Here is a 114301-nt window from a genome sequence, read left to right on the forward strand (position 1 = left end):
AATCTGAGCCATGATCAAACTCTTCAGTTCAATACTGCTTGGGTTTTGAGAAAACCCTAAACTTGGCTCAGCAATCGCATGCTCTATTTAAAGAGCTAAAACTCTCGAATTCACGAGTGTTACTTGCATTGCTGATAATCAGTCGATCATCAGTCTTACATCACAAGCACCCACACGAATTGCTTGATTCAACTTGTTAAAGAACGTTTGGCTGAGGCTTTCGTCTCAACCGAGGCGCGCATTCTACGCCAACCCCATCTTCCGTCAAGCTTTATTTTTCGAAAATTTCTTTTCTACTCAATCGCTTGTGCTTCAGCGAAGGAAACCTTCTCATCAGCGGGAGGCGCATTCTACAGCGATCAAACTCGCTGTCAACCACCTCGGCGATCTTCTTTTCAGCTCGCTGCCGGAGCAGCTAATGAAGAGCGGCAAGTGAATCACCTGCCTGACCACCACCCTCAACTTCGAATCTCTGTAAGTACTTGATTTTCAAGTTCTTTCAGCGCTTCGTCGCTGGGAGTGGTGCGCATTATAGGGAGTTTAAATCGGCCGTCAACGACTAATTTAAACTTTCTTCAGTTAGCAGCCAGACGGCCCCGCAACAACGGCAAACGCCGGGCCACTGGCGGCACCCGCAAGAGCAGCAGGACCAGGCCTATGGCTGCATAGATCGCCCAGCGCTCCAGATCGGACCGTACGACCCACAGCATATGGAGTAATCCCAGACCGAGGATGACATATATCAGTCGATGCAGTTTCTTCCAGCCCGTCCCCAGCCTCCGCATGCTGTAGCGGTTGGAAGTGATCGCCAGGGAGAGCAAGCCGAGGAAGGCAACGACCCCGACAATGATATAGGGACGCTTGCGCAGTTCGACGCCCAACTGCGCCCAGTCCAGCCCCAGAATGAAGACGGCATAGGCGCTCAGGTGCAGCACTATATAGGTGAAGCACCATAGCCCCAGCTGCCGACGGACCTGTACCCAGCCTCCCCAGCGGGTAATCTTCTGCAGGGGAGTCATGGTCAGGGTTATGAGCAACAGGACCAGGCCGCCTTGCCCCAGCAGGTCGACCAACGCCTTGCCCGGATCCGGGCCAAGATCGAAGATCCACGCCTGGTACAGCCAATAAAGCGGCGGCAGCAACGCAGCCAGAAACACCCCGGCCCGCCAGAACGGATAGCGCATCAGTAATCCTTCCTCAGGTCCATGCCTGCATAGAGCGGAGCGACTTCATCGGCATAGCCGTTGAACATGAGGGTGGGACGAACATTGGGGCTGAATAGTCCACTGGGCAGGCGACGCTCGCGCGCCTGACTCCAGCGCGGATGGTCAACGGCTGGATTGACGTTGGCATAGAAGCCGTACTCATCCGAGGCCAGGCTCTGCCAGGTGGTCTTCGGCTGCTCCTCGACGAAGCTGATCCGCACAATGGACTTGGCGCCCTTGAAACCATATTTCCACGGCACCACCAGGCGAAGCGGTGCTCCGTTCTGGTTCGCCAGCACCCGGCCATACATGCCGACTGCCAATATCGCCAATGGATGCATTGCCTCATCCATGCGCAGCCCTTCTACGTAAGGCCAGTCGATCAAGGCGAAATTGGACTGCACACCAGGCATGTCCTTTCGATCCACCAGGGTTTCAAAGCGCACGTACTTCGCCTTGCTGGTCGGCTCCACGCGCTTAATCAGGTCGGATATCGGGAAACCAATCCAGGGAATCACCATCGACCAGGCCTCGACACAGCGCAGCCGGTAGATGCGTTCCTCCAACTGATAGGGCTTGATGAAGTCTTCGAGCCCATACTTGCCAGGCTTGCCCACTTCCCCATCGATCACCACCGACCACGGCTCGGTCTTCAGCGCGCCGGCATTGGCGGCAGGATCGCCCTTGTCGGGGCCGAACTCATAAAAGTTGTTGTAAGTGGTCGCATCCTTGAACGGCGTGATGGCTTCATCTTTCACTGTCACGGCATCCCAGCGGGTAGCCGACAGCCTCTCCGCCAACCAGGAAGGAGCAGCCGCTTGGGCCACATCGGCATAGCGACCGCCATCGGCGAGACTCAGACGCGGTAATCCGGATAACGCGGCAACCGCCATCGCACCACCGAGAAAGTGGCGACGGGAGAGATAGAGGGATTCGGGAGTGACTTCCGATTCGTGGCAATCGGAAAGGCGGGACGACTTGATCAGCATGACGGGCTCCGCAACGACTGGCTGTATGCGCCAGTAGACTGCGGAGCCCGCTGGAAATTACACGGCAGGCGGCTGCTTGCGACGGCGCAATTGCAACAAGTATTGCACCGGGCCGGAGGTGGCGTAAGCAAGGAACAGCAGGAGCAGGATGCGCGGCGGGTCGGTGAAGACCACCGCGAATGCCAGCACCACCACCAGGATCGCCATGAACGGCACGCGACCACGCAGGTCGAGATCCTTGAAGCTGTAGTACTTGATGTTGCTGACCATCAGCATGCCGGCGGCAGCGACCATCAGGGCAACCAGCAGGGAAACCTTGGCACCCTGCACGTCGAAGTCGGCGAACGCCCACACCGTACCGGCAACCAGCGCTGCGGCGGCCGGGCTGGCCAGACCAATGAAGTAGCGCTTGTCGGCCTTGCCCACCTGGGTATTGAAGCGCGCCAGGCGCAGCGCCGCACCCGCCACATAGATGAAGGCGACCATCCAGCCGACCTTGCCCAGACTGCTCAGCGCCCACTCGAAGGCGACCAGTGCCGGCGCGACACCAAAGGCGACCATATCGGACAACGAGTCGTACTCGGCGCCGAAAGCACTCTGGGTATTGGTCAGGCGGGCCACGCGACCGTCGAGGCCGTCGAGGACCATGGCGACGAAGATGGCGATGGCGGCGTTGGAGAAGTCGCCGTTCATGGCATTGATGATGGCGTAGAGGCCGGTGAACAGTGCCGCGGTGGTGAACAGGTTGGGCAGCAGGTAGATGCCGCGATGACGAACCTTGCGACCTTCGGCGTCATGGCCCTCTTCGATGTGCTCATCGATGGGCAGCAGACTTTCTTCGGTGTCGGAAGCCTTGTTCGGCTCCTCGTGACCTTCACTCATGGACGATTCCTTGAGAACTCGTTGAGGCTGAGATTCGCCGGGGCACGCTACTGCGCAGACTCACCCGACGCCCCCGCTTTATACCAGATCACCGCCCCTAAACGAAAAAACGCGGCAAGCGCCGCGTTTCTTCGTTCGTCGAAAGGACCTTAGTTCTTGGTCTTGTCGACGATCTTGTTGGCAGCGATCCACGGCATCATGGCGCGCAGCTGCTCGCCGATGACTTCGATACCGTGAGCGGCGTTGTTACGGCGCTTGGCGGTCATCGACGGGTAGTTGGTGGCGCCTTCGGAGATGAACATCTTGGCGTATTCGCCGTCCTGGATGCGCTTCAGAGCATTGCGCATGGCCTGACGGGATTCGGCGTTGATGACTTCAGGACCGGTCACGTACTCGCCATATTCGGCGTTGTTCGAGATCGAGTAGTTCATGTTGGCGATGCCGCCTTCGTACATGAGGTCAACGATCAGCTTCAGTTCGTGCAGGCACTCGAAGTAGGCCATTTCCGGAGCGTAACCGGCTTCGACCAGGGTTTCGAAACCGGCTTTCACCAGCTCGACGCAACCGCCGCACAGAACAGCCTGCTCGCCGAACAGGTCGGTTTCGGTCTCGTCCTTGAAGGTGGTTTCGATGATGCCGGTACGGCCGCCGCCAACGCCGCAGGCGTAGGACAGAGCGACGTTCTTGGCATTGCCCGAAGCGTCCTGGTAGATGGCGATCAGGTCAGGGATGCCGCCGCCCTTGACGAACTCGGAGCGCACGGTGTGGCCCGGAGCTTTCGGCGCGATCATGATCACGTCGAGGTCAGCGCGCGGTACGACCTGGTTGTAGTGGATGGAGAAGCCGTGAGCAAAGGCCAGGGTAGCGCCCTTCTTCAGGTTCGGCTCGATCTCATCCTTGTACAGGCGGCCCTGGAATTCGTCCGGGGTCAGGATCATGACCAGGTCGGCAGCGGCAACGGCTTCAGCCACTTCGGCGACTTTCAGGCCGTGGTTCTGTGCCTTGGCAACGGAGGAAGAACCCGCACGCAGGCCGACGGTAACGTCGACGCCGGAGTCTTTCAGGTTGCACGCGTGGGCGTGGCCCTGGGAACCGTAACCGATGATGGCAACTTTCTTGCCCTGAACGATGGAGAGGTCACAGTCTTTATCGTAGAAAACGCGCATTTGGGTAATCCCCTGTCAGTTGGCCTCGTGGGCCGTATTTCAAATCAGATGCTGAGAGTCTTGTCGCCACGGGCAATACCGGTGACGCCACTGCGGACAACTTCGAGGATCGACGCGGTGCCGACGGCCTGGATGAAGCTGTCCAGCTTGTCGCTGGTACCGGCCAGCTGCACGGTGTAGACGCTGCTGGTGACGTCGACGATCTGGCCGCGGAAGATGTCGGTGGTGCGCTTGACCTCGGCGCGCTGGGCGCCGGTGGCCTTCACTTTCACCAGCATCAGCTCGCGCTCGATGTGCGCGCTCTCCGAGAGGTTCACCAGTTTTACCACCTCGATGAGCTTGTTGAGGTTCTTGGTGATCTGCTCGATGACCTCATCCTGACCGGCGGTGGTCAGGGTCAGGCGCGACAGCGTCGGGTCCTCGGTGGGGGCGACGGTCAAGCTTTCGATGTTGTAGTTGCGCTGGGAGAACAGGCCGACCACGCGGGAGAGCGCGCCGGGTTCGTTTTCCAGCAGCAGGGAAATGATGTGTCGCATGATCAGGTACGCTCCGTCTTGCTCAGCCACATGTCGCGCATCGCACCACCGCGGATCTGCATCGGGTAGACGTGCTCGCTGGTATCGACCTGGATGTCGAGGAAGACCAGGCGATTCTTCATCGCGAAGGCTTCTTCCATCATCGGTTTCAGGTCCTTCAGGTCGGTGATGCGCATGCCGACGTGGCCATACGCTTCAGCCAGCTTGACGAAGTCCGGCAGCGATTCCATGTAGGAGTGCGAATAACGGCTGTTGTACTGCATGTCCTGCCATTGGCGGACCATGCCCAGCGCACCGTTGTTCAGGTTGACGATCTTCACCGGCAGGTCGTACTGCAGGCAGGTGGACAGCTCCTGGATGTTCATCTGGATGCTGCCTTCACCGGTCACGCAGGCGACGTCGGCTTCGGGGAAGTTCAGCTTCACACCCATGGCGGCCGGGAAACCGAAGCCCATGGTGCCCAGGCCACCGGAGTTGATCCAGCGATTGGGTTTGTTGAAGCGGTAGTACTGCGCCGCGAACATCTGGTGCTGGCCCACGTCGGAAGCGACGAAGGCATCACCGTTGGTGACTTCGCAGAGGGTCTCGATCACGGTCTGCGGCTTGATGATGCTGCCGTCGCCCATGTTGTACGGGAACAGGCCACGGGTGCCGCGCCATTCCTCGATCTGCTTCCACCAGGCAGCTTGCGCTTCCTTGTTCGGGGTCTCGCCGATTTCCTTGAGGATCGCGACCATTTCGGTCAGGACGCTGTCCACCGGACCAACGATCGGGATGTCGGCCTTGACGGTCTTGGAGATCGAGGCCGGGTCGATGTCGACGTGGATGATCTTGGCGTTCGGGCAGAACTTGGCAGCGGTCTCGCCGTTGATCACGCGGTCGTCGAAGCGTGCGCCGACAGCGAAGATCACGTCCGCGTGATGCATCGCGAGGTTCGCGGTGTAGCTGCCGTGCATGCCGAGCATGCCGACGAACTGGCGATCGGTACCCGGATAGCCACCCAGACCCATCAGGGTATTGGTGACCGGCACGTTGAGCATGCGTGCGACTTCGGTCAGCGGCTCGGCGGCATTGCCCATGATCACGCCACCACCGGCGTAGATGATCGGGCGCTTTGCAGCCAGCATCATCTCGGCAGCCTTGCGGATCTGGCCGGAGTGGCCACGGACCGCCGGGCTGTAGGAGCGCAGCTTGACCTTCTTCGGGTAGTTGTACTCGAACTTCTGGGTCGGATCGCCCATGTCCTTCGGAATATCGATCACCACCGGACCGGGACGGCCGGACTGGGCGATATAGAAGGCCTTCTTGATGACCTCTGGGATTTCCGACGGATGCTTGATGATGAAGCTGTGCTTCACGATCGGGCGGGAGATACCGACCATGTCGGTTTCCTGGAACGCGTCGGTGCCGACCATGTTGCTCGCTACCTGGCCGGAGATCACCACCATCGGGATGGAGTCCATGTAGGCGGTAGCGATGCCGGTGACGGCGTTGGTCGCGCCGGGACCGGAGGTCACCAGCACCACGCCCGGCTTACCGGTGGCGCGCGCATAGCCGTCGGCCATGTGGGTGGCGGCCTGCTCGTGGCGAACCAGGATGTGGGTTACTTCGTTCTCTTTGAAGAGAGCGTCGTAGATATGCAGGAGGGCACCGCCCGGGTACCCGTAGATGTACTTAACGCCTTCGTCACGCAGGGAGCGGACGACCATTTCAGCGCCGGATAAAAGTTCCACGTTGTCACCTCTAGAACGCTATATACGGAAACCCCCAACGTGGGGGACCGACTTGGATGGCTGCCCGGCAGACATGGGCGAATGTAATCGCCGGCTACGTCGACTGCCGATTGAGCAGAACCTGGAGGCGCTCCTGTTTGTGTTACGGAGAGCCTCCACCCAGCGCGAGGTAACGCGAAACAGGGTGAAACTTTGCGGCGCGGGTAGCACCTCTTGTCTGCCGAGTAAAACCAGCTTGCGGCCGGCCCACTGCAGCGAACCTTGGATTCTTCTGAAACGAAGCGGCCAAGTCAAGCCATATATGGCTTTGAATGAAGCGGGGATGTGAACTTTCTCAGAGTGAATAAGCGCACGATTTGGTTATAGTTACCGACAGACTCCGCATCCCAAGGATCGACAAAGCATGCGACGGACGATTTTCCTGGGCAGCCTGCTGCTCGCACTGGCCCCGACCGTGATGGCCGCGCAGGTCTACAAGTGGGTCGATGCCCAGGGCATCACCCATTTCGGCGCTCAGCCGCCGGAAGGCACCGATGCCGCCACCGTGAACACCAATACCGCGCCGCCCAAGGCCAGCAGCAATTTCCCGCCGCCGGCCGCCGCCAAGCCGACGCTGCCACCCAGCGCAGACGAAAAGCAGAAGGCCGCCGACGAGAAGGTGCGCCAGGAAGTGGCGCAGCAGGAAGCCGAGCGAGTCCAGCAATGCGAGAAGCTGCGCGCCGACGTGGCCCAACTGAAGAACAACCCGCGCGTCCGCGTGGACGACGGCAATGGTGACCTGCGCCGGATCACCGAAGAGGAACGTCAGGGGCGCATCGCGGACAGCGAAAAGAGCATTCGCGAGAACTGCAACTGACGCCCGCTCAGGGCGTCGGGCTGATCAGCTGATCGAAGGCGCCGAGCGCATCCAGCAGCGCCGCCACGCGCGCGCCCTCATTGGCGTAAGCCATTTCCGCGATGGCGCGGATACCCGAAGCACTGGGCAGATCCGCGCCGCTCTCGATGATCAGTTTCATCCGCGGCAGAAAGATCCACTGCAGCCACTCCTCCAGCGCCAGTGTGTCCACGCAGAAGGGTTCGATGCTGGAAAGCCTGTCCGTCGACGGGCTCTCGACTCCCCACATCCCGATCGTACGCAACTCCCGTTCTATCAACAGCAACTGATCGGCAACCGCCAGCACGCGCGTGTCCATTACAGGGTCACCTTGGCTTTCTGACGCGCTTCGGCAGCGCCGGCAGCGTTGCCCTGCTGGTCACGGCACTTGGCGATCAGATCCCACAGGCTGGCCTGCATGGTCGGGCGACCATTGGCCAGCGACAGGCCGCGCAACGCGACCTGTTCGGCTTGCGCGGCATCGCCCTGGGCCAGGCGAACCTGGGCCAGCTTGTAGAGAACCTGCGGCTCGCGCGGTGCGATGCGCTGGGCACGCTCCAGGCTCGCGGCAGCGCCGTTCAGATCACCACCACCCTGCTGCTGCGAAGCGGAGGTCAGTAGCGCAAGCACCGGTCCATCCAGTTGCTCGTCCGCCGACAGGCCGGAGTTGCTCCGCGGAATCCCCGACGGCCCCTGGTAGGTGCTGCCCTGGCTCGACGGCGCGGCCTGCTGGGCCTGGTACGCCGGCTGCTGGTAGGTCTGCGACTGGAAACCACCATTGGAGGTGATACCACCACTGGTGGAGATCGGCTGCTGCGAAGAATAGGTCGAGCCGGCAGCCCCCGGAGACGTGGTCATCGGCGCGGTGCTGATCGGCGCGGCGCCGGTCTGTGCGGGGAAGGTCTGGATCGGCGCCATGCCGGCATCCTGCGGGACCATCACGGTAACGCCGGAGTCACCCTGCGGAATGCTCTGGCCGGCACCAGCGCGCACCGGCGCCTGGGTGTTGCCACCGCTGCGGCCGACGCGCTCCGAGTTGGAGACGGAGGTACCGGAGTCCTGCACGGGAATCGCACCGTGCTGCGGGGACGCGCAACCGGACAGAAGCGCCAGAGTCGCCGACGCTGCAAACCAAGCTTTTCTCACTTCCAATCCTCTTGCATCAGTTCAACCAGCCGCGCACCCAGTCCATGACTTCGCCGGCCGGCGTCTGGTTTCCGCAACCTGCGCCCAGCGCAGGCTCGCTTCCTCGAATATAAGGCATCTGTACTGCACCGGGGCAGTTGGCGTCAGTGCCCTGCCCGGTATGCGGATCGACCCAGGCCTGCACGACATTATCCGGCATCGGCATGTCCAGCGGTGCCGGATTGGCCTTGCGCATGAAACTGGTCCAGATCTGCAGCGCACCGGTGGCACCGGTGAGCGGCGTCTTGCCGTTGTCATCGCGACCGATCCACACCACCGCCAGCAGGTCCTGACCGAAGCCGGAGAACCAGCTATCGCGGGAGTCGTTGGTGGTGCCGGTCTTGCCCGCCAGGGTCAGGGACGCCGGCAACTGGTTGTAGACGGAGCGGCCGGTGCCCTCGCGCATCACGCGCTGCATGGCGCTCTGCAGCAGGTAGATGGCGCCCGGATCGAAGCGCTGCTGGACCTGGAACGGATAACGCTTGAGCGGCTGCCCGTCGGCCGCCAGCACGCTGCGAATACTGCGCAGCGGCGTGTTGAAGCCGCCGCTGGCGATGGTCTGGTACATGGCCGCCACCTGCATCGGGCTCAGTGCACCGGCGCCCAGCAGCATCGACGGATAGGCCGGCCAGTTCGGCGAAACGCCCAGGCGCTCCAGCGTCTTCAGAACGTTCGGTACGCCCAGGTCAAGACCCAGCCTGGCAGTGGACAGGTTCAGCGAACGAGCCAGCCCCTGGTAGAGGAAGATCGTGCCGTTGGCGGTGCCTTCATAGTTCTTCGGCGTCCAGACCTGGCCATCCTTGCCCTTCACCTGGAACGGCTGGTCCTGGATGTAGCTGGTCAGGGTGTACTGGCTCGGCTTTTCCAGTGCGGTCAGGTAGACCGCCGGCTTGACCAGCGAACCGATTGGCCGTACCGCATCGACAGCGCGGTTGAAGCCAGCGAAACGCGGATCACGACTGCCGAGCAGCGCCTGGATCTCACCGGTTTCCGGGTTGGTCACGACCATCGCGGTTTCGGTTTCGGCAACGCCCTTGCGGCCTTCGAGACGCTTGAAGGTTTCGCTGACGGCGGACTCGGCCTTCATCTGCAGAATGGGGTCGAAGCTGGTGAAGATACGCAGACCTTCTTCGGTCAGGTCCTCGTCGCGGTAATCCTCGCGCAGCTGGCGTTTCACCAGGTCGAGGAACGCCGGATAGGAACTGTTGGCCATACTGCCCTGGCGAGTCACCCCCAGCGGCGTCTGCTTGGCGGCAGCGGCCTCGTCGGCAGTGATCACGCCCTGCTCGGCGAGCACGTCGAGCACGACGTTGCGGCGCTCCAGCGCACGCTCGGGATTGCGGCGCGGGTTGTAATAGGAGGGCCCTTTCACCATGCCGACCAACAGAGCCACCTGGGGCAGCTTGAGCTCCGACAGCGGCTGGCTGAAGAAGTACTGGCTGGCGAGGCCGAAGCCGTTCACCGAACGCTGGCCGTCCTGGCCGAGGAACACCTCATTGAGGTAGCCCTCGAGGATTTCGCGCTTGTCGTAATGCAGTTCAAGCAGCACCGCCATCATGGCTTCGGTGAGCTTGCGCGACAGGCTGCGCTCGTTGGTCAGGAAGAAGTTCTTCACCAGCTGCTGGGTCAGCGTGCTGCCGCCCTGGCGCAACTGGCCGGCGCTGGCGTTGACCCAGACGGCGCGGGCGATGGACTTGATCGAAACCCCGTGGTGGGTCCAGAAGTCACGGTCCTCCACGGCGACCAGAGTATCGATCAGGTACGGCGGCACCTGGTCGAGCTTGATCAGGATGCGGTCTTCGTTGTGCGCGGGGTACAGGCCGCCAATCAGCAGCGGCTCCATGCGCGCGACAGCGAGGTCGCCACCGTTGGCGCGGCTCAGGCCGGCCACATAGTCGCCGGAGAAGCGCACGCGAATGCGCTGCGCCGGCTCGGCACCTTCATAGAACTGGAAGCCGCGTGTGTTCAGGTCGACGGCATTGCCGGCCACCGACACCGCGCCCGGCCCTGCGACCGAAGTCTCGCGCCGATAGCCCAGGGCATCCAGCTCGCGCAGGAAGTCGTCCTTGCCCAGTTTCAGGCCGACGAACAGTTCCAGCGGCCGGGCATAGACCTTGGCGGGAATGGTCCAGCGTTTGCCGGAGAACTTCTCCTGGACAACCGCATCGAGGTACACGGCAAAACCGGCCAGCACCACCACGCCAACCAGACCGAGCTTAAGAGCCCAGCCCAGCCACTTGCGCATGGCAGGCGACGATTTGCCGCTTTTTTTACGAGGTTTGGAAGATCGGGGACGCGTCATGGCGGCGCATTATACGTACTTTATCCACAGGAGACAGACGCCACTCCAGCGGGCGTCCAGGCTTGATGCGAACTGCCGCGCATCTCGCGGTTACGGCAGTCGCCGAGCTATGACCCCACGATGGCCATTTGGTTGCCGGTCGGCCGCAGAGTTTGCAGCTACCGACCCAGCCGCCATAATGCCTGCCTTCAAAAATTCGACCGGAAAGGACATCACGTGAGCCAGACCTTACTCGCAGCCCTGCAGAATCCCACCCTCTTCCCTCATCCGGTCGAAGGCTTCCGGGTCATCGAAACCCACATTTCCTGGGTGCTGCTTACTGGCTCCTACGTCTACAAGATCAAGAAGCCGGTGAACTTCGGCTTCCTCGACTTCACCGACCTCGCCCAGCGCAAGCACTTCTGCGAGGAAGAGCTGCGCCTGAACCAGCGCCTGACCGACGGTCTGTACCTTGACGTGATCGCCATCACCGGCAGCGAGAGCGCACCGCAGCTGAACGGTGAAGGCCCGGCCATCGAGTACATGCTCCAGTGCCGCGAATTCCCGCAAACCCAGCTGCTCAGCGAGGTGCAGGCACGCGGAGAACTGGGTTCCGCGCACATCGACGGGCTGGCCAAGCAGATCGCCGACTTCCATCTGCGCACCCCCATCGTACCTACCGAGCACCCGCTGGGTACCCCGGAAGCCTGCATGGCGCCCGTGCGGCAGAACTTCGAGCAGATTCGCCCGATGCTCTCCGACAAGGTCGACCTGCAACAGCTCGACGCCCTGGAAGCCTGGGCAGAATCCAGCTTCGAACGCCTGCACAGCGTGTTCGAGCAGCGCAAGGCGAACGGTTTCATCCGCGAATGCCATGGCGACATTCACCTGGGTAACGCCGCGATCATCGACGGCAAGGCCGTACTGTTCGACTGCATCGAGTTCAACGAGCCGTTCCGTTTCACCGACGTCACTGCTGACTACGCCTTCCTCGCCATGGACCTGGAAGACCGTGGCCTGAAATGCCTGTCGCGGCGCTTCGTCAGCCAGTACCTGGAATACACCGGCGACTACCAGTCTCTGGCCCTGCTGAACTTCTACAAGGCCTACCGCGCTCTGGTCCGCGCCAAGATCGCGCTGTTCAGCCTGGCGCACCAGACCGACGCCGTACAGAAGGCCGCGACCCTGCGCCAGTACCGCAACTACGCCAACCTGGCGGAAAGCTACAGTGCCATTCCCTCGCGCTTCCTGGCCGTCACCGTCGGCGTTTCCGCGGTCGGCAAGAGTCAGGTTGCCCTGCGCCTGGTGGAAGCGCTGGGCGCCGTGCGCCTGCGCTCGGACGTGGAGCGCAAGCGCCTGTTCGGCGAACAGAAGGCCGATCAGCAAGGCCAGCTCAAGAGCGGCATCTATGATACCGACGCCACCACCGCGACCTACCAGCGCCTCAACGAACTGGCCGTGGACATTCTGCGTGCCGGCTACCCGGTCGTGCTGGACGCCACCTTCCTCAAGCGCGAGCAGCGCGCCGCCGCGTGGGAAATTGCCGAGGAAACCGGCGTGCCCTTCCTGATCCTCGACTGCCACGCACCGGAAGCCGTGATCGCCGGCTGGCTGGCCCAGCGCCAGAACGACGGCAACGACCCGTCCGACGCCACCCTGGAAGTCGTCCAGGCACAACTGGCCAGCCGCGACGATCTCAGCGCCGAGGAGCAACAACACAGCAAGCGCGTCGACACTCCGGACGCCGCCAGCCTCGACGCCCTGGTCGCCAGCATCCGCCAGCGCCTACCCGGCCTCTGATCCACCGCCTGTCGGCCGGAGTCGCCCCGCGCGGCGATTTCCGGCCGTTGGCCACGCCGCACGACCAGCCTTCGACGACGACAACGCCCTGCCCCGCATTCATGGCGATGTCACAAAGCCACGTTTTTCCCAGTCACCGCTACACTTCCTTCTGAGTGTCCGGCCGCTACGAGCAGTTCTCGGCCCCTTCAAGACCCGACACCCATCGCGCCCATCGCAAGGACAGACGATGAACGACGAACTGCTGCACCTGAAGAACCTAGGCAAGACCTCCGCCCAATGGCTGCATGCCGTGGGCATTCACAGCGCCAGCGATCTGCGCCGTCTGGGGGCGGTCGGCGCCTATCGGGCCGTGCGCGCAAGGGGCTTCCGCGCCTCGAAAGTGCTGCTCTATGCCATCGAGGGCGCGCTGCTGGATGTGCACTGGAACGACCTGCCGCCCGCGCACAAGGCTGCTCTTCTTGGCGAGCTTGAGACATTTCCCGCACGTAACAAGAGCTAGCTCACAAGCTCTGTGTGAAAATGTTTACGCAAGGTACCTGTCCGCTTATGGTTTCAGGGCCCTTCGTGCGCCCTCGACCGTCGCCATATCAAGGAATTACGGCCATGTACCTACTCGGTGAACAACCCGCCTATGCCGATCGACTGATCAATCGGCTGCAGGGCATTCCGGCGCAATTGCTCGCCGGCCTTGAGCCCGCAGGCGAAGCCATTCGCCTGGAGCGCTCCGACGATCTGGAGGGCGAGCTGCCCGGCAAGCATCTGTTCCTCATCGAGAACGGTCTGGTCCATGCCCTGGTGGATGAACGCCCGCTGTTCTACCTGCAGGAAGGCGACCTGGTCGGCCTGCGCCAGGGCATCGAGCTGCCGCCCTGCCGCTATGTCAGCGAAGAGCCGCTGTGCCTGATTCCCTATTCGCGCAGCGACGTGTTCCGCCATATCCACAGCCACGAACAGCGTCAGGAGCAGTTCCTGCACTACCTGATCGGCCACACCGCGCTGCTGTCGGATGCCCTGGCGCACCTCAAGCAGCCGGAGATTCGCCCGGCCACCGGCTTCCAGCACTTCGCCGCCGGCGCCCAGCTGATCCAGCAGGGTGACGACGCCGAGCACGTGTTCATCATCATCGAGGGCCACGCCGAAGCCTTCGTCGACGGGCAGAAGGTCGGCGATGTGCAGAAGGACGAGATCTTCGGCGCCATGGCCGTGTTCACCCGCGAGAAACGCAGCGCCTCGGTGATCGCCAGTGAGCCGTGCACCGTGATGGTGATCCCCAAGGACCAGTTCCTCAGCCTGATGCAGAGCAACCCGCGCATCGCCCACAGCCTCATCGAAGGCATGGCGCGGCGCATTGACCTGCTGAACAAGGAAGTCACCCAGCTGCGTCTGCAACGCCAGGCCGACTGATCCGCTTCCACCTGAGAAAGCCCGGCCCAGCGCCGGGCTTTTTCGTTTGTGCAGGCGGAATTTCGCGGGCGAGAAAAAATCTGCAGAAAAGAGGTTGACTCTCAAATGATAATGATTATTATTGAGTCATCTGGTCGCGAGGCCAGATCGATAACCTCAAGAGACCACGCAGTCGGACTCTTCAGATTATCTCCTCATCAGGCTAATCACGGTTTCGACCCGGCACTTTGCCGGGTCTTTTTTTGCCTCGATTTTTTCCTTCGCGCGGCGCATTCACGTCCACCAGAAAATCTTCGGATCGGTCGAAGAAAAGGTGTTGACTCTCAAATGATAATGGTTATTATTACAACCACTGGCTGCGAGGCCAGTTGGATAAGCTCGAGAGACCACGCAGTCGGACTCTTCAGATTATCTCCTCATCAGGCTAATCACGGTTTCGACCCGGCACTTTGCCGGGTCTTTTTTTGCCCGCGATTTCTGCCACGACCGTCCTTCATCCACTCATGAAAAAGGGCCTTTCGGCCCCTTCACATATTGCCGCGCATCTGCGCGCAGTAATCCGTCGGCGGCTGCGCCGGTGTGTACCAGGCGAAGTCCGCCTGGGCCGGCTCCACCACTCTGCCGACTTCCGCCAGCATCACCACCTTCAGCCCTTGTGCTGCGCCCAGATCCTGTAGATGCAGCGGAACACCCAGGTCACGGCGCGCGTGGAAGCCGCCGGCAATCAGCAGAGAGGGGGCGGGCGCCGCCTTGAAACGTTCGGCCAGGCGCCGATCGCGCTGCTGCTGCACTGCCAGCATCGCCGGCAGCTGACTGTCCGGCAGCAGGCCACAATGGGAATCACGGATATCCTGCAGCAATGCATCGCGCACCGGAGCGGCCGTGGAGGCCGGGCCCTGCAATTCAGGCTTGCCCCGGTAGATGCCCATGATCTCGCTGCGATCCAGGTTGGCCGCCAGCAACGGCGCCGGCTGCTTCACCAGCCAGGTCACCAGCGGGCCGTACTGCGACCAGTCCCAGCCTGGTTGCCAGCGCAGCGCACCGATCAGGTCTTTCGGCGTATCACCCTTCGCCGCCGAGGACTGGGCAGCGGTCACGGCGCTCTGCTGATCGGGGTTGAGCATCTCCAGCAGCACGCTGCCAGTCGGGCGGCGATCGGCCAGTGCGCGCGCCAGCCAGAGCTCGAGTGCATGGTGATCGGGGTTGTCGTGCTGCTCGCCGACTATCACCCGCGGCGCGGCAGCCAGTCGGTCGAGCAGTTGCGCTGGCGACAGCTCTTCACCGCTACGCAGATCGCGGATTACGCCCAGCTCGGCACTGCCGCGCCCTTCCGGGCTCTGCCAGACCGGTAGCGGCGGCACGCTCACCTGACCCTGGCAGGCGGTGAGAATAGCCAGCAGCGGGACGAGCAGGACTTTCTTCATGGCGACTCCCTTCAGCGCGCGATGATCAGCGGATGGCCGCGTTCCGGGTGCTCCTGCACCAGCACATCCAGACCGAAGACAGTGCGCAGCGGCTCGGCCTGCAGCACTTCGCGAGGCGTGCCGAGCAGATGCGCGCGTGTCTCGTGCAGCAGCAGCAGGCGATCACAGTAACGCGCCGCAAGATTCAGGTCGTGCAGGATTACCAGCACCGCCGCGCCGCGCCCGGCGAAATCGCGCACAGCTTGCAGCGTAGTGTGCTGGTGCAGCGGGTCGAGCGCCGAGGTCGGCTCATCCAGCAGCAGCACCTGTTCCGCCCCGCCCGGCCACAACTGGGCCAGCACGCGGGCCAGATGCACCCGCTGGCGTTCTCCGCCGGAGAGCGCCAGGTAGCTGCGCCCGGCCAGGTGCGAAGCATCGGCGGCGACCATGGCTTCGCGGATGATTTCCTCGTCGCGCTGGCGGCCACTGTCGTGAGGCAAGCGTCCGAAGCCAACCACCGCCTCGACAGGGAATGCGAAGTTCAGCGAAGACGACTGCGGCAGAACAGCCAACCGGCGTGCGCGCTCGGTGCCTTGCCAGGAGTCCAGCGGGCGGCCGTCGAGGCTCACTGATCCGCCGGCCAGCGGTAGTTCCCCGTTCATGGCGCCAAGCAGGGTGCTCTTGCCCGCACCATTGGGGCCGAGAACGCCGAGCACTTCGCCCGGCTGCAGCGTCACGCTCACCTCCCGCAGGACGGTCTGGGCGCCGCGCTTCACCAGCAGCTTGTCTGCGCACAGCATCAGGAACGCCCCCGGATCAGCAGGTAGAGGAAGAACGGCGCACCAATCAGCGCGGTAACGATGCCGATCGGCAGTTCCGCCGGCGCCAGCGCCAGCCGCGCGATCAGGTCGGCGAGCAGAAGCAGGATCGCGCCGCCGAACATCGAGGCCGGCAGCAGCACCCGGTGGTCCGGACCGACGATCAGGCGCAGTACATGCGGCACCACCAGACCGATAAAGCCGATCATCCCGGCGGCAGCCACCGCCGCCCCGACGCCCAGCGCGGTGCAGAGGATCAGTTCGACTTTCAGCCGCTCGACGTCGAAGCCCAGGTGACGCGCTTCGGATTCGCCCAGCAGCAGCGCATTCAAGGCATTCACCCGGCGCGGCAGCCAGCAGGCCACCAGCAGGGTGATCAGCAGCAGCGGCCACAGTCGCGGGTAGCTCGCGCCGTTGAGGCTGCCAAGGTTCCAGAACGTCAGGGTGCGCAGGGTGGCATCGTCGGCGAGGTAGGTGAACAGGCCGATCAGTGCGCCCGCGAGCGCCGTCAGCGCGATGCCGGCGAGCAGCATGGTCGCCACGCTGGTCTGGCCGCTGTGGCGCCCCAGGCGATAGACCAGCGCCGTCACCAGCAGGCCGCCGGCAAAGGCACATGCAGACAACAGGTAAGGAGCGAAAGCCTCGGGCAATCCACCGATGGACGCACCGAAGACGATGGCGATGGCCGCCCCCAGCGCGGCACCGCTCGAAACACCGATCAGGCCGGGATCGGCCAGTGGGTTGCGGAACAACCCCTGCATGGCCACACCGGCCAGCGCCAGCACGCCCCCGGTCGCAATGCCCAGCAAGGTGCGCGGCAGGCGGATCTGCCCGACGATCAGCTCGGCCTGGCCGAGGCCATCGGCAGAGACTGGTAGCCCGGCCATGCGCGCCAGCGCGCGCAGGGTATCGCCCAGCGGCAGGCTCACCGGCCCGAGAGCCAGTGAGAGCCAGACGACCAGCAGCAGGAGGAAACCGAGGAGCAGGAACAGCGGTCTAGCGGTAACGATCCGGGTCAAGGACGACTTTCCGTGTTCAGGGCCTGCGCGGAAGGATAAAAGGCCTGGGAGAGGCTAGCCAGCTCGTCCGGGATGCGCGGCCCGAGGCCGCCCACCAGCAGGGTCGGGTCGAGCACCAATACGCGGCCGTCACGCAGCGCGCTGGTTGCGGCCAGTCCGGGGTTCTGCTGGGTCAGCGCGGCGCGGGCCTTGTCACCGTCCAGGGTACGGTCGCTGAGCACCACCACCTGTGGATTCAGCGCGGTGAGGGCTTCGGTGGACAGCGTCTTGTAACCGGTGTGGGTCGCCAGGTTGCGGCCGCCGGCATGCTGGATCAGCCAGTCGCCGGCAGTGTCCTGCCCGGCCACCAGCAGGTTGCCGCCCGCGTGCCCGACCAGCAGGACGACACCGGGCGCGGCTTGAGCGGACTGGGCTTTCTTCACCCAGGCGTCCTGCGCGGCGAGGCGGGCATCGAAGTCCGCCTCGACCTGCCTGGCCTTGTCTGGCGCACCAAGCAGTTCGCCCAGACGCTGAATGGTGTTGTGCACGGTTTTCTCGTCAGCCGTGGCCGACAGCGTCTCGATCCGCACGCCGGCGGCACGCAATTGCTGCAGTACCGGCGGCGGGCCCATCTCCTCGCTGCCCAGCAGGATGTCCGGTTTCAGCGCGAGGATGCCTTCGGCGGCGAGTTGCCGCTGGTAACCGATCTTCGGCAGCGCGTGAAGCGATGCCGGGTGCAGGCTGGTGGTGTCGACGCCCACCAGCTTGGCCTCGCCGCCCAGGGCGACGACCCATTCACTCAGCGAACCACCGGCGCTCACCCAGCGTTGCGGCAACGAGTCGGCCAGCGCGCTGGTGGCGGTCAGGCAGAGGCCGGCGAACAGCGCGCGTGCAGTCATGGAAGTCTTCATGAGTCGTCCTCAGCGTGCCGGGAAGGATTCAGCGAGTTCGCGCCAGCTCTGCAGTTCCGGAACGCCGGGCTTGCGCGCACCAAACACCTGCAGCACCAGCTCACCATGGGCATCGAAGGCTTCCCAGCTGGTGACCACGCCGTCGCTGCTGGGCTTGCGCACGCGCCACAGCTCGACCACGCCCGGGGTTTTCAGGTGCAGGTTGAACAGCGGGTCGAGGACGTTGAACCAGTCGTCCATCCACTTGAGGTTTTCCACGGTACCGGTATGAATCTGGATGCAGTGGGCGTTGCCGACGAAGATCATGATCGGCAACTGGTTGACCCCAGCTGCTTCCAGCAGGCGCGGCAGTTCGACGGTAGCCAGCGGCTCGGCCCACTCGCGGCCGGCGAGGCGCAGCGCCTGGGTGCGCTGGACCTTGTGCTTCTTCAGCAGGGCGAAGAAGTGGTGGGTGTCCTTCAATGCCGACCAGCCTTCGCGCAGAGCGGCGACATCAATCTCGCCATCGGCCAGCGACGCGGCCTTGGGCTCAAGTGGGGCCAGGTCGAGTGCGGCGCTCTGCTCGGCGGCAGTGAAGCTGCGCACCAGCGGGTCCCAGGCGGCGAGGTCACTCTGCTCGGTGAGGAAGACCTTGTGCACGGCGGTGCCCTGGCGATCGAACACCTGGACGCTGCGCTGGATGCCGTGGGCGGTCTCCTCGCTGATGGCGAAGGCGCTGGCCCAGCCGCCGAGGAACAGGCGCAGGTCGATGTCCGGAGACACCACCAGGCCCATCTGGCCATTGGCGGAAACGGTCACGTCGCGGTACGGCCCCTTGCGCTCATGCACGCAATGCTCGTTGCGGGTCAGCGCCATGATCTGGCCCAGCTCCCCCAGCGCCGGCAGCAGCTCGGTCCAGTCAGTTCGCAGGCGCACGGCGTCCACGCCCAGGCGGCAGGCAGTCAGCTCGGCTTCGCTCACGGCCAGGTGTTGCGCGGCATCGCGGGCGCGCAGGCGCGGCTTCTCGGCGCGCAGGGTTTGCCAGGCGCGGTACAGCTCGGAGGCCGGCGCAGTCAGGGTGGTCATCGCAGAATTCCTCGTTCGAAAGGTAGCCTGCCGCGGCGCAGCAGCATGGACGAACCTTGCCACAGGAAAACCAGGAAATCTATTTGATAATTATTTGCATTAAATGTCAGAGAGGCTTAAGGTCGGCGCCGCTTTCGCTGGCAAGACGCCAGCCCAGCCCCTCTTCAGCACACGGAAGTGCACCCTCTTCCGGTACCGCCCTGCAGGCGCGGATAATGTCCGCCTCGTGATGCCGTACCTGAATGGAAGACCCGGATGATCCTGCTCTGCGCCCCGCATGACCTGGCCGAAGGCCAGAGCCGGGGCTTCAAGGCCGCTGGCCTGAATCTCTTTGCCGTGCGCCGCCAGGGCCGTGTCTATGCCTACCGCAACAGCTGCCCGCACCGGGAAATCCCGCTGGGCTACGACGCTGAGCAGTACCTCGATGCCAGCGGACGCCTGCTGCAGTGCGGCCACCATGGCGCGCTGTTCCTGATCGAGACAGGCGAGTGCATCCAGGGGCCGTGCCTGGGGGATGTACTGGAGGCGTTGCCCTGCCGGGAAGATGAGAACGGCATCTGGCTGGAAGATCAGGAAGAAGATCAGGCGTAGGGCGCATAACGCTCGGCGTTATAAGCCGCCAGGCTGCTGCCGATACCAATGGGCGTAAGACCGCGAACAGCTGTACACCCTACGAAGCTGTCCGGCCCTGCGCAGTAGCGAGCCTGTTCGCGAACAGCCCTCGCACCGAGTCTTGCCTAGAGCAGCACCTGCATCGGCCGCTCCAGCCGGATTTCCTGCGTATCAATCCGCGCCCCATACGCCAGCACCTCCACGCCGGCGTTGCGCGCCTGCGCCAGCGCAGCGGCGTAGGCCGGGTCGATTTCCACCGCCGGGCGAACCGCGTCGATACCCGACAAGTTCACCGCATACAGCAGCACCGCACGCATGCCCTCGCGCGCCAGCGCCGCCAGCTCGCGCAAGTGCTTGGCACCTCGCAGGGTGACGGCATCGGGGAAGGCGGCGACCATGGTGTCATCGAACCCCAGGGTGACGCTCTTCACTTCCACGTACACCGGCTTGCCGGCATACATCAGACGGAAGTCCGCGCGGCTGTTCTCCTGCCCGTAAGCCACTTCGCGGCGCAGTTCATCGAAGCCGGCCAACTCGGTCACCGTACCGGCCAGCAGCGCCTCTTCCACCAGACGGTTGGCCCGCCCGGTGTTCACGCAGGCCAACCGGCCCTGCGGGGTTTCCACCAGCTCCCAGGTCCCCGGCAGCTTGCGCTTGGGGTCATCGGAGCGGCTGAACCAGACTCGGCAACCTTCGCTCATGCAGTTGAGCATCGAGCCGGTGTTCGGACAGTGGATGGTGAGCTGCTCGCCACTGGCGGTCTCGATGTCCGCCAGAAAGCGCTTGTAGCGTTTGATCAGGCGCGCCTCTTCCAGCGCCGGTTCGAAGCGCATCAGGGACGCCAAGTCTTCAGGCCGCGCGCGATGCGTTCCACCGCCTGCTGCAGGCGCTCGACGCTCTGGGTGTAGGCGAAACGCACATGGTGCGAAGCCTGGTAACGCCCGAAGTCGATGCCGGGCGTGAAGGCCACGTGTTCGGTCTCGATGAAGTGCTGGCAGAAGGCGTAGGCGTCGCCACCGAAGGCGCTGATATCCGCATACAGATAAAAGGCACCCTCCGGCTCCACGGCGATGCCGAAGCCCAGTTCACGCAGCGCCGGCAACAGGTAGTCGCGGCGGCGACGGAATTCTTCGCGGCGTTCTTCGAGGATCGCCAGGGTCGCCGGCTCGAAGCAGGCCAGCGCGGCGTGCTGGGCCATGCTCGGCGCACTGATGTAGAGGTTCTGCGCCAGCTTCTCCAGTTCGCCCACCGCTTCGGGCGGCGCCACCAGCCAGCCCAGGCGCCAGCCGGTCATGCCGAAATATTTGGAGAAACTGTTGAGGACGAAGGCGTCGTCATCCACTTCCAGCACGCTGGGCGCATCCAGGCCGTACGTCAGGCCGTGGTAGATCTCGTCCACCACCAGATGGCCGCCGCGCGCCTTCAGGGCGCGAGACAGCGCGGCGAGTTCGTCCTTGTGCAACAAGGTGCCCGTAGGATTCGCCGGTGATGCGGCCAGAGCGCCTACACTGTCCTGATCCCAGTGCCGTTCGATGAGTTCCGGGGTGAGCTGGTAACGGCTCTCCGGCCCCACTGGCACCAGTTGCGCGGCGCCTTCCACCAGGCGCAGGAAGTGGCGGTTGCACGGGTAGCCCGGATCGGCCAGCAGCCAGTGCCTGCCCGGATCCACCAGCAGGCTGCTGGCGAGCAGCAGGGCGCCGGAACCGCCGGGCGTAACGAGAATGCGTTGCGGGTCGACCGACAGCCCGTAGCGCTGGGCGTAGAAGCCGGCGATGGCTTCGCGCAGGGCTGGCAGGCCACGTGCGGCGGTATAGCGTGTGTGACCATTTGCCAGGGCCTTCTGCCCGGCCTCGACGATGGGCGCGGCGGTGGTGAAGTCCGGCTCGCCGATTTCCAGGTGGATGACGTCGTGGCCCGCAGCCTGCAGCTCGTTGGCCCGCGCCAGCAGCGCCATGACGTGGAAGGGTTCGATGGCGCGGCTGCGCGCACTGAAGGTGGTGGCCATGGAATATTCCGAACTTTGCGACAGAGCCGGGATTCTAACAGGCCACTGATGAATTCTGGGCGGCCGCGCCTGTGATGTGCGGCTTCCGGGAACTTGCAGGCTTCGTCTGGCGAACGCCGACGATTCTGCTCAGGTTTGCAGAAAAACCCACTGGCGATGACCGGTGGGTCGCCGACCTGGCGATCAGGTCATGTGCGGGCACTGGCAGGCTCGATAACCGGGAGTAGCATCGCGGTTATCGTTCTGGTAAGTTCGCCCGCTGCGAGCGCGGGGCCGGCGGTGCCGGAGAGGGACCATCCGCGAGAGGATTAGCGAGAGTGAGAGGCGGTCATCCATGCCCACCAAAGCAAAGCAACAGAGCAGCCAACTGATTCGTGGCTTCGAGCCCTACCAGGAAACCAAGGGCGAGGAGTACATGAGTGATCGCATGCGCGCGCACTTCACCTCCATCCTCAACAAATGGAAAGTTGAGCTGATGGAAGAAGTGGACCGCACCGTGCACCACATGCAGGACGAAGCGGCCAACTTCCCCGACCCGGCCGACCGGGCCAGCCAGGAAGAAGAGTTCAGCCTCGAACTGCGCGCCCGCGACCGCGAGCGCAAGTTGATCAAGAAGATCGACGAGACCCTGCAACTGATCGAAGACAACGACTACGGCTGGTGCGATTCCTGCGGCGTCGAGATCGGCATCCGTCGTCTGGAAGCCCGCCCCACCGCCACCCTTTGCATCGACTGCAAGACCCTGGCGGAAATCAAGGAAAAGCAACTGGGCTCCTGAGCCTGGTTGATCCCGGACGGGGCGCTGCGGCGCCCCGTTTCGTTTCTGCGTTTTATAGATAGTCTTCCAGCAGAGAGCCTCCATGCCCGCCTCCCGCTACGTCGGACGCTTCGCCCCTACGCCCAGCGGCTACCTGCACTTCGGCTCGCTGGTGGCGGCAGTGGCTTCCTACCTGGACGCCCGCGCCGTGGGCGGCAAGTGGCTGGTGCGCATGGAAGACCTCGATCCGCCACGCGAAATGCCCGGCGCTCAGGCCGCCATCCTGGAAGCCCTCGAACGCTACGGTTTCGAATGGGACGGCCCGGTGGAGCACCAGAGGGAGCGTGGCGACGCCTATGCGGCCCAGGTCGAGCAATGGCTGCGCAGCGGCCTGGCCTATGCCTGCACCTGTTCGCGCAAGCAGCTCGAAGGCAGCCACGGTATCTATCCCGGCTCCTGCCGCGACGCCCAGCATGACTGGCACGGCGACGTCGCCATCCGTATCCGCGTGCCGGAACTGGACTACCGCTTCACCGATCGCCTGCAGGGTGAATTCCACCAGCACCTGGGCCGCGAAGTGGGCGACTTTGTCATCCGACGCCGCGACGGGCTGTTCGCCTATCAACTGGCGGTGGTGCTGGACGATGCGTGGCAGGGTGTTACCGACATCGTTCGCGGCGCCGACCTGCTGGACAACACCCCGCGCCAGCTCTACCTGCAGGAACTGCTGGGCATCGCCGCGCCACGTTACCTGCACGTGCCGCTGATCATCCAGCCCGACGGCCACAAGCTCGGCAAGTCCTACCGCTCGCCGCCGCTGCAGGCCAATCAGGCCGCGCCATTGCTGGTACGCGCACTCAAGGCGCTGGGCCAGGAGCCGCCCGCCGAACTGCTGCAGGCCACGCCCCACGAGGTGCTTGCCTGGGGCATCGCGCACTGGGATGCCAATGCCATCCCCCATAGCCTGACGCTGGAAGACGCGCAGCTCTAGACTTGTACCCGTCCCCACCGGCGGCCGGCTTGCCGGCAACTGTGCGCACAGGTAGCCTGCCCGCCGAACAAAGAGAGAGACGACATGTACATCTACCGACTGGTGTTGCTCCTGGTCGTGGGCATCTACCTGTTCTCACCGGCCATCATGGACTGGTGGATCGATCCCCACGGCGCCTGGTACCGCCCGTATCTGCTGTGGCTGATCCTGATCGTCGTCACCTTCATCCTGCAGAGCCAGCGCGATGCTGACGAGCTTTAGCCTTACCCAGCTGATCCTGATCAGCGCCTCCTACCTGATGGTCCTCTTCGGTGTCGCCTGGATCACCGAGCGCGGTTTCATTCCGCGCCGGCTGGTGCGCCATCCGCTGATCTACACCCTGTCGCTGGGCGTGTACGCCAGCGCCTGGGCCTTCTACGGCACGGTCGGGCTGGCCTACCAGTACGGCTACGGCTTCCTGGCGATCTACCTGGGCGTCTCCGGCGCGTTCCTGCTCGCACCGGTGCTGCTCTATCCGATCCTGCGGATCACCCGGGCCTACCAGCTGTCGTCGCTGGCCGACCTGTTCGCCTTCCGCTTCCGCAGCACCTGGGCCGGTGCGCTGACCACGTTGTTCATGCTGATCGGCGTGCTACCGATGCTTGCATTGCAGATCCAGGCGGTGACCGACTCGATCAGCATCCTCACCCGAGAATCCGAACCCAACCGCGCAGCGCTGGCGTTCTGCGCGCTGATCACGCTGTTCGCCATCCTCTTCGGCGCACGCCACATTGCCACACGCGAGCGTCATGAAGGGCTGGTGATGGCGATCGCCTTCGAATCGCTGGTGAAGCTGGTGGCGCTCTGCTCCATCGGCCTGTTCGCCCTCTACGGCGTATTCGGCGGACCGGATGGCCTGGAAGTGTGGCTGCTGCAGAACCAGGAAGCCCTGAGCACCCTGCACACACCGCTGGCCGAGGGGCCGTGGCGGACGCTGCTGCTGGTGTTCTTCGCCTCGGCCATCGTCATGCCGCACATGTTCCACATGACCTTCACCGAGAACCTCAACCCGCGCGCACTGCTCAGCGCCAGCTGGGGCCTGCCGCTGTTCCTGCTGCCGATGAGCCTGGCGGTGCCACCGATCCTCTGGGCCGGCCTGCACCTGGGCGCCTCGACCAACCCGGAATACTTCACCCTCGGCCTGGGCATCTCGGTGGACAGCCCGGCCCTGGCACTGACTGCCTTCGTCGGCGGCATCTCCGCCGCCAGTGGCCTGATCATCGTGATGACCCTGGCGCTCTCGGGCATGGTGCTCAACCATCTGGTGCTGCCGCTCTACCAGCCCCCGGCCGAAGGCAACATCTACCGCTGGCTGAAATGGACCCGCCGCGCGCTGATCGCCGCGATCATCATGGCCGGCTATGCCTTCTACCTGCTGCTGGGCGCCGAGCAGGACCTGTCCAACCTGGGCATCGTTTCCTTCGTTGCCACCCTGCAGTTCCTTCCCGGCGCGCTGGCCGTGCTCTACTGGCCGACCGCCAACCGCCGCGGCTTCATCGCAGGTCTCGTGGCGGGGATGCTGGTGTGGGGCGCGACCATGCTCACCCCGCTGGTGGCGAACATGCAGAGCATCTATCTGCCGCTGTTCAACTCGCTCTACGTGCTCGACGACACCACCTGGCACCTCGCGGCGCTCGCCTCGCTGGCGGCCAACGTACTGGTGTTCACCCTGGTCTCGCTGTTCACCGAAGCCAGCGATGAAGAGAAAGGCGCCGCCGAAGCCTGCGCCGTCGACAACGTACGCCGCCCGCAGCGCCGCGAGCTGATTGCCGTCTCCCCGCAGGAATTCGCCAGCCAGCTGGCCAAGCCGCTGGGCGCGAAGACCGCCCAGCGCGAAGTGGAACAGGCCCTGCGCGACCTGCACCTGCCCTTCGACGAACGCCGCCCCTACGCCCTGCGCCGCCTGCGCGACCGCATCGAGGCAAACCTCTCCGGCCTGATGGGCCCGAGCGTGGCGCAGGACATGGTGGAGACCTTCCTGCCCTACAAGGCCAGCAGCGAAGCCTACGTCACCGAGGACATCCACTTCATCGAGAGCCGCCTCGAGGACTACCACTCCCGACTCACTGGTCTGGCCGCCGAGCTCGACACCCTGCGCCGCTACCACCGCCAGACCCTGCAGGACCTGCCGATGGGCGTGTGCTCGTTGGCCAAGGACCAGGAAATCCTCATGTGGAACCGCGCCATCGAGGAACTCACCGGCGTCAGCGCACAGCGCGTGGTCGGCTCGCGCCTGGCCGCCTTGCCCGACCCGTGGCGCGGCCTGCTGGAAGGCTTCATCGACGCCCCCGACGAACACCTGCACAAGCAGCGCCTGACCATCGAGGGCCAGACCCGCTGGCTGAACCTGCACAAGGCGGCGATCGAGGAGCCCCTCGCGCCCGGTAACAGTGGCCTGGTACTGCTGGTCGAAGACCTCACCGAAACCCAGTCCCTGGAAGACAAGCTGATCCATTCCGAGCGCCTGGCCTCCATTGGCCGCCTGGCCGCCGGTGTAGCCCACGAGATCGGCAACCCGATCACCGGCATCGCTTGCCTGGCGCAGAACCTGCGGGAAGAACGCGAAGGCGATGGCGAGCTGACCGAGATCAGCGGGCAGATCCTCGAACAGACCAAGCGCGTCTCGCGCATCGTGCAGTCGCTGATGAGCTTCGCCCACGCCGGCGGCAAGCAGGTCGCGGCCGAGCCGGTGTGCCTGGCGGACGTCGCCCAGGAAGCCATCGGCCTGCTGTCGCTGAACAAGCGCAGCATCGACGTGCAGTTCTTCAACCTGTGCGATCCGGAACACTGGGTGGAAGGCGACTCCCAGCGTCTGGCCCAGGTGCTGATCAACCTGCTGTCCAACGCCCGCGACGCCTCCCCGCCCAACGGCGCGATCCGCGTGCGCACCGAAGCTTCCGAGCAGACCATCGACCTGATCGTCGAGGACGAAGGCAGCGGAATACCCAAGTCGATCATCGACCGCCTGTTCGAGCCCTTCTTCACCACCAAGGACCCTGGCAAAGGGACCGGCCTGGGGCTCGCTCTGGTCTATTCGATCGTGGAAGAGCATTATGGGCAAATCACCATAGACAGCCCGGCTGACCCCGAACGCGAATGCGGAACCCGCATCAGCGTCACCTTGCCGCGGCATCCTGGCCCGACGGCCGAGCAGTAAACGAGCACGTCGAGAGAGCTGAATACATGGCACATATCCTCATCGTCGAAGACGAAACCATCATCCGTTCCGCCCTGCGACGATTGCTCGAGCGCAACCAGTACCAGGTCAGCGAAGCTGGCTCGGTACAGGAGGCGCAGGAGCGCTACAGCATCCCGTCGTTCGACATGATCGTCAGTGACCTGCGCCTGCCCGGCGCACCCGGCACCGAGCTGATCAAGCTGGCCCAGGGCACTCCGGTGCTGATCATGACCAGCTATGCCAGCCTGCGCTCGGCAGTGGACTCGATGAAGATGGGCGCGGTGGACTACATCGCCAAGCCGTTCGACCACGACGAGATGCTCCAGGCCGTGGCGCGCATCCTCAAGGATCGCCAGGAAAACCGTAACGCTCCCGCCGAAGCCCGCGGTAACGCCAAGGCCGCCGACCGTAGCAGCGGTAACACCGCGCCCGCAGACGGCGAGATCGGCATCATCGGCTCCTGCGCGCCCATGCAGGAGCTCTACACCAAGATCCGCAAGGTCGCGCCCACCGACTCCAATGTGCTGATTCAGGGCGAGTCCGGTACCGGCAAGGAACTGGTCGCCCGCGCGCTGCACAACCTGTCCAAGCGCACCAAGGCGCCGCTGATCTCGGTGAACTGCGCCGCTATTCCGGAAACCCTCATCGAATCCGAACTGTTCGGCCATGAGAAAGGTGCGTTCACCGGCGCCAGCGCCGGCCGTGCGGGCCTGGTGGAAGCGGCCGACGGTGGCACTCTGTTCCTCGACGAGATCGGCGAGCTGCCGCTCGAGGCCCAGGCACGCCTGCTGCGCGTGCTGCAGGAAGGCGAGATCCGCCGAGTCGGCTCGGTGCAGTCGCAGAAGGTCGACGTCCGCCTGATCGCCGCCACCCACCGCGACCTGAAGATGCTGGCCAAGACCGGCCAGTTCCGCGAAGACCTCTATTACCGCCTCCACGTCATCTCGCTGAAACTGCCGCCCCTGCGCGAGCGCGGCCCTGACGTGATGGAGATCGCCCGCTCCTTCCTGGCGCGCCAGTGCTCCCAGATGGGGCGCCCGTCACTGACCTTCTCCCACGAGGCCGAACAGGCCATCCGTCACTACCCGTGGCCGGGTAACGTGCGTGAGCTGGAGAACGCCATCGAGCGCGCGGTGATCCTCAGCGAAAGCCAGGAAATCCCGGCCGACCTGCTGGGCATCGACATCGAGCTGGATGATCTGGACGACGACTTCGGCGATGACGGCGACCTGCGCCCGACCAACGGCAGCGCCAGCAACCACGAGCCTACCGAGGACCTGTCGCTGGAGGACTACTTCCAACACTTCGTCCTCGAGCATCAGGACCACATGACCGAGACCGAGCTGGCCCGCAAGCTGGGCATCAGCCGCAAATGCCTGTGGGAACGCCGCCAGCGCCTGGGCATCCCGCGCCGCAAATCCGGCGCATCGGCTGACTCGTAAGACGTTTCACACTGTTACCGGAGACAAGCTCCGTAACAAAAGCCGGGTTCATCGGTAACGGAAACCCGGCTTTTTTGTGCCTGCCGTTCGGGGGTGAATCCTCGCAAACCCTTGAAAAATAAGGATTCGCAAAAGTTGGCACGGCATCTGCTTTGTTATTGGTACAACAACAATAACAAGCACGACCACTCACAATAAGAACAAGACGAAACGACTCCAGCACAACAAAAACAAGATCGCGGAGGCGCAGCTAACTGATTCTTTTGGAGAAGGGTAGCCGTCGGGACCAGTCCCGCAACCAGTCAAGAAGAATAAAACTGTCTTGAGACAGCACGCAAAACTGGTTGGATCGAAAGATCATTGCTCACTCAGCGACCAAAGCAATCCGTTTGCTATTGAACACCTTCCAAGTGTGGAAGGTTCCCCGAAGCAGGTAGCTTCGAGGGTCGGGTCTACAAACAAAAACAACAAGCCCGGTAATCATAATAAAAACAAAGCACGCACCTATTTGGGGGGGAGCCTCGGCTCCCCCAGTAGCTTTCGCTACACCCTCCCGCTCCCTCCCCGCAAGTCCCTTTCTTCAGTTTTCTTCATCATCCCACCCCACGATGCTAGAATCGCCGCGGCGCAGACGGCATTCGATTTGCTGCCATTTGTTTCAAGGCAGCGGCAGACACCCGCTATCCTCCAGGAAACGCCGTAATCAGGCGGCTTGCCGAGACCTGCGTATGCCATCCATACACCTATTCCCGATAGTGCACACATGCTGAAAAAGCTGATCCAGTCCATCCGATCCCCACTGCGCCGTCCGCGCGCTGTCCGCACTACTCCGGAAGTCGTTGGCAATCATCAGCACTCGCTGCGGCGGGAACAGTTCAGCAGGAACGCGGTGAACGTCGTGGAGCGCCTGACCAAGGCTGGCTACCAGGCGTACATCGTCGGCGGTGGCGTACGTGACCCGCTGCTGGGCATTCCGCCCAAGGACTTCGATGTGGCCACCAGCGCCACCCCCGAGCAGGTGCGTGCCGAATTCCGCAACGCGCGGGTGATCGGTCGCCGCTTCAAGCTGGTCCACGTCCACTTCGGCCGCGAGATCATCGAGGTTGCCACCTTCCGCGCAAACCATCCGGTCAGCGAAGACGACGACGCCAATAGCGCCCACGCCTCCCGCAACGAGGCCGGCCGCATACTGCGTGACAACGTCTACGGCACCCTGGAAGACGACGCCCAGCGCCGCGACTTCACCATCAACGCCCTGTACTTCGACGTCACCGGCGAGCGCATCCTCGACTACGCCCACGGCGTGCGCGACATCCGCAACCGCCTGATCCGCCTGATCGGCGATCCGGAGCAGCGTTACCTCGAAGACCCGGTACGGATGCTGCGGGCCGTGCGCTTCGCCGCCAAGCTGGACTTCGAGATCGAAAAGCACAGCGCCGCACCGATTCGCCGCCTGGCGCCGCTGCTCAATGAAATTCCTTCGGCGCGCCTGTTCGACGAAATCCTCAAGCTGTTCCTCAGCGGCAAGGCCGAACGCACCTTCGAACTGCTCAACGAGTACGAACTGTTCGCCCCGCTGTTCCCGGCGAGCGCCAAGGCGCTGAAGGACGACCCGGAGTACGCCGGCAAGCTGATGCGCCAGGCCCTGGCCAACACCGACGAGCGCATCCGCATGGGCAAGCCGGTTACCCCGGCCTTCCTGTTCGCTGCGCTGCTCTGGCCGGCCCTGCCTGCCCGCGTGCTGAAGCTGCAGGACCGTGGCATGCCGCCGATCCCGGCGATGCAGGAAGCCGCCCACGAGCTGATCCTCGAGCAGTGCCGCCGCACCGCGGTGCCCAAGCGCTTCACCATCCCGATCCGCGAGATCTGGGACATGCAGGAGCGCCTGCCGCGCCGCCAGGGCAAGAAGGCTGACCTGCTGCTGGAGAACCCGCGGTTCCGCGCCGGCTACGACTTCCTGCTGCTGCGCGAGAGCGCCGGCGAGGAAACCGGCGGCCTCGGCGACTGGTGGACCGACTACCAGGAAGCCAGCGACGGTGAACGCCGCGGGATGATCCGTAACCTGGCCAGCCAGCAGGAAGAAGGCGGCGCCGCCGCACCGCGCAAGCGCCGCCGTGGCGGTAGCAACCGTCGCCGTCGCGGCCCGCGCACCGAAGGCGCCAGCAGCGAATGAGCGAACGGGTGTACATCGGGCTCGGCAGCAACCTCGCCGAGCCGCGCCAGCAGCTGGAAGCCGCGCTGAAGGCGCTGTCGCAAGTCCCCGCCACCAAGGTGGCGGTGGTCTCCCCGCTCTACGCCAGCGACCCGCTGGGCCCGCCGGACCAGCCGCGCTACGTCAACGCCGTGGCCGCCCTGGATACCGACCTGGAGCCACTCGCGCTGCTCGACGCCCTGCAGACCATCGAGCTGGAGCAGGGCCGCGTACGCAAGGATGAGCGCTGGGGTCCGCGCACCCTCGACCTCGATATTCTGCTGTTTGGCCAGCGCCTGATCGAAGAGCCGCGCCTGACCGTGCCGCACTACCACATGCACGCCCGCGCCTTCGTGCTCTACCCGCTGGCGGACCTCGCTCCGCAACTGCGTTTCCCCGACGGGCGCACCTTGGCCGAGCTGCTCGCCGCCTGTCCGTTCAGCGGCCTCGAGCGCCTGTCCTGATGCATGCTGCGCCCCAGGCGTGGGGCGCACTGGCAGTAACGCCGTAACAGTCCGGTAACACCTGCAATTGACTTAGCCTTTTTCGATCCGGACTATAGGGCCCCGTTTGCCCCTGCCCGGCGCAGAACCGAGGACACTTTCATGCCTGATGTCACCCTGACCACCCTGCAAGGTCTCAAGCAAAGCGGCGAAAAGATCGCGATGCTGACCTCCTACGATGCCACTTTCGCCCACACCGCCAGTCTGGCCGGTGCCGAAATGCTGCTGATCGGTGACTCCCTGGGTATGGTGCTGCAAGGTCACGACAGCACGCTGCCGGTGACCGTTGAGGACATGGCCTACCACACCGCCGCCGTGAAACGCGGTAACAAGGGCGCACTGATCGTCACCGACCTGCCGTTCGAATCCGGCACCTCGCTGGACCAGCTGCTGCGCGACTCGGTGAAGGTCATGCAGGCCGGCGCCCACATGGTCAAGCTCGAAGGCGGCGCCTGGCTCGCCGAGCCGATCATCCGCCTGGCCCAGATGGGCATCCCGGTGTGCGCACACCTGGGCCTCACCCCGCAGGCCGTCAACCTGTTCGGCGGTTTCAAGGTCCAGGGCCGCCAGGAAAACCAGGCGCGCCAGCTGCGCGCCGACGCCATCGCCCTGGAGCAGGCCGGTGCCGCCGTACTGCTGCTGGAGTGCGTGCCATCCGCACTGGCGAAGGAAATCACCGAAGCCGTAAAGATCCCGGTCATCGGCATCGGCGCCGGCGCCGGCACCGACGGCCAGGTGCTGGTGATGCACGACATGCTCGGCCTGTCGCTGTCCGGCCGTTCGCCGAAGTTCGTGAAAAACTTCCTCGACGGCCAGCCCGACATTCAGTCCGCCTTCGCCGCCTACGTGAAGGCAGTCAAGGACGGCACCTTCCCCGGCCCGGAGCACGGTTTCGCCTGATGAATACAGTCAAGACAGTCCGTGAGCTGCGCGCCGCCGTGGCGCGCGCCCGTAGCGAAGGCAAGCGTATTGCTCTGGTCCCGACCATGGGCAACCTGCATGCCGGCCACGCCGCGCTGGTGACCAAGGCCAGCCAGCGCGCCGACTTCGTAGTGGCGAGCATCTTCGTCAACCCGCTGCAGTTCGGCCCCAGCGAAGACCTGGACAAGTACCCGCGCACCCTGGCGGCGGACCAGGAGAAACTGCTCAACGCCGGCTGCCATCTGTTGTTCGCCCCCACCGTTGAGGAGATGTATCCCGACGGCATGGAAGGCCAGACCAGACTGCATGTCACCGGCGTCTCCGAGGGCCTGTGCGGCGGCAGCCGTCCTGGTCACTTCGATGGCGTCGCCACGGTGGTCTGCAAGCTGTTCAACATGGTCCAGCCCGACATGGCGCTGTTCGGCGAGAAGGACTTCCAGCAACTGGCGGTCATCCGCAAGCTGGTACGCGACCTGAACCTGCCGATCCAGATCTTCGGCGAGCCCACCGTGCGCGCCGAGGACGGTCTGGCCCTTTCGTCGCGCAACGGATACCTCACTGAGGAACAGCGCGCCCTCGCGCCTGTCCTGCAGCGCACCCTGAAGCAACTGGCCGAGCGTATCCGCCAGGGCGAGCGCGACTTCCCCGCGCTGCTGTCCGAGGGCAGCCAGCAGATCGAAGCGGCCGGCCTGCGCATCGACTACCTCGAGGCGCGCGAGTCCGCCGGCCTGCGCCCGGCTACGGCGCAAGACCATCAGTTGGTGATCCTGGTCGCCGCCTTCCTGGGCACCACCCGGCTGATCGACAACCTCGCCTTCCACATCGACTGATTCCCCGCCCGATACCCGAATTTTCGCCTCGAAGCCGCGCCAGTCGCGGCCTTGAGCGACTTCGGGTGCTCGGGCATACTCGCCCCGCTCTCCTCGACCAGAAGAAAAACAGGAGCCACGCCATGCAGAGCATCATGCTCAAAGCCAAACTGCACCGCGCCGAAGTCACCCACGCCGTGCTCGACTATGAAGGCTCCTGCGCCATCGACGGCGAATGGCTCGATCTCGCCGGCATCCGCGAGTACGAACAGATCCAGATCTACAACGTCGACAATGGCGAACGTTTCACCACCTACGCCATCCGTGGCGAGGAAGGTTCGCGGATGATTTCCGTCAACGGCGCCGCCGCCCACAAGGCCAAGGTGGGTGACCGGGTGATCATCTGCGCGTACGCTCAGTTCAGCGACGCCGAGCTGGAAGGCTACCAGCCGCGCATGCTGTACATGGCGCCCGGCAATGAACTCAGCCACACCAGCAACGCCATCCCGGTTCAGCTCGCCTGAGCCACTGGGAAGGTTCGGAACCACCGGGCCTTCCCAAGTTCCAAAGCCTCGTTCAAACACGCCCGTCTTACCCGAAGGTACGTCATGGAACACCACCTCACCCCGCTGGATGCCACCAAACTGGCAAGCTGGCAGGCATTGGCGGCCCACCGCCAGGATCTGCAGAACTTCACCATGCGCGAGGCATTCGCCGAGGACCCGGAGCGTTTCAAGCGCTTCTCCATGAGCGCCTGCGGTCTGTTCCTCGACTTCTCGAAGAATCTGATTCGCCAGGACACTCTCGACCTGCTGGTGAAGCTCGCTGAGGAAGCCAAGCTGGGCGAGGCCATCCAGTCGATGTTCCGTGGCGAGGTGATCAATGCCTCCGAACGCCGCCCGGTGCTGCACACCGCGCTGCGCCGCCCCATCGGCGACAAGGTTCTGGTCGACGGCATCGATGTGATGCCCGAAGTGCACCGCGTGCTGCACCAGATGACTGAGTTGGTCGCCGCGGTACACAACGGCCTGTGGCGCGGCTATACCGAAAAGCCGATTACCGACGTGGTGAACATCGGCATCGGAGGTTCCTTCCTCGGCCCGCAACTGGTCTCCGAAGCGTTGCTGCCTTTCGCCCAGAAAGGCGTGCGTTGCCACTACCTGGCGAACATCGACGGCAGCGAATTCCGCGAGATGACCGCCAAGCTCAACGCCGAGACCACGCTGTTCATCGTCTCCTCGAAGTCCTTCGGCACCCTGGAAACCCTGAAGAACGCCCAGGCAGCCCGCGCCTGGTACCTGGCCCAGGGCGGCAGCGAGGCGGAGCTGTACCGCCACTTCATCGCCGTCTCGAGCAACAAGGAGGCGGCCGCCGCCTTTGGCATCCGCCCGGAGAACGTCTTCCCGATGTGGGACTGGGTCGGAGGTCGTTACTCACTGTGGTCGGCCATCGGCCTGCCGATCGCCATGTCGGTGGGTATCAACAACTTCAAGGAGCTGCTGTCCGGCGCCTACAGCATGGACCAGCACTTCCTGACATCCCCGTTCGAGAAGAACATCCCGGTGCTGCTGGGCCTGCTCGGCGTCTGGTACGGCGACTTCTGGGGCGCGCGCAGCCACGCGATCCTGCCCTACGACTACTACCTGCGGAACATCACCGATCACCTGCAGCAGCTGGACATGGAATCCAACGGCAAGAGCGTGCGCCAGGACGGCACCCCGGTGTCCGCCGGCACCGGGCCGGTGATCTGGGGCGGCGTGGGCTGCAACGGTCAGCACGCGTACCACCAGTTACTGCACCAGGGCACCCACCTGATCCCGGCCGACTTCATCGTCCCGGTGTCCAGCTACAACCCGGTCGCCGATCACCACCAGTGGCTGTACGCCAACTGCCTGTCGCAGAGCCAGGCCCTGATGGTCGGCAAGAGCCGCGCCGAGGCCGAAGCCGAGCTGCGCGCCAAAGGTGTGGACGAAGCTGAAGTGCAGCGCCTGGCGCCGCACAAGGTGATCCCGGGCAACCGCCCGAGCAACACCCTGGTGCTGGAGCGCATCAGCGCCCGCCGCCTGGGTGCACTGATCGCCATGTACGAGCACAAGGTCTACGTACAGAGCATCCTCTGGGGCATCAACGCCTTCGACCAGTGGGGCGTGGAACTGGGCAAGGAGCTGGGCAAGGCTGTCTACGGCCGCCTGGTCGGCAGCGAGGAAAGCGCCGCCGAGGACGGCTCCACCCAAGGCCTGATCGACTTCTTCCGCGGCCGTCACCGCGGCTGATAGCGAAACGGACGGAGGCGCGCCTGCGCGTCCGTCCCGCTCCTAGCGGCAGAAGCGCTGACGAAACTCCGCGGGCGTCACGCCCAGCGCCTGCACGAAAGCGCGTCGCAGGTTGTATTCGTTGCCGAAGCCTGCGTGCTGTGCCACCCGCTTGAGCGACGATTCCCTCGCCTCCAGCAGCTGGCTCGCCTTCTCCAGACGCAACTCCAGCAGCAGCTTCGCCGGGGTCATCCCCATCTCCGCCTTGCAATGCCGATGCAGAGTGCGCGCTGACATGGCCATCTGCGTCGCCATCTCCTCGACATCGAGGGCCTCCGCCAGCCGTCCCCGCAGCCACTCCACCAGGCGCTCCATCTGCCCGCCCGGCGGCGCCTGCTGCGCCAGCAACTCGGCACTGAACTGGCGCTGGCCGCCAGGACGGCGCAGGTACATCACCAGCCCACGGGCAACCCGCAGCGACAGGGAGCGACCGTGGTCCTCCTCCACCAGACTCAGGCACAGGTCCATCCCGGCCGTCACACCGGCAGAGCTGTAGAACTTCTCGTCGCGGACGAACAGCGAGTCGTGCATCACCCGCAAGCGAGGAAACAGTCGCTGCAACAGTTCGGCGTAACGCCAGTGGGTGACCACCGATCGCCCCTCCAGTAGCCCTGCCTGTGCCAGCAGAAAGGCCCCGGTGCACACCGAGCCGCAACGCGCGGCGTGGATTGAGGCCTGCGTCAGCCAGCGCGCGACTTCGCCTTTCTGCAGGAGCGCCTGCACCCCATGGCCGCCCGCCACGAGCACAGTGCAGCCCGCCACTTGCTGTGGCTCTGGCAAGGCCCTGGTCGCCAGTTCCAGTCCGGTACTGGAGCGAACCAACCCGCCAGCTGGCGATACCGCCTCGAGCTGGTAGGCGGGACGGGCAGCGGCCGGCAGGTGTTCGTCCACTGCCGAGAACACATCGGCCGGCCCGGTGGCATCGAGCAACTGGAAGTCCGGGAAGACCAGCAACAGAACGCGGTGAGGAGCACTCATCGGGGCAAGTCCTGGGAACGATTGGCAGATATTCATCCATCAGCGTCAGAAGTGACAGACGTATCGCCGGCAGGATGGAAATCCCCCCTCGGAGATGGCCATGCGCACTGTCCTGCTGTTTCTCATCCTGCTGCTCTGCACCCACGCCGCCCAGGCTGACGACGAGACGCTTGCACCCTATCAACCGCGTCTCGGCCGCGAACGCCCGGTCATCGCCGTCGTCGCCCAGAACCGCATGACCGAGCTCGCGGATTACGTCATCCCTCTCGGCATACTGCGCCGTTCGGGAGTGGCGCAAGTGCTCGCCCTTGCGACGGAGCCAGGACCTGTGCAACTGATGCCCGCCCTGCGACTTCAGCCACAGGCCACGCTGGAGGAGTTCATGCAACGTTATCCGCAGGGCGCCGACTATCTGATCGTGCCCGCCGTGCACGACAGCCAGGACCCTACCCTGCTGGCCTTCATCCAGGCGCAGGCAGCGCGGGACGCGACCATCGTCGGCGTCTGCGATGGCGTCCTGGTGCTGGGCTACGCGGGGCTGTTGCACGGCCGACGCGCCACCGGCCATTGGTACTCGCGTAGCCAGCGCCTGGAGGACTTTCCCGATACTCACTGGGAGGAGAATCGCCGCTACGTAGCGGACGGCAAGGTGATCACCACCTCCGGTGTTACCGCTGCACTACCGCTATCACTTGCACTGGTGGCGGCCATCGCCGGCGAACCCAGAGCCGCCACGCTCGCTCGGGAGTTCGGCGTACAGGACTGGTCGCCGCGGCACGACAGCCAGCGCTTCAGCCTCGGCGTCAGCGGCTACCTGATCGCCGCCGCCAACTACCTCGCCATCTGGAACCACGAGGTCTTCAGCGTCCCCCTGAAGCAGGGCTTCGACGAAGTCAGCCTGGCACTGACAGCGGACGCCTGGGCGCGGACCTTCCGAACAGAAGTACGGGGCAGCGCCGCGCACCCCGTCAGCAGTGCCGGTGGCCTGCTGTTCCTGCCGGATCCACCTGACGACCACCCAGCATTGCCGGGACTTGGCGCCACGGCGATCCCGACGCTCGACAGCACACTTGACGCCATCGCCCGGCGCTACGGCGAATCGACCCGGCGCCTGGTCGCCTCCCAGCTGGAATACGCCCCGCCTGAACGATCCGACCGCCTGGCGCGTCGAAACAACATGGACAACCCTTGAACCCGCCTGGCCTTGGATGCACCCTTGGGGGCATCTCGGCTCAACAACAACAAGGATTCCCCATGTACGAGATCAGCCTTCACCCCGTGCCGGAGGCCGTACGCAAGCGTGCCTACCTCGATAACGACGCGTACCAGCGCCTCTACAAGCAGTCGGTAGACGACCCGGAAGCCTTCTGGGGCGAGCAAGCCAAGGCCTTCCTCGACTGGTTCAAGCCCTGGCACTCGGTGCACCACGGCGACCTGGCGAAGGGCCAGGCCACCTGGTTCAAGGGCGGTCAGCTCAACGTCACCTACAACTGCATCGACCGCCACCTGGAACAGCGTGCCGAGCAGGTCGCGATCATCTGGGAAGGCGACAACCCCAGCGAATCCGCCAACATCACCTACCGCAAGCTGCACAGCCATGTCTGCCGCCTGGCCAACGTGCTCAAGAGCCGCGGCGTAGGGAAGGGCGACCGGGTCTGCATCTACATGCCGATGATCCCCGAGGCGGCCTACGCCATGCTGGCCTGCGCGCGGATCGGCGCGATCCACTCGGTGGTGTTCGGCGGCTTCTCCCCGGACGCCCTGCGTGACCGCATCAACGATGCCGACTGCCGCACCGTGATCACCGCCGACGAGGGTGTGCGCGGCGGCAAGTACGTCCCGCTGAAGAAGAACGTTGAAAAGGCCCTGGCCGACTGCCCGAACGTCTCCACCGTGGTGGTGGTCGAGCGCACCCAGGGCGAGATCCCATGGGTCGAAGGCCGTGACATCTGGTACCACGAGGCGCTGGGCGAGGTCAGCGAAGACTGCGCCCCCGAGCCGATGGACTCCGAGGACCCGTTGTTCATCCTCTACACCTCCGGCTCCACCGGCAAACCCAAGGGCGTACTGCACACCACCGGTGGCTACCTGCTGGGCGCGGCAATGACCCACAAGTACGTGTTCGACTACCACGACGGCGACATCTACTGGTGCACCGCGGACGTGGGCTGGGTCACCGGCCACAGCTACATCGTCTACGGCCCGCTGGCCAACGGCGCCACCACCCTGATGTTCGAGGGCGTGCCGAACTACCCCGACGCCTCGCGCTTCTGGCAGGTGATCGACAAGCACCAGGTGAACATCTTCTACACCGCGCCGACCGCGATCCGCGCCCTGATGCGCGAGGGCGAAGCCCCGGTGCAGAAGACCGACCGCAGCAGCCTGCGCCTGCTCGGCTCGGTTGGCGAGCCGATCAACCCGGAAGCCTGGGAGTGGTACTACAACGTGGTGGGCGAAAAACGCTGCCCCATCGTCGACACCTGGTGGCAGACGGAGACCGGCAGCATCCTGATCACCCCGCTGCCCGGGGCCACTGACCTCAAACCCGGCTCCGCCACCCGCCCCTTCTTCGGCGTGCAACCGGTGCTGCTGGATGAGCAGGGCAAGGAAATCGCTGGCCCCGGTTCCGGCGTCCTCGCCATTAAATCAAGCTGGCCGAGCCAGATCCGCAGCGTCTATGGCGACCACCAACGGATGATCGACACCTACTTCAAGCCCTACCCCGGCTACTACTTCACCGGCGACGGCGCGCGCCGCGACGAGGATGGCTACTACTGGATCACCGGCCGCGTGGACGACGTGATCAACGTCTCCGGCCACCGCATCGGCACCGCCGAGGTGGAGAGTGCGCTTGTCCTGCACGACTCGGTGGCCGAGGCCGCCGTGGTCGGCTATCCGCACGACCTCAAGGGCCAGGGCATCTACGCCTTCGTCACCACCATGAACGGCATCGAGCCCAGCGACGCGCTCAAGCAGGAACTGCTGGCGCTGGTGAGCAAGGAGATCGGCAGCTTCGCCAAGCCGGAAATGCTGCAGTGGGCGCCGGGCCTGCCCAAGACCCGTTCGGGCAAGATCATGCGTCGCATCCTGCGCAAGATCGCTTGCAACGAGCTGGAAAACCTCGGCGACACCTCGACCCTGGCCGACCCCAGCGTGGTCCAGGGACTGATCGACAACCGCCTCAACCGCTGACGCGCGCTACAGGCCAAGGGTGCAAAGATGCTAGGTTTAGCAAACAGACCTGTCGTCCTTGCCCCGAGGCCTGTCCGCCGCAATGGAAACCGTCCGCCGTCATATCGAAAGCCAGGTACTCAGCCTGACCGGCCTCGCCCTGGGCGGGGTCGACTTCGAGTCGCCCAAGGGCGACCCCGGCCTGTTCGGGCCGGACTCCGTGAGCTGGAGAGTCCACGGGGACTTCAGCTCGATGCTCATCGGCGGTATCAGCGCCCTGCTCCTGCAGATGCTGCACCCCGCTGCTCTCGGCGGTGTCTGGGACCACTCCAACTTCCGCGCCGACATGCTTGGCCGCCTGCGACGCACCGGGCAGTTCATCTCCGCCACCACCTATGGCTCGCGCAGTGACGCCGAGAAGCTGATCGAGCGGGTGCGACGCATCCACGACAATGTGCACGGCACGCTGCCCGACGGTACATCCTATGCCGCCAGCGACCCGGACCTGCTGACCTGGGTGCATGTCGCCGAGGTCAGCTGCTTCCTCGCCTCGCACCTGCGCTACCTGAACCCGGACCTTTCCGGCGAAGAGCAGGACCGTTACTACGATGAGATCGCCCGCATCGCCGAGCGTCTCGGAGCACGCAACGTGCCGCGTTCGCGGGCCGATGTCGCCGCCTACCTGCAACGCATGCGCCCGCAACTGCGCTACGACGAGCGCACCCGCGAAGTGGTCAGCGTGCTGTTCAACGCCCCCGCCCCGAGCTTCCTCGCCAAACCCTTCGGCATGCTGATGATGCGCGCTGGCATAGATCTGCTGCCGGACTGGGCCACGGATCAGCTCGGCCTGAGCCTGGGGAGCCTGCAGCGGCAACTGATCCGTTCCAGTGTGAGGCGCAGCGTGCCACTGCTGCGCTGGGCGGTCCGCAACGGCTCGTTGCACCGCGCACGCCGGCGCATGGGTTTACCACCTCTGCGCTGAAGCGTGACCACCCGGTTCGGAGGGTGGTGAGCCGGCGGCGGGCATGCAACCATGACCGTTCGCTGCGGCCTCGCCGCTTCCGACAGAGGATTCGTGTCATGCAAGAAGTCGTCATCGTCGCTGCCACCCGTACCGCCATCGGCAGCTTCCAGGGTTCGCTTTCCGCACTGCCGGCCCATGAACTGGGCGCTGCAGTCATTCGCAGCCTGCTGCAACAGACCGGCCTGGACCCGGCTCGGGTCGACGAGGTGATCCTCGGCCAGACCCTGACCGCCGGCGCCGGCCAGAACCCGGCGCGCCAGGCATTGATCGCTGCCGGCCTGCCCAACAGCGTCCCCGCGATGACCGTGAACAAGGTCTGCGGCTCCGGGCTCAAGGCACTGCACCTGGCGACCCAGGCGATTCGCTGCGGGGACGCCGACATCATCATTGCCGGCGGCCAGGAAAGCATGAGCCTCGCCCCCTACGTCATGCCCGGCGCCCGCACCGGCCTGCGCATGGGCCACGCGAAGCTGATCGACAGCATGATCCAGGATGGCCTGTGGGACGCCTTCAACGACTACCACATGGGCATCACCGCCGAGAACCTGGTGGAAAAGTACGGCATCAGCCGCGAGGAGCAGGACGCCTTCGCCGCCGACTCGCAGCGCAAGGCGACTGCGGCCATCGAGGCGGGCCGATTCAAGGCCGAGATCACCGCCATCGAGATTCCCCAGCGCAAGGGCGAACCGCTGCGCTTCGACACCGACGAACAGCCACGCGCCGGCACTACCGCCGAGTCCCTGGCCAAGCTCAAACCGGCGTTCAGGAAGGACGGCAGCGTGACTGCCGGCAATGCTTCCACCCTCAATGACGGCGCCGCCGCCGTCCTGCTGATGAGCGCCGCCAAAGCCGGCGAACTGGGCCTGCCGGTCCTGGCCCGTATTGCCGCCTACGCCAACGCGGGAGTCGACCCGGCCATCATGGGCATTGGCCCGGTCTCGGCTACCCGCCGCTGCCTGGAGAAGGCCGGCTGGCAACTCGCCGACCTGGACCTGATCGAAGCCAACGAAGCCTTCGCCGCCCAGGCGCTGTCCGTGGGCAAGGAACTGGGCTGGGATGCTTCGAAGGTGAATGTGAACGGCGGCGCCATCGCCCTCGGCCACCCCATCGGCGCCTCGGGCTGCCGCGTGCTGGTCACCCTGTTGCACGAAATGCTCCACCGCGACGCGAAAAAAGGTCTCGCGACGCTCTGCATCGGCGGCGGGCAGGGCGTGGCGCTGGCTCTGGAGCGCTGACAACCGTTGGCTTGCTGCGCAGAATTCACTCTGCGCGGCAAGTCTCTGCGCACGCTGGCAGGGCGACTCCCTGCCAACTTGATTCCCCGCATGCTTTCAGTCCTACGCATAGGAATATTCCGTAGGTGCTTGAACAACTGGTCTATCTTCAAGATCAATGCGCGCAATTATTCGGACTCAGGGAGTCAGTTATGAAGAAGCGTGTGGTGCTGATCGAGGACCACCCCGCAATGCGTTTGGCTATCCGCTCGCTGCTGGAGCAGGATCCGCAGTTCGAAGTAGTCCGTGAAGCGGCCGATGGCCATGGCGGGCTGGATGCCGTGCGCAAGGAACGCCCCGATCTGGTGATACTCGACCTCAACCTCCCCGGCATGGATGGCCTCGACCTGCTGGCGCGCATCCATATCTTCGACGAGAACATCCGCCTGCTGGTGTTGAGCTCGCAGGATGAACGTCTGTACTCAAGCAAGGTCGAAGCGGCGGGCGCGCATGGATTCGTCAGCAAGAACAAGGACACCAGCGCCATTCTCAACGCGGCACGCATGCTGGTTTCGGGCTATCGCTGCTTCCCGGAAAAGGCCCTGAGCATCGACAAGAATACCGATCCGGTGGCCAGCCTCACGCCACGCGAACTGGTCGTGTTGCGCAGCCTGGTGAGAGGCATGAGCAACAAGGACATCGCCGAGGAACTGTTCCTCAGCCAGAAGACTGTCAGCACCTACAAGACGCGCATTCTTGAGAAATTGAACCTGGAAAGCCTCGTGGACCTGGTCGAATTCGCCCGCACCCATCGCCTGAATGACTGACAGACATCACTGAAAACCGCGTCCGCAGGCGACTATCGAATCGAAGAATCACAGCCGTGCCATACTCCTGTGGCACGTCACGACGGAAACGACTCTCGCCATGCCCAAAGGATTGAAACGCGCGATCGGCGCGGTAGTGCTGTTGGTCCTCTTCTATTGCCTGCTGGGTTTTCTCATCCTGCCCGGCGTTGGATTGCGGATAGCCAACCAGCAACTGGCCCACTACTCGACGGTCCCGGCACGCCTGGAACGCATCGAGTTCAACCCGTTCAGCCTCGAACTCACCCTTTGGGGCCTGCATCTGGGAGACGATGGACAAGAGCAGGTACGCTTCCGTCGCCTTTACGCCAACCTCGAACTCGACAGCCTGTGGAAACGCAGGCTGCACCTCGCCGACGTTGAACTGGACGCCCCGCACACCGAACTGCTGTTCGCTGAGAACGGCACGCTGAACCTGAGCAAACTGTTCAAGTTGCCGCCCAGTGAGCCGGCCCCGGCCCAGGAAGAACCCAGCGATCCCTTCCCGCTGCGCATCGACCGCATCCGCCTCGCCGAAGGCAGCTTGCACTTCCTCGACCGCCGCCCCAGCGATCCGGTGGAATTCGTCTTTGACCCGATGGGTTTCGAGCTGCACAACCTCAGCACCCTGCCTGAAGACGGCGCCGAAATGACCCTGGTCGCCACCGGTCCCCACGGCGGCAAGCTCGACTGGAAGGGCGACCTGAGCATCGTGCCCTTCACCTCCAAGGGCAGCTTCACCCTCGACGGCGTACCACTGAAGGCCTGGTGGCCCTATGTGCGGGACAACGCACCGCTGAACCTGAACAACGGCATCCTCAGCGTGGCCTCCGACTACCACCTGGACCTCTCGAAGGGGACGCAACTCCTGCTGGACAAGGCCGCCATCAAGCTGCGCGACCTGGATCTCAGTTCCCCCGAAGGAAAACCCCTGGCCAAGCTCGCCACCCTGGATGTCGCCGACACCACCCTGGACCTCGTCAAGCAGGAAGTGGTGGTGGGCCAGATCCGCAGCCAGGGGCTGGAAGCCTGGGCGGCTCGGGAGAAGGACGGCCAGTTGGACTGGCAGAAGCTCTTCGCCGACTTCAAACCCTACAAGCGCCCCGAGGAGCCCACGCCGCAGGCGCAGGCCGCTGCCGAGCCAGCGCCCGCCACCGAGGCGACAGCTGCAGCCGGCAAAGAGCCGGAGGCCCCGACAGATCAACCGGAAGCCCAGCCCGGCGCCCGTACCAGGACGGCCCAGACCGAGCCAGCCAGCCCCGCCGCTCCACCCCAGCCAGAAACCAAACCCGAAGCTAAACCCGCCGGGGCTGATAAACCTGTGCAGACGGCCGAGCCGAGCGCACCGGCCGAGCCGCAGAAGCCATGGCACGTGGTTTTGCGCGATACCCAGCTACGCGGCTACAAGGCGCATCTGGCCGATCGCGCACCGGGTAAACCGGTGGCCCTGGAGATCGGCCCGCTGGACCTGGACCTGCAGAACGTCGACAGCGGCCTGACCTCGCCACTGCAGCTCAAGCTCAAGACCGGCCTCGGCCCGCGCGGGCAGATCGAGGCCAGCGGCCAGGTCATCCCCAGCCCGGTCAGCGCCAAGCTCAAGGTTTCGACCCGCGACATCGACCTGCGCGTCGCCCAGGCCTACATCGATCCGTTCATTCGCCTGGAGCTGCGCAGCGGCCTGCTGTCCAGCGACCTGGACGTCGACCTCAAGGGCACCGAGCCGCTGGCCTTCAGCGTCGCCGGCAGCGCCCAGGTGACCCAGTTGCACACTCTGGACACCCTCAAGAGCCGCGACTTCGTCAAATGGACCAAGCTGACGCTCGACGGCCTGGCTTACAAACATGGCGACAGCCTGGTGATCCAGACCGTTTCGCTGGAGGAGCCCTACGCGCGCTTCATCATCAACGAGGACCGCAGCACCAACGTCAGCGAGCTGATCATTGCGCAACCGGAATCCGCCTCGTCCACAGCGAGCAAGGGCAGCGCCGCGGGCAGTAACAGCAAGCCATTGGGCATTCGTATCGGTGGCGTGAAGATCAACAACGGTTCGGCCAACTTCGCCGACCTGACTCTGCGCCCCGACTTCGCCACGGCCATCCAGCAACTCGCTGGCGAGATCGGCACCATCGACAACCGCAATCCGGCACCGGCCTCGGTGGACGTAAAGGGCAAGGTCGACAAGTACGCGCCGGTCACCATCAAGGGCAGCCTCAACCCATTCTCGCCGCTGGAGAAGCTGGACATCGCCACCAGCTTCAAACGCGTCGAGCTGACCACCCTGACGCCCTACTCCGGCAAGTTCGCCGGATACCGCATCCGCAAGGGCCGGCTGAACCTGGACCTGCACTACCAGATCACCCAGGGCAAGCTCAAAGCCGACAACAAGGTACTGGTGGAACATCTGCAGCTGGGCGAGAAGGTCGACAGCCCGGACGCGGTGGACTTGCCGGTGAAACTGGCGATCGCCCTGCTCAAGGACGCCAACGGCAATATCGACATCCAGCTGCCGGTGGAAGGCGACCTGAACAACCCGCAGTTCAGCGTCATGCCCATCGTCTGGCAGACCCTGCGCAACCTGGTCGTGCGCGCCGTGCAGGCGCCCTTCAACTTCATCGCCGGCCTGGCCGGTGGCGGTGGCGGGCCGGACCTGAGCAATGTGGTGTTCGCCCCCGGCTCCAGCGAGCTGGACGCCAGCGCCCAGGGCAATCTCGACAAGCTGGCCGAAGCCCTCAAGCAGCGTCCGGCGCTGAAGCTGGAAGTCGAAGGCGTCGCCGCCGCCTCGAGCGACGGCCCGCTGCTGGCCGACAAACGCCTGAAGCAGGAATACCAGAAGAACTACTACAGCATGTTGCAGCGCCGGGGCGACAAGGTGCCCAGTGACGCGAGCCAGTTGGAAGTGCCGGAAGACCTGCAGCCGGTTCTGCTCGAAGGTGTCTACCGCGCGCGCCTGAAGAAGCAGCCGCCAGCGCAATGGCAGGACCTGAGCAAGGACGAGCGTTCGGCGAAGATGCGCCAGGCCGTGCTCGATTCCTGGAGCGACAGCCAGTTGCTGCTGCGCAAGCTCGGTCAGGAGCGCGCAACCCAGATCAAGGACTACCTGGTCGCCAAGGGTGGCCTGGGTGACGACCGCATCTACCTCATCGACGTCAGCTTCGGCGAAGCGGAGAATGGTGGCAGTGTGGCCACCCAGCTTCACCTTGATAGCGAATAAGGAGTCGTTCGATGAAAGCCCTGACCTGGATGTCCTGCGCCCTGCTGCTTTGCGCGGCGGGCGCCCAGGCGGAAAGCATGCGTTGCGGAAGCGCCCTGATCAACGCTGGCGACCGCGCCTGGGAAGTCGAGCAGAAGTGCGGTGCGCCGGATCACCGTGATGAGGTCGGCTATACCCTCGGCGGCTATGATCGCCGCGAGTACCGGGTCGAAGAATGGGTCTACGGCCCGCGCAACGGCACCAGCTACATCCTCACCTTCGAAGCCAACAAGCTCAAAAGCATCGAGTTCAAACGCAATTGAAGACGCCTCTTGTACTGCGCCTGGCAGCCCTGCTGCTACCCCTCACCTTCACGCCCCTTGAGGCACAGGCCGCCAGCCTGCGCTGCAGCAGCAAACTGATCAGCACCGGCGATGTCACCAGCGACGTACTCAGCCGATGCGGCGAGCCGGTCAGCCGCTCCTTCCTCGGCTACAAGCAGGTACCCGGCCCGCGTTATGGCGAATCGATGGAAGTAGCCGTAGAGGAATGGATCTACGGCCCCTGGAGCGGCATGCTGTATTTCGTCCGCTTCGAAGGCAACCGCCTCAGCGATATCCAGAGCAAGCGCAGCGGCAACTGACAGCCGTGGTGGCGGGTGCTAGTCTCGCCGCCACTCAAGCATTCACGCCATTCGGGCCAAGGACCGGTCGCCATGGTAATCGTCCCCGCCGAGCACCCGCTGGACTGGAAGAAACCTCCCGTCATCACGCTGCTGCTGATCGTCATCAACGTCCTGATCTACTTCGGCTACCAGGGTGGCGACAGCACCCGGCGCGAAGAAGCCGTGCGCCTCTACCTCGAACAGGACCTGCTGAGCCATGAGCGTCCACTGTTCAGCGCCTCGCTGGAGCGTCGCGACCGGTTGGAAGCCGACCAACAGCGCGCCCTCGAAGCCCTTCCCCGCCAGCGATTGGCCTGGCTGATACTCTCGGACCTGGAGTTCGGCCACGAACTGCGTACCCTGCCAGCTTTCCAGCAGGACGCTGCCTGGCAGGCTTCGCGCCTCAGGGCCGAAACAGCGCGCGACCAGACCAGCAGCCTGCGCTTCGGTTTTATCCCCGAGCGTTTCACCGTGCAGGGCCTGTTCGGCTCGATGTTCCTGCATGGCAGCTTCTGGCACCTGGCCGGCAACATGGTGTTCCTGTTCATCTTCGGCTTCGCCCTCGAAGCGGCACTGGGTCGGGCCCTTTATCTGGGCCTCTACCTGTTCAGCGGCCTGTGCTCCGGCCTGCTGTGGTGGGCGCTCGATCCTTCCTGGGTGCCGGGCATCGGCGCGTCGGGCGCGATCTCCGGCCTGATGGGCATGTACATCGGCGTCTACGGCCTGCGGCGCATCCAGTTCTTCTACTGGCTCGGGCCCCTGATGGGCTACCTCAAGGCACCGGCGCTGTGGATCCTGCCACTGTGGCTGGGCAAGGAACTGTTCGGTCTGGTCCGCGCCGCCGACCATGTGAACTACTACGCGCACATCGGCGGCCTGGTTTCTGGTTTTCTCACCGTCTGGCTACCGCGCACCCTGGGGCGCATGCCGGTGGACGAGGCCTACCTGAGCAAGGAAGACCCGGACGCCCCGTTCAAGCGCGCCCTGGCCTCGCTGGACGAACAGATCGGCCGCTTTGCCCTCGACCAGGCTGCTGCACGCGGCCCGGAGCTGCTGCGGCAGTTTCCCGGCCAGCCGGTACTGGTCGAACGCCTGTACGGCGTCGCCAAGGGGCGGCAGGACCGCGCCCTGATGGGGGAAACCCTCAAGCAGTTGTTCGCCCTGCCACCTTCCGCGTCAGCCGATGCGCTACTGCGCCGCCTCACCGAGGAAAGTGCCGCCGCCGACGCCGGACTGCTGGCCCACCCGGCGATTCAGTTGCACCTGTTGCGCAAACTGCTCCAGCGCAATGAATCCGCTCAGGCGTTGCACAGCTGGCGGCGCCTGTCACGCTCGGGCCAACTGCCCGAACCGCTACCCGGCCTGACCCTGCAACTGGCCAAGCAGATGGGGCAAAAAGGCGACCTGCAGGCAGTGCGCGAACTCTCGCGCTTCCTCCGCCAGCACTACCCGGAAGCCGATCCAACCCGGCAGCTGACGATCTACCAGCAACACCTCGCCCCCTGATCTGCCCATGAAAAAGCCCCGCCGGCGAACCGGCGGGGCTGGGGGCATGCCTTTTCTGGGTGCTACAGACGGCTGCTGAAGTCGCGAACTTCCTCTTCCGCTTTCTCTTTGGTCCAGCCGTAGCGTTCCTGCAGTTTGCCTACCAGGTACTCGGCGTGTCCGTCTGCCGCTTGTACATCGTCGTCGGTCAGCTTGCCCCACTTTTCCTTCATAGTGCCGGACAACTGCTTCCACTTGCCTTTGATCACGTCAGTGTTCATGGCGATCCTCCTATTCGAGGTTGGATGGGGTGAGAAGCTGTGGTTCTTACTCGACCGATTTCAGGCCATCGGCCGAGACAGCGGTCACGCCCTTGATCCCTTTGGTGGTCTGAATGGCCAGTTCCTTCTCGGCGTCGGTCTTGACGTTACCCGAGAGGGAAACCACACCCTTGTTGGTCTCGACCTTGATGTTGGTACCGCTGATATCCTTGTTGGCGATCAGCGAAGACTTCACCTTGCTGGTGATCCAGGTGTCGGAGACCGCCTCTTCGGTTTTCTGAACTGTCTCGTTTGCGGCCAGAGTCGTCGGCTGGGCGAACACCGAGTTGGCGAACGAGAAGCTCAGGGCGGTTGCAGTGGCAGCGGCGAGAGCCAGTTTGTTGAAACGTTTCATGGCGGTTTCTCCTGAATTATTGGAAAACTGCGGCCCGTGCCTGGCAGCAGTTGCACTAGGACTATCGCAAGCCCTGTGCCAGCTTTTCCAATTCATAAAAAACCTTATAAATCAGTGCGTTGCGAAAACTCCAACAGCACCCTTCGCTTGCAGTTTGCAAAGCCCGCCGCTGCGCTTCATGCAGCTTGCACGATTAGGTCCCGGAGCTTCGACCCAACTTCGCCAGCACGGCCTCGAGTTGCACCACCTCGCCCATCTGCTCGAACGCCGGGTAGCGCTGCCGAATAAAAGCCAGCAGTTGCTGCGCCGGCTCCACCTGGCCCAGCTGTTCGGAGAAAGCCCGCGCCGCCATCAGGTAGGCACGTGGTAGGCCGGGGTACTCCGGGAAGCGCTTGTGCAGGTTGCGCAGCAGGCTCAGCCCCTCGCGGGCCTTGTGGCGCTCGATCAGGACCTCGGCGACACGCTCGCACACGCCTGGATCCTCCGGCAGGTAATCCGCCTGCAGCTGCCGGGCATTGAGGAAGGCGCTGGCAGCCAGCTGCGGATTGAGCCGGCTGGCCAGGCCCAGATAGTGCGGCAGGTGGTTCAGGCACTCGGCGCGCTCGTTCAGGGCGAAGAGCAACTGGTGATAACGCTCGTTCAGCTTGAGGTCCTGGCGACCTTCACGCAGGGCGGCGACCAGAATCTCCAGGGCGGCACCGGTCTGCCCCTCCTTGACCCGCACTTCCGCCTCGGCCAGCGCCTTGCGGCGGTGCCATTCCGGCGCGGCAAAGCCGGCTGGTGCGTCTTCCCCGGCGGAGACGTAGCCCAGTTCACCCTGATACTGGAACACGGCGTAGCCCATCATGGCGCACATCACCACGGCGAAATAACCGGTCAGCCCCGCCACCACCGGGACCATCACCACGCGCGGTAGTCCGTTGGAGAGCAGCCAGCCAACATAGGTGGGCGACTGCCAGAGGATGAACAGGAACACACAGAGGATCAGGTAACGCCAGCCCATGGCGGCGATGACCTGCCCCACTTCACTGGGGCTGAGCGCAGCGCCCAGGCTCTTGTCCAGGGACAGGCGGATGATGCTCGCCGGCAGCACCAGCATGAGGCCGATGTTGGCGGCCCAGTAGACGGCCTCGCTGTGGAAGTCGGCTGCCAGCCAGAGCAGGACCAGGGCGATCAGAAACACCGCCAACTGCTGGAAGAAAGTGCGCAGGCTGTCGGCACTGAAGGCTTCGATCAGGCCTGGGGCGTCCTGGCCACCAAAGCTCGCGGCCTCGATCACGCTGTGCAGGTACTTGGTTGCCACGCTGAGCAACGCGACCCAGAGCACGATCATCGCCGGCATGAACACGCAGGCCAGTGCCAGCAAGGTGCAGAAGGCCAGCGGCCCGGCCTGGAAGCCGTAGGCGAAGAATTTCGGCAGGCGCTCCCAGAAGGGTTGCGCGGTATTGGCCGCGCCGAGGAAGCGCAGGTGGCCGCGGCACAGCGGGCACGCCGGTGCGTACTCCGGAGCGTCGGCATTGAGGGGAATACAGCAGTCGCCGTAATGACGCTCGCAGGGCTGGCAATGCCAGGTCGCGGGCTGGGCACTGTGGTAGTGACAGTAACGCTTGTCCATCTCGGGGCATCCTTGGAGCGAGATCGGCGAATAGCGCATTTTCAAGGCAAAAAAAGAGGGCCCGCAAGGGGCCCTCTTTCATTTCACCGATTGCTTACACGCCAGAGGCTTCAGCAGCGGCTACGTCCTTGATGGACAGCTTGATACGGCCACGGTTGTCCACGTCGAGAACCAGGACTTTGACTTCCTGGCCTTCCTGCAGAACGTCGGTGACCTTATCGATGCGCTTGTCGCTGATCTGCGAGATGTGCACCAGACCATCCTTGCCCGGCAGGATGTTGACGAAGGCACCGAAGTCCACGATGCGCTCGACCTTGCCGACGTAGATCTTGCCGATCTCGGCTTCCGCGGTGATACCCAGGACGCGCTGCTTGGCGGCCTCGGCAGCTTCCTTGGTTTCGCCGTAGATCTTCACGCTGCCATCGTCCTCGATGTCGATCGAGGCCTTGGTCTCTTCGCAGATGCTGCGAATGGTGGCGCCGCCCTTGCCGATGACGTCGCGGATCTTGTCGGTGTCGATCTTCATCTGGATCATGGTCGGAGCGTTTTCCGACAGCTCGGCGCGCGGAGCGGCGATGATCTGGTTCATCTGGCCGAGGATGTTCAGGCGAGCTTCCAGGGCCTGGCCCAGGGCGATCTCCATGATCTCTTCGGTGATGCCGTTGATCTTGATGTCCATCTGCAGGGCGGTAACGCCCTTGTCGGTACCGGCAACCTTGAAGTCCATGTCGCCCAGGTGGTCTTCGTCACCCAGGATGTCGGTCAGGATGGCGAACTTGTCGCCTTCCTTCACCAGACCCATGGCGATACCGGCAACCGGCGCCTTGACCGGAACACCGGCGTCCATCAGAGCCAGGGAAGCACCGCAAACGGAAGCCATGGAGCTGGAACCGTTGGATTCGGTGATCTCGGAAACGACGCGGATGGTGTAGGGGAACTCGTCCTGGGTAGGCAGCATGGCAGCAACGCTGCGGCGTGCCAGGCGGCCGTGGCCGATTTCACGACGGCCCGCGCTGCCCATACGGCCACACTCGCCTACCGAGAACGGCGGGAAATTGTAGTGCAGCATGAAGGGGTCTTTGCGCTCGCCTTCGAGGGTGTCGAGCAGCTGGGCGTCACGGGCGGTGCCAAGGGTGGCAACGACCAGAGCCTGGGTTTCGCCACGGGTGAACAGCGCCGAACCGTGGGTCTTGCCCAGTACGCCGACTTCGATGCGCAGCGGGCGCACGGTGCGGGTGTCGCGGCCGTCGATACGCGGCTTGCCGTTGACGATGTTCTCGCGAACGGTGCGGTATTCCAGCAGACCGAAGACTTCTTTGACTTCACCTGCGGAGAACTGGCCTTCGCCTTCACCGGCGAACTTGGCGACGATCTGCTCGCGCAGGGCGTCCAGGGCCGCATAACGGTCCTGCTTGATGGTGACGGTGTAAGCTTCGGAGATGGCAGCACCGAACTCGGCCTTGATGGTGTTGACCAGGGCGGTGTTCTCGACCGGAGCGGACCAGTTCCAGGTCGGCTTGCCGGCTTCGGTTGCCAGTTCGGCAACGGCGCGGATGACGGCCTGGAATTCTTCGTGGGCGAACAGAACGGCGCCCAGCATCTGGTCTTCGGTCAGCTCGTCGGCTTCGGACTCAACCATCAGTACGGCGTCGGAGGTACCGGCCACGACCATGTCGAGACTGGAGCTCTGCTGCTGCTCGTAGGTCGGGTTGAGGATGTAGCCGATTTCCGGGTGGAAGCCAACGCGGGCAGCGCCGATCGGGCCGGCGAACGGAATGCCGGAGATCGCCAGGGCGGCGGAGGTGCCGATCATGGCAGCGATGTCCGGATCGGACTTCTTGTTGGTGGAAACGACGGTGCAGACAACCTGCACTTCGTTCATGAAGCCTTCCGGGAACAGCGGGCGGATCGGACGGTCGATCAGGCGCGAGGTCAGGGTTTCCTTCTCGGAAGGACGGCCTTCACGCTTGAAGAAACCACCGGGGATGCGGCCGGCTGCGTAGGTCTTCTCCTGATAGTGCACGGAGAGGGGAAAGAAGCTCTTGCTCGGGTCGGCCTGCTTGGCGCCGACGACGGTGCAGAGCACGGTGACGTCGTCCATGGTGACCAGGACGGCACCGGTGGCCTGGCGGGCGATGCGGCCAGTCTCGAGGGTTACGGTCGACTGACCGAACTGGAATTTCTTGGTTACCGGGTTCACGGTTGCTCTACCTTCTCTTTAGTTGCCTTGGGGGAAATTGTGGAAATGCCGGGAGTCGGACCCGATTTCATTCCCTGTAAAAGCGAGAAAGCCGGGAGCCAGAGCCGATGAGCGGTTTACACCGCCCATCGACCCCGGACTCCCAGCTTCCCACTTCAGGCTTGCCGTCTTAGCGACGCAGGCCCAGGCGACCGATCAGGGCGCTGTAACGAGAGGTGTCCTTGCTCTTCAGGTAGTCCAGCAGCTTACGACGCTGGTTAACCATACGGATCAGGCCACGACGGGAGTGGTGGTCTTTGCCGTTGGCCTTGAAGTGGTCCTGCAGCTTGTTGATGTTGGCGGACAGCAGTGCAACCTGCACTTCCGGGGAACCGGTGTCGCCTTCAGCTTGCTTGTACTCGTTAACGATCTGGGCTTTTTCTTGGACGCTCAGTGCCATGATGGGGCTTCCTCTGAGGTAACAGGCCAGGGACTTATCCCTGTGTTCATAATAAGAGGAGTGACCGTGCCTGCTGACAGCCACCCTCGGTTTCGGTCTTAAGACCGAATCAGTCGACGCGGCGCCAGGCGCCCGTCTTCGACCACTTCACCGATACCGATGAAGCGGCCCTCATGATCCTGCACCCGCAACATGCCGAACTTCGGCATATCGGGGGCGCGTACCGGCTGACCATGCAGCCAGTAATAGGCGCTGTGCTCCGACAACTGCAGCAGCGGCCAGTGTTCCAGGCCGGCATCCACCGGCAGCAGGAAGCGGTCGAGAGCTTCGTTGCCACCCTCGGCATGGGCTTTCTCGAGTTCCTCAAGCGTCACCGACTGGTTCAGCTGGAAGGGACCTGCCTGTGTCCGGCGCAGGGCGGCGACATGTGCGCCACAACCGAGTTCGCGGCCCAGGTCTTCGACCAGGGTGCGAATGTAGGTGCCCTTACTGCAGGAAACCGCCAGGGTCGCACAGGGCGACTCGAACGCGAGCATTTCCAGGCGCGCAATAGTAACAGAACGCGCCTCGCGCTCCACTACCTCTCCCGCACGGGCCAGCTTGTACAACGGCTGGCCGTCCTTCTTCAGGGCCGAGTACATCGGCGGCACCTGCTCTATGTCGCCACGGAAGCGCGGCAGCAGGGCCTCGATGGCTTCCCGACCAGCGGTAACTTCGCGCTGCTCGACCACCTCACCTTCGGCATCGGCGGTGGTGGTCGTGACGCCCAGCTTGGCAATCGTCTCGTAGGCCTTGTCGGCGTCGAGCAGGTACTGGGAGAACTTGGTCGCCTCGCCGAAGCACAGCGGCAGCACGCCGGTGGCCAGCGGATCGAGGCTGCCGGTGTGGCCGGCCTTCTCGGCATTGAGCAGCCAGCGCACCTTCTGCAGCGCCTGGTTGGAGCTCATGCCGAGCGGCTTGTCGAGAATCAGCACACCGTTGACCGCACGGCGAATGCGTTTCACCTGGGCCACGCGTTACTCCTCGGAATCGCCGCCGCGACGATCGGCAGCCACAGCGCGTTCGATCAGCGCCGACAACTCGGCACCGCGACGGATGCTGGCGTCGTAGCTGAAGTGCAGTTGCGGCACGGTGCGCAGCTTCATCGCCTTGCCTAGCTGCATGCGCAGGAAGCCTGCGGCATCGTTGAGGATGCTGGTGTTCTGCTTCACCACTTCGGCATTGTCGTCCTGCCCCATTACGGTAACGTACACCTTGGCATGGGACAGGTCACGGGCCACATCGACGCCGGTGATGGTCACCAGGCCGAGACGCGGGTCCTTGATTTCACGCTGGATCAGCAGCGCCAGTTCGCGCTGCATCTGGTCGCCGATACGCTGGGTACGGCTGTACTCTTTAGCCATTTTTCTAACCTGCTTACCCGAGCCGCGAGGCTCCGGGTCTGAAAGCGGCAAACGCCCGGGGCAGCAATTCAGCTGGCCCGGGCGCTGCGTTCACGCTCGAATACCCTTACAGAGTACGAGCGACTTCGACCTTCTCGAACACTTCGATCTTGTCGCCGACGCGGACGTCGTTGTAGCTCTTCACGCCGATACCGCATTCCATGCCGGCACGGACTTCGGAGACGTCATCCTTGAAGCGACGCAGGGACTCCAGCTCGCCTTCGAAGATGACCACGTCGTCGCGCAGGACGCGGATCGGACGGTTGCGGTGCACCAGACCCTCGGTGACCATGCAGCCGGCGACCGCGCCGAACTTCGGCGAACGGAACACGTCACGCACTTCGGCGATACCCAGGATGTTCTCGCGAACATCGCTGCCGAGCATGCCGGTCAGGGCTTTCTTAACGTCTTCGATGATGTCGTAGATCACGTTGTAGTAACGCATGTCGAGGCCTTCGGACTCGACGATCTTGCGCGCACCGGCGTCAGCACGGACGTTGAAGCCGAACAGCACCGCGTTGGAGGCCAGCGCCAGGTTGGCATCGGACTCGGTGATACCACCGACGCCGCCACCGACCACGCGAACCTGCACTTCGTCGTTGCCCAGGCCGCTGAGCGAGCCCTGCAGGGCCTCCAGCGAACCACGGACGTCGGACTTGAGCACGATGTTGAGGGTCTTCTTCTCTTCCTGGCCCATGTTCTCGAAGATGTTTTCCAGCTTGCCGGCGTGGGCACGAGCGAGTTTCACTTCGCGGAACTTGCCCTGGCGGAACAGAGCGACTTCGCGGGCCTTCTTCTCGTCGGCAACCACGGTCATCTCGTCGCCGGCGTCCGGGGTACCATCGAGGCCGAGGATCTCGACCGGAATGGACGGACCGGCTTCCTTGATCGGCTTGCCGTTCTCGTCGAGCATCGCACGGACGCGGCCGTAGTTGACGCCGACCAGGACCATGTCGCCCTGACGCAGGGTACCGTCCTGGACCAGCACGGTGGCTACCGGGCCACGGCCCTTGTCCAGACGGGACTCGACCACCACGCCACGGCCCGGGGCCGACGGAGTGGCTTTGAGTTCGAGTACTTCAGCCTGCAGCAGCACGGCTTCGAGCAGCTCGTCGACACCGGTACCCAGCTTGGCGGAAACGTGAACGTACGGAGCATCGCCGCCCCACTCTTCCGGGATCACGTCCAGAGCGGCCAGGCCGTTCTTGATGTTGTCCGGGTTGGCGTCGGGCTTGTCGATCTTGTTCACCGCGACCACGATCGGCACGCCAGCCGCTTTCGCGTGCTGTACGGCTTCCTGGGTCTGCGGCATCACGCCGTCATCCGCTGCCACCACCAGGATGACGATGTCGGTCGCCTGGGCACCACGGGCACGCATCGCGGTGAACGCGGCGTGGCCAGGGGTGTCGAGGAAGGTGACCATGCCGCGGTCGGTTTCCACGTGGTAGGCACCGATGTGCTGGGTGATGCCGCCGGCTTCGCCAGCTGCAACCTTCGCACGACGGATGTAGTCGAGCAGCGAGGTCTTGCCGTGGTCGACGTGGCCCATGACGGTCACGACCGGCGCGCGGGAAACCGCTTCACCTTCGAACTTCAGGGATTCGGCCAGTTGCTCTTCCAGGGCGTTCTCGCTGACCAGCTTGACCTTGTGGCCGAGTTCTTCGGCGATCAGCTGGGCGGTTTCCTGGTCGAGGACCTGGTTGATGGTCACCGGGGTGCCCATCTTGAACATGAACTTGACGACCTCGGCACCCTTCACCGACATCTGGGCAGCGAGATCGCCCACGGTGATGGTCTCGCCGATATTCACTTCACGCACAATCGGTCCTGTCGGGCTCTGGAACCCGTGCTGGTTACGCTTCTTCAGCTTGCCTTTGCCACGGCCACCGCCGCGACGGCCAAAGCTGTCGTCGTCGTCGCCACCACCGCTGCGTACAACGCGCGGAGCAGTGGTCTTTTCCTTTTCCTTGATCGACGGGCGATGCTGGGCATGCTTGCGATCACGGCGCTCGTCCTCTTCGTCGCGCTTGGGCGCGCGGCGCACTTCGTCCTTCTTGCGGTCGTCCGCAGCAGGAGCGGCAGCGGCCGGGGCAGCAGGAGCGACAGCCGGAGCTGCGGCGCGCGGCGCCTCGACAGCGGCCGGAGCGGTAGCAGCAGGAGCGACATCAGCGGCCTGCCGAGCGGCGTCCGCCTGACGGCGAGCCTCTTCCGCAGCGGCGCGCTGGCGGGCCTCTTCCTCGGCCTTCACACGTACGGCTTCTTCAGCGGCACGCTGCTCTTCCAGCTCGCGCTGGCGCTCGGCCTCAAGCTCTTCAGGATCTCGCTTGACGTAGGTCTTCTTCTTCCGAACCTCGACGCTGACGGTCTTGCTGCCAGCGACCCGAATGGTCGAGGTGGTCTTGCGTTGCAGGGTGATCTTGCGCGGTTCATCCGCGCGATCACCATGGCTGCCTTTCAAGTGGGCCAGCAGCGCTTGCTTCTCGCTGTCGGTCACCACCTGCTCGGCGTTGTTATGCGGCAGACCCGCTTCGCGCATCTGCTGCAGCAGGCGCTCTACCGGCGTATCGACCGTCTTGGCCAGTTCTTTCACCGTGACTTGCGTCATGCACTTCTCTCCTCAGGCCGCGAATGCTTACTCGAACCAATGGGCCCGGGCGGCCATGATCAACTTGCCGGCACGCTCTTCGTCCATGCCGTCGATGTCGAGCAGGTCGTCAATAGACTGCTCGGCAAGATCTTCACGGGTGGTTACGCCACGCAGCGCCAGGTCCACGGCCAGCTCTTTGGTCATACCATCGAGGCTGAGCAGGTCTTCGGCAGGTTGTGCGTCGGCGAGTTTCTCTTCAGTGGCGATGGCTTTGGTCAGCAGGCGGTCCTTGGCACGCGAGCGCAGCTCGTTGACGATGTCTTCGTCGAAGCCGTCGATGCTGAGCATCTCTTCCATCGGTACGTAGGCAATCTCTTCCAGGGTGGTGAAACCTTCTTCAACCAGAACCTGGGCGAGTTCTTCATCGACATCCAGCTCGTCGACGAAGCGCTGCAGGATGTCGCCAGTTTCAGCCTGCTGTTTGGCCTGGATATCGGCCTCGGTCATCACGTTCAGGGTCCAACCGGTGAGCTGGCTGGCCAGACGGACGTTCTGGCCACTGCGGCCGATGGCCTGTGCCAGGTTGTCCTCGGCGACGGCGATATCCATGGTGTGGGTATCTTCGTCGACGATGATCGCCGCCACTTCGGCCGGGGCCATGGCGTTGATCACGAACTGCGCGGGGTTATCGTCCCAGAGAACGATGTCCACACGCTCGCCGCCCAGTTCGCCGGAGACGGCCTGGACGCGGGAACCACGCATACCGATGCAGGCGCCCTGCGGATCGATACGCTTGTCCTTGGAGCGAACGGCGATCTTGGCACGCGAACCCGGATCACGGGCGGCGGCCATCACGTCGATCAGTTGCTCGGCGATTTCCGGTACTTCGATGCGGAACAGCTCGATCAGCATTTCCGGCGCGGTACGCGACAGGATCAGCTGAGGGCCACGGTTCTCGCTGCGGATTTCCTTCAGCAGCGCACGCACGCGGGTGCCGACGCGGAAGGTTTCACGCGGGATGATCTGATCGCGGGCCAGCAGCGCTTCGGCGTTGTTGCCCAGGTCGACGATCACGTTGTCGCGGGTGACTTTCTTGACGGTGCCGGAGATGATCTCGTTGACCTTCTCGCGGTAGGCGTCAACGACCTGAGCGCGCTCGGCTTCGCGAACTTTCTGCACGATGACCTGCTTGGCGGTCTGTGCGGCGATACGGCCGAACTCGATGGATTCGATCTTCTCTTCGATGACCTCGCCGGCTTTCATGCCGGGGTGCTCTTCCTGCACGTCTTCGACGGTCAGTTCCGACGCCGGATTGGAGTAGTCCTCGTCTTCGACGATGGTCCAGCGACGGAAGGTTTCGTAGTTGCCGTTGGCGCGGTTGATTTCCACGCGCAGGTCAACCTCGTCCTCGAAACGCTTTTTGGTCGCGGTCGCCAGAGCGAGCTCCAGCGCTTCGAAAATCACGCCAGGCGGTACACCCTTCTCGTTGGATACCGACTCAACAACCAGCAGTACTTCTTTGCTCATCGTACGCCTCGCCTTTCAATCCATTGGAATCCGCGCTCTGGCGGCTCACTCAAATCGGGGAATGATGTTGGCCTTGTCGATCGAGTCGACCGGCAGCAGGTATTCATGGTCATCCACCAGGACCACCACATCCTGCTCCTCCACACCACGGAGAATGCCCTGGAAATTGCGACGCCTTTCGAAAGGCGTGCGCAGCTTGATCTTCACCTGCTCGCCGACGTAACGGGCGAACTGTTCGAGTGTGAAGAGCGGCCGATCCATGCCGGGCGAAGACACCTCCAGGGTGTACTCGCCACTGATCGGGTCTTCCACGTCGAGGATGCCACTGATCTGACGACTGACAATTTCGCAGTCATCGACCAGGATGCCTTCGGCACGATCGATATAAACCCGGAGCAGGGAATGGCGACCTTGGGAAATGTACTCCAGGCCCCAGCACTCATAGCCGAGCGCTTCTACTACAGGGGCCAACAAGGCCTGCAACTGTTCTAGCTTGCTCGACACCTGATCGCCTCGCGTATGCTGTAGAAACAAAAAATGGGCGAAACGCCCATCCCTTAAGGACCGCCCTGATCTGGCGGCGCGGACTGTCCAGCTAGCAAAAAGCCCCTGAAAAGGGGCTCTGCCAAACTGGTTGCGGGAGCAGGATTTGAACCTACGACCTTCGGGTTATGAGCCCGACGAGCTACCAGACTGCTCCATCCCGCGTCAAAGCTGGTGCGAAATTATACGGTCGAGCCCCTTGAAGGTCAACCGAAACTCCGGAACGAAAAGGCCCGCACTGCGGGCCTTTTCGTAATATGGTACCGAGGAGGGGACTCGAACCCCTACAGCCTATGGCCACTACCACCTCAAGGTAGCGTGTCTACCAATTCCACCACCTCGGCAAAAACTCTTGCCTGCTTACTTCTGCTCAGGAGCCGCCGGAACGTCGCCGTTACCGCCTGCAGGGGCTTGAGGTTGCCCTTGCGCGCCCGGCACATCGCTAGCTGCCGGAGCTTGTTCCTGCTTCTGCTCCATCACTGCCGGATCAGGAAGCCCAGCGTGACGAATCATATCAGCTTTTTCTTTAGCAAAATACGCTAAACCCAAGCTGGTAATAAAAAAAACTGCGGCCAGCACAGCGGTGAAGCGACTCAGGAAGGTAGCAGAGCCCTGACTACCGAAAACAGTACCCGAAGCGCCAGCACCAAACGACGCACCTGCGTCGGCACCCTTGCCTTGCTGAAGCAGGACCAGCACAACCAGACCCAGCGCCATCAGCAGGTGAATCACGATTACAACTGTTTCCAGCATCTTCAGTTTCCTGCGGCGCGACAGATCGCACCGAACTCATCTGCATTCAGGGAAGCTCCACCAATGAGCCCCCCATCGATATCCGGCATGCCGAAAAGCTCGACAGCGTTGGCGGCCTTGACACTACCGCCGTACAGGAGACGAAGGCCGCGAGCCACCTCTGCGTTTTCCGCCGAGATCTGCGCGCGAATCGCCGCATGTACTTCCTGGGCCTGCTCGGGAGAAGCGGTCAGCCCCGTCCCAATCGCCCACACCGGCTCGTAAGCCACAACGGCGCGGGAGAAAGCCCCGACACCGAGATCTTCGATCACCGAGCCCAACTGGCGCCCGACAACCTCAAGAGTCTTGCCCGCCTCACGCTGCTCGCGGGTCTCGCCCACGCACAGGATCGGAACCAGGCCACACGACTGAACCGCCGCAAACTTGCGACTGATCACGCCATCGCTCTCACCCAGGATCAGGCGACGCTCGGAGTGACCGACCAGCACCAGGGAGCAGCTCGCATCCGCCAACTGGCTGGCTGCGATCTCGCCCGTCAAGGCGCCCTGCATCGGCTCAACCGCGCAATTCTGCGCACCAACGGCAACCGCCTTTCCATTCAGGCCTTGTACGACCTGATTGATGTACAGACAGGGCGGGAACACCGCCACATCGACACCCGTAGGGAGAGCCAGTTGACGCAGGCCTTTGATCAGCTCCGTTACGCTGGAGCGGGTACCGTGCATTTTCCAATTACCGGCCACCAAGGGTCGACGCATGCTGTACCTCGCTGAGCAAAGTGGGCGCAGATATTACTCGACGCTTTGGGAACTGACAAGAGAAATCAAGCACATACCTCTGTAACGACTTTTGCCAGCTGCTCGGCATAGGCGCGAACGCGAGCTTCCTCATCACCCTCGACCATCACCCGAACCAGCGGTTCTGTGCCGGACTTGCGCAGCAGAACGCGGCCGCGCCCGGCCATTTCTTCGGTCACCTTGGCACAGGCGTCCTTCACCGCCGGATGTTCCAGCGGATCGACGCCACCGCCCGCGAAACGCACGTTGATCAGCACCTGCGGACACTTGCGAATGCCCATGCGCGCCTCCGCAAGGTTCTGCCCGCGGGTCTTGAGCGCCATCAGCACCTGCAGCGCCGCGATGATCGCATCGCCCGTGGTGGTGTGCTGGTAGCACACGACATGGCCGGAATTCTCACCCCCCAACTGCCAGTTGCGCGACTGCAGCTCGGACATCACGTAGCGGTCACCCACCTTGGCGCGTGCGAACGGGATGTGCAGCTCCTGCAGAGCCAGTTCGAGCCCCAGGTTGCTCATCAGGGTCCCGACCACGCCGCCATGCAGCTTGCCGCGATCGAGCATGTCACGGGCGATCAGGTAGAGAATCTCGTCGCCATCGACGATGGTGCCCGTGTGATCGACCATCATCACACGGTCGCCATCGCCGTCGAAGGCGATACCGATATCCGCGTGATTAGCCAGAACAGCTTCCTGCAGCGCGCCCATGTGGGTGGAGCCGCAATTGTGGTTGATGTTCAGACCATTGGGCTCGGCACCGATGACGAATACCTCGGCACCCAGCTCACGGAATACGTTGGGAGCGATCTTGTAGGTCGCTCCGTGGGCGCAATCCAGCGCGATGCGCAGACCGGCGAAACTGGTGTTCGAGGGCACGCTGCTCTTGCAGAACTCGATGTAGCGGCCAGCCGCGTCATTGATTCGCGAGACCTTGCCCAGGCGCGCGGACTCGACCACGGTCATCGGAGCGTCCAGGAGCTCCTCGATGATCAGCTCTACCTCATCGGGCAGCTTGGTACCCTGGCCGGAGAAGAACTTGATGCCGTTGTCGTCATGGGGATTGTGCGAGGCGCTGATGACGATGCCGGCTTCAGCATGGAAGGTGCGGGTCAGGTAGGCGATACCGGGAGTCGGCATGGGGCCCAGCAGCATCACGTCGGCACCGGCGGCAGACAAACCAGCCTCCAGCGCAGATTCGAACATGTAGCCGGAAATCCGCGTGTCCTTGCCGACGAGCACACGGCACTTGCCCTGCTGACGAAAGGCCATGCCCACGGCCCAGCCCAGCTTTAGCACGAAGTCCGGCGTGATCGGCGGAGTGCCTACGCGCCCGCGAATTCCATCGGTGCCAAAATACTTCCTGCTCATGCGGGCATCCCCTCTTCCGTTGCACTTTCCACTGCGTGAATCATTCGAACCACATCCACGGTCTCGGCGACATCGTGGACGCGGATAATGCTGGCTCCCCTGGTGACCGCAAGGGCGGCCAGCGCCAGGCTGCCATAGAGACGCTCGCCCACCTCACGGCCAAGCGCGCGCCCGACCATGCTCTTGCGCGAGACACCTACCAGCAGCGGGCACCCCAGGTCCATCAACCTGTCCATCTGTCGGAACAGTTTCAGGTTGTGGCTCTGGGTCTTGGCGAAACCGAAGCCAGGATCGATGACAATCCGCTCGCGGGCAATGCCCACGGCCTCGCACAGCGCGATGCGCTCCTCAAGGAAGCCACGGACCTCCTGAAGGATATCCGGGTAACGCGGGTCGTCCTGCATGTTTCCCGGCTCACCGCGCATGTGCATCAGGCATACCGGGAGCCCGGTATCGACGGCAGCATCCAGCGCGCCGTCGCGCTGCAGGGAGCGTACGTCGTTGATCAGCCCGGCACCAAGGCGCGCGGTCTCGCGCATCACGGCCGGAGTGGAGGTATCCACCGAAATCACCACGTCCAGCTCGCGGGCAATGGCCTCGACCACCGGAGCGACACGTTCCAGCTCCTCGGTGGGCGAAACCACGCGAGCGCCCGGACGCGTCGACTCGCCGCCGATATCGATCAGCGTGGCGCCCGCCGCGACCATCTCCGCTGCGTGGCGCAACGCAGCATCGTGCTGGTTGAAGCGCCCGCCGTCGGAGAAGGAATCAGGGGTGACGTTGAGGATGCCCATGACGTGCGGGCGACTTAAATCAAGAACCCGGTTGCCGCAAGGCAACCGGGTCGGGTGGTACAACGAACTCATTCAGTGCTCTCAGTGTTCGCCGGCGGGCCCGCCAATCGGGTTTTCCTGGCGACCTTCGTCGCGTGGCGAGGCGGCGTTGCCGGAGGAACCGGAGTTGCCACCCTGCCAGTCACGCGGCTCGCGCGGAGTGCGGCCGGCCATGATGTCGTCGATCTGATCGGCATCGATGGTTTCGTACTTCATCAGCGCGTCGGCCATCATGTCGAGCTTGTCGCGGTTCTCTTCCAGCAGACGCTTGGCGGTACCGTAGCAGTCGTCGATGATGCGGCGCACTTCCTGGTCGATGAGCTTGGCGGTCTCACCCGAGATATTCGAGTGCTGGCCACCGGCGCTACGACCGAGGAAGACCTCGCCCTCCTCTTCCGCATACATCAGCGGACCGAGCTTCTCCGACAGGCCCCACTTGGTCACCATGTTCCGTGCCAGCTGCGTGGCCCGCATGATGTCGTTGGAAGCGCCGGTGGTCACGCCCTCGAAGCCCAGGGTCATCTCTTCGGCGATACGGCCACCGAACAGCGAGCAGATCTGGCTTTCCAGGGCGCGCTTAGACAGGCTGTAGCGGTCCTCTTCCGGCAGGAACATGGTCACGCCCAGGGCGCGACCGCGCGGAATGATGGAAACCTTGTAGACCGGGTCGTGTTCCGGCACCAGGCGACCAACGATGGCGTGGCCGGCTTCGTGGAACGCGGTGTTCTTCTTCTCCTTCTCGGACATGACCATGGTCTTGCGCTCGGCGCCCATCATGATCTTGTCCTTGGCCAGCTCGAACTCGCGCATGTCGACAATGCGCTTGTTGGCGCGGGCGGCGAACAGCGAGGCCTCGTTGACCAGGTTGGCCAGGTCGGCGCCGGAGAAGCCTGGGGTACCGCGCGCGATCACGGCGGGATCGACGTTGTCGCCCAGCGGGACCTTGCGCATGTGCACTTTCAGAATCTGCTCGCGACCACGGATGTCCGGCAGACCGACCACCACCTGGCGGTCGAAGCGGCCGGGACGCAGCAGCGCAGGGTCGAGCACGTCCGGACGGTTGGTCGCGGCGATGACGATGATGCCGTCATTCATCTCGAAGCCATCCATCTCCACCAGCAACTGGTTGAGGGTCTGTTCGCGCTCGTCGTGACCGCCACCCAGGCCGGCGCCACGATGGCGGCCGACGGCGTCGATCTCGTCGATGAAGATAATGCAGGGCGCGTGCTTCTTGGCCTGGTCGAACATGTCGCGAACGCGCGAGGCGCCCACGCCGACGAACATTTCCACGAAGTCCGAACCGGAAATGGTGAAGAACGGCACCTTGGCTTCGCCGGCGATCGCCTTGGCGAGCAGGGTCTTACCGGTACCGGGCGGGCCGACCATCAGCACACCGCGCGGGATACGACCGCCCAGGCGTTGGAACTTGCCCGGATCGCGGAGGAACTCCACCAGTTCGCTGACTTCTTCCTTGGCCTCGTCGCAGCCGGCGACGTCGGCGAAGGTGGTCTTCACCTGGTCTTCCGACAACAGGCGGGCCTTGCTCTTGCCGAAGCTCATCGGGCCGCCGCGTCCACCGCCGCCGCCCTGCATCTGGCGCATGAAGAACATGAAGACCGCGATGATCACGAGGATCGGGAAGCTCGCTACCAGCAACTGAGTCCAGATGCTCTGCTGCTCGGGCTGCTTACCCTCAACAACGACGTTGTTGTTGACCAGGTCGCCGATCAGGCCGTTGTCCTGGATCGCCGGGCGGATGGTCTTGAAGGTGTCACCATCCTGGCGTTTGCCGGTGATGACATAGCCGTCGACGGTCACGCGCTCGACCTTGCCATCCTTCACCTGCTGGATGAAGTCGGAATAGTTGAGCGTCTGCGGCTCGCTCGGGCTGGAGAAGTTGTTCATCACGGTGACGAGTACCGCCGCGATGATCAGCCACAGAATCAGGTTCTTTGCCATGTCGTTCAATTGACTACCCTCTGAAGCCGGCTCCGCCCTGGAAACCGCTTCTCACGACGGCCAGACTCCTTCCGGCCAAAATTACTACACAACGCCCGCCGCCAGGCAGGCGCCGTCTGTAACCCTTTATGAACCCCGGCTTTCACCGGTACAAGCAAAACCTGCAAGGCATAGACCAGAAGCCGGCCCAATCATTCCAGTCTAGGCGCCGCGAAAGCCCCGTGCGAGCAGATACTGCTCCCGCGAACGGTCGCGGGACGACAGCGGTTTGCGCATCTGCACCTTCTCGAAGTTCTCGCGAACCATCTTGTGGTAAGCGTCGAAACCCTCACCCTGGAAAATCTTGATCAGGAAATCGCCGCCCGGACGCAGCACGCGGGTGCAGAGGTCCAGGGCCAGCTCGCAGAGGAACATCGCACGGGGCATGTCCACGGCGGGCAGTCCACTCATATTGGGGGCCATATCGGAAATCACAAGGTCTACCGGATTTTCTCCGATGGCCTCGAGCAACTGGGCAAAGACCTCGTCCTCGGTGAAGTCACCCTGGATGAAGGTGACGTCCGGGATACTGTCCATCGGCAGGATGTCCGACGCGATCAGGGTGCCCTTGTCGCCGATCACCCGACTGGTGACCTGCGACCAGCCACCCGGCGCCGCGCCGAGGTCGACCACAGTCATGCCGGGGCGCAGGATGCGATCCTTCTCCTGGATTTCCAGCAGTTTGTAGCTGGCGCGCGAGCGATAGCCGTCGCGCTGTGCCATCTTCACGTAAGGATCGTCGAAATGTTCTTTCAGCCAGCGATGGCTAGTCTTGGAACGGGCCACGTATTACCTCGTCTGAGCGGCATCCCGGTATAACCGAAACTCGGGTAGAATATCCGCCTTTTTTCCCAGGGGTCAGATTATGGCGCTCTCTCAGGAGCAGAAAAAGCAGTTCAAATCTATCGGGCATCACCTGAAACCCGTATTGACCGTTGCTGAAAACGGTCTGTCGGAAGGCGTGATGGCCGAGCTTGAGCGTGCGCTCAACGATCATGAACTGATCAAGGTGCAGTTCCGCATCACCGAACGCGACGATCGTCGTGCGCTGATCGACGAACTCTGCCAGAACGGCAGCTGCGAACTGGTTCAGTCCATCGGCAAGATGGCGCTGATCTATCGTCGCAATCCCAAGCCGAACAAGAACCTGTCGAACATCAGCCGCTTCAGCGGTCTCTGACAGTCAAGACCGGCAACGCGGAGCCGGCAAGGCTCCGCCGCGTCAGCTCCGCTCGTCCCGCCCGGGTGCCGGTTGCAGCACCAGCAGCAAGCCGCACAGCGCCACTACCAGGTAGTTGAACAACAGCCAGCGCTGAGCGTCCGGCGCTACCTGGCGCACCACGAAATAAGCCGCCGCCATCACCAGTACGGTCAGCAGCAACTGCCCCCGCGTTTCACGGGCGAAGGCAGCGAACCCGCGCGCCTGCCAGAGCACCAGGGCCTGGAGCAGCACGCAGAAACCGGCGAAGCCCAGCAGCAATGGCTTCAGCGCGTCGGCGACGGCCTCCACCAGCAGTGGCGCCAGGCCGATCTTGTCCAGCGCCGGCAACACCACGAACTGAAGCAGCCACAGGCCGCCGACCCAGAATGTCTGGGCCAGCAGCCAGCTGATGGTGCCTGCGTTCAGGGTTTGCCGATCAGGCGTGGCGGACTTCAACGATCTCGTACTCGACGTCGCCGCCCGGAGTCTTGACCAGAACAGCGTCGCCTTCGGTCTTGCCGATCAGCGCACGGGCGATCGGCGAGTTGACCGAGATCTTGCTGTTCTTGATGTCCGCCTCGTCATCGCCGACGATCTGGTAGGTCACCGTCTCGTCAGTCTCGACGTTGGCGATATCGACGGTAGTACCGAAGATCACCTTGCCGCTGTGCGGAATGGTGGTCACGTCGATGATCTGCGCGTTGGACAGCTTGGCCTCGATGTCGCGGATGCGAGCTTCGGACATACCCTGCTGCTCACGGGCCGCATGGTATTCGGCGTTTTCCTTGAGGTCGCCCAGTTCACGCGCTTCGGCGATGGCCTGGGTGATCTGCGGGCGCAGAACGGTCTTCAGGTATTTCAGCTCTTCTTCCAGGGCGCGGGCGCCCTGGACGGTCATTGGAAATTTGCTCATGCGTTGATTCCTGCATGGAGATCCTGCAGACGGCGAACGGTCTTCTCGGGACCGAACTTGAGCGCCTCACAGATCGCCTGCCCCGCCGCAATGGTGGTGGTGCAGTAGATCTTGTGCTGCAGGGCGTTGCGACGGATGGAATAGGAGTCAGCGATGGACTGGCGGCCTTCGGTGGTGTTGATGATCAGGGTGACTTCGTCATTCTTGATCATGTCGACCACGTGCGGACGGCCCTCGGTCACCTTGTTCACGCGACGTACCGGCAGACCGGCAGCCTCGATCACCTTGGCGGTGCCAGCAGTGGCAACCACCTCGAAGCCCAGCGCGACCAGGTCGCGGGCGACCTGAACAGCTTGCGGCTTGTCGTCCTCGCGGACGCTGATGAAGGCGCAACCGGCGTTCGGCAGGATTTCGCTGGCGCCCAACTGGGCCTTGGCGAATGCCTCACCGAAGCTGTCGCCGACCCCCATCACCTCGCCAGTGGATTTCATCTCTGGGCCGAGGATCGGGTCGACGCCGGGGAACTTGGCGAACGGGAATACCGCTTCCTTGACGCTATAGTACGGCGGGATCACCTCCTGGGTGAAGCCGACTTCGGCCAGGGACTTGCCAGCCATGACGCGAGCCGCGACCTTGGCCAGCGATTCGCCGATGCACTTGGAGACGAACGGCACGGTACGGGACGCGCGCGGGTTCACCTCGATCACGTAGATGTCTTCCCCCTGCACGGCCATCTGCACGTTCATCAGGCCGACCACGCCGAGCTCCAGGGCCATCTTCTTGACCTGCTCGCGGATCTCGTCCTGGATGTGCTGCGGCAGCGAGTACGGCGGCAGCGAGCAGGCGGAGTCACCGGAGTGCACACCAGCCTGTTCGATGTGCTGCATGATCGCGCCGATCACCACGGTCTCGCCGTCGCACACCGCGTCGATGTCGACTTCGATGGCGCAGTTCAGGAAGCGGTCCAGCAGCACCGGGCTGTCGTTGGAAACCTTCACGGCCTCGCGCATGTAGCGCTTGAGCTCTTCTTCCTGGTAGACGATTTCCATTGCGCGGCCGCCCAGTACGTAAGACGGACGCACCACCATCGGGTAACCGATGTTCTTGGACAGCTCCAGGGCCTGGTCTTCGCTGCGCGCAGTGGCGTTGGCCGGCTGGCGCAGGTTCAGGCGCTGAACCATGTGCTGGAAGCGCTCGCGGTCTTCGGCGCGGTCGATGGCGTCCGGGCTGGTACCGATGATCGGGACGCCGGCTTCTTCCAGAGCACGGCAGAGTTTCAGCGGGGTCTGGCCGCCGTACTGCACGATCACGCCCTTGGGCTGCTCGACGCGGACGATTTCCAGCACGTCTTCCAGGGTCACCGGCTCGAAGTACAGGCGATCGGACGTGTCGTAGTCGGTGGAGACGGTCTCCGGGTTGCAGTTGACCATAATGGTCTCGTAACCGTCTTCACGCATGGCCAGCGCGGCGTGTACGCAGCAGTAGTCGAACTCGATACCCTGGCCGATGCGGTTCGGACCGCCGCCCAGGATCATGATCTTGTCGCGAGTCGACGGATTGGCTTCGCACTCTTCCTCGTAGGTCGAGTACATGTAGGCGGTATCGGTGGCGAATTCGGCGGCGCAGGTGTCCACGCGCTTGTACACCGGCAGCACCTTGAGCTTGTGGCGGTGGTTGCGCAGGTTCTTCTCGGTCACACCCAGCAGAGTTGCCAGGCGGGCGTCGGAGAAGCCCTTGCGCTTGAGCTTGTACATCAGCTCGCGGTCGATGGCGGACAGACCCAGGGTCTTGACGCGCTCTTCATCCTTGACCAGGTCCTCGATCTGCACCAGGAACCACTCGTCGATGCGGGTCAGGTCGAAGACTTCGGCGATGGTCTTGCCAGCGCGGAAGGCGTCGGCGACGTACCAGATGCGGTCGGCATTGGGCACGGTCAGTTCGCGCTTGAGGATGCTCTCGGCTTCCGGGTTGCTCAGGTCGAGCTTCGGGTCGAAGCCGGTGGCACCGACTTCCAGGCCGCGCAGGGCTTTCTGCACGGACTCCTGGAAGGTACGGCCGATGGCCATGACTTCGCCCACGGACTTCATCTGAGTGGTCAGGCGGGCGTCGGCTTTCGGGAATTTCTCGAAGGCGAAACGCGGGATCTTGGTGACGACGTAGTCGATCGCCGGCTCGAAGGACGCCGGGGTGCGACCGCCAGTGATGTCGTTCTGCAGCTCGTCGAGGGTGTAGCCGACGGCCAGCTTGGCCGCGATCTTGGCGATCGGGAAGCCGGTTGCCTTGGAGGCCAGCGCCGAGGAGCGCGATACGCGCGGGTTCATCTCGATCACGACCATACGGCCGGTGTTCGGGCAGATGCCGAACTGCACGTTCGAGCCGCCGGTTTCTACGCCGATCTCACGCAACACCGCCAGCGAGGCGTTGCGCATGATCTGGTATTCCTTGTCGGTCAGGGTCTGCGCCGGAGCCACGGTGATCGAGTCACCGGTGTGCACGCCCATCGGGTCGAAGTTCTCGATGGCGCAGACGATGATGCAGTTGTCCTTCTTGTCGCGGACAACCTCCATCTCGTATTCCTTCCAGCCGATCAGCGATTCGTCGATCAGCAGCTCGTTGGTCGGCGACAGGTCCAGACCACGGGTGCAGATTTCCTCGAATTCTTCGCGGTTGTAGGCGATACCGCCGCCGGTGCCGCCCATGGTGAAGGACGGACGGATGATGCACGGGAAGTTGACCTTCTCCAGCACACCGTAGGCTTCTTCCATGGTGTGTGCGATGCCCGAGCGCGGGCAGGCCAGGCCGATGTCGCGCATAGCCTTGTCGAAGCGCGAACGGTCTTCGGCCTTGTCGATGGTGTCAGCGTTGGCGCCGATCATTTCCACGCCGAACTGCTCGAGCACGCCGTGGCGCTCCAGGTCCAGGGCGCAGTTCAGAGCGGTCTGGCCGCCCATGGTCGGCAGCAGCGCGTCAGGGCGCTCCTTCTCGATGATCTTGGCGACGGTCTGCCACTTGATCGGCTCGATGTAGGTGGCGTCGGCCATGGCCGGGTCGGTCATGATGGTGGCCGGGTTGGAGTTCACCAGGATGACACGGAAGCCTTCTTCCTTCAGGGCCTTGCAGGCCTGTGCGCCGGAGTAGTCGAACTCGCAGGCCTGGCCGATGACGATCGGGCCGGCGCCGAGGATCAGGATGCTCTTGATGTCTGTACGCTTGGGCATGGGACTCTCGTTGCAATATTCAGGAAAGGGTTGCGCTGGCCAGCTTCACGCCAAAGCCGACGAACAGGGCGCCGACGCCACTCGAGGCGCCGGCAGCCAGCCGTTGCCGCCGACGGAACCAGGCCGCCAGACGCACACCGGAGAAAATCAGGAAACTCAGGTACAGGGCGCTGATGATCTCGAGGATCGTGCCCAGCACCAGGAACGACAGGCCGGGGTAGGCGTAACCCGGGTCGACGAACTGGATGAAGAAGGAAATGAAGAAGAGGATCGCCTTGGGGTTGGACAGGCTCAGCAGCAGCGCCTTGCGGAACGGCTGGTTGACGTCCACTTCCTTGGCCGGCGCGGCGGCCGCCTCCAGCGGGTGGCGCAGCTTCTGCCAGCCACCGCGGAGCATGCCGATCCCCAGATAGAACAGGTAGGCGGCGCCGACGTACTTCAGGCCCAGGAACAGCATCGGCTCGGCCTTGAGGACCGAGGCGATGCCCAGCGCCGACAGGAACATCAGGATCGCATCGCCGAGGAATACCGCGCTCGCCGCCCGGTAGCCCGAGGCCACACCGCGCTGGGCGGCGGTGGCGAGGACGAACAGCGAGTTCGGCCCCGGCAGCAGGACGATGAACAACGTGCCCAGGACGTAGGTCCAGAGATCGGTGATTCCCAGGGTCGGCATCATCTTCTTCTACCTCTTCGAGCTCGTACTCAGCGACGCTCCGCCATCGCCGCGATGAAGCGGTCGAACAGCGGAGCCACGTCGTGCGGGCCTGGGCTGGCTTCCGGGTGACCCTGGAAGCTGAAGGCCACCTTGTCGGTGCGCTCGATACCCTGCAGGGTGCCGTCGAACAGCGACTTGTGGGTGGCGCGCAGGTTGGCCGGCATGCTGCCTTCGTCGACGGCGAAACCGTGGTTCTGGCTGGTGATCATCACCACGCCCGAATCCAGGTCCTGCACCGGGTGGTTGGCACCGTGGTGGCCGTGCCCCATCTTCAGGGTCTTGGCGCCGGAGGCCAGGGCCAGCAGTTGATGACCGAGGCAGATGCCGAAGACCGGGATCTCGGTGTCGAGGAACTCGCGGATGGCCTGAATGGCGTAGTCACACGGCTCGGGGTCGCCAGGGCCGTTGGAGAGGAAGATGCCGTCCGGGTTCAGGGCGAGCACTTCGCTGGCCGGGGTCTGCGCCGGCACCACGGTCAGGCGGCAGCCACGGGCAACCAGCATGCGCAGGATGTTCAGCTTGACGCCGAAATCGTAGGCGACCACATGGTACGGCAAGTCGGCGGCCGCGATTTCCGGATGGCTGTCGGTTTCCAGGTTCCACACGCTGGAGCGCCACTCGTAGCGCTCGGTGGAGGAAACGACTTTCGCCAGGTCCATGCCTTTCAGGCCCGGGAAGCCGCGCGCCAGCTCGAGGGCTTTCTCCTCGGTAGCGTCGTCGCCGACCAAGATGCAGCCGTTCTGCGACCCCTTCTCGCGCAGGATGCGGGTCAGGCGGCGGGTATCGATGCCGGCGATGGCAACGGTGCCGTTCTCTTTCAGGTAATCCGGCAGGGACTGCTTGTCGCGCCAGCTGCTGGAGAGCAGCGGCAGGTCACGGATGATCAGGCCGGCAGCCCAGACCTTGTTCGACTCGGCGTCTTCCGGCGTAGTGCCGGTGTTGCCGATGTGCGGGTAGGTCAGGGTGACGATCTGTTGGGCGTAGGAAGGATCGGTGAGGATTTCCTGGTAGCCGGTCATGGCGGTGTTGAACACCACCTCTCCGACGGTCTGGCCGTCGGCGCCGATGGCGTCACCGCGAAAAACGCTGCCGTCGGCAAGTGCAAGTATGGCTGGCTTAGTCAAGAAGACCTCCCGTAGTTCAAGCCTGGCTGGGCGTGCGCAGATTGTAAAAAAGCGGGATGACATCAGAAGAAGTCATCCCGCTTTTTATGTGATCATGCTGCGCTACTTTTAGTGGACACACTAAAGCTGTAGTTTACAGAAATGCGACATCATGGTCCACCTTTTGCACGACGTACGGCCATGCCGCTCAGCGAAGACCGAGTACGTCCTGCATGTCGTACAGGCCGTTGGCCTGCCCATCCAGCCACTGCGCAGCACGCACGGCACCGCGAGCAAAGGTCATGCGGCTCGAAGCCTTGTGAGTGATTTCCACGCGCTCGCCGTCGGCAGCGAACAGCACGGTGTGATCGCCCACCACGTCACCCGCACGCACAGTGGCGAAGCCGATGGTCTCGCGCGGACGCGCACCGGTCTGGCCTTCGCGACCGTACACGGCCACTTTTTCCAGATCACGACCCAGCGCATTGGCAACTACTTCGCCCATGCGCAGCGCGGTACCGGACGGCGCATCGACCTTGTGGCGGTGGTGCGCTTCGAGAATCTCGATGTCCACGTCATCACCCAGAACGCGGGCGGCGGTGTCGAGCAGCTTCAGGCAGAGGTTCACGCCGACACTGTAGTTGGCAGCGAAGACGATCGGGATGTCCTTCGCCGCCTCGCCGAGCAACTCCTTCTCCGCCATGGAGAAGCCGGTCGTGCCGATGACCATGGCCTTGCCGGCCTTGCGGCAGACCTCCAGGTTCTTCAGGGTCACGGTCGGGTGGGTGAAATCGATCAGCACGTCGAACTCGTCGACCACCTTGGCCAGATCACCCGACAGCGGCACACCGATGCGGCCCAGGCCAGCCAGCTCACCCGCATCGGCGCCCACCAGAGTGCTGTCCGGACGGTCGACCGCCGCAGTCAGGCCGGCGCTGCCATTGGTTTGCTGAACCGCCTCGATCAGGGTCTTGCCCATGCGCCCGGCGGCGCCCATTACGGCTATACGTCGCATATAAAACAGCTCCAAAGCTAAAAAAGCCCCGGACGATTCGCACCGCCGGGGCCTTGCATCATAGATCGTCGAAGAAGCGCTTCATGCCTTCGAACCAGCCACTGGCCTTCGGCGAATGGGAAGAGTTGCCCTGCAGGGTATTGCGGAACTCTTCGAGCAGCTCGCGCTGGCGCTTGTCCAGATTGACCGGAGTCTCGACGACGACGCGGCACATCAGGTCGCCGGCACCACCGCCGCGCACCGGGGCAACGCCCTTGCCGCGCAGGCGGAACAGCTTGCCGGTCTGGGTGCCCTCAGGGATCTTCAGCTTCACGCGACCATCCAGGGTCGGTACTTCCAGCTCTCCGCCCAGGGCCGCGTCGGCGAAGCTGATCGGCACTTCGCAGTACAGGTGCTTGCCGTCGCGCTGGAAGATGTCGTGCTCGCGCACGTTCACCACCACGTACAGGTCGCCCGCCGGGCCACCATGGGCACCGGCCTCACCTTCGCCGGTGAGACGGATGCGGTCACCGGTATCGACGCCGGCCGGCACTTTCACCGACAGGGTCTTGTGCTCTTCCACACGCCCCTGACCGTGGCACGAGCCACAGGGGTCGGTGATCATCTTGCCGCTGCCATGGCAACGCGGGCAGGTCTGCTGCACCGAGAAGAAGCCCTGCTGCATGCGCACCTGACCGATACCGCCACAGGTAGTACAGGTGACCGGCGTGGTGCCAGGCTTGGCGCCGCTACCGCTGCAGGTCTTGCAACCGACCAGGGTGGGAACACGGATGGTCACGGTGGTACCGCGAACCGCGTCTTCCAGGTCCAGGTCGAGGGTGTAGCGCAGGTCGGCGCCGCGCGCCGGGCCGCCACGGGAGCCGCCGCGCCCGCCGCTGCCACCGAAGAAGTCGCTGAAGACATCACCGAAGATGTCCGAGAAGCTCGCGCCACCGAAGCCCGCACCGCCGCCACCCATCTGCGGGTCGACGCCGGCATGGCCGTACTGGTCATAGGCCGCGCGCTTGCTGGCGTCGGACAGGACCTCGTAAGCCTCGTTGGCCTCCTTGAATTTGTCCTCGGCTTCCTTGTCGCCGGGATTACGGTCCGGGTGGAACTTCATGGCGAGCCGGCGATAGGCCTTCTTCAGGTCCGCTTCGCTAGCGCCGCGCTCGACACCCAGTACCTCGTAAAAATCACGTTTGGCCATAAATTCTTTGCACCTTGAAAACCTTTCCCCCAGACACGCCAACGCGGGAGCAAGCCCCCGCGTGACGTTTCATGCGCACCGACACGCTGGTCGGTGCGCCGGGGCGGAAGTAAGCACGCGGCTTACTTGTTCTCCTTGACCTCTTCGAACTCGGCGTCGACGACATCGTCGCCAGCCTTGTCATCAGCGGCCTCGCCCTGAGCGGCAGCGCCCGGCTGCGGCTGCTCGGCGTACATCTTCTGCGCCAGCGGAGTGGATGCCTGGGACAGCGCATTCATCTTCGCTTCGATCTCGGCCTTGTCGTCGCCCTTCACGGCAACTTCCAGCTCGCCCAGCGCCTTGTCGATGGCCGCCTTCTCTTCGGCTGTGGCCTTGTCGCCAGCCTCGGTGACCATCTTGCGAGTCGCGTGGACCAGTGCATCACCCTGGTTGCGGGCAGCGGCCAGTTCCTCGAACTTGCGGTCTTCCTCGGCATTCGCCTCGGCGTCGCGAACCATCTGCTGGATCTCGTCTTCGGACAGACCCGAAGAAGCCTTGATCACAATGGACTGCTGCTTGCCGGTGGCCTTGTCTTTCGCACCAACGTGCAGAATGCCGTTGGCGTCGATGTCGAAGGTCACTTCGATCTGAGGCACACCGCGCGGAGCCGGCGGAATGTCGGCCAGGTCGAACTTGCCCAGCGACTTGTTCTGGCCGGCTTGCTTGCGCTCGCCCTGCAGCACATGGATGGTCACGGCGCCCTGGTTGTCATCGGCAGTGGAGAACACCTGCGACTTCTTGGTCGGGATGGTGGTGTTCTTGTCGATCAGTGCGGTCATCACGCCACCGAGGGTTTCGATACCCAGGGTCAGCGGGGTGACATCGAGCAGCAGCACGTCCTTCACGTCACCGGCCAGAACGGCGCCCTGGATGGCAGCACCCATGGCAACGGCTTCGTCCGGGTTGACGTCCTTGCGCGCTTCCTTGCCGAAGAACTCGGCAACGGTCTTCTGCACCAGCGGCATGCGGGTCTGGCCGCCGACCAGGATCACTTCGTCGATCTTCGAGACGTCCAGGCCTGCGTCTTTCAGCGCAACGCGGCACGGCTCGATGGTGCGGGTGACCAGGTCTTCCACCAGGGACTCCAGCTTGGCGCGGGAAACCTTGACGTTCAGGTGTTTCGGGCCGGAAGCGTCAGCGGTGACGTACGGCAGGTTGACGTCGGTCTGCTGGGTCGAGGACAGCTCGATCTTGGCCTTCTCGGCAGCTTCCTTCAGGCGCTGCATGGCCAGCGGATCGCCCTTGAGGTCCATGCCGGACTCTTTCTTGAACTCCTCAACGAGGTAGTCGATCAGGCGCAGGTCGAAGTCTTCACCACCCAGGAAGGTGTCGCCGTTGGTAGCCAGTACTTCGAACTGGTGCTCGCCATCGACTTCGGCGATTTCGATCACGGAAACGTCGAAGGTGCCGCCGCCCAGGTCATAGACGATGATGGTATGGTCGCCCTTGGCCTTGTCCAGGCCATAGGCCAGCGCAGCCGCGGTCGGTTCGTTGATGATGCGCTTGACGTCCAGACCGGCGATGCGACCGGCGTCCTTAGTGGCCTGACGCTGGCTGTCGTTGAAGTAGGCCGGAACGGTGATGACCGCTTCGGTGACCGGCTCGCCCAGGTAGTCCTCGGCGGTCTTCTTCATCTTCTTCAGAACTTCGGCGGAGACCTGCGGGGGAGCCATTTTCTGACCCTTGGCCTCGACCCACGCGTCGCCGTTGTCAGCCTTGACGATCTTGTAAGGCACCATCTTGATGTCTTTCTGTACGACGTCTTCTTCGAAGCGACGGCCGATCAGGCGCTTCACCGCGTACAGGGTGTTGGTCGGGTTGGTCACGGCCTGGCGCTTCGCCGGCTGACCGACCAGGATTTCGCCGTCGTTGGCGTAGCCGATGATCGACGGGGTGGTACGAGCGCCTTCGGCGTTCTCGATGACCTTGACGTTACCGTTCTCCAGGATGGACACACAGGAGTTGGTGGTCCCCAGGTCGATACCAATGATTTTGCCCATATTTCACTCTCCAGAAATTAGATTCCGCGCTGACCCTGTTGCGGGTCTTTGGCTCGGTTGATTACCCAGATGGGGACCGGGTGGTGGATTTCAAGCCTTCTCGTCGATCGAAGGCGGAGTTTGTTCCGGTGCCTTGCTGACCACGACCATGGCCGGACGCAGCAGACGACCGTTGAGCAGATAGCCCTTCTGGAACACCTTGACCACGCTGCCCGGCTCGAGACGAATGCTCTCTTCCATGGCCATGGCCTGGTGGTGTTCAGGGTTGAACGGCTCGCCGTGCGGATCGACCGGCTCGAGGTTGTAGCGCTTCAGCGTGTCGTGGAACATCTTCAGCGTCAGTTCGATACCTTCGCGCATCGGCTTGATCACTTCGTCTTCCGGGTTCGACATCTCCAGCGCGCGCTCGAGGGTATCGACGATCGGCAGCAGGTCGCCGGCGAATTTCTCCAGGGCGAACTTGTGCGCCTTCTCCACGTCCTGCTCGGCACGGCGGCGGACGTTCTGCAGTTCGGCGACGGCGCGCAGGCTCTGGTCCTTCGCCGCGGCTACCTGCTCTTCCAGTTCCAGCACGCGGGCGTTCAGATCCCCGGTAGCGCCGGTGTCCGGCTGCTCGTTGAACTGGGAATCCTGAGTCTGTTGTTCGTCAGACATGCCACTCTCCTAAAAAAGAAAATAAGCCTTTGAAAACAAAGCGAACCCTATGGTCCGCGGCTCTGCCGTGTATATGGGGCGGAAATCCCCGAGTTCAAGGGCACCTGCCTCAGGAGCCCCTCCGGGCGTCGTGAAGAAAATTGCCAGCGCCTGAAAATACTGTATAAATAACCAGACCTTTCTGCGGAGCCGCCGCCATGCTGGTTCATCTGTCTGTGCACAACTACGCCATCGTCGAGCACCTCGATCTCGAGCTCGCCGCCGGCATGACCGTGATCACCGGCGAAACCGGCGCCGGCAAGTCGATCATGCTCGACGCCCTCGGGCTCGCGCTGGGCGACCGCGCCGACAGCGGCGTGGTCCGCCCCGGCTCGGACAAGGCAGACATTCTCGCCAGCTTCGATGTCAGCGCGATTGCCGAAGCCCGCGACTGGCTTGCCGAGCGCGACCTGGAGCAGGACGGCCCGTGCATCCTGCGCCGGGTGATCACCGCCGAAGGCCGCTCCCGCGCCTACATCAATGGCACGCCCTGCCCACTGGGCGACCTCAAGCACCTGGGCGAGCTGCTGATCGACATCCACAGCCAACACGAGCACCAGTCACTGCTCAAGGCGGACACCCACCGCCGCCTGCTCGACGAATTCGCCGGCAGCCAGGACCTGGCGCGCCAGGTGCACCTCGCCGCCCAGCGCTGGAAGCAGACCCGCCAGGAGCTAGACCGTCTGTCGCGCAATGGCGACGAGCAACGCGCCCGCCACCAGCTGCTCAGCTACCAGCTGGAAGAGCTGGAAAACCTCGGCCTGGGTGACAACGAACTGGAGTCGCTGGAAGCCGAACACAAGACCCAGAGCAACGCCGGCAGCTTGATCGCGGCCTGCCGCCAGGTCGTCGAGTTGTGCAGCGAAAGCGATGCCGGCAACGTGCTGTCGGCGCTGACCTCCAGCCTCAACCGCCTCACCGCCTTCCCGAGCCAGCCGACCGCGCTGGGCGAAGCGGTGAACCTGCTGTCCAGCGCGCAGATCCAGGTGGAAGAAGCCATCGGCGAGCTGAACCGCTTCGTCGACCACTTCGATGCCGACCCCATGCGCCTGCAGCAACTGGAAGAGCGTATGGACGCCATCTATAGCCTCGCGCGCAAACACCGCGTGCAGCCCCACGAACTGCAGGACCTGCAGCAGCGCCTGCTGGACGAACTGGAAGCGCTGAACGCCGACGATGAAGCCGTGGAGCGCCTGGGCGACGAACTGGCCGCCTACGCCCGTCACTATCAGGAGAAAGCCGACGAACTCAGCCACATCCGCCAGGATGCCGCGCCGAAGCTGGCAAGGGCCGTGGAAGTGGAGATGCAGCGTCTGGGCATGCCTGGAGGGCGGTTCGCCATCGAGCTGCGCCAGTCCAGCTCGGACGAGCCTCAGGCCAGCGGTCTGGAGCAATTGGAGTTCCTGGTCAGCGCCAACCCCGGGCAGCCGATGAAGGGTCTGGCCAAGGTCGCTTCGGGCGGCGAATTGTCACGCATCAGCCTGGCGATCCAGGTGATCACCGCGCAGACCTCACGCACCCCCACGCTGGTCTTCGACGAAGTGGACGTCGGCATCGGCGGCCCCACCGCCGAAGTGGTCGGTCAGTTGCTGCGCCGCCTCGGCGATCGCGGCCAGGTGCTGACCGTCACTCACCTGCCGCAGGTCGCCGCCCAGGGCCACCAGCACCTGTTCGTGCACAAGGACCGCGACACCAGCGAGACCCGCACCGCCGTGGCCAACCTGAAGAAGGCCGAGCGCATCGAGGAAATCGCCCGCATGCTCGGCGGTGTCGATCTGACCAAGGAATCCCTGGCCCACGCCCGCAAGATGGTGGATTCGGCCGTCCAAGGCTGAAGCGCTTCCACTCAAAAACCGCACAAACGAAAACGGCGACCCGAAGGTCGCCGTTTCTGCATCTGCGCGCGCTTACTTCTTCTTGCGCACGTAGAGCACCAGGTTGTGATCGACGAGCTCGAAGCCGCGCTCTTTGACGATCTCTTTCTGGCGTTTCTCGATTTCCGAGTCCATGAATTCGATGACTTCGCCGGTATCGACGCAGACCATGTGATCATGGTGACCGCTGTCGGCCAGTTCGAAGACGGCATGGCCGCCATCGAAGTTGTGGCGCACCACCAGGCCGGCGGCTTCGAACTGGGTCAGGACGCGGTAGACGGTGGCCAGACCGACGTCTTCACCCGCCTCCATCAGCGCTTTGTAAACATCCTCTGCGCTCATGTGGCGCTGCTCGGCGGAATCGAGCATCTGGAGGATCTTGACGCGCGGCAGTGTGACCTTAAGTCCGGCTTTGCGCAGTTCGCTATTTTCAACCATGTGTGCTTTCTCGGCGCGGAATGCTTCGCAGCATCTCTCAATACAGGTATGATCGGGATTTCGTCGCTCAGCCAAGATAGTGGAAGTCACCCCTTGATGCAAAACGCCAAGCTCATGCTGACCAGTCTCGCTTTCGGGCTGGGACTCGCCGCACTCGCCGGTTGCTCGTTCCCGGGGGTCTACAAGATCGACATCCAGCAGGGCAACGTTGTAACGCAGGATATGATAGACCAGTTGAAGCCCGGAATGACCCGGCGCCAAGTGCGGTTTATCATGGGCAACCCCCTGATCGTGGATACCTTCCACCCCAATCGCTGGGATTACCTCTACAGCATCCAGCCCGGCGGCGGTCAGCGCCAGCAGGAGCGCATGAGCCTGTACTTCGGCGAAAACGACCAGCTGGTCGGCCTGAATGGCGACTTCATGCCCGGCGTCAGCCGCGACGAGTCGATTCTGGGCAAGGAAGGCACCCCGGCAACCTCACCGTCGCAGCCAACCCAGCAGCAGCCCGAACAGCCCAAGGAAGAACCGGCCAAGCCCGGCTCCGTGGAAGAGCAGATCCAGAAGGAAGTCGACCAGGTGGAAACCGTGCCGATCCCGACTCCGGAACCGCTGGACAAGAATCCGCAGTAAGGATTCGCACCAACGAAAAAGCCCGGCCAATGCCGGGCTTTTTGTTGCCTGCGCTTTCAGTACACAAGAATCAGCAGCGCAGAAGAATCAGCCGCGCGCCGCCTTGGCCCGCGCAGCCCGCTGCTTGCGTACTTCCTTGGGATCGACGATCAGCGGACGGTAGATTTCCACTCGCTCGCCCTCCTCCAGCACACGCTCCTCGGGCCTGGCCACCGCCTTGCCGAAGATACCCAGCGGGCAATCCTGCACATCCAGGCCAGGAAATTGCGCAGCGATGCCCGACAACAACACCGCTTCGCGCATCCGCGTGCCGCGCGGAACACTCAGGCGCAGCAGTGACTGCTTCTCCGGCAACGCGTAGACGACCTCGATGGCGATGCTCGCGGACTCAGCCATGCAGCTGCTTGGCGCGCTGGCAGAAGGCGTCGACCATGGTGTTCGCCGCCTGGGTGAACAGTGGCCCGAGGGTCGCTTTCACCAGGGCGCCGGCGTAGTCGAAGGTCAGGTCCAGGGAAATCTTGCAGGCTTTGTCGCCCAGTGCCTTGAAGGTCCACACGCCGTGCAGCTGAGAAAACGGGCCTTCCTCGAGGTTCATCTCGATGCTCTGCCCCGGCACCAGCGCATTACGCGTGGTGAAGCGCTGGGTGATGCTGCCCTTGGCCACGGTCAGCTCGGCGCGCATGGCCGTATCGCTGGCCTCCAGCACGGTGGAGGCGGAACACCAGGGCAGGAACTCCGGGTAGCGCGCCACATCGTTGACCAGGTCGTACAGCGCCTTCGCCGGATAGGGCAGCAGCGCCGAACGCTGGATATGCGTGCTCATAGACGTCTCGCTTGGTTGTGGGGCGTTGCATACGCCCGCTGCTCAAAAAAACAGCGCGCATTGTCCGAGATTAGCCACACACCCTCAAGCTTGCATGCCGTCGCACGTTGTCCCGATAGCGGCGCGGCGAGCGACTCCCTATAATGCGCGGCCTATGGCTAAACAGAAGAAACACCCTTCGGGGACCATCGCGCAGAACAAGAAGGCTCTGCACGACTACTTCATCGAGCAGCGCTTCGAGGCAGGCGTCGCCCTGGCCGGCTGGGAAGTGAAAAGCCTGCGCGCCGGCAAGGCGCAGCTGGTGGACAGCTACGTGCTGCTCAAGGATGGCGAAGCCTGGCTGCTGGGCAGCCACATCACGCCGCTGACCACTGCCAGCACCCACGTCATCGCCGACCCGGTGCGCACGCGCAAGCTGCTGTTGCACAAGCGCGAGCTGGGCAAGCTGTTCGGTGCCGTGCAGCAGAAAGGCTACGCCTGCGTCGCGCTGTCGATGTACTGGAAGAAGCACCTGATCAAGTGCGAGATCGCACTGGCCAAGGGCAAGAAAGAGTACGACAAGCGTGGCACCGAGAAGGAGCGAGACTCCGACCGGGAAATCCAGCGCGCGATTCGTCACGGCAAGGACGACTGAGTCCTTTCGCGCCCTCCTGCGAGAGCGCGTTGCCGATCAGGCGTCCACTGAGCCTTGGCGTCGCTGTGCCCGTTGCAGGCGCAACTCCTTCGCCTGCACCTCGGCCAGCACTTCCTGCACGTAGTCGATATGTCGCTGGGAAATCTCCCGCGCCGCTTCCGCGTGCCCGCCGATAATCGCCTCGTACAACTCGCGGTGCTGACGCATCAGCTGCTCGCGGGTCTCGTCGCGCTGCGCGTACATCCCGCCGATGTTGGTCACCACGTTGCGCTTGAGCAGGTCGAACAGGCCGCGAATGGTGTGCAGCAGCACCGCGTTGTGACTGGCCTCGGCAATGGCCAGGTGGAAGGCCGCGTCCGCCGCACCCTCTTCCGCTCGACTGACTTTCCCCACGCGCAGGTAACAGTCCTGCAGCGCATCGAAGGCCTGCTGCAGGCGCTGGTGATCCACCTCGGTCGCGCGTTGCGCTGCGTAGAAGGCGCATGAGCCCTCCAGGGTATGGCGAAATTCCAGCAGGTCGCGCTGGGCCTCCGGGTTGCTCTCCAGCAGATGCAGCAGCGGATCGCTGAACATTGAGCCCAGCCCTTCGCTGACGTAGTTGCCGCCGCCCTGACGACTGACCAGCAGGCCCTTGGCGCCGAGCTTCTGGATCGCCTCGCGAAGTGACGGCCGCGAGACGCCGAACTGTTCGGCCAGCACGCGCTCGGCGGGCAGTCGCTCGCCAGCCTTGAGCGTGCCCTCGAGGATCATCGCCTCCAGCCGCTCGACGATATCGTCCGACAGACGGCGCTGCTTGACCTGACCAAAACTCATGCGGGTGAACTCCTTCGCTCTCTCACTCTAGGCCGCGACCTGCGCGGCGCGCGGCAGCCTAACCAGTGCCGCCAGCGGCAACAAGACCAGCGTACCTATCCGACCACGCTCGACAAAAGTCGCAGGGCAGCAAATTGACATGCCGCCAGCAGGGCTTTTACCCTGAGCGCTCGGCTTTGTAAATTGGTCATACCAATTTACCGGAAGTCGAATTGCACGACAACACATGCACGAAAAACAACAAGCCGCGATCAGTCGACCGTCTGCCCAACGCGCCACAAGCGCATCGGAATCGCCCGACCGGCAACCAGGCCCTCCACCCAAAAACAATTAGGGAGCCAACCAGATGCAAACCTGGCAGCAGATCTACACCCCGCTCGGCAGCCTCGGCCTGTCCGCGCTGGTCGCCGTCATCCCGATCGTGTTCTTCTTCCTCGCCCTCGCTGTGTTCCGCCTCAAGGGCCACGTCGCCGGCAGCATCACCCTCGCCCTCTCGATCATCGTCGCCATCACCGCCTTCGGCATGCCCGCCGACATGGCCATCGCCGCTGCCGGCTATGGCTTTGCCTACGGCCTGTGGCCGATTGCCTGGATCATCGTTGCGGCGGTGTTCCTCTACAAACTCACGGTCAAGAGCGGCCAGTTCGAAGTGATCCGCAGCTCAGTACTGTCGATCACCGGTGACCAGCGCCTGCAGGTGCTGCTGATCGGTTTCTCCTTCGGCGCCTTCCTCGAAGGTGCGGCGGGCTTCGGCGCACCGGTGGCGATCACCGCCGCCCTGCTCGTCGGCCTGGGCTTCAACCCGCTGTACGCCGCAGGCCTGTGCCTGATCGCCAACACCGCGCCGGTCGCCTTCGGCGCCCTGGGTATCCCGATCATCGTGGCGGGCCAGGTCACTGGTATCGACGCGTTCAAGATCGGCGCCATGACCGGCCGCCAGCTGCCGTTCCTGTCGATCCTCGTGCCGTTCTGGCTGGTGTTCATGATGGACGGTCTCAAGGGCGTGAAGGAAACCTGGCCGGCCGCCCTGGTCGCGGGCGGCAGCTTCGCCATCACCCAGTACTTCACCTCCAACTTCATCGGCCCGGAACTGCCGGATATCACCTCCGCCCTGGTCAGCCTGATTTCCCTGACCCTGTTCCTGAAGGTCTGGCAACCCGCCAGCGAGCGTGAAGTGGTCGCCACCGCCGGCGGCACCGCCGTGCTGGGCGGCAACGGCCCGCGCAGCGCCGAGCCGACCCCCTACAGCTTCGGCGAAATCCTCAAGGCCTGGTCGCCCTTCCTGGTGCTGACCGTGCTGGTCACCATCTGGACCCTGAAGCCGTTCAAGGCGCTCTTCGCTCCGGGCGGCGCGCTGTACAACCTGGTGTTCAACTTCGCCATCCCGCACCTGGACCAGCTGGTCGTGAAGACCGCACCCATCGTCGCCAACCCGACGCCGATCGCCGCCGTGTTCAAGCTGGACCCGGTCTCGGCCACCGGCACCGCGATCTTCTTCTCCGCGGTGATCTCGATGCTCATCCTGCGCATCAGTGCGAAAACTGGTCTGACCACCTTCAAGGAGACCCTGATCGAGCTGAAGTGGCCGATCCTCTCCATCGGCATGGTGCTGGCCTTTGCCTTCGTCACCAACTACTCGGGGATGTCCACCACCCTGGCACTGGTCCTGGCCGGCACCGGTGCGGCGTTCCCGTTCTTCTCGCCGTTCCTCGGCTGGCTGGGCGTGTTCCTGACCGGTTCGGATACCTCCTCCAACGCCCTGTTCAGCTCGCTGCAGTCCACCACTGCGCACCAGATCGGGGTCAACGACACCCTGTTGGTGGCGGCCAACACCAGCGGCGGCGTGACCGGCAAGATGATCTCGCCGCAATCCATCGCCGTGGCCTGCGCCGCCACCGGCATGGTCGGCAAGGAATCCGATCTGTTCCGCTTCACCCTCAAGCACAGCCTGATGTTCGCCGCCCTGGTGGGCCTGATCACCCTGGCCCAGGCGTACATCTTCACCGGCATGCTGGTGCATTAAGGCAAGACCCGACTCCGCGCCTGCGCGCGGAGATTCGTCCAAAGCAGCTAAGGTCTTTCGAGGTCACGCGCGCCAGCGCAGTGGCCTCGACAAGCCCCACAACGATGAGACGCCCATGATCATCTCTGCCTCTACCGACTACCGCGCCGCGGCCCAACGCAAGCTGCCGCCGTTCCTCTTCCACTACGCCGACGGTGGCGCCTACGCCGAGCGCACCCTGCGCAACAACGTCGACGACCTGGCCAACATCGCCCTGCGCCAGCGCGTGCTGAAGAACATGTCCGAGCTGAGCCTTGAGACGAAGCTGTTCGACGAGACGTTGAGCATGCCCATCGCCCTGGCCCCCGTCGGCCTGACCGGCATGTACGCCCGGCGCGGAGAAGTACAGGCAGCCCGCGCGGCCGCCGCGAAAGGCATCCCGTTCACTATGTCCACGGTGTCGGTCTGCCCCATCGAGGAAGTCGCCCCGGCCATCGACCGGCCCATGTGGTTCCAGCTCTATGTGCTGAAGGATCGCGGCTTCATGCGCAATGCCCTCGAGCGCGCCAAGGCCGCCGGCGTGAAGACCCTGGTGTTTACCGTCGACATGCCGGTGCCCGGCGCCCGCTACCGTGACGCGCACTCCGGCATGAGCGGCCCGAACGCGCCCCTGCGCCGTGTCTGGCAGGCCATGACCCACCCGTCCTGGGCCCTCGACGTCGGGCTGCTGGGCAAGCCCCACGACCTGGGCAACATCTCCAAGTACCGCGGCAACCCCACCGGCCTGGCCGACTACATCGGCTGGCTGGGCGCCAACTTCGACCCGTCGATCTCCTGGAAGGACCTGGAGTGGATCCGTGAATTCTGGGACGGCCCGATGATCATCAAGGGCATCCTTGACCCGGAAGACGCGAAGGATGCAGTGAAATTCGGCGCCGACGGCATCGTCGTCTCCAACCACGGCGGCCGCCAGCTCGACGGCGTGCTTTCCAGCGCCCGCGCCCTGCCGGCCATCGCCGATGCGGTGAAAGGCGACCTGAAGATCCTCGCCGACTCAGGCATCCGCAACGGCCTGGACGTGGTGCGCATGATCGCCCTGGGCGCGGACACCGTGCTCATCGGCCGCGCCTTCCTCTACGCCCTGGCGACCCACGGCGAAGCCGGCGTGAAGAACCTGCTGGACCTGTTCGAGAAGGAAATGCGCGTGGCCATGGTGCTCACCGGCGCCAAGACCATTGGCGAGATCACCCGCGACTCGCTGGTGAGCGAACTGGGCGCGTGATCCATACGCCCACACGAAATACAGCCTGATTGACCGGGGTACGTGGCGCGCCAGACGCCATGGCCCCGCGAGGAGATTGCATGAGCCTGCCCGCCGCGTTCCTCGACACGGTAGAACACCTGATCCCCCGCGAGCGCCGCTTCGACGATGCGCTCTCGACCCTGGCCTTCGGCACCGACGCCAGCTTCTATCGGCTGATCCCCCAGCTGGTGATCCGCGTCGAAAGCGAAGACGAAGTCGCCAGCCTGCTCAAGTCCGCCCACACCAACAAGGTCGCGGTGACCTTCCGCGCCGCAGGCACCAGCCTCTCCGGCCAGGCAGTGAGCGACTCGGTGCTGCTGGTGCTGGGTGACAACTGGAACGGCCGCGACATCCGCGACGGCGGCACGCAGATTCGCCTGCAGCCCGGCGTCATCGGCGCTCAGGCCAACGCCTGGCTGGCTCCGTTCGGCCGCAAGATCGGCCCGGACCCGGCGTCGATCAACGCCTGCAAGATCGGCGGCATCGTCGCCAACAACGCCAGCGGCATGTGCTGCGGCACCGCGCAGAACAGCTACCACACCCTGGCTGGCATGCGCCTGCTGCTGGCCGACGGTACGCTGCTGGACAGCGAGTTGCCCGACAGCCTCGCGGCCTTTCGCGAAAGCCACGGCACACTGCTCGACCAACTCGCCGAGCTGGGCCGGCAAACCCGCGCCAACACCGAGCTGGCCGCGAAGATCCGCCACAAGTACCGCCTGAAGAACACCACAGGCCTGTCGCTGAATGCGCTGGTCGACTACGACGAGCCGCTGGATATCCTCACCCACCTGATGGTCGGCTCCGAAGGCACCCTGGGCTTCATCAGCGCGGTCACCTACGACACCGTGCCCGACCACCCGAACAAGGCCAGCGCGCTGATCGTCTTCCCCGACGTGGAGACCTGCTGCAAGGCCGTGACCGTGCTCAAGCAGCAACCGGTGTCCGCCGTGGAACTGCTGGACCGCCGCAGCCTGCGCTCGGTGGAGAACATGCAGGGCATGCCGACGTGGGTGAAGAGCCTCTCCGAAGGCGCCTGCGCGCTGCTCATCGAATCCCGCGCAGCGACCCAGTCGCTGCTGCATGAACAACTCGTGCAGATCAGCGCCTCCATCGCCGGTTACCCGGTGGAGAAACAGGTCGACTTCAGCGAAGACCCGGCGGTCTACAACCAGCTCTGGCGCATCCGCAAGGACACCTTCCCGGCCGTCGGCGCAGTGCGCGAGACTGGCACCACGGTGATCATCGAGGACGTCACCTTCCCCGTCGAACAGCTGGCCGAGGGCGTGAACCGCCTGATCGAGCTGTTCGACAGGCACGGCTACGACGAAGCCATCCTGTTCGGCCACGCGCTGGAAGGGAACCTGCACTTCGTCTTCACCCAGGGTTTCGAATCGCCTGAGCAGATCGCGCGCTACTCGGCCTTCATGGACGACGTCGCGCACCTGGTCGCCGTGGAATACGGCGGCTCGCTCAAGGCCGAGCACGGCACCGGGCGCAACATGGCGCCCTTCGTCGAGCTGGAATGGGGCCACGACGCCTACCAACTGATGTGGCAGCTGAAGCGCCTGCTCGACCCCACCGGCATCCTCAACCCCGGCGTGGTGCTGACCGACGACCCGCAGCTGCACCTGAAGAACCTCAAACCGCTGCCGGCCGCCGACGAGATCGTCGACAAGTGCATCGAGTGCGGCTTCTGCGAGCCGGTCTGCCCATCCAAGGGGCTGACCCTCAGCCCACGCCAGCGCATCGTCATGTGGCGCGACATCCAGGCCAAGCGCCGCGCCGGCGTCGACACCACCGAGCTTGAGCGCGACTACCAGTACCAGGGCATCGACACCTGCGCCGCCACCGGCCTGTGCGCCCAGCGCTGCCCGGTGAACATCAACACCGGCGAGCTGGTCCGCAAGCTGCGCGGTGAAGAAGCGCACCACGCCGGCACCGCCACCTGGCTGGCACGCAACTTCGCCACCGCACTCAAGGGTGCGAAGTTCATGCTGCACGCTGCCAACGGTGCGCGCATGGTGCTCGGCGCGCCGCGCCTGGCCCGCCTCAGCGCTTCCATCAGCCATGCCAGCAAGGGCCGCGTACCGCAGTGGACGCCGGCCATGCCGCAGCCCGTGCGCCTGGCTGCCGCTTCGCAGCCTGTGGATAACGGCAAGCCGCGCGTCGTCTACCTCACCGCCTGCGTCTCCCGCGCCATGGGCCCGGCGGCGGCGGACGAAGAGCAGATGCCGCTGATCGACAAGACCCGCCAGTTGCTGGAGAAAGCCGGCTACCAGGTGGTCTTCCCGGACAACGCCGATAACCTCTGCTGCGGCCAGCCGTTCGCCTCCAAGGGCTACAAGAGCCAAGCCGACGCCAAGCGCGACGAACTGCTCGCCGAATTGCTGCGCGCCAGCCGGGGTGGCCTCGACCCGATCTACTGCGACACCAGCCCCTGCACCCTGCGCCTGGTGCAGGAACTGGCGGACGACCGGCTGAAGATCTACGACCCGGTGAAGTTCATCCGCACCCATCTGGTCGAGCGTCTGGACTTCCAGCCGCAGGACAAGCCGGTGGCCGTGCACGTCACCTGCAGCACCCAGCACCTGGGCGAAAGCCAGGCGCTGATCGACCTGGTCAAGCGCTGCACCCGCGAAGTGGTGATCCCCGAGGGCATCCACTGCTGTGGTTTTGCCGGCGACAAGGGCTTCACCACGCCCGAGCTGAACGCGCATTCGCTGCGCACGCTCAAGGACGCGGTGCAGTATTGCGAGGAAGGCGTCTCCACCAGCCGCACCTGCGAGATCGGCCTGTCCGCCCATGGCGGTATCGACTATCGCGGCGTGGTCTATCTGGTGGATCGCGTGACTCGCGCGCGTTCGTCCACAGTCCAGGCGTAGGGCACACAACGTCTCCAGCGTTATCCGCCGTTCCCACGGGCGGCGGATAATCGGTTCCGGATGCTTCGCCCTGCTTTCTCCGTCCACGGCGCAGAAAGCCTTAACACCCCGTTAAGCGACCGCTGTCACCCTCTGCCCTAACCGGATCACGCCAGCTATCCTGCTGCACAGGCCGGTAGAGGGGACGAAGATGAGAATCCTGTTGGCAGAAGACGACCAGCTGCTGGGCGATGGCATTCGCGCGGGGCTCGGTCTGGAAGGCGACACCGTGGACTGGGTGAGCGATGGCGTGGCCGCCGACCAGGCGCTGGCCACCGATGAGTTCGACCTGCTGGTCCTCGATCTCGGGCTGCCGCGCAAGGACGGCCTGGAAGTGCTGCGCGGCCTGCGCCGCCGTGGTGACCTGACGCCCGTGCTGATCCTCACCGCCCGCGACAAGGTGGCCGACCGCGTCGCCGGCCTGGACGCGGGCGCCGATGACTACCTGACCAAACCCTTCGACCTCGACGAACTGCTCGCCCGCGTCCGCGCCCTGACCCGCCGCCACACCGGCCGCGCCGCGCCGCTGCTGCAACACGGCGAACTGGCACTGGACCCGGCCACCCACAAGGTCAGCCTCAGCGGCGAACCGGTGGACCTGGCTCCGCGCGAATACGCGCTGCTGCGCCTGTTGCTGGAACAGCGCGGCAAGGTGCTGTCCCGCGCCCGCCTGGTGGAAGCCCTCTACGGCTGGGACGGCGATCTGGAAAGCAACGCCATCGAAGTCCATATCCACCATCTGCGGCGCAAGCTGGGCAACAGCCTGATCCGCACCGTGCGCGGCATCGGCTACGGCATCGACCGTCCCGAAGGCGCCGCACGAGCTTGAGCGGCACGCCCCGCCGCGCCGGCTCCATCAGCCGGCGCCTGCTGCTGACACTGATCGGCGGTGTTTCCCTGCTGTGGCTGGTCGCCGGCCTGTTCACCTACCACCTGACCCGCGAGCAGGTGAACCGCCTCTACGACCAGGACATGATCGACTTCGGCCAGGCAGCCCTGAGCCTGATCGATGTCGCCGACGCAATAGACCCGCAGTCCAGTGACGCCATGGAAATCCTCGCGCGCAGCCGCAAGGCCATCGAAGGGCTGCCGTTGATTCGCCGCGAAGCCACACTCGGCTATGCCGTCTGGTACCGCGGCCAACCGCTGCTGGCCACCCACAAGCCGCCCAGAGGAATCGAGGCGCAGCCGCCAGGCTTCTCCGACCTGCTCAGCGGCGGGGTCAACTGGCGCGTGCTGCACATGGCCACGACGGGGACCGACGAGGTGCGCATCTGGGTCTTCGAGGACCTGCACTACCGCCACAAGACCCTGCACCTGCTGCTGTTCAGCGCCCTTTTCCCGTTGCTGCTGGCCCTGCCGCTGTTCGGCGTACTGGTGTGGTTCGGCGTCCGCCAGGGCCTTGCGCCGTTGCGCGGCCTGATCGAACAGGTGCACCAGCGCGGCGCCCACAGCCTCCACCCGCTGGCCCTGAGCCGCGCACCGGTGGAGGTGCACAGCCTGGTCAACGAACTGAACCTGCTGCTGGAACGTCTGCACTCGGCGATGGAAGCCGAGCGCCGGCTGACCAGCGACGCCGCCCACGAAATCCGTACGCCTTTGGCCAGCCTGCGCACCCACGCCCAGGTGGCGCTGCGCTCGTCCGACCCGGCCGCCCACGCCCACGGGCTGCAGCAGGTCAGCCGCAGCGTCGAACGGATCAGCGCGCTGATGGAGCAGATTCTCCTGCTGGCGCGGCTCGACGCCGAAGAGCTGCACGAAATCTTCGCCCCGGTGGACCTGCGCCTGCTGGCCGAAGACACCATCGCCGATCTCGCGCCACAGGCCATCGACAAGCAGATCGAACTGACCCTCGATAGCCAGGAGGTCACGCTGCGGGGCGTAGCGGCGTGGCTCGGGCTGATGCTCACCAACCTGGTCGGCAATGCCCTGCGCTACACCCCCGAAGGCGGCCGCGTGGCCGTCAGCCTGGAGAGTGCGAGCGACCGACTGACCCTCTGGGTGCGCGACAGCGGCCCCGGCGTGGCGGCGGCCGAACAGGCAGCGATCTTCACCCGCTTCTACCGCAGCCCCAGCGTCGCCAGCAGCAACGGCAGCGGTCTGGGCCTGCCCATCGTCAAGCGCATCGTGGAAATCCACCACGGGCGCATTTCCCTGCACGAGGGGCTGGACGGCGCCGGCCTGGGCGTCTGCGTCGAACTCCCGACAACCGCCGGGCCGATTCTCTGAACCCCGCGTGAATGGTGGCAGTCCACCCTGTACGGCCCGCTCGTTCGGTCCGCGACAACGGTCAAGTTGACAGGAGTACTGCCATGAAACGTGCCGCCCTGCTCATTACAGCCGCCCTGCTGGCGTCGCCGGCTTTTGCCGCCGACCTGTGCAGCGACAATCTGCAGAAAGTCGATGACGCGGTGAAAACCGTCACCAACAACACCCAGGCCCAGGAACAGGCCATGCGCCTGCAGGAAAAGGCCGCCCAGGCCCAGGCCGCGGGTGACACAAAGGCCTGCATTGCGCAGACCGAAAAAGCCCTGCAGCTGCTGAAGAAAAACGCCGGCGACGGCGGAGCCAACGGGTGATCCCGCACGCGGTGGCCGGCTCCAGGCCGGTCACCGCTCATAAGGCCCACTAAGCCTGCGCCATTCGCGACGCCGTACTTGATTCCCCACCCTCCTCGCCCGCCTAAGATGGTGCGATTGCCGACCACAAGAACCACAACCGGAATCGCCATGCCCGTCACCCGCCTGCTCATCGCCAACCGTGGCGAGATCGCCATCCGCATTGCCCGCGCCGCCGCCGAGCTGGGTATCCAGACGCTGGCGATCTTCGCCGAGGACGACGCAGCCTCGCTGCACACTCGACAGGCCGACCAGGCCGCGGCCCTGAAAGGACGTGGCGCCAGTGCCTATCTCGACCAGCAGCAGATCATCGACATCGCCCTGGCCCAGGGCTGCGATGCGGTGCATCCAGGCTATGGCTTCCTTTCCGAGAACGCCGGCTTCGCCCGCCGCTGCGAAAGCGCCGGACTCACCTTCGTCGGCCCTTCGGCGGAAGTACTCGACGTCTTCGGTGACAAGGCCCGCGCCCGCGACCTCGCTCGTGATCACGGCGTGGCGCTGGCCGCCGGCAGCAACAGTGCCACCTCATTGGAAGATGCCGAACGCTTCTTCCGCGAACTGCCTGCCGGCGCCGGCATGATGATCAAGGCCCTCGCTGGCGGCGGCGGTCGTGGCATGCGCGCGGTGCGCAGCGCCGAGGAGATCGCCGACGCCTACGCCCGCTGCCAGGCCGAAGCCCGCGCGGCCTTCGGCAATGACAGGCTCTACGTCGAACGCCTGATCCAGCGCGCCCGCCACATCGAGGTGCAGGTGATCGGCGACGGCCGCGTCGTCAGCCATCTGGGGGAGCGCGACTGCACCCTGCAGCGGCGCAACCAGAAGCTGCTGGAGATAGCTCCCAGCCCCAACCTGCACCCGCGCCTGCGCGGCGCCATTCTCGCTGCCGCCGTGCGGCTGGCCGAAGCAGTGAACTATCGCGGTCTGGGCACCTTCGAGTTCCTGCTCGACGAAGACAGCGGCGACTTCGTATTCATGGAAGCCAACCCGCGCCTGCAGGTGGAACACACCATCACCGAAGCAGTGACCGGCGTCGACCTGGTCCAGGCGCAACTGCGCATTGCCGATGGCGCCAGCCTCGCCGAGCTGAACCTGACCCAGGCGGAGATTCCCGCGCCGCGCGGCCACGCCCTGCAGCTGCGGATCAACCTGGAAACGCTTGCCAGCGACGGCACGCCCCACCTCGCCTGCGGCACCCTCAGCGCCTACGAGCCGCCCAGTGGCCCCGGCCTGCGCGTGGATGGCTACGGCTACGCCGGCTACCGCAACAGTGCCGGCTACGACTCGCTGCTGGCCAAGCTGATCGTCCACGGCAACGGCAGTTATCCGCAGCTGGTGCAGCGCGCCTATCGCGCCCTCTGCGAATTCCGTCTCGAAGGCGTGGCAAGCAACATCCCGCTGCTGCTCAATCTGCTGCGCCAGAGCGCGGTCGCGGACAACCAGGTCACCACTCGCTACATCGAAGAACACCTGCCCACGCTGCTGGGCGCACAGGAGCACGCGCACCCGCATCGCTTCTTCAGCCATGCCGGCGCCACCACACAAGCCCAGCGCAGCAGCGAAGCGCCGGCCGGCTGCCTCCCTCTCGCCACGCCCAGCGCCGGCGTGCTGGTCAGCCTGAACGTGGCTACTGGCGACGCCGTTGCCCAGGGCCAGACCATCGCCGTGGTCGAGGCGATGAAGATGGAATTCGAGGTAAAAGCCAGCGCCAGTGGCATCGTCCACAGCCTCGCCGCCACCCCCGGCGACAGTCTCGGCGAGGGCGACGCGCTGCTGTTCGTCGAGCCGGCGGAGATCGAAGCGCAGCACGATGAAAGCAGCGCAGCGATTGATCTCGACGCTATCCGCGCCGACCTCGCCGAAGTGCTCGAACGCCACGCCATCGGCCTCGACGAGCGTCGCCTGGACGCCGTCGCCAAGCGCCACCGGATCGGCAAGCGCACCACCCGCGAGAACCTCGCCGACCTGCTTGATGACGGCAGCTTCATCGAGTACGGCGCCCTGGCCATCGCCGCCCAGCGCCGTCGCCGCAGCGTCGAGGAACTGATTGCCAGCAGCCCGGCCGACGGTCTGGTCAGCGGACTGGGCAGCATCAACGCCGCGCAGTTCGGCGAGGAGAAGGCGCGCTGCCTGGTGCTGGCCTACGACTACACGGTGTTCGCCGGCACCCAGGGCGTGATGAACCACAAGAAGACCGACCGCATGCTGCACCTCGCTGAGCAGTGGCGCATCCCGCTGGTGCTCTACGCGGAAGGCGGCGGTGGGCGTCCGGGCGACACGGATTTCGTCGGCGTGGCCGGGCTGGACAACATGAGCTTCGTCGGCCTCGCGCGGCTCTCCGGGTTGGTGCCGCTGGTGGGCGTGGTCTCCGGTCGCTGCTTCGCCGGCAACGCTGCGCTGCTGGGCTGCTGCGACGTGATCATCGCCACCCGCGATACCAGCCTGGGGATGGCCGGCCCGGCAATGATCGAAGGCGGCGGCCTGGGCAGGTTCGCTCCCGAGGAAGTCGGCCCCAGCGACGTGCAGAGCGCCAATGGCGTGATCGACGTACTGGTGGAAGACGAGGTCGAAGCCACCCGCATCGCCCGCCAGTACCTCGCCTACTTCCAGGGCGACAGCGCAGACTGGCAGTGCGCCGACCAGCGCCTGTTGCGCCATGCTGTGCCGGAGAATCGCCTGCGGGTCTACGACATCCGCCAGGTCATCGAGCAACTGGCCGACAGCGGCTCGGTGCTGGAACTGCGCCGTCACTTCGCCGCCGGGATGGTCACCGCGCTGGTGCGTATCGAAGGCAAGCCGTTCGGCCTGATCGCCAACAACCCCATGCACCTGGGGGGCGCCATCGACGCCGAGGCCGGCGACAAGGCCGCACGCTTCATGCAGCTGTGCGACGCCTTCGACCTGCCGATCATTTCGCTGTGCGACACCCCCGGCTTCATGGTCGGCCCGGAAGCGGAGAAGACCGGCACCGTGCGCCACGTCTCGCGCATGTTCGTCACCGCCGCCAGCCTCAGCGTGCCGTTCTTCACCGTGGTCCTGCGCAAGGGTTATGGCCTCGGCGCGCAGGCCATGGCCGCCGGCAGCTTCCACGCCGCGCTGTTCACGGTCGCATGGCCCAGCGGCGAGTTCGGCGCGATGGGGCTGGAGGGAGCGATCCGCCTCGGCTACGCCAAAGAGCTGGCCGCGATTGAAGACCCGCAGGAGCGGCAGAAGCTGTTCGACAAACTGGTCGCCGCCGCTTACCGCAACGGCAAGGGGCTGAACATGGCGAGCTACCTGGAAATCGACGACGTCATCGACCCGGCCGATACCCGTCGCTGGTTGCTGCGCGGCCTGGCATCGACGCCGAAGCCCGTACCGCGCCAGGGGAAAAAGCGTCCACTGATCGATACCTGGTAACCCATGGGTTGAGCTGCTCGCCCGATCCGCTAGAATGCGCGGCGTCATTGGGGAGTAGCCGACCGTTCGACGAACGGGGGCGACGTCAACACACTTGGCCCGCAGGCCATGGCGTCGTCAGCAGTTTTGCCTGGCAAGACCTTTGACCACGTGATCTCCGCAACGGCCGGGGAGATGCGTGGTCATGGGTACTTACACCGGCCGGGAGCTTCACCGTGATGCACCACCCCACCCTTTGCTCCATCCCTCTGGAGCTGCGCGCATGCTGACCTTCATCCTCGAACTGCTCGGCATGCTGCTGGTGATCCTGATCGCCGCCGAACTCTTCACCAACGCGCTGGAACACTTCGGCGAGCGCCTGGGCATCTCCGAAGGCGTTACCGGTTCGCTGTTCGCCGCCATCGGCACCGCCCTGCCGGAAACCCTGATTCCTCTGCTGGCCCTGTTCGCCGGTACCAGCAACGTCAACCTCAATGAGGAAGTCGGCGTCGGCGCGATCCTCGGCGCACCGCTGATGCTCTCTACCTTGTCCACCTGCCTCATGGCGCTCGCCGCCTGGCGCGCGCGCGGCCTGTTCGGGCGCATCCGTCCCGAGCGCACGGGCATGCAGCGCGACCTGAACTTCTTCCTGGTCGCCTTCAGCTTCGCCACCATCGCCATGTTCGTCCCGGCTGAACTGCACTCCGTGCGCGTCGCCCTCAGCGTACTGCTGATGCTCACCTATATCGGCTACATCACGCTGACCATCCGCGCCTCGCAAAGCCTGGTGGAAGACGGCCACGGCACCGAAGCCGACCACCATATGTACCTGTCGCGCATCGGCCTGCCGACCAACCTCGCCACCATCCTGCTGCAGCTGCTGCTGGGCCTGGCGCTGCTGGTGCTGGGCGCCAAGGGCTTCATCCATGGTGTGGAAGGCCTGTCGCACATCCTGGGTATTTCCGCGCTGCTGCTGTCGCTGCTGATCATCCCCATCGCCACCGAACTGCCGGAGAAGATCAACAGCATCCTCTGGGTACGCCGCGGCAAGGATACCCTGGCCTTCGGCAACATCAGCGGCGCCATGGTCTTCCAGGGCACCCTGCTGCCCGCGATCGGCATCCTGCTCACGCCCTGGCAGCCGCGAATCGAAGTGCTCACCGGCGTGCTGGTGACCCTCGGCGCAGCGCTCTGGCTACGAATCAACGCCCAGCGCGGCGGCGGCCTGCCGATCTGGGTACTGATGCTCAACGGCGTGCTGTACGCCGCCTATCTGGGTATCACCCTGTCGCGCTGACGCAGACGGCTCATTGCCTACACTGACAGTCCGGGCTGCCGTTTCGGCGGCAGCCGCACGACTAGCGATACGCCGAAGGAGTGAGCATGAAAATCCTGGTAGTCCTGACCTCCCACGACCAGCTGGGCAGCACCGGCAAGAAAACCGGCTTCTGGCTCGAGGAGTTCGCCGCGCCCTACTACGTGTTCAAGGATGCCGGCGCCAGCCTGACCCTGGCCTCGCCCAAGGGCGGCCAGCCGCCGCTCGACCCCAAGAGCGACGAGGAAGGCGCGCAGACCCCGGCCACCCTGCGCTTCCGCCAGGACGGCGACGCCCAGGCCGCGCTGGCCAGCACCGTGAAGCTCAGCGAAGTGAAGGCCGACGACTACGACGCCGTGTTCTACCCCGGTGGCCACGGCCCGCTCTGGGACCTGGCCGAGGACCGCACCTCGGTGGCGCTGATCGAAGCCTTCCACTCCAGCGGCAAGACCGTCTCCGCCGTCTGCCACGCCCCGGCCGTGTTCCGTCACCCGCGCGGGCTCGACGGCCGGCCGCTGGTACAGGGCCGGCACGTCACCGGCTTCTCCAACAGCGAGGAGGACGCTGTCGGCCTCACCGACGTGGTGCCCTTCCTCGTCCAGGACATGCTCAAGGCCAACGGCGCCCGCTACAGCAAGGGCCCGGACTGGCAGAGCCACGTCGAGGTGGACCGCGGCCTGATAACTGGGCAGAACCCCGCATCCTCCGAGGCCGTGGCCGAAGCCGTGCTGAAATTCCTGAGCTGACAACGGCTTGCGCCGCCCCGGGTGGCTATCGGGGCGGCTTTCCCGTAGAATGGATCTCGACCTTGACAGGTTTTGGGGCCGATTAGGATTCGACGCCGGTAACAAAACTCGAGGGGCATGCCGAGTAGGTGACAGTTCTCGTAAATCAGCTGCCACAACTTTATAGTTGCCAACGACGACAACTACGCCCTAGCAGCCTAAGTGCCGCTAGCAGACCCTAGGGGATGCCTGTAAACCCGAAGATTAGGTCTGTCATATAGAACAGGATCGCCGCCAAGTTCGCTGTAGACGTAACGGCTAAAACTCATACAGCTCGCTCCAAGCGCCCTGCCACTCGGGCCGCAAGGAGTTAACCTAATAGAGATGGCTAAGCATGTAGAACCGACAGCGGAGAACTGGCGGACGGGGGTTCAAATCCCCCCGGCTCCACCAAACAACCCTTACAAATCAGGCGCTTATGCTTAATGCTAAGTGCCTTTTTTGTGCCTGAATGGGCTGTTCTAGCTGGGGAATGCCAGCTTAATGACAACTTCAGTCGATAGAGGTGACTCGACTGGGGGCAACCGTCTCCGACGGATCGAGCGCCCCATAACGACGGCGGGACTTCTAAGGACGGAAACCATCTGTACCTATTCGCCAATGGCTGCAAGCAGCAACTGGTAGCGCTTGTTGCTTACGCTGACCTGCGCCTGTACAGTCCCCGCGCTTCAGTATCTTGCCGAGAGCTTACGAACCAGGAGCGATCGCCTCCCACGGAATCACATAGGGAATTCAATGTTCATCCAGCAGTACCTTCCTTTACTCGTATATTCATTTTTTCTCCTCCTCGCATTTATTTTTTTCAGAAGAGGCCCTGACGGCTCGAATGCCGCCGGCAGAGATGAGTATATCGATGGCGTCAGAGGACTCGCTGCGATATCTGTCGTGGCAACCCATGCATGGCGGTTAGCCGCACAAGGCTCGAACTACACCTTCGACTTCCCACTCAGAGAGAACTATGGTTCGCTGGGGGTACAGATATTCTTTTGTATCACGGGATTTCTGTTTTTCGGCCAACTTTACTCCAGGCCGGAAGGATTCAACTGGAATACATTCTACCGATCGCGCATCAGACGCCTGGTTCCAGCCTATTTCGTCAGTTTCATACTAGGCACGTCTCTCATTCTTGCCCTGGGTAACTGGTCAGCCTTCAAACCTGTCCAGATTAATCACCTCATCGACATGCTCTTCTTTGGGTTCAAAGGAAATGGCAATAATCTCTATGCGCTTGGCATAGAGATTGATCGCTTTTTCTCCGTCATCTGGACGTTAACTTACGAGATAAAATTCTACCTGGCATTCCCCTTCATCGTCTGGGCGTGCAGCACCAAACGCAGTGAGAGCACGGCGCTGTGCATTGCGCTCGCAGCATTGGCATATGAAATTGCTTACAGTAAAACGACGTTCTCCGGTTACTTCCTGACCGGAGCCCTTTGTGCAAAGTTTCTAAGAAACATTGCAGTATCGCTTCTGATCCGGAAGACAGCAGCAGCAGCCGCCATATTGGCCACATTTGCATCGCTGTCACTTGATTTCAAAGCCTATGGATTCGAGCGCTTCATTATCTCCTCTGTGCTGTTTGCTTCGATCGTAATCGCCAAGCCCAGGATACTTTCAATCCGTCCGCTCACAGGCCTCGGCGATATCAGCTACAGCATCTATTTGATGCACGCACCAGTGCTCATGCTGACAGGCTATGCTCTCAAGGCAACATTAGTAGGGACTTCGGCGTCCCCCCTGCAATTCATTTTGATAACGTTCTGCGCCGTAACCCTGGTCTTTGCTGCTGCCTATGCCAGCTATCGTTGGATAGAGCTTCCATTCCTCAGAAGCGGGAAAGCAGCTCCAGAGAAAAAAGATACTACCGAGCAAAAAGTCGTTCCCGCATGAACCCTTGAGAATAAAAACTCGCCGAGCGACTGACATTACTCAGGTGGCAGATTGGAAAAAAAGGCGCTGAGCCTCAAGCCCAGCGCCTTTTTTCTTGCCCGCGATTTGCCTAGAGCGTCAGGAACCCCAGCCGTGGCATCAACGGTTCGACGTGCTCTTCCACTACCCTCTCCACGCACGGTTTGCGCAGGCGCAGACGTTCGGCGTTGCACAGCAGCGGACCGTCTTCGTCCGCAGCGCCGAAGGGATCGTCGATCAGCACACCCTTGATCAGTCCCTGGCGGAACAGTTCGCGGATGGCGAAGAGATTGGCTTCGCGGGGGCCGGTGAGATCGCCAAGGGATTTGAAGTCGGTTTCCGTGAGCTGGCTGAGCACGGCGCTCAACTGGGCCTGGGAGGGTTTGCGACTCATGGGGTACTCCGGGGTAAAGCGGGGGCAAGCATGACTATCGGGGACAAATGTTAACGCTGTATTAGCAGGCGAGCAGGCCGACCTTGGTCGGCCTGTCGGAGGAATCTTCCGACTCAGTCTCGGGAGATGCCCATTTCCAGTAGCGCGAGGCGCTCTTCAAGAGCCGCAATGCGGCCTTCCAGTTCGACCAGACGGCCCTCGTCATGACCACCACCGTCGCTGCGCTCGCTGGAGGCACGGCTACCGCTGGCGGCAATGGCAGCCTCGCGGTCTTCCTCGGTGCCCAGCAGGTGCATGTAGCGGTCTTCTCGCTGGCCGCTCAGGCGTTCCAACTGAAGGGCCATGCCACGGCCAGCGAGACGCTCGAGCTGGTGACGGACCTCCTCGGTGTCGTCGAAGTCGTGCATGCGCTGGCTGCGCGTGAGCAGTTCGTTGAGGGTCTGCGGGCCGCGCAGGAACAGCAGGCCGAGCAGGATGACCTGTGGTTTGACCAGTTCCAGCGCCTTGTCCAGCCGCTGCTCCCAGCGGTCGGCACGACTGCCCATCACCAGACGGGTCATTTCGCGCCCTTCCAGATGACGCAGGGACTGGCCAACTTGACCGGGCGTGAGGTTCATTACCGGGTCGCGGCTGGTCTTCTGGTTGCACGCGGTGACCAATGCGTTGAGGGTCAGCGGGTAGGCTTCGGGGGTGGTGAGCTGCTTTTCGATCAGGCACCCGAGAACGCGGGCATCCGTTGCACTCAGGGGTTCGAAGTCGGAGAGGGTGTCGAGCGACTGGCTCATGGCGGTATCCGTCGATGAGGAAACCGCCCTAGCCTAGCCGTTTACGCAGCGTTTGGCAGCCTCAGGCGGCGCCGGCAAGACGACGGTTCAACGGTCGCTCAATGACCGCCCAGTGCGAGAAGGACGCCGCCAGCTCCTGCTCGCGCCCCTGCGCATCACGCCCCAGCGTGCGCCGGGCGAGGTCGCCGGTGAACCAGTTGGCGGTATTGGCTGCGACAACTCGCCCTTCGCCATTCACCACCAGGGCCTCATGGCCCATCTGCATCAGGCTGCCCAACAGCACGCCCTCGAACTCGTGCAGGGCAATGTCAGCGGCGGCGACGCCGATGAAGCGGCCGTCCACCTGGATCGGCACGGAGAAGGCGAGGATGTACAGGTCGGTGCCGTAGAGGTCGACGAAGGGCCCGACCACCGAGGGCTGGCCGCTGGTGCGCGGGCGCGAGAACCACGGCATGTTGAGGTAGTTGTAGAAGCTCTCGCTACGCCGGTTGAAGTTCAGGCTCATGGGCACGACCTTGTCGCCACGGCCGTGGTACCACCACTCCAGGTACATCTCCTGGTCGGCCAGCTCGCCCGGCTCGATCACCACGCCGGTGCCGTGCAGGCGCGTGCCGTCATCGGTGAGGTCGTGCTGAATGCGCGGGCGCAGGGTGCCAAGGTCCTTCGAGGACGGGCGTTTGCCCTCCTCCGCCAGCGTGCGCCAGATCGCCACGACCTCTCCGGCCAGCTCGTCGAGGCGCTGGAAAACGTTACGGATGGAAGCGTCGATGCGCTGGGCGCAGCGCTGGAGCTCATCCGTGGGTTGATCGCTGGACATGACCGGGGCCTCGCTGTTCTTGTCGTTGTTCTTGCTCAAGGGCGGGCCAGAGAGGCTCGCAGAGTCGGATCAGAAAATCAGTCAATGCGCTCGCTCGACCGCGCCGTGAAAGCAGCAAGCGCTGTGCCAGTCAGCCGTCTTCGGCCAGCAGGCTCAGGCGCAGGTTGATCAGCCGCTTGATGCCACGGGTGACGTGCGCCTCGGCCAGCGCGCCGGCCAGGTTCGAGTCACCGGCGCTGATCGCTTCGAGGATCGCGCGGTGCTCCTGTTCGATGACCGCGGCGCCCGGGAAGCCTTCCACCGGCAGCCACAGCCATTCGCCGATTTCCGCCTGCAGGCGCGTCTCCGCGTGGGTCAGGCGCACCGACTGGGCGGCGACGGCGATCTCGATATGGAAGCGCGCATCGGCGCGGCGCTGTTCCTGCCGGGTGGTGGCACTCGCCAACGCATCGAGGTACTGGGCGATGCGCGCCTGCTCATCGGAGGTGGAGCGCTGCGCGGCGAGGCGCGCGGCAGCGCCGGCGATGGCGACATGCTCGTCGCCCAGATCACGCAGCTCCAGCGCACTCATCTGGCGCAGCTGCCCCAGCAGGGCGTCCTCGGACGTGTGCTGCGGCGAACAGACGAAACTGCCGCCGTTGCGCCCGCGCCGGGTCTCGATCACGCCGCGTTCGCGCAGCTCCGCCAGGGCATCGCGCAGGGTCACGGTGGCGACGCCGAACTGCATCGCCAGCTCGCTTTCGCTGGGCAGTTGCTCGCCTTCGGCGTAGAGGCCGAGGTCGACCATTTCCACCAGCCGGCGCGCGACTTCCTCGGTGCGCCCTTCCTGGCGCAGGCGCATGAAACTGGCGGGGCGGACTTTCCTGAATTCGTTCATAGGCAACAGTGCGAGGGGCGCGGAGGCGTCCTGCGCGGAATATTCCTGTTCTGGCGTTCTGTTCTGGTGTCGATGGCGAAGTCTACCGGCAAGCCCGGCTGTGGCTTCGCGAAAACTATGTCTCCATATTTTTAAATCGCTTTCCGGACTTTCAGCAAGGTCTTTTGCCACGAAAACCCCTTTCAGACGCTCATTTTTCGACCTGTATTGGCAACCTGGAAAACATAAGATATGGTTTCAAATGTATTTGCCAGCGACGGTCCGCAGGCCGTCTCCGCCAACAACAGGAAGAACGAGGAGCGATACGCATGAGCCAGCCAACCCGCGCCGAATGGGAAGCCCGCGCCAAGGCCCTGAAGATCGAGGGCCGCGCCTTCATCCAGGGCGAGTACCTTGCCGCCGCCTCCGGCGAGACCTTCGATTGCATCAGCCCGGTGGACGGCCGCCTGCTGGCCAAGGTCGCCAGCTGCGGCGATGCCGACGCCGAGCGCGCCGTACAGAGCGCCCGCAGCACCTTCGATTCCGGCGTCTGGTCGCGTGAAGCGCCGGCCACCCGCAAGGCCGTGATGATCCGCTTTGCCGCCCTGCTGGAAGAGCACGCCGAGGAGCTGGCGCTGCTGGAAACCCTGGACATGGGCAAGCCCATCGGCGATTCGCTGAACGTCGACCTGCCGGGCGCCGCCGACTCCCTGCGCTGGAGTGGCGAGGCCATCGACAAGGTCTACGACGAAGTGGCCGCCACCTCCCATGACCAGCTAGGCCTGGTCACCCGCGAGCCGGTGGGCGTGGTCGCCGCCATCGTGCCGTGGAACTTCCCGCTGATGATGGCCGCCTGGAAACTCGGCCCGGCACTGGCCACCGGCAACTCGGTGATCCTCAAGCCGTCCGAGCGCTCGCCGCTGACCGCCATCCGCATCGCCCAGCTGGCCATCGAAGCGGGCATTCCCGCCGGCGTGCTGAACGTGCTGCCGGGCTACGGCCACACCGTCGGCAAGGCCCTGGCTCTGCATATGGACGTGGATACCGCGGTGTTCACCGGCTCCACCAAGATCGCCAAGCAGTTGATGGTCTATGCCGGCGAATCGAACATGAAGCGCATCTGGCTGGAAGCCGGCGGCAAGAGCCCGAACATCGTCTTCGAGGACGCGCCGGACCTGCAGGCCGCCGCTGAGTCCGCCGCCGCGGCCATCGCCTTCAACCAGGGCGAAGTGTGCACCGCCGGCTCGCGCCTGCTGGTGCAGAAGTCGATCAAGGCGAAATTCCTGCCGCTGGTGGTCGAGGCCCTCAAGGGCTGGAAAGCCGGCCACCCGCTGGACCCGGAAACCAACGTCGGCGCCCTGGTCGACGGCCGCCAGCTGGAGCAGGTGCTGGGCTACATCCAGGCCGGCCAGGACGAAGGCGCCAAGATCCTCACCGGCGGCAAGCGCGTGCTGGAGGAAACAGGCGGCACCTACGTCGAGCCGACCCTGTTCGACGGCGTGAGCAACGCGATGAAGATCGCCCGCGAGGAAATCTTCGGCCCGGTGCTCTCGGTCATCGAGTTCGAGGACGCCGACGAAGCGATCCGCATCGCCAACGACACCCCGTATGGGCTGGCGGCGGCGGTCTGGACCCGCGACATCTCCAAGGCCCACCTCACCGCCCGCGCCCTGCGCGCCGGCAGCGTGTGGGTGAACATGTACGACGGCGGCGACATGACCGCGCCCTTCGGCGGCTTCAAGCAGTCGGGCAACGGTCGCGACAAGTCGCTGCACGCCTTCGACAAGTACACCGAGCTGAAGGCGACCTGGATCAAGCTGTAACGCGATCCGGAAACGAGAGGTTTGGAGCAAGACGGCGCGCGGCTGAACCCGCGCGCCGAACAATAACAACAACGCTTTCCGTTGCACCCGATTGGCTGCCGACGCGAAAACCTCAGACAGGACACCCACGATGAACAGCTCGATCCAGCCAGGCGCCGCCCTGGACCGCGACGCGGAGCAACTCCGCGCGCTGGGCTACACCTCCAATTTCGAACGCAGCATGACCCTCTGGCAGAACTTCGCCCTGGGCTTCACCTACCTCTCGCCGGTGGTCGGCGTGTACACCCTGTTCGGCCTGTGCCTGGCCGCCGGCGGCCCGCCGATGTTCTGGTCCTACCTGCTGGTGGGCATCGGGCAGATGCTGGTGTGCCTGATCTTCTGCGAAGTCGTCTCGCAGTTCCCCATCTCCGGCGGCGTCTATCCCTGGGCCCGACGCCTGGTGGGCAAGCGCTGGGCCTGGATGGTCGGCTGGATCTACTCGGTGTCGCTGTGCGTGACCATCGCCGCCGTGGCCCTGGGCGCCGGCCCGTACATCGCGACATTGCTCGGCTTCGAGTCAACGCCGGTGACCAATACCTTCGTCGCCCTCGCGCTGACGGTGATCGCCACCCTGCTCAACCTGTCCGGCACCAAGCTGCTGGCCCGCGTGGCGATGTTCGGCTTCATCTGCGAGCTGCTGGGCGCGCTGGTGATCGGCACCTACCTGCTGATCTTCGAACGCCACCAGCCCTTCTCGGTGCTGTTCAACACCTTCGACATCCGCATCGACGGCAGCTACTGGCCCGCCTTCCTGACCGCCTCGCTGGCCGGCATGTTCCTCTACTACGGCTTCGAGGCCTGCGGTGACGTCGCCGAGGAAACCCCGAACCCCAGCCGGCGGATTCCCAAGGCCATGCGCATGACCATCTGGATCGGCGGCGGCGCAGCCATCTTCGCCGCCCTGGCGCTGATCCTCGCGGTACCGGACATGGCTGCAGTGATCTCCGGCGCGGATAAAGACCCGATGACCACCATCCTCGACAACGCCTTCGGTGTAACCGGCGCGCGCCTGGTGATGGCGGTGATCATCGTCTCGTTCGTTTCCTGCGTGCTCAGCCTGCAGGCCGCCGCCAGCCGCCTGCTCTACTCCTACGCCCGCGACGAGATGGTGATGGGCAGCGGCCTGCTCAAGCGCCTGTCGCCCAACACCCACGTGCCGGTCGCGGCGCTGATCGCCTGCGGCGTGATCCCGTCCGTGATCGTCTGCGCCGGCTTCTACCTGCAGAACGCCATCGCCATGGTGGTGAGCTTCGCCGCCATCGGTATCTACCTGTCGTTCCAGATGATCGTTGGCGGCGCCCTGTTCGCCCGCCTGCGCGGCTGGAAGCCGAGCGGCGCCTTCACCCTGGGCAACTGGGGGTGGATCGTGAACGTCCTGGCGCTGACCTATGGTGTGCTGGCGATCATCAACATGTCCTGGCCCCGTACGCCGGATGCACCTTGGTACCTGAACTACGGGATCATCCTGGTGGGCGGCATCGTGATCCTGCTGGGCCTGGCCTACATGACCCTGTTCCGCCCGTACGACAAAGGCACCGCTCCCCACGGGGATGCGTGGAAGCTGCATCAGCAGTAAGCGTTCGAAGCGAAACGAAAACGCCCGGCAGGATGCCGGGCGTTTTTCTATCGGTCGGCCTGCCGGCCTGCCACTTGAGCATAGAGCTCGCTATAAGCTTCACCCATCCCCCTGGCAGTGAAGGTGCTCAGGAAGCGCGATCGAGCAGCTCGCCCATAACGCTCTGCCAGTACCGGGTCGTCCCATAGCGTCTGCATGGCCTGGCGCAACGCCCTAGCATCAGCCGGCGGGACAACGATGCCGGTTTCTTCGTGCTGATTGATGAAGCTGGTGCCGGTACCGATTTCGCTGCAGATCAACGGTTTGCCCATCATCGCGCCCTCCAGCAAGCCGATACCGAAGGCTTCCGAGCGAAGGTGCGAGGGGAAAATTACGCCATAGCAGGCGCACATCAGATCTATCTTTTCCTGCTCGCTGACCTGCCCGAGGAAATGCACGTTGTTCAGGCCGTGCTCCTTGGCCATCTGCATGAGTTCCTGCTCCATCGGACCGGCACCGACGATCAGCAGCGGCCAAGGAGCTGATCGCATCGCTTCGAGCAGGTAGTGCAGGCCCTTGTAGTAACGCAACACCCCGACGAACAGGAAGAAGCGCTCGCCGAACTGGCGGTGCAGTCGAGCGACCTCGGTAACGTCCGGGCGCGGATAGAGGTCTTGCTCCAGGCCGATGGGAATGGAGCAGGCCTTATCCTGATAGCTCTGGAGAACCGTTGAGCTTTCCAGGTAATTGGGGCTGGTGGCGGCAATCGCGTCCACCCGCCCCAGGAACGCCCGCATCAGCGGACGGTAGAGCTGCAACAGCACCTTCTGCCGGACGATGTCGGAGTGGTAGGTCACCACGCTCGGCTTGCCCAACCCCTTGAGGAGATGGACGAGATCCATGAACGGCCAGGGGAAATGGTAGTGAATGACGTCGGCCTGCTCAGCCAGGCGCGCAAACGCGCCCAGAGAGGACCAGGAAAACCCAGTCGATGCGATATGCAGATCCTGCTTGGCCTGGACCAGACGAAAACTGGACGTCGTCACTGGCTTCATCGGCTCCTTTGCGAGCGACAGCACAGTGTTCTGGCAACCCTGGATCGAGGTTGCATGGGTCAGGTGCCGAATGAACATCTCGACACCGCCGTATTGCTCCAGGCCGAAAGTCTTGTAGAAGTGCAGGACCTTCATGGCAAGCTGACGCCAGCCGACATCAGATACCTGCCGTCAGCGGCGTCCAGGTGCCATCGAGGTTCTGGATGGGGCACAGGTCATTGAAGCCGCTGACATCGGTGCGCTCAGCCGACATTCCGTCAGCGCCACTGGCGGACTTGCGGAAAGTGATGACGCCACAGTCCTTGATCCGCACGACCAGAGGGCTGACATCCGGAAACTTACCCGGATCGACAGCGAAACCCGGATAACCACTGATTACCTTCACCACCTTGCCGACGATGCGATGAGCTTCCAGGCGAGTCTCGCCGTCAGCCAACTGATTGAAGCGCAGGTATTGGCCGTTCTGCTGAGGAACGCTGGCTACCGACGGCTTCGCGACGGTCTTTGCAGGCTCGTCGGCAGGCTTGTCGCAACCAGCCAGGGCAAGCAATGCCGCGCCAACGAGAAACAGTTTGTTCATGAAAGTGACTCCTGAGGGGATTGTTATCAACTTGAGTAGAGGGTTCGCTTCAGACCCGCCGGGCACCAGTCAGGCGCCGATACAGCTCCCGCGCGTTCATCGCGATCTCCGAAGACAGCGAGAACAACAGCAGTGAAGCGACAGAGACAAGCCAGCGGCGCCGGAACCAGCAAAGCAGGTATTTGTTGATCAGCAGATGGGCGTAGCGCAGCGCCCGTTGCCGCGGCGCGCGTCTTTTGCGCAGGGACTGCAGTTCGCTCCGGGTCATGACCGACTCTGGCGAATAGGGGCGGCTGAGGAAGCGTTTGGGCGGCAGGATCATCAAGCGATGCCAGTCGTGCACCTCGAAATTCTCCGCCAGCAGGTCTTCCCAGGCACAGAACAACGCGTAACTCGTATAGGAGATATGCGGTAGGTCCAGTTGCAATCCGCTCAACTGAGCAAAGCGCAGGAATATTGCCTGCTCGGGCAGTAGACGGAACGACGTGAAGCCCTGGAAGGTACCGATCGGGTTGGTGCGAGGCCCGTCCCTCAGATAGACGTAGTCCGGTGGCAGCGCGCCTATATTCCAGAGCCTGCGCAAGTCCTGCGTCCGGCCGAACTGCAGGGTATCGGTGAGATGAAACAGGTAGGACAACCGGATCGGGTTACGCAGAAAGAGATTGGAGACGCTGATTCGCTCGCCGAAGAGCTGGGCTTTCTGCCCCTCGCCCAGCAACGAGAGCACTCGGTCCCCAAGCACCAGATGATCGGTGCGCAGCTTGAGGCAGTACTCGCGCTCCACCACCGCCAGGCCATTGGCCATACTGGAAATGAGCTTGTTGACGTTATTGACATTGCCATTGACGTCATTGAGATGAACCGCGGAGTGGTCCACCACGACCAGCACATCTTCGTATGTCGGCATTGGACCGGTGTCGGTAGTGGACAGCACGATCTGCGCGCGCGGCAAATGCTCACGAATCGACTCGATGGCACGACCGGCAATATCTTCGCCGGCCTCGCGCAGCGGACCCTGGAGTAGCACCGTCAATTGGCTGGAGTCGATGCTCATACGTTATCGTTCAGCTTGTCTGCCAGCATCATTCCCAAAGCCACCACGGTCACGGTCGGATTTCGCGAACCGCAGCGAGGGAAGAGAGACGAGCCGGCGACATAGACATTGGCGCTTCCTTTCAGGCGGAAGTCAGCATCGACTACCCCGTTGTCTCCATCGCTCATGTTCAGCATCCCGACCAGATGATGGGTACCGAACGCATTGCGATAGTGCCGCTGTTCGGCCGACAGTAACGGAACGACACCCAAGGCTCGCATCTTCGTGTAGATAGCCTCGATGACCTTGTCGTAGAGGTACTTGTTACCGTGATAGCCGTCGGAGTCCATGTGCACTCCACCAGCATCGTAGAAGAGCGATACATCCCACTCAGGCGGAACTTCCAGCAGGATGTAAAGGCTCATGGTCCCCGCCAGGTCGGCGATCGCTTCCTCGACGGCGCCCGCATTGAGCTTGTCAATATCCAGCGAACCAGCCAGGGCCTGACTGCTCGGCGGTGTCATCAGCCCCAGCGTGGTGTATTCGATCCCATCAAGTTCGCCAGACAGCTCAGGAATAACCACCTGGGCCGCAGTATTGACCTGGAAATACGGAATCCTCGCGCCAGGCAGATAACAGGCCAGTTCGGCAACGGCATGGTCCTGATAGTAGTGGCCCATGAACTCCTGAGGAGTGGCCGGCGGAAGATTGCTCTTCCACAACAGCTTCAGCGATTCGACGCCATGCGCAGCCACCACCACTCGGTCGAAGCGTATTTTCAGTTGCCCCTTGGGAGTCTGACAGATCGCTTCGACCGCCTTGTCACCTTCGAAGCGCAAGTGCTCGACCATGACCTCATTAAGCACCTCGACATCGTTACGGATATGCAGCGATCGGGTCTTCGCGTCCATTGGGCAGAGTTCGCAGTCCCCTGCTCCCATGCATACCCCCTGTCCCTGGGTATCGGCGACAGACAGGTTATGCGCCTGAGCACCGATGTATGCCTGCGGGAAATAGGACTGCAACGACTGATGCCAGTGGCTGGCGCCCTTGATGGCGCTCAGCGGGTTCCGCCCATCAGGGTCGCGCGGATCCGCGCTGATGCGAAGAAGCTGCTCAGCCTCACGATAGTAGGGCTCGACCTGCTGGTAGCTGAATGGCCAGCGGAACGACTCCGCGTCGCGTGCAAAGACGTTGGTTGTCAGACGGAAACTCAGGCCGCCCCAGTGGTTGGAGCAACCACCATCGACCAGGATGTAATCCGATGCGCAATCGTCCGGCAGATCCTCTGGGGTATTGAACGCGTGCCTGGAGAGATAGGCACGGCGAATGAGGGCATCATGGCGATCATCCGCCTGCATTTGCATGAAGCGCTGGCGACGCTCGAAGATATTGAATTTTTCACCACGCTCGACGATCAGGCACGGCCCTTTCAGTCCGCGGGCCACCGTACGTCCAGCGAAGCCATTACCGATGATCAGAGTCTCCACGAACATCAGCTGACCACCCTGTAGAAACCGGGTGTGCCCAGCGAGCGCTCATACGGATCGGCTACGAACAAGGCGCTGTTGTGGTGCACCAGGTCATGTACAAGCGCCATTCGATCAGCGTCCGTCAGTCGACGCGAATAGAGTTTGAGCAGCAACGCAGTCGGCAGGTGGTGGAACTTCACGCCCACGTTGCGTTGCAGAAAGGCCTGGAGATCCAGGCTTTTTTCCGTGCTTCGCACTCCGAGCGTAAAACCGGCCAGGCCTCCAGCAGCCCCTGCAAAAACGCCGATCCCCATGCCCAGGACCATACTTCTGCGCTTCATGCAGTGGCTCCTGTGCAGTCGTCGAGGGTCGTCATGCTTTCACCCGAATCAGCCGTTCGTAGAAGAAGCGAACCAATTGCCGGACCTTGGATATCGGCCAGGCAACCACAGGGGAGCTCATGTACAGCTTTTCCACCACGGTGGAGAGCAGGAACAGGCTGAAACGACTTGCACCATCATCCGCACTGAAGCTCGCCGGAACGTTATTGAACACCTCATTCACATAGCGCCCCATGAAACCCAGGTACAGCCGGGGCATCAGCAGCACCAGGCTTCGGCCTTGCAGCCCCCGGAACAGAAACGTGAAGGTCGCCAGTTTGCGGATGAAATCCTTGCTGACAGTCTGGTGATGCAGACCAAGATCGATAAAAAGCCAGGACTCCTCGGTGGCACAAAGCTTGTCGCCGACAACATTCGCGTCTGCCGTGATTTCACCGTTGGCCACGCTACCGCGGGCGTGCAGAAAGTCATCCAGCTGGAAACTGCGCAACGAGGGCAACTGAGCGCCCTCTTCTACTCGCCACTCGCGTTCGTCGATTACCACCACTGGCGTCAGCAGCGATGCCGGCAGCTCGATTTGAGAAAGATAGCCAGCTACCTCAGACAACCGTCCGCTTGCCGACTCCTGGGAAATCAGAAATATCTTCATCCGATGCGCTCCACATACGAACGGAAGGGAGTGGAGTTGTGGATCGCTCTCACGCAATCGGTGAACCCGGGGAAATAGAAGACCCCTCCGTTACGCCGGTAGAGGCTGATGGCAGACATCAGCGTCCCGGGCAAAGCCAACGCGCGAGGATGGAAATAATCGCCGAGGCTCTGGAAGAACCAACTCTGCAAGGGTCGCTGGCGCAGCATGTTGCGGAACTCGCTGCTGCCGTAGACCAGATTGCGTTTGGCCGCGCGGGGATCGTCCTGGAAACTGAAGGCGATGGCTTCGACCATGGTGTTGGGCAACTGATCAAGGAGCACCCATTTCTCGTAATCCTTGATGAAGGCCAGAACCGAATCCAGATCGTTGCCAAAACTGCAGTTCTGCACCACCCGATCCACCAGTTTGAGCCAGGCTCGCGAGCTGATGGTCTTCATGCCGGTGGGAATGTGCAGTGACGCATCCGCTGCAACGTACTTCTGCGCGAAACGCTGCAGGCGGATCAGTGCCTCATCAGCAGAGAAGCGAAGCAGAGGCTTCTTGCGCAGGGCCGAGAGCAGCGAGGGGCCGGTTGCCACATAGCGTCCGTTGAGCGACTCAACCGGTGACTCCACGCCCAATAGCGCGCGGGAGGTGATCGATTGGGTGATGCCGTAGGGATTCACTCGCGTTGGCACACCACCATGAGATGCCCGGATACCATGTTCGATGTCCTCGAACTCGGCCCACAGCAGCGACTCATCCAGCGGGAAGGCGTTCCATACTTCCTTGCGGCAAATGTACAGACTGCCGGTTGGGTAGCTCAGATCCTTGGAGTAACGCATGGGGCTGGCAAAGCAGAAGCCGGTACGCTCGATCTCCGCGAACAGCGCCGGAGCGATGCTGACCGCAGCATCCGCCGTACGATGCAACCCCTTCATGCCCTGACCAATGCTGCCCATGGCCATGCCATAGTCGGAATAGCGACGCGGACCGAAGTTGCGAACGTTATCGAAGAACAGACTCTGCAACGTCATCAATGGATAACGAGGACCGAAGCGACGAACCATCTCGCCGAAATGGCTGGGCAGAAATACACGGTCGTGCAGGATCACCAGATTGCTGTAGCGAGCCTCCTGGGCCAGGCGGTTCTTCTTCTTGCAGATCTGCACCGGAGGCGCGGTGATATCTTCGCCGACAATGCGAACCTGATCGAAGTAACGGAAGTTCTTGCCCGGCACACCGCAAAGGAGGATTTCCTTGTTCGGAATATCCAGCTCGAGGATGCGCTGCACCACGGCATTAAGCACCGTGGCATCTTCCGGGCCGACTGGCAGGCCGAAGGTCCAGCTGTCCAGATCATCATCCAACTGCGCCGGCAGAATGGCCTTTTTCTGATAGGTGACCCGGCTCGCGGATCGCTCAGTGCAGACCAACGCGTCGCGGAAGTAATCGCGGTCCAGGAAGCTGTCAGTGGGAGCATCCTCGATGAGCGTCAGGCTCTGCCCGACCGCCAGAAAATGCGCGGCATCCCAGAGCAAAAGCGGGCTTAGCGGAGAGTCGCTCTGCACACCATAGAAGCAGTACGAGCCAGCTCCATAGATATCCAATGGCCGCTTCGCGGCATGCAGCTTCCTGACCGAGACATCCGGCTTCTTTCCCTTGAACTGCCGGAAGGAAAACAGCCATTGGCAGTTCTCCGGCACGGCCAGTTCGGCGGGAAGGTGGCGGAGCTGCTTGGGTGCCAGATAGCCCAGCCTGGCATCATGTTGGAGCTGTATCGTCTTCATGCTTCTACTAGGTACTTGTCGTTCAGTGCACCGGGAATCTTCACCACAACGGTGACGGCATCGGAAAGCGCCTTGAAGGCCGTGATGTCACCCGGCTCGAGCACGATGATCTCGCCGGCACCCCAGGTCTTGCCGCACATCTCCACTTCGCCGGAGAGCACCAGGGTCACCTCGGTGGCGATCTTGTGGTAATGCGCGGCCTCGGCATCACCTTCCTGATAGGGCTTGACCGCGACTTCGCAGGCCTGGGTGCTGAATGCGGTGGGGGTGAAACCGCCGACGAACCAGCCCTTGACCATATCCTTCAGGTTGGCGGAATTCATCGGGCACCTACCGTTTCGAAAGCGTGCAGCTGGTGGGTGTTCTTCAGCGGGTGGTACTGGCTCGGTTCGACGCGGAAGGTGCCGATCTTCTTGTGCAGCAGCACCAGCTCGTTGAGCGCCGGGGCGATGTAGAAGGCATCGTTCACCTTGGCGTCCTTGCGGATCATCTCCTTCACCGCCTCGACGAACACCGCGCCGCGGTCGAACCAGTACAGGCCAGCTACCGCGTGGTTGCTGATCGGGTTCTTCTCGGCTGCCTCGGTGACGTAGCCCTCGGCATTCATGCGCACGAAGGAATAGCGCGGATGCAGGGACTTGAAGACCACCACGCCAGCGTCGCACTGGTCGTTGCGGAAGCCGCCGATGATGTCGCGAAGCGAGCCATCGAGCAGCTCGTTGCAGTTGATGATCAGCAGCTCGTCATCGTTGTCGATGCTTTCCGCCGCCAGCAGCGCGGTGCAGGCCGCCCCCATGGTCAGCGCCTGGACAGCCTGCACGGAGGCGACCGGGGTCATCTGCTGCAGCATGTTGCGCAGGTGGTACTTGCTGACGTCGTCCTTGGGCAGCATGCAGATGATGCGTGCGGGCTCAAGGGTAAGGCAGTTCTCCACCAGGTGCTGGATCAGAGGAATGCCGTCACGCTCGGAGAGGTAATCGGGGTAGCTGCTTTCGGCCTTCACCGAGGCGCCCTCGCCACCGGCGAGCAGTACGATGTTCAGTTTGCGCATGATCAGGCCTCCAGCCGCTCTTGCCGCTGTGCTTCGATCTGCTCGATGCGGCGGGTGATGTTGTCCAGGTTGACGTCGGCTACGTCCTCGACGACCAGCACATGGGCTCCCGAAGCGCGGGCGGCACGAATGCCGTTCTCGTTGTCCTCGACGATCAGGCACTCATCGGGCGACAGACCGAAGGACTGGATAGCCTTGGTGTAGATGTCCGGTGCGGGTTTGGGACTCTTGACGTCTTCGTTGGACAGCTTCAGGTCCAGGTACTGGTCCAGGCGGGCCTTGTCCATCATCACCTCGACGGTGTTGCGGATGGAGTTGGAAGCGACGGCCAGCTTGTAGCCACGGTTCTTCAGCGAGGACAGGGCGTACTGGTGATTGAAGGTGGGCTTGCACTGCGAGTAGACGATTTCCATCGTGTACGCCTGCTTCATCTCGTTGATGAAGTTGTGCAGCTCAACCGGCAGGTCGTGCTCGACGCTGAGCATGTTCAGCTTGCGCGAGGTCGGCAGCCCGTCGTAGGTGGTCAGGTGGTCATGACGGCTGATGGTGTGGCCGAACAGATTGAGCGCCTTGTTCAAAGCCTCGTAGTGCCAATCCTTCGCTTCGATCAGCACACCGTCCATGTCGAAAATCACAGCTTTGATCATGAGATCATTCCTTGAAGAAAGAGCGAGCGGATTCAGGCAGGTCGGTGCACAGCGTCAGATTCGCAGCACCCTGGAATTCGGCCAGCAGCTGCCACAGCGGCAGTTGCTCGCGACCATGCAACTCGGAGGAGACGACGCAGACTTGTTTGCCACCGGCGAGCAGCTCGGCCAGCTGGTCCTGCGAGTACCACTCGCGACCGAAGCTATCCAGCCAGATGCCATCGGCTTCGTTCAGCCACGCGGGGACCGGCTCGACCTCGCTCAGACGCGTATAGGTGCAGACGCCGCTGGCGAGATAGCTGCGCATGTCCGGCACCGCCATGTCGAAGACGAACCAGTTGCTGTGACCATGGGCCTCGAACGTCGCCTTGAGCGGCTCGCACAGGCCATCGGCCTTGATGTTCATCGCCAGCGGCAGGTTGCGCCCGGCCATGATCCTCAGCAGGTCGTCCAGGGACATCTCTTCGCCGCTGGGCATGTCATGGGAGATGACGAGCCGGCCGGCGACGTCGCGCACGTCGGTCTCGGTGCCGAAGCCCAGGTCGAAGGAGCGATCGAAGGCAATCTTCAGGTTGCGCTCGGGTCGCTCCAACCAATAACCGCGATGACTGATGATCTGCATGATCAGCGACCCGCCGTGGCTGCCTGGCTGACCGACAGGCCGAGGAACAGGTCGAGGTCAGCAGGAATGCCCAGGCCGTACATGCCAGCGCCTTCGGAACCGATGCTGTAGTGCACGATGCGGGCATCGTCGCCGATCATCTCGTTGTAGGCCGGCGCCACATAGAACTCGCCGTTCACCCGCAGGTCCTTGTCGAACATGGATTCGATTGCGGCGATCAGCTCGCGGCCGCTGCGGAAGTTGTAGATGCCCACGGTAGCCTCGTCGGAAATCACTTCCTTCTCGATGACGCGGTCGATGCGACCCGCCTCGTCGAAGCCGACGAAGGACCATTTCGGGTCATCCGCCTTCATGGTCATGATCAGGCCGTCCGCCTGCTGCTCTTCCATGGAGCGCAGGTAGTCGTTGATGTCGATATCCACGTACTGGTCGCTGTTGGCGATCATCACCGGGTCATCGGAGTTGATCAGCTCCCTGGCGGCGTACACCGTGCAGGCGGCGCCTTCGGTGAGGCCGTCGAGCTCGACGATGGCGCATCCCGGCGCCCAGGCCTGCAGCTTTTCCTGCAGACCGTAGGCTTCGACGTGTGCTGCCTGGCAGATGAAGATGAAGCGGTGCTCGCAAGCCGGCGTGAGGTTGTCGATCACCACCTTGATCATCGGCACGCCATGCACCGGAATCAGCGGTTTGGGGTCCTTGTATCCTGCGACCGCGAAACGGCTACCGGCGCCGGCCATGGGAACTACTATGTTGAGCATCTGCTTTTCCTTCACTTGCGCAGGATGAATTCGTCGTATGCGTCCATGACTTCGTTGGCCGGGCCGAGCATCTGCACGCGCCCGTCCTTCAACCAGCACACTCGACTACACATCTCTCTGATACGGCCTGAATCGTGGGATACGAACACCACGGTCTGATTGCC

104 protein-coding genes, 2 tRNA genes, 1 other RNA gene and 1 riboswitch (1 of these 108 cut by a window edge) are annotated in these 114301 nt (G+C 63.6%); of the genes, 42 read left to right on the forward strand and 65 right to left on the reverse strand.

What is annotated here, in order from left to right; genetic code table 11:
* Positions 1-575: 575 nt before the first annotated feature.
* The 6 genes from msrQ to IB256_RS10220 all read right to left on the reverse strand — a co-directional run bounded on the left by msrQ (position 576) and on the right by IB256_RS10220 (position 6511).
* Positions 576-1184 carry a protein-methionine-sulfoxide reductase heme-binding subunit MsrQ gene (gene msrQ / locus IB256_RS10195; protein WP_192292571.1) on the reverse strand — a complete coding sequence of 203 codons (609 nt, stop codon included), beginning with the start codon at positions 1182-1184 and terminating at the stop codon, positions 576-578.
* Positions 1184-2194, reverse strand: coding sequence for a protein-methionine-sulfoxide reductase catalytic subunit MsrP (msrP, locus tag IB256_RS10200; protein WP_192402453.1), 1011 nt, complete (start codon positions 2192-2194; stop codon positions 1184-1186). Before msrP ends, msrQ begins: the two co-directional genes overlap by 1 nt.
* 57 nt (positions 2195-2251) lie before the next feature.
* Positions 2252-3076: a CDP-diacylglycerol--serine O-phosphatidyltransferase gene (gene pssA, locus IB256_RS10205; RefSeq protein ID WP_017516328.1), complete on the reverse strand. Its 825-nt coding sequence runs from the start codon at positions 3074-3076 to the stop codon at positions 2252-2254.
* Between the two features lie 149 nt (positions 3077-3225).
* Positions 3226-4242: a ketol-acid reductoisomerase gene (gene ilvC / locus IB256_RS10210; protein ID WP_017516327.1), complete on the reverse strand. Its 1017-nt coding sequence runs from the start codon at positions 4240-4242 to the stop codon at positions 3226-3228.
* Between the two features lie 44 nt (positions 4243-4286).
* Complete coding sequence (ilvN, locus tag IB256_RS10215) at positions 4287-4778, reverse strand: acetolactate synthase small subunit (protein WP_081520739.1); 492 nt, start codon at positions 4776-4778, stop codon at positions 4287-4289.
* A gap of 2 nt (positions 4779-4780) precedes the next feature.
* Complete coding sequence (locus IB256_RS10220) at positions 4781-6511, reverse strand: acetolactate synthase 3 large subunit (RefSeq protein WP_081520738.1); 1731 nt, start codon at positions 6509-6511, stop codon at positions 4781-4783.
* 403 nt (positions 6512-6914) lie between these two features.
* On the opposite strand from IB256_RS10220, the gene IB256_RS10225 reads away from it, so the two are divergent.
* Complete coding sequence (locus IB256_RS10225) at positions 6915-7367, forward strand: DUF4124 domain-containing protein (protein WP_192292578.1); 453 nt, start codon at positions 6915-6917, stop codon at positions 7365-7367.
* A gap of 7 nt (positions 7368-7374) precedes the next feature.
* Here IB256_RS10225 and IB256_RS10230 read toward each other — a convergent pair whose 3' ends face one another.
* From IB256_RS10230 to mrcB, 3 genes are read right to left on the reverse strand one after another with little or no spacing between them, the layout of a single operon-like run.
* Positions 7375-7704, reverse strand: a complete 330-nt coding sequence (locus tag IB256_RS10230; RefSeq protein WP_192292581.1) for a YqcC family protein — start codon at positions 7702-7704, stop codon at positions 7375-7377.
* Positions 7704-8531 (reverse strand): tetratricopeptide repeat protein, encoded by an 828-nt coding sequence (locus IB256_RS10235; protein WP_192402455.1) that lies wholly within the window; start codon positions 8529-8531, stop codon positions 7704-7706. Before IB256_RS10235 ends, IB256_RS10230 begins: the two co-directional genes overlap by 1 nt.
* 16 nt (positions 8532-8547) lie before the next feature.
* Positions 8548-10872: a penicillin-binding protein 1B gene (gene mrcB, locus IB256_RS10240; protein WP_192402457.1), complete on the reverse strand. Its 2325-nt coding sequence runs from the start codon at positions 10870-10872 to the stop codon at positions 8548-8550.
* Positions 10873-11088: 216 nt separating this feature from the next.
* Here mrcB and IB256_RS10245 point away from each other — a divergent pair, with 216 nt between their 5' ends.
* The 3 genes from IB256_RS10245 (at position 11089) to IB256_RS10255 (ending at position 14058) form a co-directional block, all read left to right on the forward strand.
* Positions 11089-12651, forward strand: a complete 1563-nt coding sequence (locus tag IB256_RS10245) for an AAA family ATPase (RefSeq protein WP_192292587.1) — start codon at positions 11089-11091, stop codon at positions 12649-12651.
* 229 nt (positions 12652-12880) lie between these two features.
* The gene (locus IB256_RS10250) at positions 12881-13153 is read left to right on the forward strand and encodes a TfoX/Sxy family protein (protein WP_045216847.1); all 273 of its coding nucleotides are present in this window, start codon (positions 12881-12883) and stop codon (positions 13151-13153) included.
* Between the two features lie 104 nt (positions 13154-13257).
* On the forward strand, positions 13258-14058 hold the full coding sequence (locus IB256_RS10255; protein WP_192318834.1) for a cyclic nucleotide-binding domain-containing protein: 801 nt from the start codon (positions 13258-13260) through the stop codon (positions 14056-14058).
* A gap of 527 nt (positions 14059-14585) precedes the next feature.
* Here the strand turns inward: IB256_RS10255 and IB256_RS10260 are convergent.
* Genes IB256_RS10260 through IB256_RS10280 form a run of 5 tightly spaced genes read right to left on the reverse strand, consistent with a single transcriptional unit; the run spans position 14586 to position 19253 of the window.
* Positions 14586-15482 (reverse strand): ChaN family lipoprotein, encoded by an 897-nt coding sequence (locus tag IB256_RS10260; RefSeq protein WP_192292593.1) that lies wholly within the window; start codon positions 15480-15482, stop codon positions 14586-14588.
* Positions 15483-15493: 11 nt separating this feature from the next.
* Positions 15494-16261 (reverse strand): heme ABC transporter ATP-binding protein, encoded by a 768-nt coding sequence (locus IB256_RS10265; protein WP_192292596.1) that lies wholly within the window; start codon positions 16259-16261, stop codon positions 15494-15496.
* The gene (locus IB256_RS10270; RefSeq protein ID WP_192293625.1) at positions 16261-17244 is read right to left on the reverse strand and encodes a FecCD family ABC transporter permease; all 984 of its coding nucleotides are present in this window, start codon (positions 17242-17244) and stop codon (positions 16261-16263) included. Before IB256_RS10270 ends, IB256_RS10265 begins: the two co-directional genes overlap by 1 nt.
* A gap of 50 nt (positions 17245-17294) precedes the next feature.
* On the reverse strand, positions 17295-18188 hold the full coding sequence (locus IB256_RS10275) for a heme/hemin ABC transporter substrate-binding protein (protein WP_192402460.1): 894 nt from the start codon (positions 18186-18188) through the stop codon (positions 17295-17297).
* Positions 18189-18197: 9 nt separating this feature from the next.
* Entirely contained in the window at positions 18198-19253 is a 1056-nt protein-coding gene (locus IB256_RS10280) for a hemin-degrading factor (RefSeq protein WP_192402462.1), read from the reverse strand.
* 255 nt (positions 19254-19508) lie between these two features.
* Here IB256_RS10280 and IB256_RS10285 point away from each other — a divergent pair, with 255 nt between their 5' ends.
* A complete protein-coding gene (locus IB256_RS10285; protein ID WP_192292605.1) occupies positions 19509-19844 on the forward strand; it encodes a Rieske (2Fe-2S) protein in 336 nt (111 codons plus the stop codon).
* Between the two features lie 146 nt (positions 19845-19990).
* Here the strand turns inward: IB256_RS10285 and sfsA are convergent, their stop codons facing one another.
* Complete coding sequence (gene sfsA, locus IB256_RS10290) at positions 19991-20698, reverse strand: DNA/RNA nuclease SfsA (RefSeq protein WP_192292607.1); 708 nt, start codon at positions 20696-20698, stop codon at positions 19991-19993.
* Positions 20698-21870, reverse strand: a complete 1173-nt coding sequence (locus tag IB256_RS10295; RefSeq protein ID WP_192402464.1) for a pyridoxal phosphate-dependent aminotransferase — start codon at positions 21868-21870, stop codon at positions 20698-20700. Before IB256_RS10295 ends, sfsA begins: the two co-directional genes overlap by 1 nt.
* A gap of 334 nt (positions 21871-22204) precedes the next feature.
* Between IB256_RS10295 and dksA the strand changes: the two genes are divergently transcribed.
* The 11 genes from dksA to pgi all read left to right on the forward strand — a co-directional run bounded on the left by dksA (position 22205) and on the right by pgi (position 34974).
* Entirely contained in the window at positions 22205-22648 is a 444-nt protein-coding gene (gene dksA, locus IB256_RS10300; RefSeq protein ID WP_015478905.1) for an RNA polymerase-binding protein DksA, read from the forward strand.
* Between the two features lie 82 nt (positions 22649-22730).
* On the forward strand, positions 22731-23618 hold the full coding sequence (gluQRS, locus tag IB256_RS10305; RefSeq protein WP_192292612.1) for a tRNA glutamyl-Q(34) synthetase GluQRS: 888 nt from the start codon (positions 22731-22733) through the stop codon (positions 23616-23618).
* 84 nt (positions 23619-23702) lie between these two features.
* Positions 23703-23879, forward strand: a complete 177-nt coding sequence (locus IB256_RS10310; protein WP_015478907.1) for a hypothetical protein — start codon at positions 23703-23705, stop codon at positions 23877-23879.
* Positions 23863-26814 carry a sensor histidine kinase gene (locus tag IB256_RS10315; RefSeq protein ID WP_192292614.1) on the forward strand — a complete coding sequence of 984 codons (2952 nt, stop codon included), beginning with the start codon at positions 23863-23865 and terminating at the stop codon, positions 26812-26814. Before IB256_RS10310 ends, IB256_RS10315 begins: the two co-directional genes overlap by 17 nt.
* A gap of 26 nt (positions 26815-26840) precedes the next feature.
* Positions 26841-28277, forward strand: coding sequence for a sigma-54-dependent transcriptional regulator (locus IB256_RS10320; protein ID WP_192292616.1), 1437 nt, complete (start codon positions 26841-26843; stop codon positions 28275-28277).
* Positions 28278-29040: 763 nt separating this feature from the next.
* Positions 29041-30450 (forward strand): polynucleotide adenylyltransferase PcnB, encoded by a 1410-nt coding sequence (locus tag IB256_RS10325; RefSeq protein ID WP_138214250.1) that lies wholly within the window; start codon positions 29041-29043, stop codon positions 30448-30450.
* Entirely contained in the window at positions 30447-30932 is a 486-nt protein-coding gene (gene folK / locus IB256_RS10330; protein WP_192292618.1) for a 2-amino-4-hydroxy-6-hydroxymethyldihydropteridine diphosphokinase, read from the forward strand. Before IB256_RS10325 ends, folK begins: the two co-directional genes overlap by 4 nt.
* A gap of 141 nt (positions 30933-31073) precedes the next feature.
* Positions 31074-31871 carry a 3-methyl-2-oxobutanoate hydroxymethyltransferase gene (gene panB / locus IB256_RS10335; RefSeq protein WP_138214248.1) on the forward strand — a complete coding sequence of 266 codons (798 nt, stop codon included), beginning with the start codon at positions 31074-31076 and terminating at the stop codon, positions 31869-31871.
* A complete protein-coding gene (gene panC / locus IB256_RS10340) occupies positions 31871-32722 on the forward strand; it encodes a pantoate--beta-alanine ligase (RefSeq protein ID WP_192292620.1) in 852 nt (283 codons plus the stop codon). The genes panB and panC overlap by 1 nt, the downstream gene beginning before the upstream one ends.
* A 122-nt stretch (positions 32723-32844) precedes the next feature.
* Positions 32845-33225: an aspartate 1-decarboxylase gene (gene panD / locus IB256_RS10345; protein WP_017518923.1), complete on the forward strand. Its 381-nt coding sequence runs from the start codon at positions 32845-32847 to the stop codon at positions 33223-33225.
* Positions 33226-33309: 84 nt separating this feature from the next.
* Positions 33310-34974 (forward strand): glucose-6-phosphate isomerase, encoded by a 1665-nt coding sequence (gene pgi / locus IB256_RS10350; protein WP_192292622.1) that lies wholly within the window; start codon positions 33310-33312, stop codon positions 34972-34974.
* Positions 34975-35016: 42 nt separating this feature from the next.
* On the opposite strand, the gene IB256_RS10355 is transcribed toward pgi, so the two are convergent.
* Entirely contained in the window at positions 35017-35991 is a 975-nt protein-coding gene (locus IB256_RS10355) for a GlxA family transcriptional regulator (protein WP_192292624.1), read from the reverse strand.
* A gap of 100 nt (positions 35992-36091) precedes the next feature.
* On the opposite strand from IB256_RS10355, the gene IB256_RS10360 reads away from it, so the two are divergent.
* From IB256_RS10360 to IB256_RS10400, 9 genes are all read left to right on the forward strand, one after another.
* Positions 36092-37183: a DJ-1/PfpI family protein gene (locus IB256_RS10360; protein ID WP_192402467.1), complete on the forward strand. Its 1092-nt coding sequence runs from the start codon at positions 36092-36094 to the stop codon at positions 37181-37183.
* Positions 37184-37245: 62 nt separating this feature from the next.
* Complete coding sequence (gene acs / locus IB256_RS10365) at positions 37246-39183, forward strand: acetate--CoA ligase (protein ID WP_192292628.1); 1938 nt, start codon at positions 37246-37248, stop codon at positions 39181-39183.
* An 82-nt stretch (positions 39184-39265) separates the two neighbouring features.
* Positions 39266-40144 (forward strand): oxygenase MpaB family protein, encoded by an 879-nt coding sequence (locus tag IB256_RS10370; RefSeq protein ID WP_192292630.1) that lies wholly within the window; start codon positions 39266-39268, stop codon positions 40142-40144.
* A gap of 98 nt (positions 40145-40242) precedes the next feature.
* The gene (locus tag IB256_RS10375; RefSeq protein ID WP_192402469.1) at positions 40243-41421 is read left to right on the forward strand and encodes an acetyl-CoA C-acetyltransferase; all 1179 of its coding nucleotides are present in this window, start codon (positions 40243-40245) and stop codon (positions 41419-41421) included.
* A 191-nt stretch (positions 41422-41612) separates the two neighbouring features.
* Complete coding sequence (locus tag IB256_RS10380; RefSeq protein WP_192402471.1) at positions 41613-42227, forward strand: response regulator transcription factor; 615 nt, start codon at positions 41613-41615, stop codon at positions 42225-42227.
* 100 nt (positions 42228-42327) lie between these two features.
* Positions 42328-45456, forward strand: coding sequence for a DUF748 domain-containing protein (locus IB256_RS10385; protein ID WP_192402473.1), 3129 nt, complete (start codon positions 42328-42330; stop codon positions 45454-45456).
* Between the two features lie 11 nt (positions 45457-45467).
* A complete protein-coding gene (locus tag IB256_RS10390; protein ID WP_139791700.1) occupies positions 45468-45758 on the forward strand; it encodes a DUF2845 domain-containing protein in 291 nt (96 codons plus the stop codon).
* Positions 45755-46078: a DUF2845 domain-containing protein gene (locus IB256_RS10395; RefSeq protein ID WP_225601718.1), complete on the forward strand. Its 324-nt coding sequence runs from the start codon at positions 45755-45757 to the stop codon at positions 46076-46078. The genes IB256_RS10390 and IB256_RS10395 overlap by 4 nt, the downstream gene beginning before the upstream one ends.
* A 72-nt stretch (positions 46079-46150) precedes the next feature.
* Positions 46151-47605 carry a rhomboid family intramembrane serine protease gene (locus IB256_RS10400; protein WP_192292638.1) on the forward strand — a complete coding sequence of 485 codons (1455 nt, stop codon included), beginning with the start codon at positions 46151-46153 and terminating at the stop codon, positions 47603-47605.
* Positions 47606-47667: 62 nt separating this feature from the next.
* Here the strand turns inward: IB256_RS10400 and IB256_RS10405 are convergent, their stop codons facing one another.
* The 18 genes from IB256_RS10405 to rlmE form a co-directional block, all read right to left on the reverse strand.
* The gene (locus IB256_RS10405; RefSeq protein ID WP_081520707.1) at positions 47668-47865 is read right to left on the reverse strand and encodes a CsbD family protein; all 198 of its coding nucleotides are present in this window, start codon (positions 47863-47865) and stop codon (positions 47668-47670) included.
* Between the two features lie 46 nt (positions 47866-47911).
* A complete protein-coding gene (locus IB256_RS10410) occupies positions 47912-48259 on the reverse strand; it encodes a BON domain-containing protein (protein WP_081520706.1) in 348 nt (115 codons plus the stop codon).
* A 193-nt stretch (positions 48260-48452) separates the two neighbouring features.
* On the reverse strand, positions 48453-49874 hold the full coding sequence (locus IB256_RS10415; RefSeq protein WP_192402474.1) for a DUF4013 domain-containing protein: 1422 nt from the start codon (positions 49872-49874) through the stop codon (positions 48453-48455).
* A 94-nt stretch (positions 49875-49968) separates the two neighbouring features.
* The gene (gene pnp / locus IB256_RS10420) at positions 49969-52074 is read right to left on the reverse strand and encodes a polyribonucleotide nucleotidyltransferase (protein WP_192292642.1); all 2106 of its coding nucleotides are present in this window, start codon (positions 52072-52074) and stop codon (positions 49969-49971) included.
* 169 nt (positions 52075-52243) lie between these two features.
* Positions 52244-52513, reverse strand: a complete 270-nt coding sequence (gene rpsO / locus IB256_RS10425) for a 30S ribosomal protein S15 (RefSeq protein ID WP_017518939.1) — start codon at positions 52511-52513, stop codon at positions 52244-52246.
* Between the two features lie 98 nt (positions 52514-52611).
* The gene (gene truB / locus IB256_RS10430) at positions 52612-53526 is read right to left on the reverse strand and encodes a tRNA pseudouridine(55) synthase TruB (protein ID WP_192292644.1); all 915 of its coding nucleotides are present in this window, start codon (positions 53524-53526) and stop codon (positions 52612-52614) included.
* Positions 53527-53529: 3 nt separating this feature from the next.
* The gene (gene rbfA, locus IB256_RS10435) at positions 53530-53916 is read right to left on the reverse strand and encodes a 30S ribosome-binding factor RbfA (protein ID WP_045216758.1); all 387 of its coding nucleotides are present in this window, start codon (positions 53914-53916) and stop codon (positions 53530-53532) included.
* A 106-nt stretch (positions 53917-54022) separates the two neighbouring features.
* Positions 54023-56560 (reverse strand): translation initiation factor IF-2, encoded by a 2538-nt coding sequence (infB, locus tag IB256_RS10440; protein ID WP_192402476.1) that lies wholly within the window; start codon positions 56558-56560, stop codon positions 54023-54025.
* A gap of 27 nt (positions 56561-56587) precedes the next feature.
* The gene (gene nusA, locus IB256_RS10445; RefSeq protein WP_017518943.1) at positions 56588-58069 is read right to left on the reverse strand and encodes a transcription termination factor NusA; all 1482 of its coding nucleotides are present in this window, start codon (positions 58067-58069) and stop codon (positions 56588-56590) included.
* 45 nt (positions 58070-58114) lie between these two features.
* Complete coding sequence (gene rimP / locus IB256_RS10450) at positions 58115-58573, reverse strand: ribosome maturation factor RimP (protein ID WP_045216751.1); 459 nt, start codon at positions 58571-58573, stop codon at positions 58115-58117.
* A 127-nt stretch (positions 58574-58700) separates the two neighbouring features.
* Positions 58701-58777: transfer RNA gene (locus tag IB256_RS10455), tRNA-Met, on the reverse strand.
* Positions 58778-58870: 93 nt separating this feature from the next.
* Positions 58871-58956 (reverse strand) — tRNA-Leu (locus IB256_RS10460).
* Between the two features lie 16 nt (positions 58957-58972).
* Positions 58973-59365 carry a preprotein translocase subunit SecG gene (secG, locus tag IB256_RS10465; protein ID WP_081520701.1) on the reverse strand — a complete coding sequence of 131 codons (393 nt, stop codon included), beginning with the start codon at positions 59363-59365 and terminating at the stop codon, positions 58973-58975.
* Between the two features lie 2 nt (positions 59366-59367).
* The gene (gene tpiA / locus IB256_RS10470; protein ID WP_192292648.1) at positions 59368-60123 is read right to left on the reverse strand and encodes a triose-phosphate isomerase; all 756 of its coding nucleotides are present in this window, start codon (positions 60121-60123) and stop codon (positions 59368-59370) included.
* Between the two features lie 65 nt (positions 60124-60188).
* Entirely contained in the window at positions 60189-61529 is a 1341-nt protein-coding gene (gene glmM / locus IB256_RS10475) for a phosphoglucosamine mutase (protein WP_192402478.1), read from the reverse strand.
* Positions 61526-62395 (reverse strand): dihydropteroate synthase, encoded by an 870-nt coding sequence (gene folP / locus IB256_RS10480; RefSeq protein ID WP_192402480.1) that lies wholly within the window; start codon positions 62393-62395, stop codon positions 61526-61528. The genes glmM and folP overlap by 4 nt, the downstream gene beginning before the upstream one ends.
* Positions 62396-62404: 9 nt before the next feature.
* Complete coding sequence (gene ftsH, locus IB256_RS10485; protein WP_192293629.1) at positions 62405-64321, reverse strand: ATP-dependent zinc metalloprotease FtsH; 1917 nt, start codon at positions 64319-64321, stop codon at positions 62405-62407.
* Between the two features lie 201 nt (positions 64322-64522).
* Positions 64523-65146: a 23S rRNA (uridine(2552)-2'-O)-methyltransferase RlmE gene (gene rlmE, locus IB256_RS10490; protein ID WP_045216738.1), complete on the reverse strand. Its 624-nt coding sequence runs from the start codon at positions 65144-65146 to the stop codon at positions 64523-64525.
* Between the two features lie 79 nt (positions 65147-65225).
* Here rlmE and IB256_RS10495 point away from each other — a divergent pair, with 79 nt between their 5' ends.
* Positions 65226-65540, forward strand: a complete 315-nt coding sequence (locus IB256_RS10495; RefSeq protein ID WP_015478938.1) for a YhbY family RNA-binding protein — start codon at positions 65226-65228, stop codon at positions 65538-65540.
* A 42-nt stretch (positions 65541-65582) separates the two neighbouring features.
* On the opposite strand, the gene IB256_RS10500 is transcribed toward IB256_RS10495, so the two are convergent.
* The 9 genes from IB256_RS10500 to grpE all read right to left on the reverse strand — a co-directional run bounded on the left by IB256_RS10500 (position 65583) and on the right by grpE (position 76407).
* The gene (locus tag IB256_RS10500; protein WP_192293631.1) at positions 65583-65987 is read right to left on the reverse strand and encodes a DUF4149 domain-containing protein; all 405 of its coding nucleotides are present in this window, start codon (positions 65985-65987) and stop codon (positions 65583-65585) included.
* Positions 65988-65997: 10 nt separating this feature from the next.
* Complete coding sequence (gene greA, locus IB256_RS10505; protein WP_017518953.1) at positions 65998-66474, reverse strand: transcription elongation factor GreA; 477 nt, start codon at positions 66472-66474, stop codon at positions 65998-66000.
* The gene (carB, locus tag IB256_RS10510) at positions 66471-69692 is read right to left on the reverse strand and encodes a carbamoyl-phosphate synthase large subunit (RefSeq protein ID WP_138214226.1); all 3222 of its coding nucleotides are present in this window, start codon (positions 69690-69692) and stop codon (positions 66471-66473) included. The genes greA and carB overlap by 4 nt, the downstream gene beginning before the upstream one ends.
* 19 nt (positions 69693-69711) lie before the next feature.
* Positions 69712-70365, reverse strand: coding sequence for a leucine efflux protein LeuE (gene leuE, locus IB256_RS10515; RefSeq protein ID WP_026079047.1), 654 nt, complete (start codon positions 70363-70365; stop codon positions 69712-69714).
* Positions 70366-70394: 29 nt separating this feature from the next.
* Positions 70395-71531 (reverse strand): glutamine-hydrolyzing carbamoyl-phosphate synthase small subunit, encoded by a 1137-nt coding sequence (carA, locus tag IB256_RS10520; RefSeq protein ID WP_138214225.1) that lies wholly within the window; start codon positions 71529-71531, stop codon positions 70395-70397.
* A 187-nt stretch (positions 71532-71718) separates the two neighbouring features.
* Entirely contained in the window at positions 71719-72525 is an 807-nt protein-coding gene (gene dapB / locus IB256_RS10525; protein ID WP_192292676.1) for a 4-hydroxy-tetrahydrodipicolinate reductase, read from the reverse strand.
* A 58-nt stretch (positions 72526-72583) separates the two neighbouring features.
* Positions 72584-73714: a molecular chaperone DnaJ gene (gene dnaJ, locus IB256_RS10530; RefSeq protein WP_081520691.1), complete on the reverse strand. Its 1131-nt coding sequence runs from the start codon at positions 73712-73714 to the stop codon at positions 72584-72586.
* A gap of 122 nt (positions 73715-73836) precedes the next feature.
* Positions 73837-75753 carry a molecular chaperone DnaK gene (gene dnaK, locus IB256_RS10535; RefSeq protein ID WP_184592263.1) on the reverse strand — a complete coding sequence of 639 codons (1917 nt, stop codon included), beginning with the start codon at positions 75751-75753 and terminating at the stop codon, positions 73837-73839.
* A gap of 90 nt (positions 75754-75843) precedes the next feature.
* Positions 75844-76407 carry a nucleotide exchange factor GrpE gene (gene grpE, locus IB256_RS10540; RefSeq protein ID WP_081520689.1) on the reverse strand — a complete coding sequence of 188 codons (564 nt, stop codon included), beginning with the start codon at positions 76405-76407 and terminating at the stop codon, positions 75844-75846.
* Positions 76408-76604: 197 nt separating this feature from the next.
* On the opposite strand from grpE, the gene recN reads away from it, so the two are divergent.
* Positions 76605-78281 (forward strand): DNA repair protein RecN, encoded by a 1677-nt coding sequence (gene recN, locus IB256_RS10545; RefSeq protein ID WP_192292678.1) that lies wholly within the window; start codon positions 76605-76607, stop codon positions 78279-78281.
* A gap of 72 nt (positions 78282-78353) precedes the next feature.
* Here recN and fur read toward each other — a convergent pair whose 3' ends face one another.
* Complete coding sequence (gene fur / locus IB256_RS10550; RefSeq protein ID WP_009613072.1) at positions 78354-78758, reverse strand: ferric iron uptake transcriptional regulator; 405 nt, start codon at positions 78756-78758, stop codon at positions 78354-78356.
* A 96-nt stretch (positions 78759-78854) separates the two neighbouring features.
* On the opposite strand from fur, the gene IB256_RS10555 reads away from it, so the two are divergent.
* Positions 78855-79391 carry an outer membrane protein assembly factor BamE gene (locus tag IB256_RS10555; protein WP_192292679.1) on the forward strand — a complete coding sequence of 179 codons (537 nt, stop codon included), beginning with the start codon at positions 78855-78857 and terminating at the stop codon, positions 79389-79391.
* Between the two features lie 87 nt (positions 79392-79478).
* On the opposite strand, the gene IB256_RS10560 is transcribed toward IB256_RS10555, so the two are convergent.
* Positions 79479-79787 (reverse strand): RnfH family protein, encoded by a 309-nt coding sequence (locus IB256_RS10560; RefSeq protein WP_192292681.1) that lies wholly within the window; start codon positions 79785-79787, stop codon positions 79479-79481.
* Positions 79780-80214, reverse strand: coding sequence for a type II toxin-antitoxin system RatA family toxin (locus tag IB256_RS10565; protein ID WP_081520685.1), 435 nt, complete (start codon positions 80212-80214; stop codon positions 79780-79782). The genes IB256_RS10560 and IB256_RS10565 overlap by 8 nt, the downstream gene beginning before the upstream one ends.
* Positions 80215-80368: 154 nt before the next feature.
* On the opposite strand from IB256_RS10565, the gene smpB reads away from it, so the two are divergent.
* Complete coding sequence (smpB, locus tag IB256_RS10570; RefSeq protein ID WP_017518965.1) at positions 80369-80848, forward strand: SsrA-binding protein SmpB; 480 nt, start codon at positions 80369-80371, stop codon at positions 80846-80848.
* 36 nt (positions 80849-80884) lie between these two features.
* Here smpB and IB256_RS10575 read toward each other — a convergent pair whose 3' ends face one another.
* Positions 80885-81661 carry an FCD domain-containing protein gene (locus IB256_RS10575; protein ID WP_192292683.1) on the reverse strand — a complete coding sequence of 259 codons (777 nt, stop codon included), beginning with the start codon at positions 81659-81661 and terminating at the stop codon, positions 80885-80887.
* Positions 81662-82007: 346 nt separating this feature from the next.
* On the opposite strand from IB256_RS10575, the gene IB256_RS10580 reads away from it, so the two are divergent.
* From IB256_RS10580 to IB256_RS10630, 11 genes are all read left to right on the forward strand, one after another.
* Positions 82008-83684: a lactate permease LctP family transporter gene (locus IB256_RS10580; protein WP_192292684.1), complete on the forward strand. Its 1677-nt coding sequence runs from the start codon at positions 82008-82010 to the stop codon at positions 83682-83684.
* A gap of 115 nt (positions 83685-83799) precedes the next feature.
* Entirely contained in the window at positions 83800-84945 is a 1146-nt protein-coding gene (gene lldD / locus IB256_RS10585) for an FMN-dependent L-lactate dehydrogenase LldD (RefSeq protein ID WP_192292692.1), read from the forward strand.
* 80 nt (positions 84946-85025) lie between these two features.
* A complete protein-coding gene (locus IB256_RS10590; RefSeq protein ID WP_192402482.1) occupies positions 85026-87848 on the forward strand; it encodes an FAD-binding and (Fe-S)-binding domain-containing protein in 2823 nt (940 codons plus the stop codon).
* A 190-nt stretch (positions 87849-88038) separates the two neighbouring features.
* Positions 88039-88716 carry a response regulator gene (locus tag IB256_RS10595; protein WP_081520680.1) on the forward strand — a complete coding sequence of 226 codons (678 nt, stop codon included), beginning with the start codon at positions 88039-88041 and terminating at the stop codon, positions 88714-88716.
* A complete protein-coding gene (locus tag IB256_RS10600; protein WP_192292696.1) occupies positions 88713-90116 on the forward strand; it encodes a sensor histidine kinase in 1404 nt (467 codons plus the stop codon). The genes IB256_RS10595 and IB256_RS10600 overlap by 4 nt, the downstream gene beginning before the upstream one ends.
* Before the next feature lie 83 nt (positions 90117-90199).
* Positions 90200-90466, forward strand: a complete 267-nt coding sequence (locus IB256_RS10605) for a hypothetical protein (protein WP_081520678.1) — start codon at positions 90200-90202, stop codon at positions 90464-90466.
* Positions 90467-90616: 150 nt separating this feature from the next.
* The gene (locus IB256_RS10610; RefSeq protein ID WP_192292698.1) at positions 90617-93901 is read left to right on the forward strand and encodes an acetyl-CoA carboxylase family protein; all 3285 of its coding nucleotides are present in this window, start codon (positions 90617-90619) and stop codon (positions 93899-93901) included.
* A gap of 37 nt (positions 93902-93938) precedes the next feature.
* Positions 93939-94107, forward strand: a riboswitch (yybP-ykoY riboswitch).
* Positions 94108-94163: 56 nt separating this feature from the next.
* Complete coding sequence (locus tag IB256_RS10615; protein ID WP_192402484.1) at positions 94164-95177, forward strand: sodium:calcium antiporter; 1014 nt, start codon at positions 94164-94166, stop codon at positions 95175-95177.
* Positions 95178-95263: 86 nt separating this feature from the next.
* A complete protein-coding gene (locus tag IB256_RS10620) occupies positions 95264-95941 on the forward strand; it encodes a type 1 glutamine amidotransferase domain-containing protein (RefSeq protein WP_138214211.1) in 678 nt (225 codons plus the stop codon).
* A 74-nt stretch (positions 95942-96015) separates the two neighbouring features.
* Positions 96016-96373, forward strand: a transfer-messenger RNA (tmRNA) gene (gene ssrA / locus IB256_RS10625).
* Between the two features lie 342 nt (positions 96374-96715).
* Positions 96716-97870, forward strand: a complete 1155-nt coding sequence (locus tag IB256_RS10630) for an acyltransferase family protein (protein WP_192402486.1) — start codon at positions 96716-96718, stop codon at positions 97868-97870.
* Between the two features lie 109 nt (positions 97871-97979).
* On the opposite strand, the gene IB256_RS10635 is transcribed toward IB256_RS10630, so the two are convergent.
* The 4 genes from IB256_RS10635 to IB256_RS10650 form a co-directional block, all read right to left on the reverse strand.
* Positions 97980-98282 carry a hypothetical protein gene (locus tag IB256_RS10635; RefSeq protein ID WP_192402488.1) on the reverse strand — a complete coding sequence of 101 codons (303 nt, stop codon included), beginning with the start codon at positions 98280-98282 and terminating at the stop codon, positions 97980-97982.
* Between the two features lie 113 nt (positions 98283-98395).
* Positions 98396-99067: a YceH family protein gene (locus IB256_RS10640; RefSeq protein ID WP_081520087.1), complete on the reverse strand. Its 672-nt coding sequence runs from the start codon at positions 99065-99067 to the stop codon at positions 98396-98398.
* 61 nt (positions 99068-99128) lie between these two features.
* On the reverse strand, positions 99129-99923 hold the full coding sequence (locus tag IB256_RS10645; RefSeq protein WP_225601719.1) for a cache domain-containing protein: 795 nt from the start codon (positions 99921-99923) through the stop codon (positions 99129-99131).
* A gap of 91 nt (positions 99924-100014) precedes the next feature.
* Positions 100015-100761 (reverse strand): FadR/GntR family transcriptional regulator, encoded by a 747-nt coding sequence (locus IB256_RS10650; protein WP_225601720.1) that lies wholly within the window; start codon positions 100759-100761, stop codon positions 100015-100017.
* 308 nt (positions 100762-101069) lie between these two features.
* Here IB256_RS10650 and IB256_RS10655 point away from each other — a divergent pair, with 308 nt between their 5' ends.
* The gene (locus IB256_RS10655) at positions 101070-102563 is read left to right on the forward strand and encodes an aldehyde dehydrogenase (protein ID WP_192292702.1); all 1494 of its coding nucleotides are present in this window, start codon (positions 101070-101072) and stop codon (positions 102561-102563) included.
* A 130-nt stretch (positions 102564-102693) separates the two neighbouring features.
* A complete protein-coding gene (locus IB256_RS10660) occupies positions 102694-104178 on the forward strand; it encodes an APC family permease (protein ID WP_192402490.1) in 1485 nt (494 codons plus the stop codon).
* Positions 104179-104225: 47 nt separating this feature from the next.
* Here the strand turns inward: IB256_RS10660 and IB256_RS10665 are convergent, their stop codons facing one another.
* The 13 genes in view from IB256_RS10665 to IB256_RS10725 are tightly spaced (at most 49 nt apart) and all read right to left on the reverse strand, a layout consistent with a single transcriptional unit that may run on beyond the window.
* A complete protein-coding gene (locus IB256_RS10665) occupies positions 104226-105347 on the reverse strand; it encodes a glycosyltransferase family 4 protein (RefSeq protein ID WP_192402492.1) in 1122 nt (373 codons plus the stop codon).
* A 22-nt stretch (positions 105348-105369) separates the two neighbouring features.
* Positions 105370-105792 (reverse strand): hypothetical protein, encoded by a 423-nt coding sequence (locus IB256_RS10670; RefSeq protein ID WP_192402494.1) that lies wholly within the window; start codon positions 105790-105792, stop codon positions 105370-105372.
* A gap of 49 nt (positions 105793-105841) precedes the next feature.
* Complete coding sequence (locus IB256_RS10675; RefSeq protein ID WP_192402495.1) at positions 105842-106846, reverse strand: WavE lipopolysaccharide synthesis family protein; 1005 nt, start codon at positions 106844-106846, stop codon at positions 105842-105844.
* Positions 106843-108321 carry a GMC oxidoreductase gene (locus IB256_RS10680; RefSeq protein WP_192402496.1) on the reverse strand — a complete coding sequence of 493 codons (1479 nt, stop codon included), beginning with the start codon at positions 108319-108321 and terminating at the stop codon, positions 106843-106845. The genes IB256_RS10675 and IB256_RS10680 overlap by 4 nt, the downstream gene beginning before the upstream one ends.
* The gene (locus tag IB256_RS10685; RefSeq protein WP_192402497.1) at positions 108321-108638 is read right to left on the reverse strand and encodes a hypothetical protein; all 318 of its coding nucleotides are present in this window, start codon (positions 108636-108638) and stop codon (positions 108321-108323) included. Before IB256_RS10685 ends, IB256_RS10680 begins: the two co-directional genes overlap by 1 nt.
* Positions 108639-108669: 31 nt before the next feature.
* Positions 108670-109287 carry a hypothetical protein gene (locus IB256_RS10690; protein WP_192402498.1) on the reverse strand — a complete coding sequence of 206 codons (618 nt, stop codon included), beginning with the start codon at positions 109285-109287 and terminating at the stop codon, positions 108670-108672.
* Positions 109284-111059 carry a hypothetical protein gene (locus IB256_RS10695; RefSeq protein WP_192402499.1) on the reverse strand — a complete coding sequence of 592 codons (1776 nt, stop codon included), beginning with the start codon at positions 111057-111059 and terminating at the stop codon, positions 109284-109286. Before IB256_RS10695 ends, IB256_RS10690 begins: the two co-directional genes overlap by 4 nt.
* Entirely contained in the window at positions 111056-111382 is a 327-nt protein-coding gene (locus tag IB256_RS10700; protein WP_045216658.1) for a hypothetical protein, read from the reverse strand. The genes IB256_RS10695 and IB256_RS10700 overlap by 4 nt, the downstream gene beginning before the upstream one ends.
* On the reverse strand, positions 111379-112110 hold the full coding sequence (locus tag IB256_RS10705) for a glycosyltransferase family 2 protein (RefSeq protein WP_192402501.1): 732 nt from the start codon (positions 112108-112110) through the stop codon (positions 111379-111381). Before IB256_RS10705 ends, IB256_RS10700 begins: the two co-directional genes overlap by 4 nt.
* 2 nt (positions 112111-112112) lie before the next feature.
* Positions 112113-112757 carry an HAD family hydrolase gene (locus IB256_RS10710; RefSeq protein WP_038803369.1) on the reverse strand — a complete coding sequence of 215 codons (645 nt, stop codon included), beginning with the start codon at positions 112755-112757 and terminating at the stop codon, positions 112113-112115.
* Positions 112758-112761: 4 nt separating this feature from the next.
* The gene (locus IB256_RS10715; RefSeq protein WP_192402503.1) at positions 112762-113379 is read right to left on the reverse strand and encodes a phosphodiesterase; all 618 of its coding nucleotides are present in this window, start codon (positions 113377-113379) and stop codon (positions 112762-112764) included.
* A gap of 2 nt (positions 113380-113381) precedes the next feature.
* Positions 113382-114137, reverse strand: a complete 756-nt coding sequence (locus tag IB256_RS10720) for a glycosyltransferase family 2 protein (protein WP_192402505.1) — start codon at positions 114135-114137, stop codon at positions 113382-113384.
* Positions 114138-114148: 11 nt separating this feature from the next.
* On the reverse strand, positions 114149-114301 hold the end of the coding sequence (locus tag IB256_RS10725) for an ABC transporter ATP-binding protein (RefSeq protein ID WP_192402507.1). It continues 549 nt past the right edge of the window; only the last 153 of its 702 coding nucleotides appear in the window; its start codon lies beyond the right edge, outside the window; it ends in the stop codon at positions 114149-114151.

The sequence above is a fragment of the Pseudomonas sp. PDM17 genome (assembly GCF_014851985.1).
Lineage (GTDB): Bacteria > Pseudomonadota > Gammaproteobacteria > Pseudomonadales > Pseudomonadaceae > Pseudomonas.

What these genes read in the sequence shown, in the direction of transcription:
- IB256_RS10285 (WP_192292605.1), top strand. Translation starts at nt 19,509, where the DNA reads ATGATCCTGCTCTGCGCCCCGCATGACCTGGCCGAAGGCCAGAGCCGG.
- IB256_RS10230 (WP_192292581.1), bottom strand. Translation starts at nt 7,704, where the DNA reads ATGGACACGCGCGTGCTGGCGGTTGCCGATCAGTTGCTGTTGATAGAA.
- IB256_RS10635 (WP_192402488.1), bottom strand. Translation starts at nt 98,282, where the DNA reads ATGAGTCGCAAACCCTCCCAGGCCCAGTTGAGCGCCGTGCTCAGCCAG.
- dksA (WP_015478905.1), top strand. Translation starts at nt 22,205, where the DNA reads ATGCCCACCAAAGCAAAGCAACAGAGCAGCCAACTGATTCGTGGCTTC.
- fur (WP_009613072.1), bottom strand. Translation starts at nt 78,758, where the DNA reads ATGGTTGAAAATAGCGAACTGCGCAAAGCCGGACTTAAGGTCACACTG.
- IB256_RS10555 (WP_192292679.1), top strand. Translation starts at nt 78,855, where the DNA reads ATGCAAAACGCCAAGCTCATGCTGACCAGTCTCGCTTTCGGGCTGGGA.
- IB256_RS10630 (WP_192402486.1), top strand. Translation starts at nt 96,716, where the DNA reads ATGTTCATCCAGCAGTACCTTCCTTTACTCGTATATTCATTTTTTCTC.
- greA (WP_017518953.1), bottom strand. Translation starts at nt 66,474, where the DNA reads ATGAGCAAATTTCCAATGACCGTCCAGGGCGCCCGCGCCCTGGAAGAA.
- glmM (WP_192402478.1), bottom strand. Translation starts at nt 61,529, where the DNA reads ATGAGCAGGAAGTATTTTGGCACCGATGGAATTCGCGGGCGCGTAGGC.
- acs (WP_192292628.1), top strand. Translation starts at nt 37,246, where the DNA reads ATGTACGAGATCAGCCTTCACCCCGTGCCGGAGGCCGTACGCAAGCGT.
- IB256_RS10260 (WP_192292593.1), bottom strand. Translation starts at nt 15,482, where the DNA reads ATGAAGAAAGTCCTGCTCGTCCCGCTGCTGGCTATTCTCACCGCCTGC.
- carB (WP_138214226.1), bottom strand. Translation starts at nt 69,692, where the DNA reads ATGCCCAAGCGTACAGACATCAAGAGCATCCTGATCCTCGGCGCCGGC.
- IB256_RS10665 (WP_192402492.1), bottom strand. Translation starts at nt 105,347, where the DNA reads ATGAAGGTCCTGCACTTCTACAAGACTTTCGGCCTGGAGCAATACGGC.
- IB256_RS10280 (WP_192402462.1), bottom strand. Translation starts at nt 19,253, where the DNA reads ATGACCACCCTGACTGCGCCGGCCTCCGAGCTGTACCGCGCCTGGCAA.
- IB256_RS10720 (WP_192402505.1), bottom strand. Translation starts at nt 114,137, where the DNA reads ATGCTCAACATAGTAGTTCCCATGGCCGGCGCCGGTAGCCGTTTCGCG.
- IB256_RS10380 (WP_192402471.1), top strand. Translation starts at nt 41,613, where the DNA reads ATGAAGAAGCGTGTGGTGCTGATCGAGGACCACCCCGCAATGCGTTTG.
- dapB (WP_192292676.1), bottom strand. Translation starts at nt 72,525, where the DNA reads ATGCGACGTATAGCCGTAATGGGCGCCGCCGGGCGCATGGGCAAGACC.
- IB256_RS10355 (WP_192292624.1), bottom strand. Translation starts at nt 35,991, where the DNA reads ATGAGTGCTCCTCACCGCGTTCTGTTGCTGGTCTTCCCGGACTTCCAG.
- nusA (WP_017518943.1), bottom strand. Translation starts at nt 58,069, where the DNA reads ATGAGCAAAGAAGTACTGCTGGTTGTTGAGTCGGTATCCAACGAGAAG.
- ilvC (WP_017516327.1), bottom strand. Translation starts at nt 4,242, where the DNA reads ATGCGCGTTTTCTACGATAAAGACTGTGACCTCTCCATCGTTCAGGGC.
- IB256_RS10565 (WP_081520685.1), bottom strand. Translation starts at nt 80,214, where the DNA reads ATGAGCACGCATATCCAGCGTTCGGCGCTGCTGCCCTATCCGGCGAAG.
- recN (WP_192292678.1), top strand. Translation starts at nt 76,605, where the DNA reads ATGCTGGTTCATCTGTCTGTGCACAACTACGCCATCGTCGAGCACCTC.
- infB (WP_192402476.1), bottom strand. Translation starts at nt 56,560, where the DNA reads ATGACGCAAGTCACGGTGAAAGAACTGGCCAAGACGGTCGATACGCCG.
- IB256_RS10415 (WP_192402474.1), bottom strand. Translation starts at nt 49,874, where the DNA reads ATGGACAAGCGTTACTGTCACTACCACAGTGCCCAGCCCGCGACCTGG.
- pssA (WP_017516328.1), bottom strand. Translation starts at nt 3,076, where the DNA reads ATGAGTGAAGGTCACGAGGAGCCGAACAAGGCTTCCGACACCGAAGAA.
- IB256_RS10250 (WP_045216847.1), top strand. Translation starts at nt 12,881, where the DNA reads ATGAACGACGAACTGCTGCACCTGAAGAACCTAGGCAAGACCTCCGCC.
- IB256_RS10390 (WP_139791700.1), top strand. Translation starts at nt 45,468, where the DNA reads ATGAAAGCCCTGACCTGGATGTCCTGCGCCCTGCTGCTTTGCGCGGCG.
- IB256_RS10595 (WP_081520680.1), top strand. Translation starts at nt 88,039, where the DNA reads ATGAGAATCCTGTTGGCAGAAGACGACCAGCTGCTGGGCGATGGCATT.
- IB256_RS10325 (WP_138214250.1), top strand. Translation starts at nt 29,041, where the DNA reads ATGCTGAAAAAGCTGATCCAGTCCATCCGATCCCCACTGCGCCGTCCG.
- IB256_RS10310 (WP_015478907.1), top strand. Translation starts at nt 23,703, where the DNA reads ATGTACATCTACCGACTGGTGTTGCTCCTGGTCGTGGGCATCTACCTG.
- panB (WP_138214248.1), top strand. Translation starts at nt 31,074, where the DNA reads ATGCCTGATGTCACCCTGACCACCCTGCAAGGTCTCAAGCAAAGCGGC.
- grpE (WP_081520689.1), bottom strand. Translation starts at nt 76,407, where the DNA reads ATGTCTGACGAACAACAGACTCAGGATTCCCAGTTCAACGAGCAGCCG.
- lldD (WP_192292692.1), top strand. Translation starts at nt 83,800, where the DNA reads ATGATCATCTCTGCCTCTACCGACTACCGCGCCGCGGCCCAACGCAAG.
- dnaJ (WP_081520691.1), bottom strand. Translation starts at nt 73,714, where the DNA reads ATGGCCAAACGTGATTTTTACGAGGTACTGGGTGTCGAGCGCGGCGCT.
- IB256_RS10700 (WP_045216658.1), bottom strand. Translation starts at nt 111,382, where the DNA reads ATGAATTCCGCCAACCTGAAGGATATGGTCAAGGGCTGGTTCGTCGGC.
- pgi (WP_192292622.1), top strand. Translation starts at nt 33,310, where the DNA reads ATGGAACACCACCTCACCCCGCTGGATGCCACCAAACTGGCAAGCTGG.
- panC (WP_192292620.1), top strand. Translation starts at nt 31,871, where the DNA reads ATGAATACAGTCAAGACAGTCCGTGAGCTGCGCGCCGCCGTGGCGCGC.
- secG (WP_081520701.1), bottom strand. Translation starts at nt 59,365, where the DNA reads ATGCTGGAAACAGTTGTAATCGTGATTCACCTGCTGATGGCGCTGGGT.
- tpiA (WP_192292648.1), bottom strand. Translation starts at nt 60,123, where the DNA reads ATGCGTCGACCCTTGGTGGCCGGTAATTGGAAAATGCACGGTACCCGC.
- smpB (WP_017518965.1), top strand. Translation starts at nt 80,369, where the DNA reads ATGGCTAAACAGAAGAAACACCCTTCGGGGACCATCGCGCAGAACAAG.
- IB256_RS10225 (WP_192292578.1), top strand. Translation starts at nt 6,915, where the DNA reads ATGCGACGGACGATTTTCCTGGGCAGCCTGCTGCTCGCACTGGCCCCG.
- IB256_RS10410 (WP_081520706.1), bottom strand. Translation starts at nt 48,259, where the DNA reads ATGAAACGTTTCAACAAACTGGCTCTCGCCGCTGCCACTGCAACCGCC.
- IB256_RS10660 (WP_192402490.1), top strand. Translation starts at nt 102,694, where the DNA reads ATGAACAGCTCGATCCAGCCAGGCGCCGCCCTGGACCGCGACGCGGAG.
- IB256_RS10360 (WP_192402467.1), top strand. Translation starts at nt 36,092, where the DNA reads ATGCGCACTGTCCTGCTGTTTCTCATCCTGCTGCTCTGCACCCACGCC.
- ilvN (WP_081520739.1), bottom strand. Translation starts at nt 4,778, where the DNA reads ATGCGACACATCATTTCCCTGCTGCTGGAAAACGAACCCGGCGCGCTC.
- IB256_RS10605 (WP_081520678.1), top strand. Translation starts at nt 90,200, where the DNA reads ATGAAACGTGCCGCCCTGCTCATTACAGCCGCCCTGCTGGCGTCGCCG.
- gluQRS (WP_192292612.1), top strand. Translation starts at nt 22,731, where the DNA reads ATGCCCGCCTCCCGCTACGTCGGACGCTTCGCCCCTACGCCCAGCGGC.
- folK (WP_192292618.1), top strand. Translation starts at nt 30,447, where the DNA reads ATGAGCGAACGGGTGTACATCGGGCTCGGCAGCAACCTCGCCGAGCCG.
- IB256_RS10655 (WP_192292702.1), top strand. Translation starts at nt 101,070, where the DNA reads ATGAGCCAGCCAACCCGCGCCGAATGGGAAGCCCGCGCCAAGGCCCTG.
- msrP (WP_192402453.1), bottom strand. Translation starts at nt 2,194, where the DNA reads ATGCTGATCAAGTCGTCCCGCCTTTCCGATTGCCACGAATCGGAAGTC.
- IB256_RS10580 (WP_192292684.1), top strand. Translation starts at nt 82,008, where the DNA reads ATGCAAACCTGGCAGCAGATCTACACCCCGCTCGGCAGCCTCGGCCTG.
- IB256_RS10375 (WP_192402469.1), top strand. Translation starts at nt 40,243, where the DNA reads ATGCAAGAAGTCGTCATCGTCGCTGCCACCCGTACCGCCATCGGCAGC.
- IB256_RS10590 (WP_192402482.1), top strand. Translation starts at nt 85,026, where the DNA reads ATGAGCCTGCCCGCCGCGTTCCTCGACACGGTAGAACACCTGATCCCC.
- mrcB (WP_192402457.1), bottom strand. Translation starts at nt 10,872, where the DNA reads ATGACGCGTCCCCGATCTTCCAAACCTCGTAAAAAAAGCGGCAAATCG.
- IB256_RS10320 (WP_192292616.1), top strand. Translation starts at nt 26,841, where the DNA reads ATGGCACATATCCTCATCGTCGAAGACGAAACCATCATCCGTTCCGCC.
- IB256_RS10610 (WP_192292698.1), top strand. Translation starts at nt 90,617, where the DNA reads ATGCCCGTCACCCGCCTGCTCATCGCCAACCGTGGCGAGATCGCCATC.
- IB256_RS10620 (WP_138214211.1), top strand. Translation starts at nt 95,264, where the DNA reads ATGAAAATCCTGGTAGTCCTGACCTCCCACGACCAGCTGGGCAGCACC.
- IB256_RS10370 (WP_192292630.1), top strand. Translation starts at nt 39,266, where the DNA reads ATGGAAACCGTCCGCCGTCATATCGAAAGCCAGGTACTCAGCCTGACC.
- IB256_RS10560 (WP_192292681.1), bottom strand. Translation starts at nt 79,787, where the DNA reads ATGGCTGAGTCCGCGAGCATCGCCATCGAGGTCGTCTACGCGTTGCCG.
- ftsH (WP_192293629.1), bottom strand. Translation starts at nt 64,321, where the DNA reads ATGGCAAAGAACCTGATTCTGTGGCTGATCATCGCGGCGGTACTCGTC.
- dnaK (WP_184592263.1), bottom strand. Translation starts at nt 75,753, where the DNA reads ATGGGCAAAATCATTGGTATCGACCTGGGGACCACCAACTCCTGTGTG.
- IB256_RS10650 (WP_225601720.1), bottom strand. Translation starts at nt 100,761, where the DNA reads ATGAACGAATTCAGGAAAGTCCGCCCCGCCAGTTTCATGCGCCTGCGC.
- IB256_RS10495 (WP_015478938.1), top strand. Translation starts at nt 65,226, where the DNA reads ATGGCGCTCTCTCAGGAGCAGAAAAAGCAGTTCAAATCTATCGGGCAT.
- IB256_RS10705 (WP_192402501.1), bottom strand. Translation starts at nt 112,110, where the DNA reads ATGCGCAAACTGAACATCGTACTGCTCGCCGGTGGCGAGGGCGCCTCG.
- rpsO (WP_017518939.1), bottom strand. Translation starts at nt 52,513, where the DNA reads ATGGCACTGAGCGTCCAAGAAAAAGCCCAGATCGTTAACGAGTACAAG.
- panD (WP_017518923.1), top strand. Translation starts at nt 32,845, where the DNA reads ATGCAGAGCATCATGCTCAAAGCCAAACTGCACCGCGCCGAAGTCACC.
- IB256_RS10265 (WP_192292596.1), bottom strand. Translation starts at nt 16,261, where the DNA reads ATGCTGTGCGCAGACAAGCTGCTGGTGAAGCGCGGCGCCCAGACCGTC.
- msrQ (WP_192292571.1), bottom strand. Translation starts at nt 1,184, where the DNA reads ATGCGCTATCCGTTCTGGCGGGCCGGGGTGTTTCTGGCTGCGTTGCTG.
- IB256_RS10690 (WP_192402498.1), bottom strand. Translation starts at nt 109,287, where the DNA reads ATGAAGATATTTCTGATTTCCCAGGAGTCGGCAAGCGGACGGTTGTCT.
- IB256_RS10640 (WP_081520087.1), bottom strand. Translation starts at nt 99,067, where the DNA reads ATGAGCCAGTCGCTCGACACCCTCTCCGACTTCGAACCCCTGAGTGCA.
- IB256_RS10385 (WP_192402473.1), top strand. Translation starts at nt 42,328, where the DNA reads ATGCCCAAAGGATTGAAACGCGCGATCGGCGCGGTAGTGCTGTTGGTC.
- IB256_RS10670 (WP_192402494.1), bottom strand. Translation starts at nt 105,792, where the DNA reads ATGAACAAACTGTTTCTCGTTGGCGCGGCATTGCTTGCCCTGGCTGGT.
- IB256_RS10615 (WP_192402484.1), top strand. Translation starts at nt 94,164, where the DNA reads ATGCTGACCTTCATCCTCGAACTGCTCGGCATGCTGCTGGTGATCCTG.
- IB256_RS10255 (WP_192318834.1), top strand. Translation starts at nt 13,258, where the DNA reads ATGTACCTACTCGGTGAACAACCCGCCTATGCCGATCGACTGATCAAT.
- IB256_RS10400 (WP_192292638.1), top strand. Translation starts at nt 46,151, where the DNA reads ATGGTAATCGTCCCCGCCGAGCACCCGCTGGACTGGAAGAAACCTCCC.
- IB256_RS10685 (WP_192402497.1), bottom strand. Translation starts at nt 108,638, where the DNA reads ATGAAGCGCAGAAGTATGGTCCTGGGCATGGGGATCGGCGTTTTTGCA.
- IB256_RS10275 (WP_192402460.1), bottom strand. Translation starts at nt 18,188, where the DNA reads ATGAAGACTTCCATGACTGCACGCGCGCTGTTCGCCGGCCTCTGCCTG.
- IB256_RS10575 (WP_192292683.1), bottom strand. Translation starts at nt 81,661, where the DNA reads ATGAGTTTTGGTCAGGTCAAGCAGCGCCGTCTGTCGGACGATATCGTC.
- IB256_RS10405 (WP_081520707.1), bottom strand. Translation starts at nt 47,865, where the DNA reads ATGAACACTGACGTGATCAAAGGCAAGTGGAAGCAGTTGTCCGGCACT.
- IB256_RS10680 (WP_192402496.1), bottom strand. Translation starts at nt 108,321, where the DNA reads ATGTTCGTGGAGACTCTGATCATCGGTAATGGCTTCGCTGGACGTACG.
- IB256_RS10715 (WP_192402503.1), bottom strand. Translation starts at nt 113,379, where the DNA reads ATGCAGATCATCAGTCATCGCGGTTATTGGTTGGAGCGACCCGAGCGC.
- leuE (WP_026079047.1), bottom strand. Translation starts at nt 70,365, where the DNA reads ATGCCGACCCTGGGAATCACCGATCTCTGGACCTACGTCCTGGGCACG.
- IB256_RS10675 (WP_192402495.1), bottom strand. Translation starts at nt 106,846, where the DNA reads ATGAGCATCGACTCCAGCCAATTGACGGTGCTACTCCAGGGTCCGCTG.
- IB256_RS10710 (WP_038803369.1), bottom strand. Translation starts at nt 112,757, where the DNA reads ATGATCAAAGCTGTGATTTTCGACATGGACGGTGTGCTGATCGAAGCG.
- sfsA (WP_192292607.1), bottom strand. Translation starts at nt 20,698, where the DNA reads ATGCGCTTCGAACCGGCGCTGGAAGAGGCGCGCCTGATCAAACGCTAC.
- IB256_RS10315 (WP_192292614.1), top strand. Translation starts at nt 23,863, where the DNA reads ATGCTGACGAGCTTTAGCCTTACCCAGCTGATCCTGATCAGCGCCTCC.
- folP (WP_192402480.1), bottom strand. Translation starts at nt 62,395, where the DNA reads ATGAGTTCGTTGTACCACCCGACCCGGTTGCCTTGCGGCAACCGGGTT.
- IB256_RS10295 (WP_192402464.1), bottom strand. Translation starts at nt 21,870, where the DNA reads ATGGCCACCACCTTCAGTGCGCGCAGCCGCGCCATCGAACCCTTCCAC.
- rbfA (WP_045216758.1), bottom strand. Translation starts at nt 53,916, where the DNA reads ATGGCTAAAGAGTACAGCCGTACCCAGCGTATCGGCGACCAGATGCAG.
- IB256_RS10695 (WP_192402499.1), bottom strand. Translation starts at nt 111,059, where the DNA reads ATGAAGACGATACAGCTCCAACATGATGCCAGGCTGGGCTATCTGGCA.